Consider the following 115,343-nt stretch of genomic DNA (forward strand, 5'->3'; position numbering starts at 1 on the left):
AAATAATCACTTAACGAACGATTCCTGAAACTCATGACAAAAACAACTCCAGGGCTTAGCCCCGCACTTATCCTTTTAATGTCCGTGGCAACGGGTCTGGCCGTCGCCAGCAACTATTACGCGCAACCCCTTCTCGACACCATCGCCCGCGCGTTCAACCTTTCTGCCAGTTCCGCTGGCTTCATCGTGACGGCGGCACAGCTCGGCTACGCCGCCGGGTTGCTGTTCCTGGTGCCGCTTGGCGATATGTTTGAACGCCGGATGCTGATTGTTTCGATGACGCTGCTGGCGGCAGGTGGCATGCTGATCACCGCCAGCAGCCAGTCGCTGACGATGATGATCGTCGGTACCGCGCTGACCGGGCTGTTCTCCGTCGTCGCGCAAATCCTGGTACCCCTCGCCGCGACGCTGGCCTCACCGGACAAACGTGGCAAGGTAGTGGGTACCATCATGAGCGGCCTGCTGCTGGGGATTTTGCTGGCGCGTACCGTGGCAGGACTACTGGCAAGCCTTGGCGGCTGGCGCACCGTTTACTGGGTGGCGAGCGTGTTAATGGTGGTGATGGCGCTGGCGCTGTGGCGCGGCCTGCCGAAGGTGAAGCAAGAGAACCATCTTAACTATCCGCAGCTTCTGGCCTCCGTGTTCAGCCTGTTCACTCAGGATAAACTCCTGCGCACCCGCGCCCTGCTGGGATGTTTGACCTTCGCCAACTTCAGTATTCTCTGGACCTCAATGGCGTTTCTGCTCGCGGCACCGCCGTTTAACTATTCTGAAGGCGTCATTGGTCTGTTCGGCCTGGCCGGTGCTGCGGGCGCGCTGGGCGCGCGTCCGGCGGGTGGGCTGGCCGACAAAGGCAAATCACATTTGACCACCACCGCCGGGCTGGTTTTGCTCCTGCTCTCCTGGGCGGCGATCTGGTATGGACACGTCTCGGTGCTGGCGCTGATCGTCGGTATTCTGGTACTCGACCTCACCGTACAGGGTGTCCACATTACTAATCAGACCGTGATTTATCGCGTGAAACCCGAAGCGCGTAATCGCCTCACCGCCGGATACATGACCAGCTACTTCATTGGTGGTGCTGCCGGTTCATTAATTTCAGCGTCGGCGTGGCAGCATGCCGGCTGGTCGGGCGTGTGTGGGATTGGGGCCATCGTTGCCGCGCTCAACCTTCTTGTATGGTGGCGCGGCTACCATCGCCAGGAGGCGATTCACTAAGTTTTACATTGCTTTGGGCCTCTTAGGGTATAAAGGGGCCCTGCAGTCTGTTAATGTAAACGTAATCATTTATCCCAGAAATTTTAATGTGGGTGACATATCTACAATTGGCATGAATAGTTCAGACCCCCGTCCTCACATCCTCTCTTCTACGGGTTCACACCCTACTCTTTCTGTGCTCACCGGGTCACGGACTTACCCGGCGCTTTCTGACGGTGACATTCATTTGGCGGATATAACCGCACAAATAATTCATTTACATTATTTGTCACTGTCGTTACTATATCGGCTGTAATTAATGAGGTTATGCCCAAATGGATAGTTCGTTTACGCCCATTGAACAAATGCTTAAATTCCGCGCCAGTCGCCATGAGGACTTCCCGTATCAGGAAATCCTGCTGACTCGCCTGTGCATGCACATGCAGGGTAAGCTTCTGGAAAACCGTAATAAGATGCTGAAAGCTCAAGGGATTAACGAGACGTTGTTTATGGCGTTGATTACGCTGGAGTCTCAGGAAAACCACAGTATTCAGCCTTCTGAGCTGAGCTGCGCGCTGGGCTCTTCCCGTACCAACGCAACCCGTATTGCCGATGAGCTGGAAAAGCGCGGCTGGATTGAACGCCGTGAAAGCGACAACGATCGTCGTTGCCTGCATCTGCAACTGACCGACAAAGGTCACGAATTCCTGCGTGAGGTACTGCCACCTCAGCACAATTGCCTGCACAAACTCTGGTCTGCCCTCAGCACCGCCGAGCGCGACCAGCTTGAGCACATCACGCGCAAGCTGCTCACCCGTCTGGATCAGATGGATGAAGATGGCGCCATTCTTGAGGCGCTGCGCTAACGCGACGACACGCTCAACAATCCAGATTCATAAGAAAACCGACAGGCCAGCACGTCACACTGCTGGCCTTTCTGACAACAGGTCGGCTCAGCCGATGTGAAAATAAGAAGATCGTGGAGAACAACAATGAGCGCAAATGCGGAGAGCACTAACCCGCAGCAACCGGCCAACAAGAAAGGCAAACGTAAAAGTGCCCTTCTTCTGTTGACCTTGCTCTTTATTATTATTGCCGTGGCATATGGGATCTATTGGTTTTTAGTATTGCGTCATGCTGAAGAGACAGACGACGCCTACGTGGCAGGGAACCAGGTACAGATTATGGCGCAGGTGTCGGGCAGCGTGACGAAAGTCTGGGCTGACAATACCGACTTTGTGCAAAAAGGCGATGTGTTGGTCACCCTCGATCCGACTGACGCGCAGCAGGCATTTGAGAAAGCCCAGACCGCGCTGGCCTCCAGCGTTCGTCAGACCCGCCAGCTGATGATCAACAGCAAACAGCTGCAGGCCAATATCGACGTGCAGAAAACGGCACTCGCACAGGCGCAGAGCGACCTCAACCGCCGCGTACCGCTCGGCACCGCCAACCTGATTGGCCGTGAAGAGCTGCAACACGCCCGCGATGCCGTTGCCAGCGCTCAGGCCCAGCTGGATGTGGCGATTCAACAGTACAATGCCAACCAGGCAATGGTGCTGGGCACCAGCCTTGAAAACCAGCCCGCCGTGCAGCAGGCGGCGACTGAAGTGCGTAACGCATGGCTAGCCCTGCAGCGTACCAAAATCGTCAGCCCGATGACCGGCTATGTCTCCCGCCGTTCCGTCCAGCCTGGGGCGCAGATCAGCCCGACCACGCCGCTGATGGCGGTCGTTCCGGCAGACAATCTGTGGGTAGACGCTAACTTTAAAGAGACGCAACTTGCCCATATGCGTATCGGCCAGACCGCGACGGTTGTCAGCGACATCTACGGCGATGACGTGAAGTACACCGGGAAAGTGGTTGGCCTGGACATGGGTACCGGCAGCGCCTTCTCCCTGCTGCCTGCGCAGAACGCCACCGGTAACTGGATCAAAGTGGTTCAGCGTCTGCCTGTGCGTATTGAACTGGATGCAAAACAGCTGGCGGATCACCCGCTGCGTATCGGCCTCTCAACGCTTGTGACGGTTGACACCGCGAACCGCGACGGTCAGATCCTGGCAAGCCAGGTGCGTAGCAGCCCGGCTTATGAAAGTAACGCCCGTGAAATTAGCCTCGATCCGGTCAACAAGCTGATCGATGACATCGTGAAGGCAAACGCCGGTTAATCCGAAGGTGAGCGTTATGCAACAGCAAAAGCCGCAAAAACCGCTGGAAGGCGCGCAGCTGGTCATTATGACCATCGCGCTGTCGCTGGCGACATTCATGCAGGTGCTGGACTCCACCATCGCAAACGTGGCGATCCCGACCATCGCCGGTAACCTTGGCTCGTCGCTGAGCCAGGGGACCTGGGTCATTACCTCATTCGGGGTGGCAAACGCCATCTCCATTCCGATCACCGGCTGGCTGGCAAAGCGCGTCGGTGAGGTGAAGCTGTTCCTGTGGTCTACGGTGGCGTTTGTGCTGGCCTCCTGGGCATGCGGCATGTCAAACAGCCTGACGATGTTGATTTTCTTCCGCGTCATTCAGGGGATTGTCGCCGGGCCGCTGATCCCGCTTTCCCAGAGTTTGCTGCTGAGCAACTATCCCCCTGCGAAACGCTCCGTCGCGCTGGCGCTCTGGTCAATGACCGTGATCGTCGCGCCTATCTGCGGACCCATTCTCGGCGGATACATCAGCGATAACTATCACTGGGGCTGGATCTTCTTCATCAACGTACCGATTGGCGCCGTCGTGGTATTAATGACGCTGCAATCGCTGCGGGGACGAGAGACGCGCACCGAACAGCGGCGTATCGACAGCATCGGGCTGGCGCTGCTGATCCTGGGTATCGGTAGCCTGCAGATCATGCTCGACCGGGGTAAAGAGCTCGACTGGTTCAACTCGCAGGAGATCGTCATCCTGACCATTGTCGCGGTGGTGTCGCTCAGCTTCCTGATTGTCTGGGAGCTGACGGACGACAACCCGATAGTCGATCTCTCGCTGTTTAAGTCGCGAAACTTCACCATCGGCTGTCTGTGTATCAGCCTCGCCTATATGCTCTACTTCGGCGCGATTGTTCTGCTGCCACAGCTGTTGCAGGAGGTGTATGGCTATACCGCAACCTGGGCGGGGCTGGCGTCTGCACCTGTTGGAGTGATCCCGGTTCTGCTGTCGCCGATCATTGGCCGCTTCGCCCATAAGCTCGACATGCGTCGTCTGGTGACGTTCAGCTTCATCATGTACGCGGTGTGCTTCTACTGGCGTGCGTATACCTTCGAGCCAGGAATGGACTTTGGCGCCTCGGCGTGGCCGCAGTTTATTCAGGGCTTCGCGGTCGCGTGCTTCTTTATGCCGCTAACCACCATCACGCTCTCCGGCTTACCCCCTGAGCGTCTGGCGGCGGCGTCGAGCCTGTCGAACTTCACCCGAACGCTGGCGGGCTCCATCGGGACGTCGATCACCACCACCCTGTGGACGAACCGTGAATCGATGCACCATGCCCAGCTGACCGAAGCGGTGAATCCGTACAACCCGAATGCCCAGCAGATGTACAGCCAGCTGCAGGGCATGGGGATGACGGAGCAGCAGGCATCCGGCTGGATTGCCCAGCAGATCACCAGCCAGGGACTGATTATCTCGGCTAACGAGATTTTCTGGATTTCGGCAGGGATCTTCATCGTACTGCTGGGGCTGGTGTGGTTTGCCAGACCACCGTTTGGTGCCGGTGGCGGGGGCGGTGGCGCGCACTAGTCCTCTGCGGCGGTTGCCGGGTGGCGGCTACGCCTTACCCGGCCTACGATAACCGGGCCGCCATCCGTAGGCCCGGTTGTCCAAAACGCGATAGCAATTGTCATTTCCGATAAAGCAGCGCGCCTGAAATCTCGTCACGATAGTGAAAAGACAACAGGAGCGCACCATGCTGAACACACCCGCAGACAAATACACGCCTTACCCTACTCTCTCTCTGCCCGATCGCCGCTGGCCGGAGCAGCGCATCACCCGCGCGCCGCGCTGGCTCTCAACCGACTTACGCGACGGCAACCAGGCGCTGGCCGAGCCGATGGACAGCGCCCGCAAACTCCAGTTTTGGGGACTTCTGCTGAGCTGCGGCTTTAAGGAGATTGAGGTCGCCTTTCCTTCCGCCTCACAGACGGACTTCAACTTTGTTCGCCAGCTGATTGAAGAGAACCGCATCCCGGATGACGTCACCATTCAGGTGCTCACGCAGGCGCGGGAAGATCTGATCGTCCGCACCTTTGAGTCCTTGCGCGGCGCAAAGCAGGCCACGGTACATCTTTATAACGCCACCGCCCCGCTGTTCCGTCGTCTGGTGTTTGGCATGGAGAAGGCGCAAATCGTCGAGCTGGCTACGCGCTCCACCCGCCTTATTCGTCAGCTGTGTGAAGAGAACCCGGATACCCACTGGCAGTATGAATATTCACCGGAAACCTTCTGCTTTACCGAGCCGGAGTTTGCGCTGGAAATTTGTGAGGCCGTGGCAGAGATCTGGCAGCCGTGCGATGCGCGTCCGATGATCATCAACTTACCGGCCACCGTTGAAGTCAGTACGCCAAACGTCTATGCCGATCAGATTGAATATTTCTGCCGTCACTTCAGCCGCCGCGCCGACGTCTGCATCAGCGTGCATCCGCATAACGACCGCGGCACCGGCGTCGCCAGCGCGGAGCTGGCCGTCATGGCCGGGGCTGACCGCGTCGAGGGCTGTCTGTTTGGTAACGGCGAGCGGACGGGCAACGTCTGCCTGGTGACGCTGGCGATGAACCTCTACAGCCAGGGCGTTAGCCCCGGCCTGGACTTTAGCGATATGAACCGGGTGGTGGAAGTGGTGGAAACCTGCAACCAGCTGCCGGTACACCCGCGCCATCCGTGGGCAGGACGGCTGGCCTACACCGCCTTCTCCGGTTCGCACCAGGACGCGATCAAAAAAGGCTTTGATGCCCGCAAGCCTGGCGAGCGCTGGGAGATGCCCTACCTGCCTGTTGACCCTCAGGATATCGGCTGCACCTATGAAGCGGTGATCCGCGTGAACAGCCAGTCAGGGAAAAGCGGTAGCGCGTGGCTTATCGAGCAAAATCATGGGCTGAAACTGCCCCGCGCCCTGCAGCAGGATTTCAGCCAGCACGTGCAGCAGGAAACCGACCGCCACGGAAAAGAGATGACGCAAAATGCACTGTGGCAGCTGTTCCGCACCCGCTACGGTCTGGTGGAAACACCGCAGTTTGCGCTGCAATCGTACCGCAGCGACAGTCAGCAGGATGGCCAGTTGCGTTTAACGGCAAGCGTCGCAACGCAGGGGGGGACGCGTCAGCTTGAGGGACACGGGAATGGCTTGCTGTCCGCTGCCGCTCATGGCCTGAGCCGCTGGATCAACGCGCCGTTTGTAATTAAGGATTATCACGAACACACGCTGGGTGAAAGCAGCGACAGCCGCTCGGTGGCATACATTCGCTGTCTGTTCCAGGACGGTACCAGCCGCTGGGGCGTAGGCATTGATAGCGACGTTGCACGCGCATCGCTTCAGGCGCTCTTTAATGCGGTCAGTCGTTCTTAAAATAATCGCTGGGTGAGATACCCATCACCCGGCGGAACATGGCCGTAAAGGCGCTGTGGCTGCCGTAACCCAGATCCAGCGCCACACCTAATACCGGCTGGCCCTGCGCCAGCCGCACTAAGGCTTCCAGCAGCCGCGCCCTTCTCACCCACTCGCTGTAGCGTAATCCCGTCTGCTGCTGAAAATGACGATTCAGCGTGCGCTCGCTCATGCCAAGCGCGCTCGCGCTCTGTTGACTGTTCCAGCTCTCTCCTGGCGACTGACGGATCTGTCGGCACAGCTGTCGTAACGGTTCACTTTCCGGCTCCGGCAGATGAAACGGCAGCACCGGCATGATGCGAAGTTCATCCAGAATGAGTTCATACACGCGCTCGTCACGGCTTCCCGGTGAGTACGATTCAGGCAGTGAGAGGGCGGAGAGGATCAGCTCGCGCAACAGCGGCGAGATCTGCACGATCTGGCACGTGGCCGGGAGATCGGCTCGCGCCAGTGGATCAATAAACAGCGTTCGCGCCGCTACGCTACCGGTGATGCGCAGGGCGTGTTGTGTCCCCGCAGGAAGCCAGACGCCGCGACCGGGGGGCACCACCCAACAGCCAGATGCCGTTTCGACCCGCACGACGCCCGTCAGGCTGTGCAGCAGCTGCGCGCAATCGTGCTGGTGCCATGGCTCACTGTCGCCATGAACGTAATCATGGGCAAACGGAACAAGGGGACGATGGGTAAAGGAGAACGTTGAGGTTGTGGTCATGGGCTAAACAACCCTCACCCTACCCTCTCCCGGTGGGAGAGGGAAAAGGTGCACTAGATGTGCAGTTCCTGCAGTTTTTCTTTCGGCAGGGCCAGCTCTTCGTTGCTGTTCACGCGAACATCACGCTCGATGATGTGACGAGCGATGTCCTGCGCTTCTTCCAGAGAGTGCATCTGGTAAGTCCCGCACTGGTAAACGTTCAGCTCTGGGATCTGGTTCTGCTCTTTCACCTTCAGCACGTCTTCCATGGCTGCTTTCCACGCGTCTGCAACGCGTTTCTCTTCCGGCTGACCGATCAGGCTCATGTAGAAACCGGTACGGCAGCCCATCGGAGAGATATCGATAATCTCAACGCCGTTACCGTTCAGGTGGTCGCGCATAAATCCGGCGAACAGGTGCTCCAGCGTGTGAATGCCTTTCTCTGGCATCACTTCTTTGTTCGGCACGCAGAAGCGCAGATCGAAGACGGTGATCGTGTCGCCGTGCGGGGTGTGCATGGTCTTTGCCACGCGGACTGCAGGTGCTTCCATACGGGTATGGTCGACAGTAAAGCTATCTAATAACGGCATACGTCACCTCCGATAGTGATTTTTTTTAAAATAAACTGAACTCTTCTACACAATGCGCGTCTGAGTATATGAAAGACGCGCATTTGTTATCATCATCCCTGAATTCAGAGATGTATATTTTGGCCACAGCGATGTGGCCTTTTTCTTTTGGTTCAAGCCTGTTTCGCCAGAAACGCTTCAAACGACTCCGTATCCGCCGCTTCAACTTCTTTCTGACGCACCACGGACGCATCGCGTTCTGCTTCAAAATCCGCTTCGCGCAGGATCTCTAATGGCTCCTGCATCAGCATCTCACGGTACTCCGCGGAGAGTGCACGCCCGGTACCACCAATGCCCTGATCAATCATAGAACGCAGAATGCGTGCTGAGAATGTCAGTTCCGGGTTATCGAAGCACTCTACCAACTGGTCGCAGATCTGTTGGTAGGCGTCGCCGCCGTCAATGCTGTCCAGAGTCCGGGCAACACGCTTCAGGTCACGGAACAGATCTTTACCCACTTTGGTCAGCGGGAACTGTGCCGTTTCGCAGCCAATACCCAGCGTCAGACCCGGCTTACGCCCTTCCAGAATCACGCGATTCCAGTTTGTACGGGTGCAAAGCAGTTCGTCTGCACTCATTTCCGGCGCATCCGCCAGCGCACACCAGACCATAAACAGATCCAGGAAGCGAACCTGCTGCTCATCAACGCCAATCGGTGAGAACGGGTTGATATCCAGCGAACGTACTTCAATGTATTCAATGCCGCCGCGCTGTAGCGCATCCGACGGGGTTTCACCGCTGCGCGTCACGCGCTTAGGACGAATCGGCGCATACAGTTCGTTTTCAATCTGCAACACGTTGCTGTTGATTTGCAGGCGTTTGCCGTCTTTTTCGAGGCCGATTTTCGCGTACTCTTCCGACGGGGTTTTGATCGCCCGCTTCAATCCTGCCACATATTCGTGCAATTCGTTAAACGTAATACCGAGATTGCTTTGCGATTTATTGGTATAGCCCAAATCGCTCATGCGCAGAGACGTCGCGTACGGGAGATAGTACATGCCGCACTCGGTCTTTTCGAACGGCAGCGTGGTGGGTTTCCCCTGCAGGAACGAAGAGCAAATGGCAGGTGACGCGCCAAAGAGATACGGGATCACCCAGCCGAAACGGTAATAGTTGCGAATCAGACGGAAATACCCGGCTGAGATCGCTTCTTTGTCCGTTTCTCCCCCTTTCGCCTGCCAGAACGCCATCGGCAGCGAGAAATTGTAGTGCACGCCAGAGATGGTCTGCATCAATGCGCCGTAGCGATTTTTCAGACCTTCGCGATAGAGCGTTTTCAGCCGACCGATATTTGACGTGCCGTACTGCGCCAGCTCAATCTCCTGGCCCTGTTCGATATAGCACGGCATGCTGAGCGGCCACATACGCTCGTCATCAAGATTGCGCGCCGTATAGCGATGAATATCGCGCAGGATTGTCAGCATGTGATCAATATCGCCGTCCACCGGCGTGATGAACTCCAGCAGCGCTTCAGCGAAATCGGTTGTGATCCATTTATGTGTCAGCGCCGAGCCTAACGCCTTCGGGTGACCCGTCGTCGCTAAGCTACCGTCCGCGTTAACGCGCAGCGTTTCACGCTCAAGACCACGCTGAATACCCTTCAGAGCCTGAGGGTGGTTTTCCAGCCAGGCCAGCGCCTGAGATACGTCCGGGATCAAATTGACCTCCCGCCTGTCAAAGTAATGTTACTCAGCATAATTGTAATGGTTGACGATTGAAGGTCGCGTATTCATTCCACCAATTAGTGCCACCACGTCATACCCTGTAGTGTTGCCCACGCCACGAGAACATAGCGCAACGCCTTGCCAAGGCACAAAAAAAAGAGCACCGGTCCCCAGGAGATGCGCATCCATCCCGCCAGCAGACACAGTAAATCGCCTATTACAGGCATCCAGCTTAATAACAGCGTGGCAGCGCCATAGCGTTTTAGCCAGCCAACTGCCTTTTCCTGCCAGCGCGACGTTTTGCGCAGCGGAAAGAAACGCCCAAGAATAACGTTAGTCAGCCCTCCAAGGCTATTACCCATTGTTGCTATTAATACAAGTAGCCAGGGCTGACTGACGCCGGACAACAACATCGCCACCAGCACCACTTCCGAATTTCCCGGTAACAGCGTGGCGCTTAAAAAACTGCTGGCGAATAATGAGGCAAGTGACAATGCGTCACTCACAGTAAGCGCACATCCACCGCATCCATTCCGGCATCACGTGCGGCCTGGATACCAAAATCGGCATCCTCAAACACGACGCATTTTGCCGCCGGTACGCCCATTAATTCTGCGCAGAGCAGGAAGGTGTCCGGTGCTGGCTTGTGACGCTTAACATGATCGGCAGCGACGACAGCTGAAAAATAGTGGCGCAGGCAAAGATGGTTGAGCAAGGCTTCTGCAATCGCGCTCTCGCTGCCCGTGCCGACAGACATAGGGCGACGTCCGTGCCACGCTTTAACCACGTCGATAAGGGGTAAAGGTTGTACGGTGTCTAACAGTATGGCTTTAACCGCATCGGTTTTTTCGCGCGCGAGCAGGTAGGGGTCGAGATCGGCCTGATTCAGTTCAATCACGGCCTGCGCAATACGCCAGGTTGGGGATCCGTTGAGGGCTATCATCGCTTGCAGGTCGAAACGCATACCGTAGCGGCCCAGGACCTCGGTCCAGGCTTGACGATGCGTGGGTTCGGTATCCAGCAGGGTGCCATCCATATCGAAGATCAAACCGTCATACTGTGCGTACATCGTGCTCTCGCTAAACGATTAACAAAGCATTACTTTATCGTAAATGGTGGTTTTTGTCGCTGATTGCGAAGTGATAACAATGAGAGTGATTAAGAACTAAACATCGAAGGAGACGATAAGAAGAGATGGTGCATCCGGGAGGATTACTCGGCTACGCCTCGCCCTACGGGCCGTTGCTGAAGCAACGTTATCCTCCCTGGTGCTTGCGTTTAACTCGCAGACCTTGAAACAACAGTATGGCTGTTATCTCGGAGAATATGGTGCATCCGGGAGGATTCGAACCTCCGACCGCTCGGTTCGTAGCCGAGTACTCTATCCAGCTGAGCTACGGATGCATCAGGGAAATGCTTTAAGAAACAGTAAATGGTGCATCCGGGAGGATTCGAACCTCCGACCGCTCGGTTCGTAGCCGAGTACTCTATCCAGCTGAGCTACGGATGCATCAGGGAACTGCTTTCAGAAATAGTAAATGGTGCATCCGGGAGGATTCGAACCTCCGACCGCTCGGTTCGTAGCCGAGTACTCTATCCAGCTGAGCTACGGATGCATCGGGATTTACTACTGTACTGCTCGATATTCATATCACTTCGAAAGCAATATGAAGTAATAGATGGTGCATCCGGGAGGATTCGAACCTCCGACCGCTCGGTTCGTAGCCGAGTACTCTATCCAGCTGAGCTACGGATGCAAAATGGCGGTGAGGCGGGGATTCGAACCCCGGATGCAGCTTTTGACCGCATACTCCCTTAGCAGGGGAGCGCCTTCAGCCTCTCGGCCACCTCACCACACAACGCCTCTTTCGAGTGCTTCGAGTAACTCGTTAAGAGCTTCTCGTCGCTGCGTGGCGCATATATTACTTTCTGGGACTTATAAGTCAAACAATTTTCCAAAAGCTTTTATCGTTTGCACAAATCACACGCAATTCGCATGTAAAACCCGCAAAGAGGGTGTTTTATAAGCGGATTTTGCATCGAACTTCTCAAAAAACGTTTGTAGAAAGGCTGGGGTTGGGGCGCGTTAAGAATAGTAGAGTGGTTAAAAAGAGAGCGGTTGAAATGAAACGGTAACGTTGAGCAGGAAAAATGACAGGAGGGTTGCGTCTCGCCCGACAGCGAGACGCGACAATATCAGTAACTGGACTGCTGGGATTTTTCAGCCTGGATACGCTGGTAGATCTCTTCACGGTGGACAGATACTTCTTTAGGAGCGTTAACACCAATACGTACCTGGTTACCCTTTACCCCTAAAACTGTCACGGTGACCTCATCCCCAATCATGAGGGTCTCACCAACTCGACGAGTCAGAATCAGCATTCTTTGCTCCTTGAAAGATTAAAAGAGTCGGGTCTCTTGTATCCCGGCATTATCCATCATATAACGCCAAAAAGTAAGCGATGACAAACACGTAAAGTGTAAGCAGTCACGGCATCACATTCTGTTAAACGTAAGTTTAGCCGATATACACAAACTCAACCTGACTTTATCGTTATCGATAGCACAGTGAACAAGACGCCATAACGTTGCCGCTATGGCGTCTGATTGTGCTTTGTAGTTATTACAGTTTCGCGCTCACCCAGCTTTCTACGCTGGCCAAAGCTTGCGGAAGTGCCGCCGCATCCGTACCACCGGCTTGCGCCATGTCCGGACGACCGCCTCCCTTGCCACCCACCTGCTGGGCGACCATACCAATCAGTTCCCCTGCTTTTACGCGGTCGGTCACATCCTTAGAGACGCCCGCAATCAGAGAAACCTTACCTTCTGCCACTGTCGCCAGCACGATAACGGTAGAACCAAGCTGGTTCTTGAGATCGTCGACCATAGTACGCAGCATCTTAGGCTCAACGCCCGCCAGATCGCTGACCAGCAGTTTGACGCCCTTAATGTCTACCGCTTTGCTGGAGAGGTTTGCACTCTCCTGCGCCGCAGCCTGTTCTTTCAGCTGCTGGAGCTCTTTTTCCAGCTGACGGGTTCGCTCCAGCGCAACACGCACTTTCTCGCCCAGATTCTGGCTATCGCCTTTCAGCAGCTGCGCGATGTCGTGCAGCTGATCGCTCTGCGCATGCAGGCTGGCAATTGCGCCTTCACCGGTTACCGCTTCAATACGACGCACGCCAGCCGCCGTACCCGACTCGGAAACGATGCGGAACAGGCCGATGTCACCGGTGCGCGATGCGTGAGTACCACCGCACAGTTCGGTCGAGAAGTCGCCCATGCTCAGTACGCGGACACGTTCGTCATATTTCTCACCAAACAGCGCCATCGCACCTTTTTTCTTCGCGTCCTCGAGGTCCATGATATGGGTCTCGATCGGCAGGTTACGACGGATCTGAGCGTTCACCAGATCCTCCACCGCACGGATTTCCGACGGTTTCATCGCTTCAAAGTGCGAGAAGTCGAAACGCAGCACTTTGTCATTAACCAGAGAACCTTTCTGTGCAACATGGGTGCCCAGCACGTCGCGCAGGGCAGCGTGCATCAGGTGGGTTGCAGAGTGGTTCAGACGAATACGCGCACGGCGTGCTTCATCAACATTCGCCTGCACGCCCTCGCCCACTTTCAGCGAACCGGAAACCAGTTTGCCCTGGTGACCAATCGCCTGACCGAATTTCTGGGTGTCGCTTACGCTGAAGCTGAAACCATTGCCTTTCAGTTCGCCCTTATCGCCAACCTGGCCGCCGGACTCAGCGTAGAACGGCGTTTTGTCCAGAATGACAACCGCATCCTGACCTGCACTGATGCTGTCTACGGCTTTACCGTCAACAAACAGGGCGGTCACTTTACCGGTCAGTTCCAGTGCGTCGTAGCCTTTGAATTCAGACGCGCTATCAACGCGGATCATCGCGTTGTAGTCTGCGCCGAAACCGCTGGATTCACGCGCACGACGACGCTGTTCTTCCATCGCGGCTTCGAAGCCCACTTCGTCAACTTTGATGTTACGCTCACGGCAAACGTCCGCCGTCAGGTCAACCGGGAAGCCGTAGGTGTCGTACAGGCGGAAAGCGGTTTCGCCATCCAGCGTGTCGCCCTTCAGTTTTGCCAGTTCTTCATCCAGCAGCGCCAGACCGCGCTCCAGCGTACGGGCAAACTGCTCTTCTTCGGTTTTCAGAACCTGCTCGACCTGCGCCTGCTGGCGTTTCAGCTCGTCACCGGCTGCACCCATCACGCCAATCAGTGGCCCAACGAGTTTGTAGAAGAAGGTGTCCTTCGCGCCCAGCATGTTGCCATGACGGATCGCACGACGAATGATACGACGCAGCACGTAGCCACGATTTTCATTCGACGGGATTACGCCGTCGGCAATCAGGAACGCACAGGAACGAATGTGGTCTGCAATCACGCGCAGCGATTTGTTGTTCAGATCGGTCGCACCGGTCACTTCCGCAACGGCTTTGATCAGGGTGCTGAACAGGTCAATTTCGTAGTTGGAGTTAACGTGTTGCAGAACGGCGGCAATACGCTCCAGGCCCATACCGGTATCAACGGACGGTTTCGGCAGCGGCTCCATGGTACCGTCTGCCTGACGGTTGAACTGCATGAAGACGATGTTCCAGATCTCAATATAGCGATCGCCGTCTTCTTCCGGGCTGCCAGGAGGTCCACCCCAGATGTGGTCGCCGTGATCGTAGAAGATCTCGGTGCACGGACCGCAAGGACCGGTATCACCCATCTGCCAGAAGTTGTCAGACGCGTATGGCGCGCCTTTGTTATCACCGATGCGAATAATGCGCTCGCGCGGGATACCGACCTCTTTTTCCCAGATTTCGTAGGCTTCGTCATCGGTTTCATAGACGGTAACCCACAGACGCTCTTTCGGCAGGTTGAACCAGTTTTCACCGGTCAGCAGTTCCCACGCATATTGAATGGCATCGTGTTTGAAATAGTCGCCGAAGCTGAAGTTACCCAGCATTTCGAAGAACGTGTGGTGACGCGCGGTGTAACCGACGTTTTCCAGGTCGTTGTGTTTACCGCCCGCACGCACGCAACGCTGTGAGGTTGTGGCGCGGGAATAATTACGCTTGTCGAGACCAAGGAACACATCCTTGAACTGGTTCATCCCGGCGTTGGTAAACAGTAAAGTCGGGTCGTTGTTCGGTACCAGGGAGCTGCTGGCAACAACCTGGTGTCCCTTACTATGGAAAAAATCGAGAAACGCCTGACGGATCTCAGCGGTGCTCTTGCTCATAATTATCCTGAAATCAAGCTAACGAAATGTCGCAGCCAGCCTGTATCGATAAACCGTTGGACAGACCAGCTACTGGAAAAAGTGGGAATAAGATAAGTTTTCTTTGGTGGGAAGTAAAATCCCGCATGCGTTCAATCCACAAAATTGCGCCAGATATCCTGAATATCTTCCATCAGAAAGCCGCGGTAGAGCAAAAAGCGCTGGATTTTGACTTTATCTGAAAAATCACGCGGCAGCGGTTCGCCGTACTTTCGAATCGCCTGCTCTTTCGCCAGTTCACACCAGTCTGTGTCGCATTCACGCATCGCTTTTTCAATCGATTCCCGGGCTACCCCTTTCTGATTCAGTTCCTGGCGGATGCGTGCAGGACCGTAGCCTTTACGTCCGCGGCTGGCGAGAAAGCGGGCGGCAAAGCGTTCGTCATCGAGGTAATGATGTTCATAGCACCAGGCAACCACGCGGTCATAATCTTCGGCAGTGGCATCAATCTCTTCCGGCCCGTTTTTGCTCATGACAGGCGCTGACAGTTTTCGTCTTAGCTCCTGTTCGCTGTGGTCACGCACGGCAAGAATACGTACGGCACGGTCCAGCAAGCGCGAGTAGGCGGGTCGGCGTGTGGTCGGTTCACTCATATAAAACCTGCAGATTCAGAAATGCAAAAAGGGCCGCATCAGCAGCCCTTCATCTTTACACGAGAGACTTAAAAGTCTTCGTTGGTTTCTTCAGCATCCGCAGCATCCACCACGAAATCAGGTTTAGAGTCCTGGTTGCTCAGCAGAAGCTCACGCACCTTCTTCTCAATCTCTTTCGCCGCAGCCGGGTTCTCTTTCAGCCAGGAAATCGCATTCGCTTTACCCTGACCAATTTTGTCACCGTTATAGCTATACCAGGCGCCCGCTTTTTCAATCAGCTTCTCTTTCACGCCCAGGTCAACCAGCTCACCGAAGAAGTTAATCCCTTCGCCGTAGAGGATCTGGAATTCAGCCTGCTTGAACGGTGCGGCGATTTTGTTCTTCACAACCTTCACGCGCGTTTCGCTACCAACGACGTTTTCACCCTCTTTCACCGCGCCGATACGGCGGATATCCAGACGGACAGAGGCGTAGAATTTCAGTGCGTTACCACCGGTTGTGGTTTCCGGGTTACCGAACATCACACCAATTTTCATACGGATCTGGTTAATGAAGATCAGCAGCGTGTTGGACTGCTTCAGGTTACCTGCCAGCTTACGCATCGCCTGGCTCATCATACGTGCCGCGAGGCCCATGTGAGAGTCGCCGATTTCACCTTCGATTTCCGCTTTTGGCGTCAGTGCAGCAACGGAGTCGACCACGATAACGTCAACAGCACCAGAGCGCGCCAGCGCGTCACAAATTTCCAGCGCCTGCTCACCGGTGTCCGGCTGAGAACACAGCAGGTTGTCGATGTCCACGCCCAGTTTACGCGCATAAACAGGATCCAGCGCGTGCTCGGCATCGATAAACGCACAGGTTTTACCTTCGCGCTGTGCCGCAGCAATCACCTGCAGCGTCAGGGTGGTTTTACCGGAGGACTCTGGCCCGTAGATCTCTACGATACGGCCCATTGGCAGACCGCCCGCGCCCAGCGCGATGTCCAGAGAAAGCGAACCGGTGGAGATCGTTTCAACATCCATGGTACGGTCTTCACCCAGGCGCATGATGGAGCCTTTACCGAATTGCTTTTCGATCTGGCCCAGTGCTGCCGCCAACGCTTTCTGTTTGTTTTCGTCGATAGCCATTATTACTCCTGTCATGCCGGGAGAAGCGACTGTGCTTCACCGTGGATTTCTGTTCTGTTGGTGCAATTATACTGTATAGTCATACAGTATCAAGTGTTTTGTAGAAATTGTTGCCAGAGCGTTTTTAACGCATATTCCGTTGCCTGACGACGCACGGTTTCACGGTCGCCGCTAAAGCACTCCCGGCGAGTGATCCCTTCACCTTTTGAGGTCGCAAAACCAAACCAGACGGTGCCTACGGGCTTCACGTCACTGCCGCCGTCCGGGCCCGCGATGCCGCTGATTGAAATCGCGTAATCTGCCCGCGCCTCTTTTAGCGCGCCAATGGCCATCTCGATCACCACCGGCTCGCTGACCGCGCCGTGCTGTTCCAGCGTGGATTCGCGCACGCCAATCATCTGTGCTTTAGCTTCGTTACTGTAGGTCACAAAGCCGCGTTCAAACCAGGCGGAACTGCCGGCAATATCGGTAATCGCTTTCGCCACCCAGCCGCCGGTGCAGGATTCCGCGGTGGTAAGGGTCGCCCCGCGTTGCTTAAGCGCCAGTCCGACTATCTCGCTAAGCTGCATCAATTCATGGTCAGTCATTCTCGCTCCAGGCTTCAGAAAAACGTGCAGCACAAGATAGCACTTTCTCGTCAAATATGGGGATGCGCTTCGGGTTTTACGAGGGGGCTTCAGAAAAAAGCCGATGCGGGCGCACCGGCTATGGGGAGGTTATTTCATACTGTCAGCGAGGGTGTTCACGTTGTGGCGAAATGCCTTAACGTAGGTATCAGCAACCCCACCTTTTGCCGACAGGGCTTCCGGGTAAAGTTCGCCTCCCGGCTGCGCGCCTGTCGCCGTCGCAATTTGCTTCACCAGACGCGGATCGAGCTGGTTTTCCATAAACCAGGTTTTCACGCCATCGGCTTTGATCTGATTGATAATCTCAGCGACCTGCGCTGCGCTGGCCTCGCTCTCTGAAGAGAGCCCTTGCGGTGCCATGAAGGTGACGCCATACGCGCGGCTAAAATAGCCGAATGCGTCATGGCTGGTCAGCACGTTACGTTTTTCCTGTGGGATCTGGCTAAAGCGGGTTTTGGCCCAGCCGTCCAGTTGCGTCAGTTGCGCGATATACGGCTGGCCTGAAGCCTCCAGTGCCGCTTTATCCTCTGGATCTGCTTTCACCAGCCCGTTCAGAATATTTTGTGCATACAGCGCACCGTTCGCCGCGCTATTCCAGGCATGCGGGTCGGTCACGGTCTTTCCATCTTCCTCGAGCGTGTGCGTTTTTACCCCGGTTGAGGCCACAACCAACTGCCCTTTGAAACCGGAGGCTTTCACAAGACGGTCGAGCCCCCCTTCCAGCCCCAGGCCGTTGACCACCACCACGTCAGCCTTGCTCAGCGCCGCGCTGTCTTTAGGTGACGGTTCGAAGGTATGCGGATCGCCGTCCGGCCCGACCAGCGTCGTCACGTTCACATGGTCGCCGCCCACTTCCTGCGTAATATCTCCCAGTATCGAAAAGCTGGTCACCACATTCAGCGTTTTCGCCATCACGCCGTTCGACAGCATACCCAGCGCAAGCGCCATCACTAATCCTGTAAGTTTCATCGTTTCCCCTTGCCTTAAAAAAGCGCGCGCAGACTGCCAGCCAGCCTGCTTCGCGTGCCAAATAAAACAGAAATAAAGAACAACGCGCTGGCGGTCAGCACAATGGACGGTCCGGCGGGCAGACTGATTGCCCAGGACAAACTTAAGCCCAGCCACGCGCAGAAAATTCCGCTGATGCCGGCCATCAAAAGCAAACCTGGCAATGTGCGCACCCAGCAGCGTGCCGCCACCGCCGGGAGCATCATCAGCCCGACGGCCATCAGCGTGCCGAGCACCTGAAAACCGGCCACCAGGTTAAGCACCAGCAGCGCCAGAAACAGTCCGTGGAGCAGGCCGGGCAACCCGCGGGCATTGACCTGCAACCAGGCGGTATCAAAGGCTTCGGTCACCAGCCCACGATAGAAAATCGCCAGCGTTATCAGGGTGAACATGCAAACGCCCGTGACAAACAGCGCCGCATCGTTGTCCACCGCAAGAATGGAACCAAACAGCAGATGCAGCAGATCGACATTCGACCCGCGCAGCGACACCAGCGTGACGCCCAGTGCCAGTGAGCCAAGGTAAAATCCGGCAAAGCTGGCATCCTCTTTAAGCGGCGTGCGTCGGCTGACCAGGCCGGCCACCAGCGCCACGGTAATACCGGCAATAAAACCACCGATACTCATCGCCAGCAGCGACATGCCGCTGAGCAAATACCCTACGGCGACACCGGGTAAAATGGCGTGAGAAAGGGCATCACCCATCAGGCTCATCCGGCGCAGCTGGAGGAATACGCCGAGTGCGGTGGTACTGACAGAAAGGGCCAGGCAGACCACCAGCGCACGACGCATAAAGCCGTACTCAATAAACGGCAGGAAAAAGAGATGCCAAATCATGCCACCCTCACCCGCTCGGTTTTCCAGTGAGGAATGTCAGCATCCAGCATTAATGTCTGCGGGAAGTGGCGTGCCACACGCTCGCTGTCATGCAATACCGCAAGCAGAGTCTGGCCCTGCATATACATCTCCAGCATCAGATCCATCAGCACGTTGCAGGTCGCTTCGTCGACGCCGGTGAAAGGCTCATCGAGCATCACAAGCGGTGCCTGCTGCACTAAAACGCGGGCAAATAACATGCGCTGAAACTGGCCACCGGAGAGTTCATCAATGGTGGAAAGCGCCATCGACGCCAGCCCTACCCGCTCCAGCGCGCTGGCAATGCGTAACCGCGTTTCCCGACGAAACCCGGATAAGAGCGATATGCCCGGCCAGCAGCCCATACTCACCACGTCCTGAACGGTGAGCGGAAATTGCGCCTCGAGTGCGTGGCGCTGTGCCAGCCAGCCAATCACCGGGCGCTTACCCTGCCAGCGAAAGCTGCCGCCCACGGGAGGAATAAACCCGGCGAGCGTCTTCAGCAGCGTGGATTTTCCGCAGCCATTGGCGCCGACGATAGCCGTCATACTGCCGCGCTCAATCGTGCCTGAGAGGGGCCGCGTTACAGGCTGGCGGTCATAGCCCGCGACCAGTTCGTTCATCAGGATCATGGCAGTGCCACCGCCCAGCGCACGGCCAGCCCGATAAGAACAATAAGCACCAGCGCCAGTAAAAGCCGAACCGGAGCAGACAGAGAGAAAAGGGACGTTGACATCTCGACACCATGTTAAATGTTATAACATAACAATAATGAAAGGTGATTGAGATGTAAATGGCGGGTTTGAAAAGGGAGTGTGGCGAAATGTTTCTGTAAAACGTCCCTCTCCCGTGGGAGAGGGTCAGGGTGAGGGCATCAGGCCTACCCGTCAGAGCGACTTACTGACTAAACGGTGACGCCGCCGGCACGCGGGCCTGCGAGACCGCCAGCCCCAGCTGCCACACGGCCATGGCATAATGAGTGCTGTGGTTATAGCGGGTGATGGTGTAGAAGTTTGGCATGCCGTACCAGTACTGATAACCGGTTCCCACGTCCAGACGCAGCAGGCTTACCTGGTCAACATTGCCCAGCGGCTGCGTTGGCGTTAAGCCTGCCGCCGTCAGCTGCGCGACGCTGTATTTGGTTTTAAAGCCGTTTTCCAGACCAAATGCCTCGCCGTTCGCCTGCACGGCTACCTGTCCACCTGGCGTCCAGCCGTGCGCTTTGAAGTAGTTTGCCACGCTGCCGATGGCATCCACCGGATCCCACAGGTTGATATGACCATCGCCATTGAAGTCGACGGCATATTGTTTATAGGAGGATGGCATAAACTGGCCGTAGCCCATCGCACCGGCAAACGAACCTTTCAGATCGAGCGGGTCGTCCTGCTCGTTGCGCGCCATCAGCAGGAAGGTTTCCAGCTCGGAAGAGAAATACTCCGCGCGGCGCGGGTAGTTAAAGGAGAGCGTCGCCAGCGCATCGAGGATGCGGGTTTTGCCCATTACGCGACCCCAGCGGGTTTCCACGCCGATAATCCCGACGATGATCTCCGGCGGCACGCCGTATACCTGCCACGCACGATTAAGGGCATCTTCATACTGATTCCAGAACACCACGCCGTTTTGCACGTTGTCCGGGGTAATAAACTGTTTGCGATAGCGCAACCATGCGCCGTTTGGCCCGGTAGGGACCTGTGCCGTCGGTGCCTGTCTGTCCATCAGGCGCAGCACGTAGTCCAGACGCTTTGCCTGGGACAAAATTTCGTGCAGCTGCTGGCGGTCAAAGCCGTGTTTGCTCACCATTTTATCAATGAACTGCTCGGCCGCCGGGTTATTCGCGAAGTCGCCACCCATCTGCATCATATTGTGCTGCGGCTCCAGCAGGAACCCTCCGGAAGGGGCGCCAGCCGTTTGCTGAACAGCTTCGGTCTTAGGTTTGCTACTGCAGGCAGACAGCAGAATAAGCGCTGGCAACAGCGCTGCATAACGACGCTTGAACATGAGACATCCATTTAACGGGTTCGATAAGAACCCAGTATGGTAAAGCATCCGTAACACCTCAAGGAAGCGGTACGCACCTCCCCAACGCAAATCCGTGCTTTTTTCCACCGGAAATCATTCATCACATCAATTAACTTTCAAAATAATCCATTTTTCTTTCATTGTGAGATCTAACTAACACTTTAAAACCTTTCAAAGTGATTATTATTAGCCCCAGTAATACAAAACAAAAAAGCCCCACAGGAGAGAAGAATGATAGAAACCATCACCCACGGCGCCGAGTGGTTCATCGGGCTGTTTCAGAAAGGCGGAGAAGTGTTCACCGGCATGGTGACCGGGATCCTGCCCCTGCTGATCAGCCTGCTGGTGATCATGAACGCGCTGATTAACTTTATCGGCCAGCATCGCATTGAACGCTTCGCTCAGCGCTGCGCCGGGAACCCGCTGTCCCGCTACCTGATTTTGCCGTTCATCGGCACCTTCGTGTTCTGCAACCCGATGACCTTAAGCCTCGGCCGCTTTATGCCAGAAAAGTACAAGCCGAGTTATTACGCCGCCGCCTCCTACAGCTGCCATTCGATGAACGGCCTGTTCCCGCACATCAACCCCGGAGAGCTGTTTGTTTACCTCGGTATCGCCAGCGGCCTTACCACCCTTGGTCTGCCGCTCGGCCCGCTGGCGGTCAGTTACCTGCTGGTTGGCCTGGTGACCAACTTCTTCCGCGGCTGGGTCACAGATCTCACCACCGCCATTTTCGAGAAAAAAATGGGTATCCAGCTTGAACAAAAAGTCCATCTTTCAGGAGCCACAGCATGAACCGGATCCGCATTGAGAAAGGCACGGGTGGCTGGGGCGGCCCGCTGGAGTTCGACGCCAACGAAGGCAAAAAGATCGTTTACATCACCGCAGGCACGCGCCCGGCGATCGTCGATAAGCTGCGTGAGCTGACCGGCTGGGAAGCCGTCGATGGCTTTAAAGAGGGTGAGCCGCCGGAAGCGGAAATCGGCGTGGCGGTGATCGACTGCGGCGGCACGCTGCGCTGCGGCATCTATCCGAAGCGGCGTATTCCGACGGTGAATATCCACTCCACCGGCAAATCCGGCCCGCTGGCACAGTACATCCTTGAAGACATCTATGTGTCGGGCGTGAAGGAGGACAACATCACTCTGGTGAATGGCAGTCCCGCGCCGCAAAAAGTGGCCCCGCGAGATTACGACACCAGCAAGAAAATCACCGAGCAGAGCGACGGCCTGCTGGCGAAGGTCGGGATGGGGATGGGCTCCGCCGTGGCGGTGCTGTTCCAGTCCGGGCGCGACACCATCGACACGGTACTGAAAACCATTCTGCCGTTTATGGCGTTCGTCTCGGCGCTGATCGGCATCATCATGGCGTCCGGCCTGGGCGACTGGATTGCCCACGGCCTCGCCCCGCTCGCCAGCCACCCGCTCGGGCTGGTGACGCTGGCCCTGATCTGCTCCTTCCCGCTGCTGTCGCCGTTCCTCGGCCCGGGCGCGGTGATCGCTCAGGTCATCGGCGTACTGATTGGCGTACAGATTGGCCTCGGCAATATTCCGCCACACCTCGCCCTGCCCGCCCTGTTTGCCATTAACGCCCAGGCCGCGTGCGACTTCATCCCCGTCGGACTGTCACTGGCCGAAGCGCGCCAGGACACCGTGCGCGTAGGCGTGCCGTCCGTACTGGTCAGCCGCTTCCTGACGGGCGCGCCGACGGTGCTGATTGCCTGGTTTGTCTCCGGCTTTATCTATCAATAAGAGGTTCCTGCGATGACCGTGATTTATCAGACCACCATTACCCGCATCGGCCAGAGCGCAGCGGATGCGCTCAGCGACCAGATGCTGATTACTTTCCGCGAAGGTGCCCCGGCGGATATCGAAGAGTTTTGCTTTATTCACTGCCACGGCGAGCTTAACGGCGAGCTGAAAGCAGGAAGCCAGCTGGAGCTGGGCGAGACGCGCTATGCGGTAACCGCCGTCGGCGATGTCGCCGAGCAAAACCTGCGCGAACTGGGCCATATCACCCTGCGTTTTGACGGACAGCCGCAGGCGGAGTATCCCGGTACGGTTCACGTAGCGGGCCCGGTTCCGCAGGCTGTCACCCCAGGCTGCACGTTAAAATTTGTTGCGTAATTAAGGAGAAACACATGAGTCAGGTTGCCGTTGTCATTGGTGGAGGACAAACCTTAGGTGAGTTCCTTTGCCGTGGGCTTGCCGCAGAAGGCTACCGCGTGGCGGTCGTGGATATTCAGAGTGAAAAAGCCGCCCGCGTGGCGGACACCATCAACACCGAATTTGGTGAAGGGATGGCGTACGGGTTTGGTGCCGACGCCACCAGCGAGCAAAGCGTAATGGCGCTCGCCCGCGGCGTGGACGAGATTTTTGGACGTACCGACCTGCTGGTCTACAGCGCGGGAATTGCGAAAGCGGCGTTTATCAGCGATTTCGAACTGGGGGATTTTGACCGCTCGCTGCAGGTCAATCTGGTGGGTTATTTCCTCTGCGCCCGCGAGTTTTCCCGCCTGATGATCCGCGACGGTATTCAGGGGCGCATTATTCAGATCAACTCGAAATCCGGGAAAGTGGGCAGCAAGCACAACTCCGGCTACAGCGCGGCCAAGTTTGGCGGAGTGGGGCTGACGCAGTCTCTGGCGCTGGATCTGGCCGAATACGGCATTACCGTTCACTCGCTGATGCTGGGCAACCTGCTGAAATCGCCAATGTTCCAGTCCCTGCTGCCGCAGTACGCCACCAAGCTCGGCATCAAAGCTGAAGAAGTGGAGCAGTACTACATCGATAAAGTGCCGCTGAAGCGCGGGTGCGATTATCAGGACGTGCTGAACATGCTGCTGTTTTACGCCAGCCCGAAAGCGTCGTACTGCACCGGGCAGTCGATTAACGTCACCGGCGGGCAGGTGATGTTCTGATCGAGCGGTTTTGCCCGGTGGCGCTAACGCTTACCGGGCCTACAAAAACCTTCAAACCGTAGGCCGGGTAAGGCGCAGCCGCCACCCGGCAATTAAAGGAGTCAATATGGTCACCGCACTCATCACCGTCGCCGCCCTCGCCTGGATCTGCCAGATGGCGTTTGGCGGCTGGCAGATCCATCAGTTCAACCGCGCGTTTGATGCCCTGTGTCAGAAAGGTCGCGTGGGCGTCGGACGTTCCGGCGGACGCTTTAAACCGCGCGTGGTGGTCGCCGTTGCGTTGGATGAACACGATTGCGTATGCGATTCCCTGATCATGCGTGGCATGACGGTGTTTGCTCGTCCGACTAAAATCCAGGCAATCAACGGCATTTCACTGCAGGAATTACGGCCTGATGTGATCTTTCCCCATGATTCAGGCTGTCAGAATGCACTATCATTAGCGCTTAATCTGAAACATGGATAATTTCGTTGTGAAAGCTATAGACTTGCGAAATTATCATTTCGCAACCTAAGGAACGAAGCGCCTATGAAACCACGTCAGCGGCAGGCGGCCATTCTCGAGTATCTGCAAAAGCAGGGGAAATGCTCGGTGGAGGATCTGGCCCACTACTTTGACACCACCGGCACGACAATACGCAAGGACCTGGTATTGCTCGAAAACTCTGGCGCCGTCATCCGAACTTACGGCGGGGTGATGCTGAATAAGGACGAAGCTGACCCGCCTATCGATCACAAAACGCTGATCAATACCCACCAGAAAGCGCTTATTGCCGAGGCTGCCGTTAAATTTATTCACGATGGTGATTCCATCATCCTCGACGCAGGCAGCACCGTCCTGCAAATGATCCCCCTGCTCAGCCGCTTTAACAACATCACGGTGATGACCAACAGCCTGCATATCGTCAACGCCCTGTCGGAATTTGACAGCGAGCAGACTATCCTGATGCCCGGCGGCACCTTTCGCAAAAAATCGGCGTCGTTTCACGGTCAGCTGGCCGAGAACGCTTTCGACCACTTCAGCTTCGATAAGCTGTTTATGGGCACCGACGGCATCGATCTGAACGCAGGCGTCACGACCTTCAATGAGGTATTCAGCGTCAGTAAAGCGATGTGCAACGCCGCACGGGAAGTGATTTTGATGGCAGACTCGTCGAAGTTTGGCCGCAAAAGCCCCAACATTGTCTGTAGCCTTGAAAGCGTTGATAAGCTGATTACCGACGCGGGGATTGATCCGGCGTTCAAAAAGGCGCTGGAAGAGAAAGGTATCGACGTGATCGTAACCGGAGAGAGAGATGAGTGATTTTCTGTTAGAAACGGGTCGCCAGACGCTGATGCTGGAGCTGCAGGAAGCCAGCCGCCTGCCAGAACGTCTGGGCGAGGATTTTGTCCGCGCCGCCAACACGATTATCCACTGCGAAGGCAAAGTGATCGTGGCGGGCATCGGTAAATCCGGCCATATCGGCAAAAAAATTGCCGCGACGCTGGCGAGCACCGGCACCCCGGCCTTCTTCGTGCATCCCGCCGAGGCGCTGCATGGCGATCTGGGGATGATTGAAAGCCGCGATGTGATGCTGTTTATCTCCTACTCCGGTTCGGCCAAAGAGCTGGATCTTATTATTCCGCGCCTGCAGGAGAAATCGGTCGCTCTGCTGGCGATGACCGGCAAATCCCGCTCGCCGCTGGCGCTGGCCGCTAAAGCGACGCTGGATATTTCCGTTGAGCGTGAAGCCTGCCCGATGCACCTTGCCCCGACCTCCAGCACCGTCAACACCCTCATGATGGGTGACGCGCTGGCGATGGCGGTGATGCAGGCGCGCGGATTTAACGAAGAAGATTTTGCCCGTTCGCATCCGGCGGGCGCGCTCGGCGCGCGGCTGCTCAATAAGGTTCATCATCTGATGCGCACTGACGATGCCATTCCCCAGGTCAAGCTCGATACCAGCGTGATGGACGCGATGCTGGAACTGAGCCGCACCGGGCTGGGGCTGGTCGCGGTGTGTGACGACAACGGTAGCGTCCAGGGCGTATTCACTGACGGCGACCTGCGGCGCTGGCTGGTGGGGGGTGGCAAACTGGAAACGAAAGTGTCTGACGCGATGACCAAAGGCGGGCTGACGCTGAATGCCGACAGCCGCGCCATTGAGGCCAAAGAGGTGCTGATGAAGCGCAAAATCACCGCCGCACCGGTGGTGGATGACGCCGGCAAGCTCTGCGGTGCCATCAACCTGCAGGATTTCTACCAGGCGGGGATTATTTAACCCTTCAGCCCAAGACGCTTCGCCAGCCGGTGCAGGTTGGCGACGTCCATCTCCAGCGCCCGCGCGCACGCCGCCCAGCTGCGGTTGTTCTGCTCCAGCGCGCGGGTAATCATCTGACGCTGGAACGCTTGCGTCGCCTCGCGCAGGTTTTCATTTGCATTCTCCGGCACACGCTGAGCCACCGCCTGCACGGCGTCATCGTGCAACGCAAAATGACGCGCGTGGATCACAACCTCATCACCCGCACGCGTCGCACGCGCCAGCACCACCGCACGGTGAATCGCATGCTCGAGCTCCCGCACGTTGCCCGGCCAGCCGTAGCTCAACAGATGCGCCCTTGCCCCCGGGCTGAGTACCACGCGGGAAAGCCCCATTCTGAGACGGCATTGCTCGCAGAAATAGCCCGCCAGCAGAACCACATCTTCTCCGCGCTCGCGCAGCGGCGGCACGGTAAGCGGGAACACGCTCAGACGGTGGAAAAGATCCGCGCGGAAATGCCCGGCCAGCACCGCTTCTCGCAGGTCGCGGTTGGTCGCCGCCAGCACGCGCACGTCCACCCGTAAGCTGCGGTCATCCCCCACGCGCTGGATGTCACCGTACTGCAATACGCGCAGCAGTTTGGCCTGGAGCGAAAGCGAAAGCTCTCCAATCTCATCGAGAAACAGCGTCCCGTTATCGGCCATCTCAAACTTACCGCTGCGGTTACTGATGGCCCCGGTAAATGCCCCTTTGACGTGACCAAACAGCTCGCTTTCCGCCACGCTCTCCGGCAATGCGGCACAGTTAAGGTATACGAGCGGGTTGGCCGCGCGTGGTGAGGCTTCATGAATTGACTTCGCCACCAGCTCTTTACCGGTGCCGGTTTCACCGAAGATCAGCACGTTCAGGTCGGACGCGGCGACAATCTCAATCTCTTTTTTAAGCTGCGCTATGCCCGGCGACAGGCCGATCATCTCCGTGTGCGCCACCGGCTCAAACGCCGACGGGCTGCCGGGAAGAATATTCTGGCTTTCCAGCTGTTCTATCAGCAACGCGTTATTGAGCGCCCCGGAGGCCAGCGCGGCAATCAGCCTTAACTCTTCATCACTGAAGGTGTCGAACTGGTCCGGCGACATACCGTCGAGGGTTAATGCGCCAATCAGGTGTTGTCCGGCAAACAGCGGCAGACCGATACAGGCGTGCACCTTCAGGCTCTCCTGCCCCGGGATCAGACCGTCGTAGGGATCCGGCAAGTCGCTGTCCGCCGGGAAACGTACCACGTCACCCGCACGGGCAATGGTTTCCAGCCGCGGATGCCCTTCAAGAGTAAACCGCCGCCCGAGAACATCTTTCGCGAGCCCGTCGATAGCCAGCGGAATAAATTGTCTCCCCTCGTAGCGCAACAGCGCCGAGGCATCGCACGCCAGCACGTGACGCAGCGTGGAGATAAGCCGCTGAAAACGGTCCTGATGACCGATACCGGTTTGCAGTTCAATGGCGATCTTCGCCAGCACATCTACGGAAAAACTCATGGCTGCCTCGCTGTCATTTTGACAATAAATAGTGTCATATTGACCGTCATCAGGATAGTCATAATGACTACTCATCACGAGGTATATAAATAATAATCCATTAAAATCAATAAAATAAAAGTTGGCACGCAATGTGATATAGGCAAATCATCTTATTCAAAAACGCTGTATTACGTTGAGGTTGCTATGTCTATTCTGGTTAAAAATAACATTCATTGGGTGGGTCAACGTGACTGGGAGGTGCGTGATTTCCACGGGACGGAATACAAAACGCTGCGCGGCAGCAGCTACAACAGCTATCTTATCCGTGAAGGCAAAAACGTACTGATCGATACCGTCGATCATAAATTCAGCCGCGAGTTCGTGCAGAACCTGCGCAGCGAAATCGATCTCGACGCAATCGACTACATCATCATCAACCACGCTGAAGAGGATCACGCCGGTGCGTTGACCGAGCTGATGTCGTACATTCCGAATACACCGATCTACTGCACCACCAACGCCATCGACTCGATCAACGGTCATCACCATCATCCGGAATGGAATTTCCACACCGTGAAAACCGGCGACTCGCTGGATATCGGCAACGGCAAACAGCTGATCTTCGTTGAAACCCCGATGCTGCACTGGCCGGACAGCATGATGACCTACATGACCGGCGACGCGGTATTGTTCAGCAACGACGCCTTTGGCCAGCACTACTGTGACGAACGCCTGTTCAATGATGAAGTGGATCAGACCGAACTGTTTGAGCAGTGCCAGCGCTACTACGCCAACATTCTGACCCCGTTCAGCCGTCTGGTGACGCCAAAAATCACCGAGATCCTCGGCTTTAACCTGCCGGTGGACATGATTGCCACCTCCCACGGCGTGGTGTGGCGTGAAAACCCCACCCAGATCGTTGAGCTGTACCTGAAATGGGCGGCGGATTATCAGGAAGACCGCATCACGATTTTCTACGACACCATGTCCAATAACACCCGCATGATGGCGGACGCCATAGCCCAGGGCATCAACGAAGTGGATCCGAACGTGGCGGTGAAAATCTTCAACGTGGCGCGCAGCGATAAAAACGAGATCCTCACCAATGTCTTCCGCTCAAAAGGCGTGCTGGTGGGCACCTCCACGATGAACAACGTGATGATGCCGAAAATTGCTGGCCTGGTGGAAGAGATGACCGGCCTGCGTTTTCGCAACAAACGCGCCAGCGCGTTTGGCTCTCACGGCTGGAGCGGCGGCGCGGTAGATCGCCTCTCTACCCGTCTGCAGGATGCAGGTTTTGAGATGTCCCTGAGTCTGAAAGCGAAATGGCGCCCGGATATCGACGCGCTGGAAATTTGCCGTCAGCATGGCCGCGACATTGCCCGTCAGTGGGCGCTCGCACCGCTTCCTGAGGCGTCTGCAAAACCTACCGAACAGCAGGAAGCCTGTGCCTGTGCAGCTGCCGCTGCTGCACACCTCGGCCCACGCATGCAGTGCAGCGTTTGCCAGTGGATATATGACCCGGAACGGGGCGACCCCCTTCAGGACGTTGCCCCGGGCACACCGTGGTGCGACGTGCCGGATACCTTCCTCTGCCCGGAATGTTCCCTCGGTAAAGACGTCTTTGACGAACTGGGTACGGAGGCAAAATGAATCACGGAATCGTCATCATCGGTTCGGGCTTCGCCGCCCGCCAGCTGGTGAAAAATATCCGCAAACAGGACGCTAACGTGCCGGTGACGGTGATCGCCGCCGACAGCATGGATGAGTACAACAAGCCTGATTTAAGCCATGTCATCAGCCAGAATCAGCGCGCCGAAGACCTCACCCGCCAGACGGCGGGGGAGTTCGCGGAACAGTTTAACCTGCGCCTGTTTCCCTACACCTGGGTTACCGATATCGACGCCGCCGCGCACGTCGTGAAGGCGAAAGACAAAATCTGGCAGTACGACAAGCTGGTGCTGGCCACGGGGGCCTCTGCCTTTGTGCCACCCGTTGAAGGGCGAGAGCTGATGATCACCCTAAACAGCCAGCAGGAGTATCAGGCAAGCGAAACGGGGCTTCGCGATGCGCAACGCGTGATGATCGTCGGCGGTGGGCTGATTGGTACCGAGCTGGCGATGGATTTCTGCCGCGCGGGAAAAACCGTTACCCTGGTTGACCACGCGGCGAGCATTCTGTCGGTGCTGATGCCCGCAGAAGTAAGCAGCCGCTTACAGCATCGACTGACCGACATGGGCGTCCATCTGCTGCTCAAATCGCAGTTACAGAGTCTGAGCAAAACCGCAGGCGGCATTCGTGGGGCGCTCGACCGCAACCGCAGCGTTGAGGTGGATGCGGTGGTTGCCGCGACGGGTCTGCGCCCGGAAACCGCGCTGGCACATCGCGCTTGCGCCGAAACAGACCGCGGCGTAAAGGTCGACAGCTACCTGCAAACCTCACAGCCGGACATTTATGCCTTGGGCGACTGCGCGGAAATTAACGGCCGGGTGCTGCCGTTCCTGCAACCGATCCAGTTGAGCGCCATGATCCTGGCGAAAAACCTGATCGGCGTCAGCGCGCCGCTAAAGCTTCCGCCGATGCTGGTGAAGGTGAAAACGCCGGACCTGCCGCTGCACCTTGCGGGAGAAACGCAGCGACAGGATCTGAGCTGGCAAATCGCCATTGAATCACAGGGGATGGTGGCGCGCGGCATCGACGCAGATGACCAACTGCGCGCCTTTGTGGTGAGCGAAGAGAGAATGAAGGAGGCGTTCGCGCTGCTGAAATCGCTACCTGCTTAACCGTCGTATTGCCGGGTGGCGCTGCGCTTACCCGGCCTACAAAACAACAAAAAGAGAGTTGAGGCAAAAATTCAGGAGCGCACCACCAGCGCATCGTAGCCGCGCCAGCGGTAGTTGGCCATGGAGATCAGCCAGCAGGCGACAAACAGCCCGACCACCACAAACCCGGCGTTGCCGAGGTTATCGTTCACCGCGCCCACCGCATCCCAGATGCCGCCGCTAAGGGCAAATTTATCCATCAGCAGACCCAGCGCTTCCAGCCCACCAATGAACAGCGCCACCACCACGGAGGTACCGGTAATGGTCATGTTGTAGTAGAGCTTGCGCTGCGGTTTGTTAAACGCCCAGCCGTAGGCACCGACCATCAGCAAATTGTCGAGGGTATCCACCAGCGCCATACCGCTGGCGAAGAGCGCCGGGAAGATCATGATTGACCACACCGACATCCCGCTGGAGGCGCTGGCGGCAGAAATCCCCAGCACGCCAATTTCAGTGGCGGTATCAAACCCGAGACCAAACAGGAAGCCCACCAGGTACATCTGCCAGCTTTTATTGACGAGGCGGAAGGTTTTGCCAAACAGCCAGCTCATCACCCCACCCTGGGCGGGAAGCTCCACGTCGCTGCGGGCCGCATGCCCCTTTTTCAGCGCCTGGAAACTGCACCATACGCCGCGCAAAATCACCATATTCACCAGCGCCATCGCCAGCAGGAAGGTGGCGGAAACGGCGGTGCCAATCAGGCTCCCGGTCTCGTGGAACCATGCCATATTTTTCTGAAACGCCGTGGCGGTGGCGGCGATAGCGATGGAAGCCAGCACCACGATAGTGGAGTGCCCCAGCGAGAACCACGCCCCCACGCCGGACGGGCGTTTGCCCTGCTGCATCATCTTACGCGTCACGGTATCAATGGCAGCAATGTGGTCGGCATCCACCGCATGACGCAGCCCGTAACACCAGGCCAGCAGGCTTGCCGCCATCAGCGCCGTACTGCCGCTGAAGGTGTGCCATGCCCAGCCCCAGGCCAGCAGGTTTGCCATTACCAGTGCCAGCAGCAGAAGCGCGGCGCGAGGTTCATTGCGTAACAGTCGTAACATTTTAAATCCTTTGTGAACATGACCGGGCAGCGGCGACCACCGCCTGCCCGAAGGAGATCGCTCCGTCACCTGCAGGCAGGCGCGAAGGAAAAAGAAGCGTAAAGTCAGAAAGATAATGCCGCAGGCGCGCGCGCAGCAGGCGGTTATGTAACACACCGCCACTGAGGCAGATTGTTGAAAGCGATAAGCGTCGGGCATGGGATGCGGCATGCTCCGACAGCCCTCTGGCCAGCGCATCGTGAAACGCCCACGCGCGCTCGCAGGGCTCCGCCTGCCAGGCAAGCCACTGTTGCCAGAAAAGTGCAAGGTCGTCCACCGACAGCGTAACCGGGTGTTTCACACCGTTGCACCGTGCCGCCAGCGCCTCCAGCCTGCAGGCCGCTTCGCCTTCGTAGCGCTGCGTATCGATGCCCAGCGCACAGGCAACCGCATCAAACAGGCGTCCACAGGACGAGGCCCGCGGCGCGTTGATGCCACGCTGGATCGCCGTCGCCAGTAGCGGCCAGTTCTGGCCCTGCACTGCCCGCGTTTCCGGGAACTGCTGCCAGTCAGGCACAAAGGCCAGGCAGTGGGCGAGCAAATTGCGCCACGGCTGTTTCGCTGCCAGATCGCCCCCCGGCAGCGCAACGGCAGGCAGGCCACCCAAATGTTCGCAGTCGACATAGTTCACCCGCAGGCACTCTCCGCCCCACAGCGCGCCGTTCTCGCCCATGCCGATCCCGTCCAGCGTCAGGGCGATAACGTCCCCACCGCCGAGCGGCCAGCCATTTTCAGCCAGACACGCCGCCGCATGGGCATGATGATGCAGCACGGTTTCAACGGGCAGCGCCTGCTCCAGCGCCCACTGACGGGCGTGATACGCCGGATGGGCATCGCACACGACACGCGCGGGCTTAAAGGCATAAACCTGTTGCATCATTGCCAGCGCCGAACGCCACTGTGCGTCGACCCCCTCGTCACTGAGATCACCAAAATGCGGGCTCAACACAGCCTGATTTCCGCGCACCAGGCAGAAGGTATTTTTCATCTCTGCCCCGGTTGACAATATGGCAGGGATATCGTCAAACCCGGCGGGTAACGTGATGGCATCCGGCACAAAACCGCGCGCGCGACGCAGCATCGCGCCATCCCGATCCACCACCGAATCATCCATCCGTTGCAGAATATCGCGGTTGTGCAGCAGGAAGCCGTCAGCCATGTCGCGGAGCGCATCCAGCGCTTCCTGATTCGTCATCGCAGGCGGGTGGCCGCTGAGGTTACCGGAGGTCATCACCAGCGGACGCTGGCAGTCCATCATCAGTAAATGCTGAATCGGATTCGCAGGCAGCATCACGCCGACACAATCTAGCCCCGGCGCAATGGCCTCAGGCAGCGCGGGAAGCGAGGCTTTGGGCGTCAACACAATGGGCGCAGCAGGAGAGCGTAGCAGGGTCTGCATCGCCTCCGGCAGGTCATCCGCATCGGGGATCATCACCGCCAGCGGCTTCGTCGGGCGCTGTTTGCGTGCCCGTAGCGTCGCCACCGCCTGCGGGTTAAGCGCGTCGCAGGCAAGGTGAAAGCCTCCCAGCCCCTTGATGGCGACAATACCGCCGCTTTTTAGCTTCTCCACTGCGGCGCGTAATGCCGGTTCGCGCGTGGCGACGCTGTCCCCGGCTCGCCACATCAGCGCTGGACCGCAGTCCGGGCAGGCCACCGGCTGAGCGTGGAAACGCCGATCGGCCGGGTTGCGATACTCGGTTTCACACGGTGCGCACAGCGGGAAGTCGGCCATTGACGTGGCCGGGCGATCGTAGGGCATGGCGCGGATGATGGTGAAGCGCGGGCCGCAATGGGTACAGTTGATAAACGGGTAACGATAACGGCGCTCGCGGGGATCGCGCATCTCCGCCAGGCACGCCGGACAGGTGGCGGCATCCGGCACGATTTGCGTGTCCATCGCCCCGCTCTCGCTCTGGCGGATGGTAAAATCCGTCGGCAGAGCGGACCAGCTAAAGGGCTGCGTGTCTACGTCGTCAATCCGCGCCAGCGGTGGGCAGTCCTGGCGCAGCCTCGCGGTAAAGTCCCCCCCATTACCCGCGAGACGCACCAGGACACCCTCTCCGTCGTTACAGACGTCGCCCGTCAGCATCATCTGGTGTGCCAGCTGCCAGACAAAGGGACGAAACCCTACGCCCTGCACTTTGCCACGCACCCGAAGCTGTACGCCGTTAACGCGCATTGCGACTTAAAACAGCAGCGATGACGAGGTGTCAAACGCTGCGCGACGGCGTTTTTCTGCGCTCATCTGCTCGAGCTTGTCGCGATCCACGCAGACCAGCGCGTGGGTCGGGCAGGCTTCCATACAGGCCGGGCCAGCTTCGCGGTGGTAGCAAAGGTCGCATTTGTTGGCCTCGGCTTTCTCCGCCCGCACGCTCAGGCCCATACCGCTATTGCGTACTACCGGACGGACAACCACTTCCATCGCGCCATACGGGCAGGCGACCACGCAGGTTTTACAGCCAATGCAGCGCTCCTGCATCACATGCACAAAGCCCTTCTCGCGTTTAATCGCCCCGTTCGGGCAGACGTTCGCGCACGGTGCGTCTTCGCACTGGCGACAAATAGCGGCGGTGGAAATATTCACGCCTTTAATGACGTGGATGCGTGGCAAAAACGTGTCGGGGGTAAGTGATGCGCAATCCTGCTCCGCCTGATGGGAAACCACGCACGCCACTTCACAGGTACGGCAACCAATGCACTTACTGGCATCGGCCATAATAAAACGGTTCATCTGCTTCTCCAGCATTACAGTTATGCGCGGAGCTATTCATAAACCGTGCCAATTATTAACAAATTGATTTTAAACGACTTTAAAAATCACAGTCGCGCTGTCATCGTCACTTATGACGATGACAGCTGTCGACATCAGCAGTGGGGGCCGTCAGTCACGGAGTCGCGCAGGATAAGCTCGCCGGAGAACGTTTGCTGATATTTGAATTCACCGCCGTCGAGCATGAAAATCAGACGACTGATGGTTTCCTGGATCATCTCCGTGACCGGAATACGCACGCTGGAGAGCGAAGGCACAATGTACGGCGCTATCGCCACGTCGTCGAAGCCGATGACTGACACCGCGTCCGGCGTGGCAACGCCGCTCTCGTGCAGCTGTTTAATGGCGCCAATCGCCATGTCGTCATTGCTCGCCACCAGCGCCGTAAAGCGTTCGCCGCGTGCGAGCAGTTCGGATACCGCCGCCGCGCCGCTGGCCGGGTTCCACTTCCCTTCGGCGATAAGCTCGTCGCGCAAGGCAATACCGTGCTGCGTCAGCGCATCTTTGTAACCGGACAGTCGCTCAACGCCGGTCGGGGAATCCAGCGAACCGGTGATAAACGCAATCTCCCGGTGCCCTTTTGCAATCAGCTGCGACACCGCGTCCTGACAGGAAGCTTTATGATCGGACCAGACGCTGTGGCTGCTGTTTTTCCGCAGGCGGCGGTTGAGCACCATAATCGGCTGCTCACACTTCTCAACGATCGCATCCAGTTCATCCACGTTCAAAAAGCGCGGGTAGATGATCACCGCGTCGCAGCGCATATCGAGCAGATACTGGATCGCCTCGCGCTCTTCATCCGCGCTGTGCTTGCCGTCCGCGAGGATCAACTGCCGCCCTTTCTCTTCCGTCATTCGTGCGGCATGAAACAGCAGTTCGCTAAAGTAGACGCCGTGATAAAGGGTGTTCGTCACCACCAGCCCCAGGGTCTGGGTACGTTTGGTCGCCAGGTTTCGCGCCAGTAAATTCGGGCGATAACCGCTCTCTTCAATGGCCTGAAAAACCCGGTCTTTGGTCTCCTGGCTGACATAGCCATTTCCCGACAGCACGCGGGATACCGTCGCTTTCGAAACGCCTGCCCGCTTCGCCACTTCAAGCATCGTGGTCATGTTGTTATTCCATCTGAATCTGATGAAGCGCAGTGTACTGCACTGCAGAAAAATTGTCGCAGCGGCGAAATCACGCTTTCGCTAACGACCAGTGATCATCATCACGAATTGAAAAAATGACCAAAAAGCGATCTTGTTTCACTCAAAGAAACTCATGATGATTATGTGGAACCGGTTTCCTACATTTCACACAACGATAACAGGATCACATCCGATGGCCAAAAATTACGCTGCGCTGGCGAACGACGTTATCAGCGCGCTGGGCGGCAAAGAGAACATCGTCGCCGTCACCCACTGCATGACGCGACTGCGTTTCGTTCTGAAAGACGAAACCCTCACCGACGCCGCGCGCCTGAAAAGCATCAGCGGCGTGCTTGGCGTAGTGCGTAACGACAACCAGTGCCAGGTGATCATTGGCAACACGGTTTCTCAGGCCTACCGCGAAGTGGTAAGCCTGCTGCCCGTTGACCTGCAGCCCGCGGTGCCGGAAGGCCCGCAGAAGCTGACGTTACGCCGCATTGGCGCCGGGATCCTCGACGCGCTGATCGGCACCATGTCGCCGCTGATCCCCGCGATCATCGGCGGTTCGATGGTCAAGCTGCTGGCGATGATCCTTGAGATGACCGGCGTGCTGCCAAAGGGTGCGCCAACGCTTACCATTCTGACGGTGATTGGCGACGGGGCATTCTTCTTCCTGCCGCTGATGGTGGCCGCCTCGGCGGCAGTGAAATTCAAAACCAATATGTCGCTGGCGATCGCCATTGCGGGCGTGCTGGTGCACCCGAGCTTTATCGAGCTGATGGCGAAAGCCGCGCAGGGCGAGCATGTTGAGTTCGCCTTTATCCCGGTGACGGCGGTGAAATACACCTACACCGTTATCCCCGCGCTGGTGATGACCTGGTGCCTGTCTTACATCGAACGCTGGGTCGATCGCATTACCCCGGCGGTGACGAAAAACTTCCTCAAGCCGATGCTGATCGTCCTGATTGCCGCCCCGCTCGCCATCGTGCTGATTGGGCCGCTCGGGATCTGGATCGGGAGCGCTATCTCCGCACTGGTTTACACCATTCACGGCTATCTGGGCTGGCTCTCCGTCGCCATCATGGGCGCACTCTGGCCGCTGCTGGTCATGACGGGGATGCACCGCGTCTTTACGCCAACCATCATTCAGACCATTGCCGAAACGGGTAAAGAAGGGATGGTCATGCCGTCAGAAATCGGCGCCAACCTGTCGCTCGGCGGTTCGTCTTTAGCGGTGGCATGGAAAACCAAAAACCCGGAACTGCGCCAGACGGCGCTGGCTGCAGCGGCTTCTGCCATCATGGCGGGGATCTCTGAACCGGCACTGTACGGTGTGGCGGTACGTCTCAAGCGTCCGCTGATTGCAAGCCTGATCAGCGGCTTTATCTGCGGCGCGGTGGCTGGCATCGCGGGTCTTGCCAGCCACTCCATGGCGGCGCCGGGGCTGTTTACCAGCGTGCAATTCTTCGACCCGGCCAACCCGATGACCATCGTCTGGGTATTCGGCGTGATGGCGCTGGCAGTTGTGCTGTCGTTTGTTCTGACCCTGCTGTTAGGGTTTGAGGATATCCCGGTCGAAGACGAGGCCGAAAAAGCGCGCGCTCTGCAGACCGCGCCGGTACAGAATAACGCAGCAAAAGCATAAATTGAAAGCGAGGTAAGAATGTCTGTTTTTCCACAAGGATTTTTATGGGGCGGCGCGCTTGCCGCTAACCAGAGTGAAGGTGCTTACCGTGAAGGCGGCAAAGGACTGACGACGGTCGATATGATCCCCCACGGTGCCAATCGTCTGGCGGTGAAGCTCGGTAAGGAAAAGCGTTTTTCGCTGCGTGACGACGAGTTTTACCCGAGCCACGAGGCGATTGATTTTTACCATCGCTATAAAGAAGACATCGCCCTGATGGCGGAGATGGGCTTTACGGTATTCCGCACCTCGATTGCCTGGAGCCGCCTCTACCCGAACGGTGACGAACCGCTGCCGAACAAAGAGGGCATAGCCTTTTACCGCGCGGTATTTGAGGAGTGCAAAAAGTACAACATCGAGCCGCTGGTCACGCTCTGCCACTTCGACGTGCCGATGCACCTTGTGACGGAATACGGCTCCTGGCGCAACCGCAAGATGGTCGACTTCTTCGCCCGCTACGCCCGCACCTGCTTTGAGGCGTTTGACGGGCTGGTAAAATACTGGCTGACTTTCAACGAAATCAACATCATGCTGCACAGCCCGTTCTCCGGTGCCGGGCTGGTGTTTGAGGAAGGTGAAAACGAAGATCAGGTAAAATATCAGGCCGCGCACCACGAGCTGGTGGCGAGCGCGCTGGCAACCAAAATCGCTCACGAGGTGAACCCGGAAAATCAGGTGGGCTGCATGCTGGCGGGCGGTAACTTCTATCCGTACTCCTGCAAACCGGAAGACGTGTGGATGGCGCTGGAGAAAGACCGCGAGAACCTGTTCTTTATCGACGTGCAGGCACGCGGCCGCTATCCGGCCTACTCGGATCGCGTGTTCCGTGAGAAAGGCGTGGTCATTGTCAAAGACACCGGCGATGACGAGCTGCTGAAAAACACCGTCGATTTTGTCTCGTTCAGCTATTACGCCTCGCGCTGCGCGTCGGCGGATATGAACGCGGGCAACACCAGCGCGGCAAACATCGTGAAGTCCCTGCGTAACCCGCACATTCAGGTGAGCGAATGGGGCTGGGGCATTGACCCGCTTGGCCTGCGCATCACCATGAACATGATGTACGACCGCTACCAAAAGCCGCTGTTCCTGGTGGAAAACGGCCTGGGTGCGAAAGATGTCATTGATGAAAACGGCGAGATTAACGACGACTACCGCATCAGCTATCTGCGCGAGCATATCCGCGCGATGGGTGATGCGATTGAGGACGGCGTGCCGCTGATGGGCTACACCACCTGGGGCTGTATCGACCTGGTTTCAGCGTCTACCGGCGAAATGAGCAAACGCTACGGGTTCGTGTACGTTGACCGCGACGATGCGGGGAACGGCACGCTGGACCGGAAGCGCAAGAAATCGTTCTGGTGGTATAAGAAGGTGATTGCGAGTAACGGGGGCGATCTCGAGTAGCCTGTTGCCCTCACCCCGGCTCTCTCCCACAGGGAGAGGGAACGGGTTTGGTAGGCCGGGTAAGGCGAAGCCGCCACCCGGCACTGCTCAGAGCGGAGAAAACCCCCCGTCCCCAACCCACCCTTCAAGCCGTGAATAAACCACTTCCACCGCCTCTTTTACCGGCGGCGTCATCGGGTAATAAAACCCAACAATGTCCGGCTGAATCCCCAGGAAAAGCACCTCGCCCACGTCGTCCTTGATCTGATCCACGAGGTAATTCAGCGGCATATTGTGGGTCGTCATCATAAACATCCCGGCAATGTCGTCCGGGTCAATGAGTCGGATCTCTCCGGGGTTGAGCCCCATATCGGTAGCATCGACAATCAGCAGCCTCTCCGGGCGCAGCTCGCGGATGGCGACCACGTCATTTTCTGGCGCGCTACCGCCGTCAATCACCACCCAGTTGCCCTGAGGGTTCGCGGCGCACATCTCTGCCAGCAGCGGGCCCGCGCCGTCGTCGCCCATCATGCTGTTGCCGACACACAGTAAAACGTCAGTCACGTAATCTCCTCACCATCAGGTAGATGGCACTCTCCTGATGAATATCATGCAGCATGCTGAGCAACGTTTTGCTCCACGCCTGCTGTTCGGCGGATTGCCTGCTCAGCGCCGCATCAAAGGCGTTGGCGAGCATCGCAATGTGGTTGGCATCGATGACGATCTCACCGTACTTTGGCACGCCTTCCATTTTACGCCGCGCCGTGCTGCCCTCCTCCAGCGTGGCGATCCACGCCAGGTACTCAGGCCAGGGGCAGCTCAGCGCGGCCTCCAGACAGTCAATCACCCCGAGGTGATGCCCAATCGCCAGGCTGTAATAGACCACCTGCTGCGCCGCATCCGGCGTGGCATCGTTCTCATCAATAAACTTACGGCTCAGTTGACTGAACACCACCGTTTCACTCATCGGATACGCGCCTCGTCCACAATGCTGTTCAGGTTCGCCACAATCTCATTCAGACGCGGATCGTTTTCCGCCTCCAGCCAGCGGGCTACCTGCTGCTCGCCCTGACTCAGCAAACGCAGATAATCGTCGGCAATCTGACGACCATAACGGTAGCCCGCCAGCCTGCGCGCCGTGCGGTCGACCTTCACCCGCAGCGGCTGCACCATATCCGGATGGAGGAGCATCGCGGGCTGGTTGTCGCGCTCGCCCGGTTCACGGGCGTGGATTTTCTGCTCCAGCAGGCCAAGCGCCATCGCAAAGCCGTACAGCGTGGCGGCAGGCGTCGGCGGGCAGCCCGGAATGTAAACATCCACCGGTACGATTTTGTCGGTGCCGCCCCAGACGCAGTAGAGATCGTGGAAGATGCCGCCGCTGTTGCCGCAGGCACCGTAGGAGATGCAGATTTTCGGGTCTGGCGCAGACTGCCAGGCACGCAGCGCGGGCGAGCGCATGGCACGGGTGACCGCCCCGGTAAACAGCAGAATATCCGCATGGCGCGGAGACGGCACCACTTTGATACCGAAGCGTTCAGCGTCAAACAGCGGCGACAGCGTAGCGAAGATCTCGATCTCGCAGCCGTTACAGCCGCCGCAGTCCACGCGGTAGACGTAGGCCGAACGTTTGATTTTTTTCAGCAGCGACGCCTTCATGCTGGCAATGGATTCCTCCACCGTCATTGGCACCGGCATGCCATTGTCGTCGCGCGGGCCGAGTAAGTGTTCCATCAGCTGGCCTCTCTCATATGGCGGGTGATATCAATCCGGTCGGACGGCAGCAGGCATTTCTGACGCTTGCACTCCGGGCAGGTTTCAAAACTTTCACGGTGATGTTCCGCCCGGACGTCACCGTTGTGCTGCAGCAGCGCGATGGCGTAGTCGATCTCTTTTTGCACGGCGAACGGACGCTTGCAGACGCGGCAGTGACACAGCGCGAAACGCGACTGCTGGAGGAAATCGGCTTTCTTCCACACTGCCAGCTCGTACTCCTGCGACAGGCGAATGGCGACCGTCGGGCAAACTTCCTCGCAGCGGCCGCAGAAAATGCAGCGTCCGAGGTTAAACTGCCAGGCCAGTTCGCCGGTTTTGAGATCCGTTTCCACCGTCAGGGCATTCGACGGGCAGGCATTGACGCAGGCCGCGCAGCCTATGCACTGCTGCGGGTTGTGCTCCGGCTTGCCGCGAAAGTTTTTATCGACCGGCATCGGCTCCAGCGGATAACGGCTGGTCTGCGTGCCGGTTTTGATCACTTTTTTGATAAAGGTAAACATGACGAGTCCTTATTTCAGCGGCGAGTTCTTACGCTCGATGCTGTAGCGCTCAAGCTCTTTGTACGGCACCACCTGACTTTTCTTCTTGCGCACGTCCACCACGGTCATGCGGTCGGTGCAGGAGTAACACGGGTCGAGACTACCGATGATCAGCGGCGCATCGGAGACCGTATTGCCGCGCAGCATGTAGCGCAGCGTTGGCCAGTTGGCGTAGGTCGCCGCACGGCAGCGCCAGCGGTAGAGCTTCTGGTTGTCGCCAGTCATGCTCCAGTGGATATCGTCCCCGCGCGGCGCTTCTGCAAAGCCGAGCGCGAAGCGGTTCGGGATGTAGGTGAAGCCCTCCACCATCAGCGGACCGCCCGGCAGGTTATCGAGGCCGAAGTCGATCATGTTCAGGGCAGTGAACACCTCGTTAATGCGGACTTTCAGACGTGAGATGACGTCGCAGCCCTGCTCGCTGTGCACGGTCATGGGCAGCAGGCCGTAGCCGACGAACGGGTGATCGGCGCGGGTGTCGCGGGCGTGGCCGCTGGCGCGCACCATCGGGCCGACGTTGCTGAAGTCGCGGGCAATTTCCGGATCAAGACGGCCAATCCCTACGGTGCGCTGCTCGATGTTTGGCGTGCTGAGCAGCATATCCACCAGCTCCTGCACGTCCCGGCGCATCTGCTGCGCCAGCTGACGGGTCTGGATCATGTCATCTTTCAGCAGGTCGCGGCGGATCCCGCCGATCAGGTTCAGCCCGTAGGTTTTACGCGCCCCGGTGAGGATCTCCGCCATCTTCATCGACGCCTCACGCACGCGGAAGAACTGCATAAACCCGGAGTCAAAACCGACGAAGTGGCAGGCCAGGCCGAGGTTTAGCAGGTGCGAGTGCAGACGTTCCACCTCCAGCAGAATGGCGCGGATCATCTGCACACGTTCCGGCACCACGATCCCCATGCCGTTCTCTACCGACGTGGTGTAAGCGGTGCTGTGGGCAAAGCCGCAGATGCCGCACACGCGGTCAGAAAGGAACGTCACTTCGTTGTAGCCCATGCGGGTTTCCGCCAGCTTTTCCATGCCGCGATGGACGTAGAAGAGGCGGTAATCGGCGTCGATAATGTTTTCGCCGTCGACGAACAGGCGAAAGTGGCCCGGTTCGTCGGAGGTGACGTGCAGCGGGCCAATCGGCACCACGTTGTTCTTTTTACTGCCCAGCTCGTTAATGAACTCGTAGGTTTCGCTGTCGGTGGTCGGCGCCGGGCGCTGACGGTAGTCCATGCTGTCTTTACGCAGCGGATAGAGTTCATCCGGCCAGTCGTCCGGCAGCACCAGACGGCGCTCGTCCGGCAGGCCGACCGGCACCAGGCCGTACATGTCGCGCACTTCGCGTTCGCCCCAGACGGCAGCAGGCACCCGCGGCGTAACGGACGGATATTCCGGCTTATTCGGATCGACTTCGACGCGCACGGTCAGCCAGCACTTCTCGCCCTGCTCCATCGACATCACGTAGTACACGGCGTAATTGCCGCACAGCTGGCGCTCGTCGTTACCGAACAGCACCGACAGCCAGCCGCCCTGCTGGTAGTAAAGAAACTCCACCACCTCCGGCAGGTAGTTCACTTTTATGGTGACGGTGATCTGGTCTTTGGTTTGCCAGGACTCTTCCAGCACCACGCCGGGGAAAGCCTGGTGCAACGCGGCGAGATACTGCTGACCTTTCTTTTCTTCAGACATAAACACTCTCTTTAATCACGCCACCAGCAAGGAGACGAACGCTAAAAATGCAAAACCAAAACCGGCCCAGGTGATGCGCGAGGTCGCCACAAAACGCAGACGCGCCATGCTGTTCTCGAACAGCGCAATCACCAGCACGCCGATAAGCAGCTTGATCGCAGCAACCACGACGGTCAGCACCAGGCCGCCCGCGGAAAAGTGCGTCATCTGCCCCCACGGGAAGAAGACGCCGACAAACATCTGCAACACCACCAGCTGCTTGAGGCTGATCCCCCACTTCAGTACCGCAAAGCCGTAGCCGCTGTATTCGGTGAGTGGCCCCTCCTGTAATTCCTGCTCGGCTTCCGCGAGATCGAACGGCAGTTTGCCCATCTCAATAAACGTGGCGAACGCGCAGGCGCAGAGTGCCAGCACCAGCGGAATGGAGCGGCTTATCGGCCAGTGATAAACGGTATGGGTGATAAAGCTGATATGGGTGGAGCCTGCGACCTGCGCGGCGACCCACAGCCCCAGCAGCAGGATCGGCTCAACCAGCACACCCAGCATCGCCTCGCGGCTGGCACCGAGGCCGGTAAACGGACTCCCGGTGTCCAGACCCGCAATCGCAAAGAAGAAACGGGCGATGGCGAAGAGGTAGATAAGCGTGATCAGATCGCCGAGCGCAGGCAGCGGTGAGCCCACCGTGACGACGGGCAGCGCGGTGGCGATGGTGAGCATCACGCCAACCATCACAAACGGCGTCAGGCGAAAGACCCAGCCTGCGGCATCGGGCGCCACGCTCTGGCGAGAGAGCAGCTTGAAGAGATCGCGGTACTCCTGGAGCACGCCAGGCCCGCGACGGTTGTGCATCCGGGCGCGCGCCACGCGCGTGATGCCCGAGAGCAGCGGCGCAACGGCAAACAGCACCAGCGCCTGAAGAATTGCCAGTAACAGACTCATGTCAGGCTCCTCGTGAAATCACAATGACCACCAGCACCGACAGCTCAATCAGCGCCAGACGGCGGAACAGTGCGGGCGCGGCAGCACTCTGCCAGCCCGGAACCCAACCCTGCGGGTTGAGCCAGTGGCGCAGCTTCAGCACGGCGGCGAAGTTCTCTTTTACCGGCATGGCGAAACCGTGGGCGGTGATGACCATTGACTGCTCGTGTTTGTAGCCGCAGGCCCAGGCTGCGCCGCGCGCACGGGAGGCGAGTCGATCGCGTTTAAAGAACAGCATTAGCACGAACGGCAGCAGCGGAGAGGCAATCAGCAGCAGGGCTATCATCGGTTGGGAAACGGTGGTTTGTGCCGTCTCAAGCGGCAACGGAATAGCGTTTCCGAGCAGCGGCAGCAGCCACGGCGCGGCAACCCCACCCGCGATGCAGCACAGCGCCAGCGCAACCACGCTGGTGGCCATCAATACCGGTGCACAGCAGGCATTTTCAGCCTCACGCGTGCGCGGTGCGCCAAGGAAGGTAACGCCGTAGACTTTCGCCATACACATCACCGCCAGCGCCCCGGTAATCGCCAGGCCGACCGCCAACATAGGGCCCAGCAAACGGCCGATAAACGCATCGCTCTGACCAAGCGCGAAGAAAGACTGGTAGATCACCCACTCGCCGGCAAAACCGTTCAGTGGCGGCAGCGCGGCCATCGCCATCAGCCCCACCAGCATCGCCAGGGAAATCACCGGCATCTTTTTGCCAATGCCGCCGAGCTTTTCGATATCCCGATGACCGGTGCGGAACCAGACGCTGCCCGCGCCGAGGAACAGGGTGCTTTTAAACAGGCTGTGGTTGACGAGGTGATACAGACCACCGATAAATCCGGCGGCAATCAACGCGGGCTGATTCAGCGCCAGACCGGTGACGCCCGCGCCAAGACCGAGCAGGATAATGCCGATATTTTCGAGCGTGTGGTACGCCAGCAAACGCTGGATGTTGTGCTCCATCAGCGCGTACAGGCCACCCACGAACGCGGAGATCATCCCGGCCAGCAGCAGCACGACACCCCACCACAGCGGCGGTTGCCCGCTGGTCAGCGTGAGTACCAAAATCCCGAACAAACCCACTTTCATCACCACCACAGAGAACAGCGCGGCGGCGGGCGCGGAGGCATTGGCATGCGCCTGCGGCACCCAGCCGTGCAGCGGGATGATCCCGGCGAGGAGGCCAAAGCCCACAACGCCCAGCAGCCAGACGTCATTCCCCAGCGGATGGCCGTTGAGCGCAGAGAAATCCAGCGTGCCAAAGCGTTGCCACACCAGCCAGCTGGCCAGCGCCAGCAGCAGCGTGCCGAGGCGACCGAGGGCAAACCACAGCTTGCCGGAGGCGCTACAGCCCGTCAGGAACACGCCGCACAGGGCCATAATTTCGGCCATCACCACCAGCGCGCCAAGATTGCTGGCGATAACGGTGCAGACCGCCGTCGCCATGAGCAGGTTTACCAGCAGACCATTAGCTCTGGTGTGCTGGTGGCGGTGCCAGTCGATATTGAACAGGCTGACAAACAGCCCGCACAGACCGAACGTCACCAGCCAGATGGCATTCAGCGGCGTAATCTCAACGCTGTGACGAATCAGCGGCATCACGGCCTCTGTGGATTGCCCCCCCAGCAAAACGACACCGCCTGCCGCGAGCGTCATCAGGCTGCCGAGCGCCCCGCCGATACCGGCTATCCAGCCGCTCAGGATTTTATGGAAAGAGAAGAGCAGCGCCAGCACGGCGGCGGCCGCAAAGTACGCTACGGCGCTGTTAATCATGTCTATCGCGTTCATTTCGCCCCCTCGTTAAGCGCCTGCAGAAGTGAAAGATCGCCGATGTCAGTATTAATGGTCAGCTCGCGCTTGCGTTTGCTGGTACGGGCGATATCGCGGATGTTAACCAGAATGAGCGCCTTGGTCGGACAGGTCCGCACGCAGGCCGGTCCCTGTTCATCAAAGCTGCACAGGTCACACTTCACCGCCACGGCGCGGATGCCGGGAACCCAGTCCAGTAGCGTACTTACGCGTGCCGGAGCCGGTGGCGCGGGCGGCGCTTTCGGGGAGTTGGCATTGGCCGGAATGTGCAGCGGACGGCTGCCGGAAAATTCAATGGCGCCGAACGGGCAGGCAATGCCGCACAGCTTGCAGCTGACGCACAGGCTTTCGTTCAGCTGGACCGCGCCATCAACGCGGGTGATGGCATTCACCGGACAAACACCCGCGCAGGGGGCATCTTCACAGTGGTGGCAGAGCTGCGGAGCAGACTCTTTTTCATTACGCATGACGCGAAGGCGCGGCATGGACTGCAGCCCGTGCAGGCGGTGGGTTTCCGAACACGCCGCCTCACAGGTTCGACAGCCAATACAGACCGTCGAGTCAGCAATTACAAAACGGTTCACCGGGCAATCCTCAGGTGATGGTCATTTTTGACGACGAAAAGCTGTCTTCTCGACACTTTTCGACACTCGGTTCTCAGGCAACGTTTGCGGAAGGGTTTCCGGCGATCAGCTGTTTCAGGTCGACCGGTAAGTCGTGTTCAACCGCGTGATAAAGCCCGTTGTAAACCGGCGCGATTTTTTCCAGATAGTGTTCAAGCACCTGCTGGCGATCGCGGTTGCTGACGTAGCCATCGACCATGCCGTCAGCCATCAGTTGCGCTTGCGCAATACACTGTTTTTCACCCTCTTTGTTCTCGACGTAGTACTCAATGGTGTGGCTGTTAAAGCTGTCTGCCAGGGTGACAAAGACCGTGAAGTGGCCGAAGAGGACAAAGCGCATATCGCCTTGCGCCGCACAACTCATCGCATGATGCAGACGCGCTTTTGACAGGGTGATCCCCTGAACCAGAGAGTTGCAGTAGAGGTGCCACTGCTCCTGTAGCTGCTGGTGGCGCTGCGCGATGTAATCCGCTTTTTCGCTGATTTCCCAAATAGTCATAAAAGGTATCCGGTTAATGGAGATAGCGGCTATTAAGCAGATTCCGTGCCAGTTTTTAATTTACTGATTTTATTTGGTTTTTGTTTCAAAGCTGCTGTCAACGCGGCGGTGTCGACGTGTCATTTCGACAGCATTGACATCGTCACGCCCTGACAAAATCCAGGCTGGCACTGTTATTGCATTACCGGGGCAATTCATTGAGGAGGCGTCATGCACGAAATCACCCTCTGCCAGCGAGCGCTTGAACTTATCGAACAGCAGGCAGTGCAAAACCACGCGAAACGCGTCACCGGCGTCTGGCTGAAGATCGGGGCATTTTCCTGCGTCGAGACCAGCGCCCTGACCTTCTGTTTTGAGCTGGTATGCCGCGGCACGCTGGCGGAAGGCTGCGGGCTGCATATCGACGAGCAGCAGGCGGAGTGCTGGTGCGAGCACTGTCAGCAGTACGTCACGCTGCTCTCCTCAAAGGTTCAGCGCTGTCCGCAGTGCCAGCGTACCGGGCTGCGGATCGTGGCGGATGACGGTATGCAGATCCAACGCCTCGAAATCGAGAAGGAGTAATGTATGTGTAGTACCTGCGGTTGCGCCGAAGGCAACCTGTATATAGAAGGGGACGAACACCGCCCCCACTCCGCGTTTCGCTCCGCGCCCTTTTCCCCTGCCCCGCGTCCTGCGGCAGTTCTGACCGGCATTACCTTTGCGCCGCAACGCTCTGACGCGGGCGACCTGCACTACGGCCAGGGCGAAGCGGGCACTCATGCGCCGGGCATGAGCCAGCGGCAGATGCTGGACGTCGAGATCAACGTGCTCGACAAAAATAACCAGCTCGCGGCCCGCAATCGCGCGCGCTTTGCCGCCCGCAAACAGCTGGTGCTGAACCTGGTCTCCAGCCCGGGTTCAGGCAAAACCACGCTGTTAACAGAAACACTCAAGCGCCTGAACAAACGCGTCTCTTGCGCGGTGATCGAGGGCGATCAGCAGACGGTAAACGATGCCGCGCGCATTCGTGAAACCGGCACCCCGGCGATTCAGGTCAACACGGGCAAAGGCTGCCATCTGGATGCGCAGATGATTGCCGATGCCGCACCGCGTTTGCCGCTTGAAGAGAGCGGCATCCTGTTTATTGAAAACGTCGGTAACCTCGTGTGCCCGGCGAGCTTTGACCTCGGCGAGCGCCACAAAGTCGCGGTGCTCTCCGTCACCGAAGGGGAAGACAAGCCGCTGAAGTACCCGCATATGTTTGCCGCCGCCTCCCTGATGTTGCTGAACAAAGTCGACCTGCTGCCGTACCTGAATTTCGACGTGGAGAAATGCCTGGCGTATGCCCGCGAAGTGAATCCGGAGATTGCGATCGTGCTGGTCTCCGCCACGCGCGGCGACGGCATGGACGCATGGCTAAACTGGCTGGAGAGCGAACGATGTGCATAGGCGTACCCGGACAAATTCAGGCAATCGACGGTAACCAGGCCAGGGTGGAGGTCTGCGGTATATTGCGCGATGTGGATCTGACGCTGGTGGGCAGTACCGATGAAACCGGCGCGTCACGTCTCGGCCAGTGGGTGCTGGTCCATGTTGGCTTTGCAATGAGCGTGATCAACGAAGCGGAAGCCCGCGACACGCTGGATGCGCTGCAAAACATGTTTGACGTGGAGCCTGACGTGGGCGCCCTGCTGTACGGCGAGGAGCGGTAGCACATGCGTTACGTTGATGAATACCGCGCGCCAGAACAGGTACTGCAGCTTATCGGGCACCTGAAAACACGGGCGGCTCTGCTGAACAACACGAAAGAAAGGCCGCTGCGGATCATGGAGGTATGCGGCGGACACACGCACGCCATCTTCAAATTTGGCCTCGACCAGCTACTGCCAGATAACATCGAGTTTATCCACGGCCCCGGCTGCCCGGTCTGCGTTTTGCCAATGGGCCGCATCGACAGCTGTATTGAAATTGCCAGCCAGCCTGACGTCATTTTCTGTACCTTTGGCGATGCGATGCGCGTGCCGGGGAAAAATGGCTCGCTGCTGCAGGCGAAAGCGCGCGGCGCGGACGTGCGGATCGTCTACTCGCCAATGGATGCCCTGACGCTGGCGAGGGATAACCCTGAGCGCAACGTCGTCTTTTTTGGGCTGGGTTTTGAAACCACTATGCCCGCGACGGCCATTACGCTGCAGCAGGCCAAAGCCCGCAACGTCACTAATTTTTTCTTTTTCTGTCAGCACATCACGCTCATTCCCACGCTGCGCAGCCTGCTGGAGGAGCCGGATAACGGTATCGACGCCTTTCTGGCGCCGGGACACGTCAGCATGGTGATTGGCACAGACGCCTACGGTTTCATCTCTGAACAGTACAATCGTCCGTTAGTGGTCGCTGGTTTCGAGCCACTTGATCTACTGCAAGGTGTGACCATGCTGGTTGAGCAGAAAATAGCGGCCCTGAGTGCGGTCGAAAACCAGTACCGCCGCGTGGTGCCCGATGCGGGGAATGAACGGGCCCAGCAGGCCATTGCCGACGTGTTTAGCGTTGAAGGAGACAGCGAGTGGCGCGGTCTGGGGCTGATTGCCGAATCCGGCGTGCGCCTCACGCCAGCCTATCGCGCGTTTGATGCAGAAACACATTTCCGCCCGCAGCCGCAGCAGGTGTGCGACGATCCCCGTTCTCGCTGTGGCGACGTGCTCACCGGTAAGTGTAAACCTCATCAATGCCCGTTATTTGGCAACACCTGTAACCCGCAAACCGCGTTTGGCGCGCTGATGGTCTCCTCCGAAGGGGCATGCGCCGCGTGGTATCAATATCGCAACCAGGAGTGTGAAGCATGAACACGGTGGAAATGGCGCACGGAAGCGGTGGGCAGGCGATGCAGCAGTTGATTAACCGGCTGTTTATGGAGGCTTTTAACAACCCCTGGCTCGCCGAGCAGGAAGACCAGGCGCGCATCGCGCTCTCGACACTCACTGCCCAGGGCGACAGGCTGGCGTTCTCCACCGACAGCTACGTCATTGACCCGCTGTTTTTCCCGGGCGGTGATATCGGCAAGCTCGCCATCTGCGGCACGGCCAACGACGTTGCCGTCAGCGGCGCCATTCCACGCTACCTCTCCTGCGGGTTTATCCTTGAAGAGGGGCTGCCGATGGAGACGCTCACGGCGGTGGTCAACAGCATGGCACAGACGGCGCGCGAGGCGGGGATCGCTGTCGTCACCGGCGATACCAAAGTGGTTCAGCGCGGCGCCGCCGACAAACTGTTTATTAACACCGCCGGGATGGGCGCGATCCCCGCCGACATCCACTGGGGCGCACAGCAACTTAGCGTGGGCGACGTTCTGCTGGTGAGCGGCACGCTGGGATGCCATGGCGCGACGATTCTTAATCTGCGCGAAGGGTTAGGGCTGGACGGCGAACTGCGTAGCGACTGTGCGGTGCTTACCCCGCTTATTCAGACGCTGCGCGCCATTCCTGGTGTGAAAGCCCTGCGCGACGCCACCCGTGGCGGCGTGAATGCCGTCGTCCACGAGTTCGCCGTAAGCTGCGGGTGCGGGATTGAACTGACCGAGCGTGGTCTGCCTGTCAAACCCGCCGTACGCGGGCTGTGCGAGCTGCTAGGGCTTGATCCCCTCAACTTTGCGAACGAAGGCAAGCTGGTGATCGGCGTTGAACGCGCAGCGGCGGAATCTGTCCTGGCCGGGCTGCGGTCGCATCCATTAGGGAAAGATGCCGCCATCATTGGGGAAGTGGTTGAGCGCAAAGGGGTGCGCCTGACCGGGCTTTACGGCGTGAAGCGCACACTGGATCTGCCGCACGCTGAACCGTTACCCCGAATTTGCTAGAACCGCGCCATAAGCGGTCAGCACTGAATGTCTCTTTTCTGCCAGTTTCAATTGGAAAGCAATAATGCCGTATACACCGATGAGCGATCTTGGACAGCAGGGCCTGTTTGATATCACGCGCACACTTTTACAGCAGCCCGATCTCAGCGCGCTAAGCGATGCTTTGACGCGACTGGTCAGGCAATCAGCCCTGGCAGACAGCGCCGCAATTGTGCTATGGCATAGCGGAACGCAACGCGCAAGCTACTACTCAACGCGTGATAATGGCAAAACGTTTGAATACGAAGATGAAACGTATCTGGCGCATGGTCCGGTGCGCCGCATTCTCTCCCGTCCGGAAGCCCTGCACTGCAATTTTGAGGAGTTCAGGATGGCGTGGCCGCGGCTTGCCGGGAGCAACCTCTATCAGCCTTTTGGCCACTACAGCATGCTGCCGCTGGCGGCGGAGGGCCATATCTTTGGCGGCTGCGAGTTCATCCGCACGACCGACCGGCCCTGGAGCGAAGCGGAGTACGAGCGTCTGCACACCTTTACCCAGATTGTGGCCGTGGTGGCAGAGCAGATCCAAAGTCGCGTCACCAATAACGTGGATTACGACCTGCTGAGCCGCGAGCGCGATAACTTCCGCATCCTGGTGGCAATCACTAACGCCGTGCTGTCACGTCTCGATATGGATGAGCTGGTCAGCGAAGTCTCAAAAGAGATCCACCACTATTTCAAAATCGACGCTATCAGTATTGCGCTGCGGGGGCATCGTAAGGGCAAGCTTAATATCTATTCCACGCACTATCTCGATGAAGCCAACCCGGCGCATGAGCAAAGTGAAGTGGATGAAGCGGGCACCCTTTCTGAACGGGTATTCAAAAGCAAAGAGATCCTCCTGCTTAACCTGAGCGAACAGGATCCGGTGGCGCCGTATGAGCGAATGCTGTTTAACACCTGGGGCAATAAGATCCAGACCCTGTGCCTGCTACCGCTGTTGTCCGGCAACACCATGCTTGGCGTGCTGAAACTGGCGCAGTGTGATGAAGCCGTGTTTACCACCGCCAACCTGAAGCTGCTGCGTCAGATTGCCGAGCGTATCTCCATCGCGCTGGATAACGCCCTCGCCTATCAGGAGATCCATCGCCTGAAAGAGCGGCTGGTGGACGAGAACCTGGCCCTGACCGAGCAGCTTAATAATGTGGACAGCGAGTTTGGCGAAATCATCGGGCGCAGCGATGCGATGTACAGCGTCCTCAAGCAGGTGGAAATGGTGGCGCAGAGCGACAGCACGGTGCTGATTTTGGGTGAAACCGGCACGGGTAAAGAGCTGATTGCCAGAGCCATCCACAACCTGAGCAATCGCAACAGCCGCCGGATGGTGAAGATGAACTGCGCGGCGATGCCTGCGGGCCTGCTGGAAAGTGACCTCTTCGGCCACGAGCGCGGCGCATTTACCGGGGCCAGCAGCCAGCGCCTGGGGCGTTTTGAAATGGCCGATAAAAGCTCGCTGTTCCTCGACGAAGTGGGCGATATGCCGCTGGAGTTGCAGCCTAAACTGCTGCGCGTCTTGCAGGAGCAGGAGTTTGAGCGCCTTGGCAGCAACAAGCTTATCCAGACTGACGTGCGGCTGATTGCCGCCACCAACCGCGACCTGAAAAAAATGGTCGCCGACCGCGAATTCAGAAGCGATCTCTACTATCGCCTGAACGTCTTCCCGATCTGCCTGCCCCCGCTGCGCGAACGTCCGGAAGATATCCCCCTGCTGGTAAAAGCCTTTACCGCGAAGATCGCCCGCCGAATGGGGCGAAATATTGACAGTATTCCTGCCGAAACGCTACGCACCCTCTCGTCGATGGAGTGGCCGGGTAACGTCCGCGAACTGGAAAACGTCATTGAGCGTGCGGTGCTGCTCACGCGTGGCAATGTGCTGCAACTCTCCCTGCGGGAGGTTTCTCTGCCTGAAACGACCGTGACCGCAGCCGAGATCGCAAAAGAGGGAGAAGATGAATATCAGCTCATTATGCGCGTGCTGAAAGAGACGAACGGCGTGGTTGCCGGCCCGAAAGGGGCTGCCCAGCGTTTAGGCTTAAAACGCACGACCCTGCTGTCGCGCATGAAGCGCCTCGGGATTGATAAAGAGAACCTGCTGTAAGTCCGCAATCTGGCGGTGTTATTCTGGCACCGCCTTTTGTCACCCTGCGCAATTGTCCCTCATTGACACAAAATCGTTTCCTCTGTATAAAATTCCGCCTTAATAATGAGTTTCATTTGCATCAAAAAATAATTTTAATGAAGGGTAGCGTTTAATGAAAAAGGTCATCTGCGCGTTGGGCCTGGCGATTGCGTCGGTCAGTTCTGCTCTGGCAACCACATATCCTCTGACCATTGAAAACTGTGGTTATAAAGAGACCTTCACCAAAGCGCCGGAACGCGTCGTGGCCCTGGGTCAGAATACCGTCGAAATTTTGCTCCTGCTCGGCCTGCAGGATAAGGTGAAGGCCAGCGCCTTCTGGCCGACCAAAGTGCTGCCGCAGCTGGCTGAACAGAACGCAAAAATCAAAACCCTGACGGTAGAAATCCCTACGCTTGAATCTATCCTTGCGCAAAATCCTGATTTTGTACCTGCCCAGCTTCCTCTGTTACTTGGGCCTGAGAGTAAGGTCGCAAAACGTGAAGATTTGGCGACCGTCGGTGTGAATAGCTACGTCTCACCGGGCATGTGCGCGACCAAAAAAGCCACAGGAGATATGTACGGCAGCCGCCAGAAGCTGTGGGACATGACCTATCTCTATAAGGAGATTGAGGATTTTGCCAAAATCTTTAACGTGGAAGATCGCGGCCAGGCCGTCATTGCCGATTTCAAAAAACGTGAGGCTGACCTGCGCCAGGAGTTTGGTAAAAACAAAAAGGACCTCTCCTTTGTTTTCTGGTTCTCAAGCTCCTCTCCTTCGGCTGATGCTTACGTCGGCGGTAAAAACAGCGCCTCCGGATTTATTGCCAACGTGCTGGGCGGGCACAACGCCATTACATCTGAAACCGAATGGCCAACCGTGGGCTGGGAAAGCATTATTGCCGCTAATCCGGATGTGATTGTGGTCTCCAGTCTGGACCGTAACCGCTGGGCGCTGGATAACGCGGAAGAAAAAATCAAATTCCTGAAAAACGATCCTGCCGTCAGCCAGCTTGATGCCGTCAAAAAAGGCCATATCGTGGTGATGGACGGCCAGGCGATGAACCCAACGATTCGTACAATTTACGGTGCTGAACAGGTGGGTGAACAGCTCAGAAAACTGGGGCTGAACTGATGACAGCCGCTGTACTTCAGGCCCGCCAGGGCCTGTTCCTGACCACGTCTGCTCTGCTTGCCATTGTACTGTTGTTTCTGGTCATCGCCCTTGGCGTCAGCGTCGGTGAACTGTCCATCCCGCTGGATAACGTGTTTTATGCTATCAGCAATAAAATGGGGCTCACCGAGGTTCCGCTCAACCGCATCTATGAGAGCGTTATCTGGGACTTTCGCCTGAGCCGTGCGCTGGTTGCTGCCTGCTGTGGCGCCGGGCTAGCCATCTGCGGTGCCGTCCTGCAAAGTCTGTTGAAGAACGCGCTGGCGGAACCCTATGTTCTCGGCGTGTCTGCGGGGGCCTCAACCGGAGCGGTTTCCGTCGTGGTGCTGGGTGTGGGAACGGGAGCCGTTTCGCTCTCAGCTGGGGCCTTCGCGGGTGCCTTCGCCGCCTTTGCATTTGTCGCTTTTCTGACAAACGGCGCACGCGGCGGCAATGAACGCACTATTCTGGCAGGCGTTGCGGCTTCGCAGTTGTTCAATGCCATTACCGCCTACACTATCAGCACGTCAGCCAGCGCACAGCAGGCGCGAGATGTCATGTTCTGGCTGCTGGGCAGCTTCAGCGGCGTACGCTGGCCGGAATTCCAGCTGGTACTGGTGGTGCTCCTGCTGGGGTTAGCCGTTTGCCTCTACTATTCCCGGGCGCTGGATGCCTTTACGTTCGGTGACGACGCTGCCGCATCGCTGGGGATTGCCGTTCCCTGGGTACGCCTGGCGTTATTTATCACGACCGCACTGATTACCGCGACCATCGTCAGTATGGCAGGCTCCATCGGCTTTGTGGGGCTGGTGGTTCCGCACGTCATGCGTTTCCTGTTCGGACCTTTGCATCGCACGCTGCTCATTGCCAGCGCGCTGGCCGGGGCGATCCTGATGGTGCTGGCAGACATTGCCTCACGCATGCTGATTGCGCCGCAAAGCCTGCCCGTCGGCGTAGTGACCGCACTGGTGGGCGTTCCCTTCTTTGCCGTGATTATTTACCGTTCAAGGAATAAGTGATGAGTATCTGCGCTGAAAATATTACCTGGAAGGTCGGCAAAAAGGCGATCGTCAATGACGTCTCGCTGAAGGTCTCCCGGGGGGAAACCGTCGGCCTGCTGGGCCCAAACGGCTGCGGAAAATCGTCTCTTTTGCGTATCCTCGCGGGACTGCGTCGCCCGGATGCGGGCCGCGTGACGCTGGACGGGCAGGGCATCTCCCGCATCGCCAAAAAGCAGCTTGCCCGCCGGGTAGCGTTCGTTGAGCAGCACGGGATGACCGACGCCAACATGCGCGTGCGCGACGTGGTGAAACTTGGACGAATTCCGCACCACTCCGCTTTTTCCAACTGGAGCACGCACGATGACGAGACCGTCACGGCGGCATTGCAACGCGTGGATATGCTGGATAAAAGCGACCAGGGCTGGCTGAGCCTCTCCGGCGGAGAGCGCCAGCGGGTGCACATTGCCCGCGCGCTGGCCCAGACCCCAACGGAAATCCTGCTGGACGAACCGACCAACCACCTGGACATTCATCATCAGATGCAGCTGATGCAGTTGATCAGCGAATTACCGGTCACCAGCATTGTCGCTATCCACGATCTCAACCACGCCTCGATGTTCTGCGACTCGCTGATTGTGATGCAGAAGGGGCAAATTGTGGCGACGGGGACACCTCAGGACATCTTATCCGAGTCGTTGCTGTGGGATGTTTTCCGGGTCAAAACCAAAATTGAGATCTCGCCGTTCCATGGCAAAAAGCACATCCACTTTATCGTTTAGGGGCGCGTAAATCACAATGCTCCTTCGCCCAGCCGCCACGCTCTGGCCGCCCGTCTTACTGGGTAGTCAGTTTGTTTTCAACATTGGCTTTTACGCCGTCGTTCCTTTCCTGGCGATATTCCTGCGCGACGACATGCTGCTCTCCGGCGGACTGATCGGGCTGATTCTGGGCCTGCGCACCTTCTCCCAGCAGGGGATGTTTATCGTTGGCGGTGCCCTCTCGGACCGGTTTGGCGCGAAAGTGGTTATCCTCAGCGGCTGTATTGTTCGTGTTTCAGGTTATATGCTGCTGGCCTTCGGGGAATCGCTCTCGCCGATTATTGTGGGCGCATGTCTGACGGGCATCGGCGGCGCATTATTTTCCCCTTCGATTGAGGCATTGCTGGCCAAAGCGGGCACGCACAGTGAGGCGAAAGGGACACGAAGCCGGGCGGAGTGGTTTGCACTGTTTGCAGTCTGCGGGGAACTCGGCGCGGTACTGGGCCCGGTTGCTGGCGCCCTGTTAACGGGACTTGGCTTCCGCCAGGTGGCGCTGGCGGGTGCAGGGGTCTTTATTATTGCGTTAGTGGTGCTCTACTTCTGCCTTCCTGCTTCTGGCCGCCGTTCGCAAACGCTGAAAATACAGCCCTGGTGGACAACCTTCCGCCAGCCTCGCTTCGTCGCCTTCATCATTGCCTATAGCTCATGGCTGTTAAGCTACAACCAGCTTTATCTGGCGCTGCCGGTGGAGATCCAGCGATCTGGTGGTAACGAGAAAGATCTCGGTCCGCTTTTTATGCTCGCCTCCGTGCTGATCATTACCTTACAGCTGCCGCTGGCACGCTTTGCCCGCCGCGTGGGCGCGGTGAGGATCCTGCCGGTGGGCTTTTTGCTGCTTTCTACGGCCTTTGCGAGCGTAGCGATGTTTGCAGCGACTGAACCGCCGGAGGGCTGGTTGCGGTTGCTGCCGTCGGTCTTATTTGTCACGTTACTGACGCTGGGACAAATGCTGCTGGTCCCCTCGGCAAAAGATCTCATTCCGCGGTTCGCCGAGGAATCAACGTTGGGGGCGCATTATGGTGCTCTCGCCACCGCCGGAGGGATGGCGGTACTGGCGGGAAATTTGTTGTTTGGCAGTCTGCTGGATCGCGCGCTGGTGCCTTCGGCTCAGGCAATATACCCCTGGCTGCTGCTGGCCCTCTTCCCGTTGTGCAGCGCCATGGCCCTGCAGGTAATTTGCCGACCACTGCGAAGCTGAACGGCTCACTTTTTCGGGCGATACTTTTCCGGTAATTCCGGCACCGGACGACGATCGTCAATCAGATGACGAACGGTCAGGACAGGATGACGCCATAACATGCGTGGCCCCGCCCAGCGCATAATCTGCTTCATCTCTTCCCGCTTTGCGGGCTGGTAGCAGTGTACCGGACACTGTTTACAGGCAGGCTTTTCTTCACCAAAAACACACTTATCCAGGCGCTTATCGGCATACGCGTTCAGCGCCTGATAATGCCCCTCTTCCCGAGACGCCTGCGGGCACTGCTTTTCAAACAACGCGATCATTTTCGCGATAGTCTCTTTTTCTCGTGATATGCGTTTACCGGACATAGCGACTTACCGATTAATAAGATGCATCAATACTACTCTTTTAAACCCTGAATTTCAGTTGTTGCATTCCGTTTTCTGAAGCCTGATTCCAGCATTAATGCTACACCTCCTGAAAATCACGGGTATTTTATACAGGCATCAGGAGTGACCGTTGTCCGTATTGTCTGGAGGTTCTATGCAAGAGATCGCGACTGGCAAACCCTACCGCCATTTAAAAGTGGGATATTTCAGAAAACGTCACGAGGATCGAAAAACTAAGATACCTAAGCGTTACAGCGTACATGCGGCGTTGAGCTTAAAAGGGGACTGGCTTGAAAAGGCGGGCTTTACTACCAACGCCCAGGTCAGGGTGGGCGTGGAACATGGCAAAATTGTCATCGAGTTGATGCCGGAAGGCACGTCGTAAAGCCGCGACATTTTTCTGCGACATCGCTTTTTTTCATGCGACAATAGCAGGAACTAACGGCCACTGAGCCGCTCAAAACGGTTTCTTTTCAAAGAAATGGATATCATAACTCCATGAGCACAATCGACAATTTCGACGCACATACGCCGATGATGCAGCAGTATCTGAAGCTGAAAGCACAGCATCCGGAAATCCTGCTGTTTTACCGTATGGGCGATTTTTACGAGCTGTTTTATGACGATGCCAAACGTGCATCGCAGTTGCTCGACATTTCGCTGACCAAACGTGGCGCATCGGCAGGTGAGCCCATTCCGATGGCAGGCATCCCGCACCATGCGGTAGAGAACTACCTGGCCAAACTGGTCAATCAGGGAGAATCCGTCGCCATTTGCGAACAGATTGGCGATCCGGCGACGTCGAAGGGGCCGGTTGAACGCAAAGTCGTGCGCATCGTCACGCCAGGTACCATCAGTGATGAAGCCCTGCTTCAGGAGCGCCAGGATAACCTGCTGGCGGCGCTGTGGCAGGACGGCAAAGGGTTTGGTTATGCCACACTGGACATCAGCTCCGGGCGTTTTCGTCTGAGTGAACCCGCTGACCGTGAAACGATGGCTGCCGAATTGCAGCGCACCAACCCGGCCGAGCTGCTCTATGCCGAAGATTTCGCCGAGATGGCGCTGATTGAAGGTCGCCGAGGTTTACGCCGTCGCCCGCTGTGGGAATTCGAAATAGATACCGCGCGCCAGCAGCTGAATCTGCAGTTTGGCACCCGCGACTTGATCGGTTTTGGCGTTGAAAATGCGCCGCGTGGGCTGTGTGCAGCAGGTTGCCTGCTGCAATACGTGAAAGACACCCAACGCACCGCCCTGCCGCATATCCGTTCTATCACCATGGAGCGCCAGCAGGACAGCATCATCATGGATGCCGCCACGCGCCGCAACCTGGAGATCACGCAGAACCTGGCGGGTGGCATAGAAAATACCCTCGCGTCGGTCCTCGACAGCACGGTGACGCCGATGGGGAGCCGTATGCTGAAACGCTGGCTGCATATGCCCATTCGCGATACGAATACGCTTGTCTGCCGTCAACAGACGATTGCCGCATTGCAGGATCGTTACACCGAGCTGCAGCCCGTTCTGCGCCAGGTGGGCGATCTCGAGCGTATCCTTGCCCGTCTGGCATTGCGCACCGCGCGCCCACGCGATCTCGCACGTATGCGTCATGCTTTCCAGCAGTTACCGGAACTGCGTGCTCAGTTGAGCGACGTTGACAGCGCTCCGGTTCAGAAACTCCGTGAAACGATGGGCGAGTTTACCGAGCTTCGCGAACTGCTGGAACGCGCCATTATCGATGCGCCTCCGGTTCTGGTGCGTGACGGCGGCGTCATTGCCCCTGGCTACAACGAGGAGCTGGACGAATGGCGTGCGCTGGCCGACGGTGCAACGGATTATCTTGATAAACTGGAAATCCGCGAGCGCGAGCGTCTTGGGCTCGACACCCTGAAAGTGGGGTATAACGCGGTACACGGTTACTATATTCAGATCAGCCGCGGGCAGAGCCATCTGGCACCAATTCACTACGTCCGTCGTCAGACGTTGAAAAACGCCGAGCGCTACATTATTCCCGAGCTGAAAGAGTACGAAGACAAAGTGCTCACCTCGAAAGGTAAAGCACTGGCGCTGGAAAAACAGCTGTATGAAGAGCTGTTTGACATGCTGATGCCACACCTGGCCGATCTGCAGCTTAGCGCCAGCGCGCTGGCGGAACTGGATGTGCTGGTGAACCTGGCTGAACGCGCGGAAACGCTGAACTATACCTGTCCGACCTTTACCGACAAGCCCGGTATCCGCATCACTGAAGGCCGTCACCCGGTGGTCGAGCAGGTACTGAATGAGCCGTTCATCGCCAACCCGCTGAACCTCTCGCCGCAGCGAAGAATGCTGATCATTACCGGGCCAAACATGGGCGGTAAAAGTACCTATATGCGCCAGACCGCTTTGATTGCGCTGCTCGCCTATATCGGCAGCTACGTCCCGGCGCAACACGTTGAGATTGGCCCTATCGACCGTATCTTTACCCGCGTCGGGGCGGCAGACGATCTGGCGAGCGGTCGCTCAACCTTTATGGTGGAGATGACCGAAACGGCTAACATTCTGCACAACGCGACGGAACACAGTCTGGTGCTGATGGACGAAGTCGGACGCGGAACATCAACCTACGATGGCCTGTCGCTGGCATGGGCCTGCGCTGAAAGCCTCGCGAACAAAATCAAAGCCATGACGCTGTTCGCCACCCATTACTTCGAGCTGACGCAGCTACCGGAGAAGATGGAAGGGGTGGCTAACGTCCACCTTGATGCGCTGGAACACGGCGATACCATCGCCTTCATGCACACGGTGCAGGACGGTGCGGCGAGCAAGAGCTATGGCCTGGCCGTCGCGGCGCTGGCTGGCGTACCGAAAGAGGTAATTAAGCGCGCGCGTCAGAAACTGCGTGAGCTGGAAAGCCTGTCACCGAATGCGGCGGCGACACAGATTGATGGCACGCAGATGTCGCTGCTGGTGCCTGCGGAAGAGACGTCGCCTGCGGTGGAAGCACTTGAGAATCTCGACCCGGATTCACTGACGCCGCGTCAGGCGCTGGAGTGGATTTATCGGTTGAAGAGTCTGGTTTAGTTCTCTGCGATCTTTATTGCCCGGTGGCGCTGCGCTTACCGGGCCTACGGGTTTTGTAGGCCGGGTAAGGCGAAGCCGCCACCCGGCTTTTTTTACAGCAGCGGTGGGATCGTCGGCACCTGCAGTGCCTCGTCAATATCCTTCTGCGTCATACGAAACGCTTCCGGATAATGTTCACGGCTGGTGCGGCGCAGCGGCTCGGTATCGCGCCAGGTATAGAGACAATGCTGGCACTGATAAACCGTCCAGACCCCCTTCACGGGTGATGTCGCCATCACTTCAATATGTTCATCGGCACAACGTGGACAAATCACCTTTTCCTCCTTATTGACGTGCTGCCAGCATCGCGGTCAGTTTTTCAGCCCAGGCTTTGGTCTCAGGCAGATCCTGTACCGGCTGGCTATAGTGGCCTCGGGTATCCGGGGCTACAGGCGTCGTCGCATCAATAATCAGTTTGTCGGTAATGCCCGCCGGGCTGGAGCCTGGGTCGAGTTCAAGCACCGACATGTTCGGCAGTTGCACCAGATCGCCTGCCGGGTTGACCTTCGATGACAGCGCCCACATCACCTGCGGGAGGTTGAACGGGTCAACATCTTCATCCACCATAATCACCATCTTCACGTAGCCCAGGCCATGCGGCGTAGTCATGGCACGCAAACCGACCGCGCGGGCAAAACCGCCATAACGCTTTTTGGTGGAGATAATCGCCAGCAAACCGTGGGTGTACATCGCGTTCACCGCCTGCACTTCCGGGAATTCGGCTTTCAGCTGCTGGTATAACGGCACGCAGGTGGCTGGGCCCATCAGATAGTCAATTTCGGTCCACGGCATACCGAGGTACAGGGATTCGAAAATCGGTTTCGTGCGATAAGAAACTTTATCAATACGTACCACCGTCATATTACGGCCACCGGAATAATGCCCGGTAAACTCTCCAAACGGCCCTTCGATTTCACGTTTACGACCTTCAATCACCCCTTCCAGGATCACTTCAGAGCCCCACGGTACATCGAAGCCGGTCAACGGTGCGGTGGCAATCGGGTATGGGCTTTCGCGCAGAGCACCCGCCATCTCATATTCTGACTGATCGTATTTCAGCGGCGTCGCGCCCATCAGGGTGATGATCGGATCGTTGCCGAGAGTAATTGCAATCGGCAGATCTTCCCCACGCTCTTCCGCTTTATGCAGATGCAAGGCGATATCGTGCATCGGCACCGGCTGCAGGCCGAGCTTGCGCTTACCTTTCACCTCCATGCGATAAACGCCGACGTTCTGCTTGCCGAAGTTATCCGGGTCAAGCGGATCGCGCGAAACAACGCACGCTTTGTCGAGATAAAAACCACCGTCTCCGTCATTCAGGCGAAACAGCGGCAGGATGTCGAACAGGTTGATGTCTTCACCGTCCACCGTATTCTCAGCCCAGGCCGGGTTGGCGCGGCGCTCCGGTGCGATGGGGAATTTATCCCAGCGGCGGATAAACTCGTCGATCTGTTTTTTCACCGGGGTATTCGCAGGCAGCCCCATCGAAATGGCGTGGTTCTGCCAGGAGCCGATGGTGTTCATCACCACGCGGGCATCGGTAAACCCGCGAATATTGTCAAACCACAGCGCGGGCGCACCGTCGCCAATGCGACCGGTGGCGTTGGCTGCCGCCGCCAGATCCGGCTCCGCATTCACCTCTTCCTCAATTTTCAGCAGTTGCCCTTGCTCATCGAGTGCCTGCAGAAAGCTTCTCAAATCATCAAATGCCATTTTTATTCTCCTGTGAAAAATCTTTCGCCTCCCGCAGCCCATTCCAGCGGCGTGCCTTTTTATGCTCCAGACCAAACTGGTCGAGCACGCGGGTCACGATATGCTGGGTGATGTCATCGGCGGTCTGCGGATGGTTGTAATACGCAGGCATGGGCGGCACCATCGCCACGCCCATTCGGGAAAGCGCCAGCATGTTCTCCAGATGGATGGTGCTGAGCGGCGTTTCGCGGGGAACCAGCACCAGCTTGCGCCCCTCTTTCAACACCACATCCGCCGCACGGCCCACCAGCCCTTCGGCGTAGCCTGCGCGGATCCCCGCCAGCGTTTTCATGCTGCAGGGAATAACGATCATGCCGTCGGTACGAAACGACCCGGAGGAGATAGTGGCGGCCTGGTCAGCCGGGCTGTGGACAACGTCAGCCAGCGCAGCAACGTCCTGCGCGGTGTAAGGCGTTTCCAGCTCGATGGTGGTTTTAGCCCACTTCGACATCACCAGATGCGTTTCCACCTCAGGCATCTCCCGCAGCGCCTGCAGCAGCGCCACGCCCAGCGGAGCCCCCGTCGCCCCCGTCATTCCCACGATCAATCTCATTCATCACCTCAATTAATTTGTTCGTGTACGAACATTATAAGTAAACTACTCCCGGATCGTTTTTCTGACAAGATCGTTCGCATACGATCACACTAATTGCTAAAAAATGCCGCATTATCATCCCGGGCTTTAGCGGCTATCATAGGGGGAGATTTTTTCCGTCGGAGTGTTCATGGAACTAAGACAAGAGGCGTTCCACCTGTTACGTCAGCTTTTTCAACAGCATACCGCGCAGTGGCAACATGCCTTACCGGAGCTGACCAAGCCGCAGTATGCGGTTATGCGTTCTGTTGCCGAGCATCCGGGCATTGAACAGGTGGCATTGACCGAAGTGGCTGTCAGCACGAAAGCGACCCTGGCGGAAATGCTGAGCCGCATGGAGGCGCGCGGGCTGGTCAAACGCGAGCATGACCCCGCCGATAAGCGCCGCCGGTTTGTCTTCCTGACACCAGAAGGCGAAGCCCTGCTTGAAGGCTGCAAGCCGGTAAGCAATGAAGTAGATGAGGCATTTTTAGGGCGCCTGAGTCAGGCCGAGCGGGAGCAGTTCTCCGCGCTTATCAAGAAAATGATGCACGATTAATTCACGCTGGCGCGCATAAAATCAATAAAGGTGCGTACTTTCGCCGGCACGTGCCGGGCATCCGGATAAACCGCGTAAATGCCCTGCCGCGCGAAGGTATATTCCGGTAAAACCGGCACCAGTTTTCCCGTATCCAGCGCATCGCGCACCAGCCATTCCGGCAGTAATGCCACTCCACCTCCGGCGAGTGCAAAGGCCATAAGAGCCTGCGCACTGTCGGCAAACAGGCGCGGCGCTTTTTTTATCTCCAGCGTGTCGGGCAAACCACCGGCATTTTTCACCTGCCAGCGCAGCGGCGAGGTTAAGCGCTCGTGGATAATCCAGTCCGCATGGGCAAGCTGCGCCAGCGATGCGATCGGATGAGTACCGAGCCACTCGGGTGTCGCAACGGGCAGGATCGAAAAGTGCGCGATCAATGCAGCGTGATAGCGTGAATCGGTAAGCGTTCCCAATCGGATAGCCACATCAAAGCGCTCTGAGATAAGGTCGGCATGAAGTGACGACGAAACATGACGCACGCGAAGATCCGGGTGCTGCTGGCTGAACCTTGCCAGCATCGGCACCACGACCTGTGAGCCATACTCAGGCGTGGACGTGATCCGCAACTCCCCGGTGAGCCCGGCATGATTCGCGCGGACATCATCCTGCAACTGTTCTGCATCCTTCAGAAGCGCGACGCTGCGTTGATGAAAAAGGGTACCCGCGTCGGTTAACGTCAGGCGGCGGGTGGATCGCAGCAACAGGGTAACGCCCAGTTCGGCTTCGAGCTGACGAATATTGAAGCTGACCACGGCTTTTGTCAGCCCCATCGCCTCAGCTGCCGCAGTGAAACTGCCGGTGTCTGCCACCGCAACAAACATCTGCGTCCGCTGTAAGTTAATCATCATTACGCCTTTTACCGTCAAAATATTTTTGACAGTATATCGCGCTTTGTCTGGTTTATCCGTGCCTGGCGCGTCGATACGATACGCCTCCTCACGGGAGGAACCACCATGACCTATCGCAGCAAAGTCGCCGTTGTCTATCTGCTGGGCTTTTTTCTTGATTTGATTAACATGTTTATTGCCAGCGTTGCTTTTCCGGCAATGGCTCACGCCTTTCACGCCACGCCTTCAGCACTTGCCTGGGTCAGTAACGGGTACATTGCTGGTCTGACGCTGGTGATCCCGTTTAGCAGCGTGCTCACGCGCCGAATCGGACCGAAGCGCGTCATCCTGCTCTCGCTTTTTCTGTTCAGCGCTGCCTCTGCTGCGGCAGGCTTGTCTGCCACGCTGGAAAGCCTGATTGCCTGGCGAGTGTTACAGGGGGTGGGAGGAGGCTTATTGATTCCCGTTGGACAGGCGTTGACCTGGCAACAGTTTAAGCCTCACGAGCGAGCCAGACTCTCCTCAGCGGTTATGCTGGTCGCACTGCTTGCCCCCGCCTGCTCCCCTGCTATGGGAGGCGTGCTGGTGCAAACGCTAAGCTGGCGATGGATATTTTTCGCCACGCTCCCGGTTGCCATCGTGACCTTTGTTCTGGGCTGTTTGTGGCTTAAACACGAACAGCCCGCGATGAAAGCAAGCCGGCTGCTAAACCTGCCTTTACTTGCGGACCCGCTTTTGCGTTTTTCCATGCTGGTCTATGTCTGTGTACCAGGCATATTTATTGGTGTGAACGTCACGGGTATGTATTACCTTCAGAGCGAGGCCAATATGACACCCGGCGCAACGGGAATGCTGATGCTGCCGTGGTCTGTGGCATCGTTTGTCGCTATCACGGCAACAGGACGCTATTTTAACCGTATTGGTCCTCGTCCCCTTGTCGTCACAGGCTGTCTGCTCCAGGCGCTGGGCGTTATGCTTTTACTGAGCGTCAGTCCGGCCAGCACAGCGCTGTTACCCACCCTTGCGTTTGTGTTGATGGGTGCAGGGGGAAGTCTTTGCAGCAGCACGGCTCAGAGCAGCGCTTTTCTGACAACGCGCCGGGAAGATATGCCGGATGCCAGTGCGCTGTGGAATCTTAATCGTCAGTTGAGCTTTTTTGTGGGTACCCTGCTGCTGGCGCAGGTCCTGAACCTTGCGCAGGCCTGGCTACCCCCGCTCGCCGCGTGGCACGGGATGTTTATTTTTGCCGCAGGCATGACCTTACTGCCTGTACTGTACGTTTTTCGTCTTAACAATACGCAGGTGCTCACCCAGCTGCGACAGGAGAATTCATGACACCTTTCGAACACGAGATTATCGAGCTCCACATTGCACTTGAAAACTGGCTAGGCAAAGGCGAAGGCAATTCCGACGCCCTGCTCGCCCGTTTTCGGTCTGATTTTCTGATGATCCCACCCGGTGGGGTCCATATAGACTACAACGGGCTTGTTCGTTTTCTGGATAACCAGCGCGGAAGTCGTCCTGGGCTTAAGATCGTCATTGACGAATTATCGACGCGACAGAGCTGGGATGATGGCGCGGTGCTTCACTATCGGGAGACGCAAACCCGCCCGGATCACTCTATCAACGTGCGCTGGTCAACCGCAGTGCTGAATCAGGAAGATGGCAGGATCACATGGCGTCTGCTGCACGAAACGGCGCAGCCATAGCACAAAAGAAAAAGGCCCGTCTCACGACGGGCCTTTTTTGACGAAAGGTTGCTTATTCGCGGAACAGCGCTTCGATATTCAGACCTTGCCCCTGCAGGATTTCACGCAGGCGGCGCAGACCTTCAACCTGAATCTGACGAACACGTTCACGAGTCAGACCAATTTCGCGGCCAACATCTTCCAGTGTCGCAGCTTCATACCCCAGTAAACCGAAACGACGTGCCAGCACTTCACGCTGTTTGGCGTTCAGTTCGAACAGCCATTTGACGATGCTCTGTTTCATGTCATCGTCCTGCGTGGTGTCTTCCGGACCGTTGTCTTTTTCATCGGCCAGGATGTCCAGCAGCGCTTTTTCGGAGTCGCCACCCAACGGGGTGTCAACGGAGGTAATGCGCTCGTTGAGACGCAGCATACGGCTTACGTCATCAACCGGTTTATCGAGTTGTTCGGCAATTTCTTCTGCGCTTGGCTCGTGGTCCAGTTTATGGGACAACTCGCGCGCGGTACGCAGATACACGTTCAACTCTTTGACGATGTGGATCGGCAGGCGGATCGTACGGGTCTGGTTCATAATAGCCCGTTCGATGGTCTGACGAATCCACCAGGTCGCGTAGGTTGAGAAACGGAACCCGCGTTCAGGGTCAAACTTCTCAACTGCGCGGATGAGACCTAAGTTGCCCTCTTCAATCAGATCCAGCAGAGCCAGACCACGATTGCCGTAACGGCGGGCAATTTTCACGACCAGTCGCAGGTTACTTTCGATCATGCGACGACGCGAGGCAACATCACCACGCAAAGCACGACGTGCGAAATAGACTTCTTCTTCGGCCGTTAGCAGTGGGGAGTAACCAATCTCCCCAAGGTAAAGCTGAGTCGCGTCCAGTACACGCTGTGTGGCGCCCTGCGATAACAGCTCTTCTTCAGCCAAATCGTTATCACTGGGTTCCTCTTCTACTAAGGCTTTTTCGTCAAAAGCCTCTACTCCGTTCTCATCAAATTCCGCATCTTCATTTAAATCATGAACTTTCAGCGTATTCTGACTCATAAGGTGGCTCCTACCCGTGATCCCTGAACGAGACACCCTGGCTGGCATGCCCCGTCAAATTATCGCTGCGGCAAATACTGCAGCGGGTTTACGGATTTCCCCTTGTAACGAATTTCAAAATGCAAGCGTGTAGAACTGGTTCCGGTGCTACCCATGGTAGCGATTTTTTGCCCCGCCTTAACTTCTTGTTGTTCCCGGACCAGCATTGTGTCGTTATGGGCGTAGGCACTCAGGTAATCATCATTGTGTTTGATGATGATAAGATTACCGTAACCGCGCAGAGCATTACCGGCATACACAACGCGTCCGTCTGCGGTCGCGATGATAGCCTGTCCTTTACTGCCTGCGATATCGATCCCTTTGTTCCCACCCTCAGAAGTGGCGAAGTTTTCGATAATCTTGCCGTCAGTTGGCCAGCGCCAGGTAGTGATTGACGAACTGGCATTCTGACTGCTTGCAGTCGGTTCAGTAGAGCTAACCACAGGTGCCGTAACCGGTGCTGTGACAGTAGTCGCAGTCCCTTTATTATTCGGCAACATTTTGTTAGCAGTCTGATCACCTGAATCCTCAGAATACGTAATTACAGGTTGTGAAGCAACCACCGTGGTGGATTTTTGTGCAGGCTTAACGCTGTTATTTTGTGCGGTCACATCGGCCGCTGAAACCGTGTTGCCAGGCGTCAGTGGCGTACCCGTTGCGTTGCCCACCTGGAGCGTTTGCCCAACCTCCAGACCATACGGGGCCTGGACGTTGTTACGCTGTGCGAGGTCACGGAAATCGTTCCCGGTGATCCAGGCAATATAGAACAGCGTATCGCCGCGTTTCACGGTATAGGTGCTGCCGCCGGTATAGCTGCCTTTCGGAATGTTCCCATACTGACGGTTATACACGATGCGGCCATTTTGGGTCTGAACAGGCTGTTCAACTGGCTGAACCTGCATTGGCTGTGTAACAGGATGTTGCACAGGCTGAATTTGTGGTGTTTGCTGCTGCGCAGCCGTCCCCATTTTAGGTGGCGGCGTGATCAACATTCCGCTGGACGTGTTACCGGAACCGCTGTTTCCGCCGACGGAACTGACGGGCGCAGGCGCATTGTTAGAACTTGTACAGCCAGCCAGCCAGAGCGAAACCAGTGATAATGCCGCAACACGGCTGATGGTGAATTTAGGGCTTCCCGCGCTCATTTATCCCCCAGGAATGTGTTAACTACCAGTGACTTAAAATTTACCGTGATGGCACGAATCTTTCGCGCCACACCATACGCTGAATTTGCCTTAATAACCCTGGATAAATCCGAGTCTCAGGCCAACTCCCCCTTTACCAGAGGCACAAAGCGCACGGCTTCCACGGTGTCGATAATAAACTCGCCGCCACGTCGACGAACGCGCTTCAGGAGCTGCTGCTCATCGCCGACGGGCAGAACAAGAATGCCCCCCTCATCCAGCTGCGACAACAGGGCTGCAGGAATTTCAGGCGGGGCTGCCGTCACGATGATGGCGTCGAACGGGGCGCGAGCCTGCCAACCCTGCCATCCATCACCGTGTCGTGTCGAAACATTATGTAAATCAAGTTGTTTCAGGCGACGACGCGCCTGCCACTGTAAACCTTTAATCCGCTCAACGGAGCAGACATGGTGCACCAGATGCGCCAGGATCGCGGTCTGATAACCCGAGCCGGTGCCAATCTCCAGCACGCGCGAATTGGGCGTGAGCTCAAGCAGCTCCGTCATGCGCGCCACCATGTAAGGCTGCGAAATCGTCTGGCCTTGCCCAATAGGCAGCGCCACGTTTTCCCACGCTTTGTGTTCAAACGCCTCGTCTACAAATTTCTCACGCGGAACCTGGGCAAGCGCTTCAAGCACATGCTCGTCGCGGATCCCCTGTGCGCGAAGTTGTTCCAGAAGAGTTTGTACACGTTTGCTTACCATTGCGCGTTCACTCCTGCGCGATCCAGCCAGCCCGACACCACATCTTGCGCACTATACGCCGTTAAATCTACGTGCAGTGGCGTAACGGAAACATAGCCTTCATCCACGGCGGCAAAGTCGGTATCCGGACCCGCATCGCACTTATCGCCAGGAGGGCCGATCCAGTAAAGCGTGTTGCCGCGAGGATCCTGCTGCGGGATCACCTGATCGGCCGGATGACGGCTGCCGCACCGTGTGACGCGAATGCCTTTAATTTCATCCAGCGGGAGATCCGGCACGTTGATGTTCAGAATACGCCCGGTACGCAGCGGCTCGCGGCCGAGCGCCCGCAGGATCGAGCAGGTCACCGCGGCGGCGGTGTCGTAGTGCGTGTGACCGTTTAACGAAACCGCCAGCGCCGGGAACCCCAGATGACGACCTTCCATTGCGGCCGCCACGGTACCGGAGTAAATCACGTCGTCGCCGAGGTTCGGCCCGGCATTAATACCGGAGACAACAATATCCGGACGCGGTCGCATCAGGGCATTCACGCCCAGAAAGACGCAGTCGGTCGGTGTGCCCATCTGTACGGCAATATCGCCATTTTCAAAGGTAAAGGTGCGAAGCGACGACTCCAGGGTCAGTGAGTTAGACGCTCCACTGCGGTTACGATCGGGCGCCACAACCTGCACATCCGCAAATTCACGGAGGTGCTTCGCCAGGGTCTGAATGCCTGGCGCGTGGATCCCGTCATCGTTACTCAGCAATATTCGCATAATCACCCGAGGTGTTGATAAGTTCCCTGACAACGCTGGTGGCAAAGCTACCGGCCGGCAGCCAGAAGCGTAACTCGACGGTGACGTCATCCCACCAGTTCCAGCTTAGCTGCTGCGGGTAGAGCAGCATCGCGCGGCGTGCTGCTTCGACTTTTTCCCGCACCAGCAAAGATTGTAATGCCTGCGCATCGGCGACAGCCGTCTGCTCAGCGCTCAGCGCGTCGCCTTGCGTCCCCCACTCACCGGAGCCGGGTAACGCGGCGGTAATCATCAGCGATTTCGCGTCCACGCGCGACTGCACATCGGCCATTTCGTCGGCCGTTGCCACAAACCAGCTTCCGCGTCCCGCTAATTGTAGCGCATCGCCAACAACAACTTGATTCGCGTCCGGTTTTTTCAGCCTTTCGCTCACAATCTGATTAAACAACGCACTGCGGGCCGCCGACAACCAAAAACTGCGCTTATTCCTGTCGCGCACCGGCGCATCGCTTTGTGCCCAGCGCAGCGCGCCCTGCAGGTTACTGCCGCCAATGCCAAAGCGCTGGGCGCCAAAGTAGTTCGGTACGCCGCGTTCATTGATGGCGTTGAGGCGTTTTTCAACGTCTGAACGGTCAGACACTTCACGCAATACCAGCGTAAACGCATTGCCTTTCAACGCCCCCAGGCGCAGTTTGCGCTTGTGACGGGCGTATTCCAGCACTTTACAGCCTTCCAGCTCAAACTGGCTTAAATCAGGCATCGTATTGCCGGGAACGCGCGCACACAGCCACTGTTCGGTGACGGCGTGTTTATCTTTCTGTCCGGCGAAGCTCACCTCGCGGGCATGAATTTTGAGGAATTTTGCCAGCGCATCGGCCACAAACCGGGTATTGCAGCCGTTTTTAAGAATTCGTACCAGGATATGTTCGCCTTCACCGTCCGGCTCAAACCCCAAATCCTCAACCACCACGAAATCTTCAGGGCTGGCCTTCAGCATGCCAGAACCCAGCGGTTTACCGTGCAGATAAGTCAGGTTATCGAAGTCCGTCATTTGGCGGCCTTCACCAGCAGCGCCACCGCTTCACAGGCAATGCCCTCGCCGCGGCCGGTAAAGCCCAGCTTCTCGGTGGTGGTGGCTTTGACGTTCACGTCGTCCATGTGACAGCCCAGATCCTCAGCAATAAACACGCGCATCTGCGGTATATGCGGCAGCATTTTCGGCGCCTGAGCGATGATCGTCACGTCGACGTTGCCCAGCGTATAGCCTTTGGCCTGAATGCGGCGCCAGGCTTCGCGCAGCAGTTCGCGGCTGTCTGCCCCCTTAAACGCCGGATCGGTGTCCGGGAACAGCTTGCCGATATCCCCCAGCGCAGCAGCGCCCAGCAGGGCGTCGGTCAGCGCATGCAACGCCACGTCGCCATCAGAATGCGCCAGTAGACCTTTTTCGTAAGGAATACGTACGCCGCCAATGATAATTGGGCCTTCTCCGCCAAAGGCGTGTACATCAAAACCGTGTCCAATTCGCATTATGCCTTCTCCTGATGGGTCGAACGGGTAAGATAAAATTCCGCGAGCTGTAAATCTTCCGGGCGCGTCACTTTTATATTATCAGCGCGTCCTTCAACCAGTTCGGGGTGAAAACCGCAATACTCCAGCGCGGAGGCTTCATCCGTGATGGTCGCCCCTTCTTTAAGCGCACGCGTTAAGCAGTCGTGGAGTAATTCGCGGGGGAAAAATTGTGGCGTCAGCGCGTGCCAGAGATCGACGCGCTCAACGGTGTGGGCGATAGCCTGCTTGCCTGGCTCGGCGCGCTTCATGGTGTCACGCACCGGAGCGGCCAGGATGCCCCCCACTTTACTGGTTTCACTCAGCGCCAGCAGGCGCGCCAGATCGTCCTGATGCAGACACGGACGTGCGGCGTCGTGCACCAGCACCCACGGCGCGTCTCCGGCAGCCTGAATGCCCGCCAGCACGGAATCGGCGCGCTCGGCGCCGCCGTCAACAACGGTAATCTGTGGATGGTTTGCCAGCGGTAGCTGCGCAAAACGCGCATCGCCGGGGCTGATGACAATTATCGCTCGCGTCACCCGAGGGTGCGCCAGCAGCGCCGCCACGGCATGTTCGAGGATCGTTTTATCACCAATTGAAAGGTACTGCTTGGGACACTCTGTTTGCATGCGCCGGCCAAAACCTGCGGCCGGCACCACGGCACAGACGTCCGAAAAAGTTGCTGCCATGTCGTAATCCTGGGCCTGATTATCGATTATTTTGTGCTGAGCCCTGATTGCGTTTAGACGCATCCGGAACCAGACGATAAAAGGTTTCGCCCGGCTTAGTCATACTGAGTTCATTGCGTGCGCGTTCCTCAATCGCCTCCTGCCCGCCATTGAGGTCATCAATTTCAGCAAAGAGTTGATCGTTACGCGCCTTAAGTTTGGCGTTTGTTGCCTGCTGAGCCGCGACGTCATCGCTCACCCGGCTGTAGTCGTGCAGTCCGTTCTTACCGAACCACAACGAGTATTGCAGCCAAATCAGCAAAGCCAGCAACAGCAGCGTTAGTTTACCCATCCTGCCCCCTGAAAAAACGGCTTCATCATCCCATAACTTTCCGCTGGACTCTACTCTGGGGTTTTAATTATGCCGCAAGTTAACCCATCAGCCATAAAAATAGCAGCCCAAATATGATGACTACGGCGGCGATAGTGAACACGGCACTATACAGGAGTCTGCCATTGAACAGGGAGTGCAAAGCAATGCCGACGACAACCGCGACGGGCATCAGCGCCAGGAAGAAAGGCCAGGTGTAGAGGAAGAAGAACAGCGTATTGCCGCCATACATAAGAAACGGGATGCCAAGCGCCAGCAACCAGGAGACGAAGCCAATAATGGCCCCGGGAAATGACCAGGTCGTTTCGTCGTCGGTCGCGAGCGGCTCCGACCCGGTGGTGATAATGTAGTTTTCACTGTTGCGCATAGCTAATCCTGTGACCGTGACTCATCGTTCGGAAAGACAGCTCCCGAACGATACCGCCTCAGGATCTGATAATATCGTCCCGTCTGAGCAGGTCTAATAATTGGCTTACTAAATTTGTTACCAATTGTTGACCTTCCAGGTGAATCTCAGGCGATTCAGGCGCTTCGTAAACCGCGTCAATTCCTGTGAAGTTGCGCAGTTCGCCGGCACGCGCTTTTTTGTACAGCCCTTTCGGGTCGCGAGCTTCGCAGACCGCCAGCGGCGTATCGACAAACACTTCGATAAAGCGATCCTGCCCCACGCGCTCACGCACCATCTGGCGCTCAGCACGATGCGGCGAGATAAACGCCGTTAACACCACCAGCCCGGCATCCGCCATCAGGCTGGCGACTTCTCCCACCCGGCGAATATTCTCTTTGCGGTCGTCGTCGCTGAAGCCTAAATCGCTGCACAGACCATGACGGACATTATCCCCGTCCAGCAGGTAGGTGCTCACGCCCCTCTGATGCAGCGCCTCTTCCAGCGCGCCCGCTACCGTGGATTTACCGGAGCCAGACAGCCCGGTAAACCACAGCACAACCCCACGATGTCCGTGGAGTTGCTCACGCTGCGCGACGGTGACCGGATGAGGATGCCAGACGACGTTCTCATCATGTGCGGCCATTATTTGCCTCCCAGCAGATCGCGGGCGCCCCAGTGCGGGAAGTGCTTACGCACCAGCGCGTTCAGCTCCAGTTCGAAGGCGCTGAATTCAGAGGCGACGGTCGCCTGCTCGTTTGGCTCACGAACCATCCCCGCACCGACGGTGACGTTAGTCAGACGGTCGATAAAGATCAGGCCGCCCGTTACCGGGTTCTGCTGATACGGATCCAGCACCAGCGGCTCATCGAAAGTCAGATCCACCAGGCCAATACCGTTCAGCGGCAGCTCGCTCACGTCACGCTGGGTGAGATTGTTGATGTCCACCTGGAACTGAATGCCGTCCACGCGGGCGCGAGTTTTCTTGCCCGCTATTTTGATGTCGTAGCTCTGGCCTGCCGTCAGCGGCTGTTCCGCCATCCAGACCACATCCACAGACGCGCCCTGCACGGCTGCCAGCGTTTCCTGCGCGTCGACCAGCAGGTCGCCCCGGCTGATATCAATCTCGTCTTTCAGCACCAGGGTGACTGCCTCCCCTGCCCCGGCTTCCTGCAGGTCGCCGTCGAACGTCACGATGCGCGCGATTGCCGATTCTACGCCGGAGGGCAGCACTTTGACACGCTGTCCCACCTTCACGGAGCCGGAGGCAATCGTGCCGGAGAAGCCGCGGAAATCGAGATTTGGACGGTTAACGTACTGCACCGGGAAGCGCATCGGCTGGGTATCAACCACGCGCTGAATTTCAACGGTCTCCAGCACTTCCAGCAGCGTCGGGCCGCTGTACCACGGCATATTCGCACTCTGGGAGGCGACGTTATCGCCTTCCAGCGCGGAAAGCGGCACGAAGCGGATATCCAGATTACCCGGCAGCTGTTCGGCAAAGGTCAGGTAACTCTGGCGGATCTCCTCAAATTTCTCTTCGCTGAAGTTCACCAGATCCATCTTGTTGACCGCCACGACCAGGTGTTTGATCCCCAACAGCGTGGAGATAAAGCTGTGACGACGGGTTTGATCCAGCACGCCTTTACGGGCGTCGATCAGCAGGATCGCCAGGTCGCAGGTCGACGCGCCTGTCGCCATATTACGGGTATACTGCTCGTGCCCCGGGGTGTCGGCGATAATAAATTTGCGCTTCTCCGTTGAGAAATAGCGATAGGCCACGTCGATGGTGATGCCCTGCTCGCGCTCCGCCTGCAAACCATCCACCAGCAGCGCCAGGTCGAGTTTTTCACCCTGGGTACCATGACGTTTGCTGTCCTTGTGCAGAGAAGAGAGCTGATCTTCGTAAATCTGGCGTGTATCGTGCAACAGGCGACCAATCAGGGTACTTTTCCCGTCATCCACGCTGCCGCAGGTCAGAAAACGCAGCAGACTTTTGTGTTGTTGCGCGTGCAGATACGCTTCCACGCCGCCTTCGTTGGCAATTTGTTGAGCAATAGTGGTGTTCATGGCGGCTCCTTAGAAATAACCCTGACGTTTCTTCAGCTCCATGGAGCCTGCCTGGTCGCGGTCAATCACGCGCCCCTGTCGCTCACTGGTGGTCGACACCAGCATCTCTTCAATGATCTCCGGCAGCGTCTGCGCGTTGGATTCCACCGCGCCGGTCAGCGGCCAGCAGCCGAGGGTACGGAAACGCACCATCTGTTTTTTGATGACTTCGCCCGGCTGCAGGTCGATGCGATCGTCGTCGATCATCATCAGCATGCCGTCGCGCTCGAGCACCGGACGCTCAGCCGCCAGATACAGCGGAACGATCTCGATATTTTCCAGATAGATGTACTGCCAGATATCCAGCTCGGTCCAGTTGGAGAGCGGGAAAACGCGGATGCTTTCGCCTTTGTTGATCTGGCCGTTGTAGTTGTGCCACAGCTCCGGGCGCTGGTTTTTCGGATCCCAGCGGTGGAAACGGTCGCGGAAAGAGTAGATACGCTCTTTAGCACGAGACTTCTCTTCGTCACGGCGCGCGCCGCCGAAGGCGGCATCAAAGCCGTATTTGTTCAGCGCCTGCTTCAGCCCTTCGGTTTTCATGATATCCGTGTGTTTGGCGCTGCCGTGCACGAAGGGGTTAATGCCCATCGCCACCCCTTCCGGGTTTTTATGCACCAGCAGCTCGCAGCCGTAAGCTTTTGCGGTACGGTCGCGGAATTCGTACATTTCGCGGAATTTCCAGCCGGTATCGACGTGCAGCAGCGGGAACGGCAGCGTACCCGGATAAAACGCTTTACGCGCCAGATGCAGCATGACGCTGGAATCTTTACCGATGGAATACATCATCACCGGGTTAGAAAATTCGGCTGCCACTTCGCGGATAATATGGATACTTTCCGCTTCGAGCTGCCGCAGGTGAGTAAGTCGTTTTTGGTCCATAACCGTTCCTTAAGCCAGATTCACCACAGAGGAACCAAACCCCTCTGAGTCTGTAGTATGTTGAAACCAGGCGAGCGTACTGTGCAGCTGTACCACTTCCCCCACCACGATCAGGGCGGGCATCGGGGCATCTTTCGCCAGGTCTGCAAGTTCGAGTAATGTGCCGATAGCAACATGCTGATCGACGCGGGTGCCGCGAGAAATCACGGCAACGGGCGTCGCTGCCTCGCGACCGTGCTGAATCAGCTGTTCGCTGATGTCTGCGGCTTTCATCGTGCCCATGTATATCGCCAGCGTTTGCCGGCTCTGGGCGAGATGCGACCAGTCAAACGGCGTGCTGTCGGCCTTGTAGTGCCCGGTCACAAAAGTGACGCTCTGCGCATAATCGCGATGGGTCAGCGGAATACCGGCATAGGCCGTTACTGCTGATGCCGCCGTAATGCCAGGCACCACCTGGAACGGCACGCCCGCTTCGGCTGCCGCCTGCAACTCTTCTCCGCCGCGTCCGAAGATAAACGGATCGCCCCCTTTCAGACGCACCACGGTTTTGCCCGCTTTGGCGGCAGCAATCAGCATCTGATTGGTGTCGTGCTGCGGCACAGAGTGCTCGCCTGCCCGTTTGCCGACGCAGATCTGCTCCGCGTCGCGACGGATCAGCTCGCGCACGCCGTCGGTGACCAGATGGTCGTAGAACACCACGTCCGCGTCCTGCAGCACCTGAAGGCCACGCAGCGTCAGAAGCCCGGCATCGCCCGGCCCCGCGCCCACCAGAATGATCTCCCCGTTCGTACTGCCAGGGTTGTCCAGTTCGTCTTCGAGAATTTTCTGCGCCGCCGTCTCATCGCCGGCCTGCATCAGGCTGGCAAAGCGGCCGCGAAACACCCGCTCCCAGAAGCGACGACGTTCCGCCACGCTGGTCAGCCGGGTCTTCAGATGGTTACGCCAGTAGCTGGCTGTCTCCGCCATGCGCCCGAGGCTTGTCGGCAGCAGTGCTTCGATTTTTTCCCGCAGCACGCGCGCCAGCACCGGAGCAGTACCGCCGGAGGAGATCGCCACCAGAAGCGGCGAACGGTCAACGATCGACGGGAAGATAAACGAGCATAACGGCTGGTCGTCCACCACGTTCACCAGGCGGTAACGGGCCTGAGCGGCGTCGGAAACACGACGGTTCAGGTCGCGATCTTCGGTCGCCGCTATTACCAGCACTACGCTGTCGATTTGTGATTCGTCAAAATCCGCTTCTGCCACTACCCGCACCTGCGCCCCCGCACGTTGCAAAAACGCGATTTTGCGATCGGCAATTTCACCCGTGCCAACAACCAGCACCGGTTTCTCTTTAATCGCGGCAAATAAGGGCAGATAGTCCACAGGCAACAACTCACTAACAACGAGGAATAGAGGGACTATAGGGGGCGGCTTAGACCGAATGAAATTACGAATTGGAATGAGTAGTTACTCAATGGAATAACGATGTGAAAAAGTTAATATCAAAAAGTGCTTAACACCCGAATTTTCGGGCATTTAAGAGCAATTCAAATTGTGTATGGGCGATCACAGTTTCATACTAGGCCAGTTAAAATTTTGCTCTGTTTTTAAGGACTCACTATGTTTTCCGCAACGCGCCACTGTGTTGCTGCCCTGGCGCTAGGCGTTTGCTTTATTCTTCCGGCTCAGGCAAGAAATCAACCCTATGGTGAAATCGCCACTCAGCAGGCGCGGCATATTGCCACCGTTTTCCCTGGCCGGATGACCGGCTCACCTGCGGAAATGCTCTCCGCTGACTATATTCGCCAGCAATTTGCTGATATGGGTTACCAGAGCGATATCCGGTCGTTTCACAGCCGCTATATCTATACCTCGCGCAATAAAACACAAAACTGGCACAACGTGACCGGCAGTACGGTTATTGCAGCTCACGAAGGTCGCGCGGCGGAACAGATTATTATCATGGCGCATCTCGATACTTACGCACCGCTCAGCGATGCCGACACCGATAACAACCTCGGCGGGCTGACGCTGCAGGGCATTGACGATAACGCAGCGGGTCTTGGCGTGATGCTCGAACTGGCCGAGCGAATGAAGAACATTCCGACGCAATATGGCATTCGTTTCGTTGCCACCAGCGGTGAAGAGGAGGGTAAGCTCGGCGCTGAGAATCTCCTTAAACGCATGAGCGCTGAAGAGAAGAAAAATACGCTGCTGGTAATTAACCTCGATAACCTGATTGTCGGCGATAAACTGTATTTCAACAGCGGGCAGAGTACGCCGGGAAGCGTGCGTAAACTGACGCGTGACCGGGCGCTCGCCATTGCCCGCAGCCACGGGGTGTATGCCGCCAGCAACCCGGGCGGCAATCCAAATTATCCGCGAGGAACGGGCTGCTGCAACGACGGCGAAGTGTTCGATAAAGCGGGCATTCCGGTCCTGTACGTGGAAGCAACCAACTGGGCGCTGGGGAAAAAAGATGGCTACCAGCAACGGGGAAAATCGAAAGCCTTCCCGGACGGGACAAGCTGGCATAACGTGATGCTGGATAATCAGCAGCATATTGATAGCGCCCTGCCGCAGCGCATTGAACACCGCAGCCGGGACGTGGTGAAAGTGATGCTGCCGCTGGTGAAGGAGCTGGCGAAGGCGGGGAAAGGCTGAGGTTTTTAAGTATAGCGCGGCCTGATGCCCTCACCCCAACCCTCTCCCACAGGGAGAGGGCGGTTAAGGAATTACCCTTCGTGCAACCCGCACTCGCGCTTCAGCCCAAAGAATCGCGTCTCTTCTTCCGCCATTCCCGGTTCCCATTTGCGCGTGGTGTGGGTGTCTCCAACTGACAGGTAGCCCTGGTCCCACAGCGGATGGTACTTCAGCCCGTGTTTTTGCAGGTACTGGTACACCGTCCGGTTATCCCAGTCGATAATCGGCAGCACCTTAAAGACTCCGCGCTGGACCGCCAGCACCGGCAGCGTGGCACGACTGCCGGATTGCTCACGGCGCAACCCTGCAAACCACGTCTGCGCGTTAAGCTCTTTCAGCGCCCGGTTCATCGGCTCGACTTTGTTGATCTCATTGTATTTCTCAATGCCCTCAACGCCCTGCTCCCACAGCTTGCCGTAGCGTGCCTCCTGCCAGGCCGCGCTTTCCGTCGCGCGGTAGACTTTCAGGTTCAGCCTGAGCTTGTCCGTCAGCTCGTCAATAAACTGGTAGGTTTCCGGGAACAGGTAGCCGGTGTCGGTGAGGATCACCGGAATGTCCGGACGGATCTGATTCACCAGATGCAAACTCACGGCCGCCTGAATACCAAAACTCGACGAAAGTACATAGTCTCCCGGCAGGTTTTCCAGCGCCCAGGCCACGCGCCCTTCGGCATCGAGCTTTTCCAGTTGGGCGTTGGTTTCTGCCAGTGCCAGAATGCGTTCGACTTTTGGCAGTTCGTTAAGGGCGTTTAGATCGAGTACGGACATAATTACCTCTCGTGGTTACTCCCAGAAATCCCTTGCGGGATCGAGCACCGGGCGAATGATGCCCGCACGCACCGTAAAGTCGCCGAAGCCTTCACCCGCTTCGCGCTCTTTCGCCCAGCGCCCGACAAGCTCGTCGATGGAATCAAGGATTTCCGGCTCGGTGATGTTCTCGCGGAACATACGTGGAATACGTGTGCCGATACGGTTACCGCCCAGATGCAGGTTATAGCGACCCGGCGCTTTCCCCACCAGCCCCAGCTCGGCCAGCATCGCGCGACCGCAGCCGTTCGGGCAGCCGGTCACTCGCATAACAATATGCTCGTCCGGAATGCCGTGTTTTTCCAGAATCGCTTCCACTTTGTCAGTAAATGACGGCAGGAAACGTTCCGCTTCGGCCATCGCCAGCGGACAGGTCGGGAACGACACGCAGGCCATGGAGTTTTCACGCTGCGGTTTGACCGCATCCATCAACCCATGATCGCGCGCCAGCGTCTCGATCTTCGCCTTCTGGCTCTCCGGCACGCCGGCAATGATCAGGTTCTGGTTAGCGGTAATGCGGAACTCGCCTTTGTGGATCTTCGCAATCTCCAGCAGACCGGTTTTCAGCGGACGGCCCGGATAATCCAGAATTCGACCATTTTCGATAAACAGCGTCAGATGCCATTTATTGTCGATACCTTTCACCCAGCCAATACGATCGCCGCGACCGGTGAATTCGTAAGGACGGACTGGCTCAAATTTGATCCCCGCGCGACGCTCCACTTCCGCTTTGAACGTCTCCACTCCCACGCGCTCGAGGGTATATTTGGTTTTCGCGTTTTTACGGTCGGTACGGTTACCCCAGTCGCGCTGGGTCGTGACCACGGCTTCCGCCACCGCCAGCGTGTGCTCCAGCGGCAGGAAGCCAAACTCGCTCGCGGTGCGGGCGTAGGTTTTCTTGTTACCGTGCTCAATGGACAGGCCCCCGCCCACCAGCAGGTTAAAGCCGACCAGCTTGCCGTTTTCGGCAATCGCCACAAAGTTCATGTCGTTGGCGTGCAGGTCAATATCGTTCTGCGGCGGGATCACGACCGTGGTTTTGAACTTACGCGGCAGATAGGTCTGGCCGAGAATCGGTTCTTCATCGGTGGTCGCGACTTTCTCCTGATCGAGCCAAATCTCTGCATAGGCGCGGGTGCGCGGCAGCAGATGCTCAGAGATCTTCTTCGCCCACTCATACGCTTCGGCATGCAGCTCAGACTCGTACGGGTTCGACGTGCAAAGCACGTTACGGTTCATGTCGTTGGCGGTGGCCAGTGCGTCCAGCCCAACGGAGTGGAGCATCTGGTGCACCGGCTTCACGTTCTTCTTCAGAATACCGTGGAACTGGAAGGTCTGACGGTTGGTCAGGCGGATGCTGCCGTAGATCGTGTTTTCGCCAGCGAATTTATCAATCGCCTGCCACTGTTTGGTGGTGATGACCCCACCCGGCAGACGGCAGCGCAGCAGCATCGCATGACGCGGCTCCAGCTTCTGTTCGGCACGCTCAGCGCGAATATCGCGGTCGTCCTGCTGGTACATACCGTGGAAACGGATCAGCAGGAAGTTGTCACCTTTAAAACCGCCGGTGAGACCGTCATTCAAATCTTCAGCAATGGTGCCGCGCAGGTAGTTGCTTTCCAGCTTCATGCGCTCGGCGTCTGTCAGTTTACCTTCGACCACCAGTGGCCCTGGATGTTTTTCGCTCATTAGTAGACATCTCGCTGATAACGGCGCTCAACGCGCAGCTCACTTAAAAATTCATCCGCCGTTTCGGCATCCATACCGCCGAATTCGGCAATCACTTCCAGCAGTGCCTGCTCAACGTCTTTCGCCATGCGATTGGCGTCGCCGCAGACATAAATGTGGGCACCGTCATTGATCCAGCGCCACAGCTCTGCGCCCTGTTCGCGCAGTTTGTCTTGTACGTAGACTTTTTCTTTCTGGTCGCGGGACCAGGCCAGATCGATGCGGGTCAGCACGCCCTCTTTGACGTAACGCTGCCACTCAACCTGGTAGAGGAAATCTTCGGTAAAGTGCGGGTTGCCGAAGAACAGCCAGTTTTTGCCTGGCGCGTCGTCCGCCGCACGTTGTTGCATAAAGGCGCGAAACGGCGCAATACCGGTGCCTGGACCAATCATGATCACCGGGGTTTCCGGGTTTGCCGGCAGACGGAAGTTGTCGTTGTGCTCGATAAAGACGCGCACTTCGCCCTCTTCTTCCACGCGGTCCGCCAGGAAACTTGATGCCCCACCCGCACGGGCGCGGCCTTCGATGTCATAACGCACCACGCCCACGGTGATATGCACTTCGCTCTCCACCTCTGCCTGAGAAGAGGCGATGGAGTAGAGGCGCGGGGTCAATGGACGCAGCAGCCCGACCACTGCATCGGCATCCAGCTGCGCCGGAGAGAAACGCACCATATCGACAATCGGGGTCGTCGCGGCGTAATGCTGCAGTTTCGCTTTGTCGCCCACCAGCGGCAGCAGCGATTCACTGCGCGTTAAGGTGGCGTAATTTTCGACGATGTTCGGAGTGTTGACCGTCAGTTCGAAATGCCACTGCAGCGCATCAGAAAGCGACTGGGTTTTGCCGTCAACGGTGACAGGCTCATCACCTTTCAGCCACAGCAGCTCAACCAGCTCTTTCACCAGCGCCGGATCGTTCTGATACCAGACGCCCAGCGCATCGCCAGGCTGATAACGCAGGCCAGAGTCACCGAGATCGATTTCGATATGACGCACGTCTTTTTCCGAGTCGCGGCCAGTGATTTTCTGGTTCACCGACAGGCTTGCCGCCAGCGGTGCTTCTTTCGTGTAAGGGCTGGTATGGATATCGTTGACGACGCCCGCGGCGGTCAATGCGGCCTGCGCCGGCGTCTCTTTCGGCACGCGCGCTTTCAGCACCTCAACGATGCGCGCACGCCATTCGGCGGCGGCAGTCTGGTATTCCACATCCGCGTCGACGCGGTCCAGCAGGCGCTCTGCGCCGAGCTCCGCCAGCTTACTGTCGAAGTCTTTACCGGACTGACAGAAGAATTCATAGGAGGTATCGCCCAGACCAAACACGGCAAACGCCGTGCCATCCAGTTTTGGGGCTTTTTTCGAGAACAGAAACTTATGCAGCGCTACCGCTTCTTCAGCGGGTTCACCTTCGCCCTGGGTAGAGGCGACCACCACCAGCAGCTTTTCTGACGCGATTTGCTTAAATTTATAATCGCCGGCGTTGACCAGGTTCACGTTCAGTTTGGCGGCCAGCAGGTCGTCACGCAACGCTTCGGCCACGCGGCGGGCGTTGCCCGTCTGCGAGGCGGAAATCAGCGTAATAGCGGGAATTTCCACAGCCGTTGCCGGTGCGCCCGCGACAGCGCTAGGCTGCTGATTGAGCATTCCCCAGAAATAACCGGAGACCCAGGCAAGCTGAGTGGGAGAAAAATCAGAGGTGGCAGCCTGAAGGCGCGCCAGTTGCTCCGGGTTCAGGGGAAGCAAATTTGATGGTGGGGCCTGTGTTGTCATGCGTCGTTATGTTCCAGTAGCCAAGCGGACTTTAAGCGAATAAATCCAAACTGAAGATAAGGTTAACGGCGAGGATAATAACAATTAAAGAAGGGATGGAAATAATAAATAACCAAATGGACTAACCTGTTTTAGCTATCGTTCTTAGCGATAAAACAGGTTAACTAACTCATTGAAAATAAATAGTTAAAAACCAAAAAAACACCTTACCACCATGGCTGCGCCTTCAGAGCCGTTTTAGTTAATGCTAAAAATTGTGCTTTCCGGTACTATGCGGCGGTTTTTTCCGCATTACTGAGAGCGATCATGTCCACCACACTGTTTAAAGATTTCACCTTCGAAGCCGCCCACCACCTTCCGCATGTTCCTGAAGGGCATAAATGTGGCCGTCTGCACGGGCATTCGTTTATGGTGCGTCTTGAGATCACCGGTGAAGTTGATCCGCATACCGGTTGGATCATGGATTTTGCCGAACTGAAGGCCGCGTTTAAACCGACCTACGACCGTCTGGATCACTACTATCTGAATGAGATCCCGGGCCTTGAAAACCCGACCAGCGAAGTGCTGGCAAAATGGATTTGGGATCAGATGAAGCCGCTGGTACCACTGCTGAGCGCGGTGATGATCAAAGAGACCTGCACGGCAGGCTGCGTGTATCGCGGAGAGTAAAAAAATAGCCCGGCAAAACCGGGCTTTTTTTTAGGCTATATTCAGGTACTTGTGCGTCTGCATCGACAGGCGCCAGTTACGCGCGATGCAGGTTTCAATACACAGACGCGTCGCATCTTCTTTCTGGCTGATAGGCTGCAGGGCAATCACCCGCTGCTTTTCATCCGTCAGCGTCGCCAGCAGTTCGTCCAGCGCTTCGATATCGCGCACGCGCCCTACCGGGTGCTTAATCTCATCCGCGCGTTCCAGCGCCTGAGAGAGCACGTCATATCCGCCGCGCATATTCACTTTTGGCGAAACCGTCACCCAGGTAGAGTGAGAGCAGCGCACTTCGTGGGTGCCACTGGTTTCAATCTGGCAGCTGTAGCCGTTCTTTTCGAGCAGCTCGGTCAGCGGGGTCAGATCGTGGATACAGGGTTCACCGCCGGTGATCACCACATGGCGCGCCGTCCAGCCCTGACGACCAATAATCGCCAGCAGATCTTCTGAACTGCCCGCGCCCCACTTATCGCTCTCTTTGGTTTTCGCCAGAATGCTAAACAGCGACACTTCCCGATCTGCGAGCTTATCCCACGTATGTTTGGTATCACACCAGGCACAGCCAACCGGGCATCCCTGTAAACGAATAAAGATAGCGGGAACACCGGTAAAGTAACCCTCGCCTTGCAGGGTCTGGAACATCTCGTTAATCGGGTACTGCATAGTCATCTCAGTTAAGGGGATAAACGATAAGTATCGCAGATCCCCGCCGGATGGTCATGCTCCATCGGTGCTTTGCGCGCTAATCGCCGCCATAAACCGTTCGGTAATTTGCTGTGGACGGGTGATCGCGCCGCCGACGACGACCGTGTGCGCACCCAGCGCCAGGCACCGGGCCGCGCGTTCAGGCGTATCCACGTTCCCTTCGGCAACCACGGGAACCGTCACGGCAGCCAGCACGGCCTTCAGGAACGCGCAGTCGTTCTCCGGAAGCGAATGGCCTGCCGTTTCCGCCGTATAGCCGTAAAGCGTCGTGCCGACGCAGTCAAAGCCCAGCGCCTGCGCCGTCACGGCTTCGTCCACGGTGGAAATATCCGCCATCAGCAGTACCGAGGGGTAGCGCGAGCGGATGCGCATGACCAGCGTTTCCAGGGATTCCCCACCGGGACGCTCCCTGGCCGTGGCATCAAGGGCTATGATTTCCGGAGCGACGGCCATGAGCTCATCCACCTCTTTCATCGTGGCGGTGATAAACACTTCGCTTTCCGGGTAATCCCGTTTGATGATGCCGATGACAGGCAAAGAGACCTGCTGCTTAATGGCCTCGATATCCACCACGCTGTTGGCACGAATGGCAGCGGCCCCGCCCTGCGCCGCCGCCAGCGCCATCCGCGACATAATAAACGGGCTATGCAGCGGTTCATTCTCCAGCGCCTGACAGGAGACGACCAGTTTTCCCTTCAGGTTATCCAGTACAGTTTTCATTACGATAAAATCTCTTCCACTTCGTTTTTGATAATGGTGACGTGCGGGCCATAAATGACCTGAACCCCGTTACCGCGCACGATAACGCCGCGCGCGCCGGTCGCTTTCAGCGCCGCGTCATCCACCTTGCTGCCGTCTTTGACCGTGACGCGAAGGCGCGTGGCGCAGCAGTCCACCTCGTCCAGATTGTCTTTTCCACCTAATCCGGCGATCACCGCCGCAGCACGCTCGCTTTGCGGCAGACTCACTTCATCAACCATCGCCGTCTTTTCACGGCCCGGCGTGGCGAAATCAAAACGGTTAATCAGGTAGCGGAAGGTGAAGTAGTAAAGGAAGAACCACGGCACGCCGACCAGCGGAACGAACATCCAGTTGGTTTTGGCCTCCCCCTGCAAAATACCGAACAGGACGAAGTCGATAAAACCGCCGGAGAAGGTTTGCCCGATGGTGATATGCAGCATGTGTGCAAGCATGAACGCCAGCCCGTCAAACAGCGCATGGATGACGTAAAGCACCGGCGCAATAAACAGGAAGGAGAACTCGATGGGCTCGGTAATGCCCGTCAGGAAAGAGGTTAACGTCGCAGAGAGCAGCAGCCCGGCAACGCGCTTTTTGTTCTCGGGTTTTGCCGTGTGGTACATCGCCAGACACGCGCCGAGCAGGCCAAACATCATCGTAATAAAGCGCCCGGACATGAAGCGCGACGTGCCTTCATAAAACTGACGCGTCGTCGGGTCAGCCAGCTGGGCAAAGAAGATACGCTGCGTACCCTCCACCAGATGACCATTGACGATCTCGCTGCCGCCAAGGGCCGTGGTCCAGAACGGAAGATAGAAGATGTGGTGCAACCCGAACGGGCCCAGCATGCGTAAAATGAAGCCGTACAGCAGGGTGCCCAGATAACCAGTGGCGTCTACCAGCCCGCCCAGACCAAAGATCAGTTTCTGGAAATGCGGCCAGACCACGGTCATCAGCGCGCCGACGAGTATCGCCGCCAGCGAGCTGATAATCGGGACAAAGCGCGAGCCGCCAAAGAAGCCCAGGAACTGCGGAAGGGCAATTTTATTAAACCGGTGATGCAACGCGCAGGTCACGAGACCAATCACTACGCCGCCAAATACACCCGTTTCCAGCGTCTGAATCCCCAGCGTCATCCCCTGCCCCACGGCCCCCGGGTTTTCCTGCGCCAGTTTGCCGGTGAGGATCAGCAGCGCGTTGATGGTGGCGTTCATCACCAGAAACGCCAGTAACGCCGCCAGCCCTGCCGTGCCTTTATCACTTTTTGCCAGCCCAACGGCCACCCCAACCGCAAACAGCACCGAGAGGTTCGCAAATACGATGGAACCTGCACTGCTCATGATGGTGAAAACCGCCTGCAGCCAGCCCACATCTAAAAACGGATAGGCCGTTAGCGTATTGGGATTCGACAACGCGCCGCCTATCCCAAGCAGCAGACCCGCCGCAGGCAACACGGCGATGGGCAACATAAACGATTTGCCGAAGCGCTGCGCTTTTTCAAACCATCCCCCCGAAGAGGCTCCACTGAACATTTGCATCATTTTTTCATCCCCTCATTTATTGATGAAAATTTTTACCATATAAATATTTAATAGTGAAAATTATCATCAAAAACCAGGAGACCGATCATACTTTTTCAAAATGACTGGCATCTTTCCCCTGCTTTCCGTCACACTAGTCACAGAGAAACGCATTAAGGACCTGGCATGTCGGACCATGAAAATCTGCTGCTGAAGCTCCGCCAGGAGGCTTCCGGGTACAGCCCAACACAACAAAAACTCGGCGAGTTTGTCCTCAGCGATCCCGCCCGAGTGCTCTACCTGACGATCACGGAACTGGCGCGCGAGAGTCACACCAGCGAGGCCAGCGTGACGCGTCTTTGCCGGACGCTGGGCTGCAAGGGCTATAACGAATTCAAAATGGCGCTGGCGCTGGATATTCAGCAGGGCCAGCCCGCGCGAGAGGCCGGGGATGAAATTGATAACGTGGTGGATGAGTCAATCCTGGCTCTGCAGGATACCGCCAGGCTCCTGGACCGGGCGCTGCTTGAAAAAGCCGCACTGGCACTGCATCAGGCGCAATCCGTGCAGATCTATGGCGTCGCGGCCAGCGCAATCCTCGGTGAGTATCTGCATTACAAGTTATTAAGGCTGGGTAAACCCGCACAGTTATTTAGCGACATGCACCGCGCAGCCATGAATGCGGCAACGCTCTCGGCTGAAACGCTGGTCGTGGCTATCTCCAGTTCCGGTTCTACGCGGGATTTACTTCATGTGGTGAAACTGGCCCGCAAGCGCGGCGTAAAGGTTCTGGCGCTCAGCAACACGCCACGTAGCCCGCTGGCTTCCCTGAGTGATATGCAACTGGTAGCCGCCAAGCCAGAAGGCCCGCTTAGCGCTGGCGCGCTCAATGCAAAGGTGGGTGTCATGCTGCTGGTCGAATTGCTGACCACCTCTCTTATTGCGCTGGACAACCATTACGCGGATGTTAGCCAGCAAACAGCCAGCGCTACGCTTCCTTTGCTGCTCTGAAAATATTACGCAGGCTACATAAACTAGCCTGCTTTTTACGTTACTCAATTTCCCTTAAGCAAAATTTAATTTATTTTCCAGATAAATGTTTGGTGTAACAAAATATTTTATTTATTACATTTTCAATGCTGTAACCACCCTAACCCTGAATCATAAAAATACATACAAATCATAAAGTTGAAATATAATTATTTATAAATTGAATTTTTCACCTTTCCGCAATGTCCAATATCTCCACCTGATTTCCTTTCCTTAAAATAAGCTTAAGACGCAGCCTGTTTCGGCGATTTATTATTTAAATGCCGTTTACTTTTGCGCGCCTACAATCCGCCTCATCAATCATAATGAGACGGTATTAATGAAGATGTTATTGATTACAGGCGTGACCGGTTTCCTGGGCGGTGCAGTACTTGAAAAAATCCTGACGAGCGATCAATCCGTGAAACTCCTTTTGCTTGCCCGCGCCGGCGATCCGCAAAGCGGGCTGGAGCGCGTGCAGGAGAACATGCGTAAGTTCAACGTTTCTGAGGAGAAACTGGCTTCCCTGAGCGTGGAGAATATTCTCATTGGCGACCTCAGCCAGCCGGAGGCCTTTCTGAACGATCCGCGACTGAACCAGGTCACGCATGTGGTTAACTGCGCAGCTGTCGCCTCATTTGGAAACAACCCGCTTATCTGGAAGGTAAACGTCGACGGTACCCTTGCGCTGGCACGCCGCATGGAACAGGTCACTGGACTGCAGCGTTTTCTGCACGTAGGCACCGCAATGTCATGCACCCCGGAGCAGGATTCACTGGTCGCGGAAAGTGCTGAATTTAGAGAAAATGCTGAACATCTGGTGGAATACACTTATTCGAAGTCAACCATTGAAAAGCTGATGCGTCAGGAGTGCCCGGACCTGCCGCTGCTTATCGCCCGCCCCTCCATCGTCGTCGGCCATACCCGTCACGGCTGCACGCCGTCGAGCAGCATCTTCTGGGTCTTCAGTATGGGCCTGATGCTGCAAAAGTTTATGTGTTCAATGGAAGACCGGATCGACGTAGTGCCGGTGGATTATTGCGCCGACGCGCTGTTAATGCTGCTCGGCAGCAACGCTCGTCCGGGTGAGGTGGTGCATATTTCTGCCGGGGAAGAAAACAGCGTTCGCTTTGCAGACATCGATCAGGCGATGGCGCAGGCGCTGGAGAAAGCGCCCGTCGGTGATAAATATGCGCAGGTCAGCTACGAAACGCTGGTCAGAATGCGCCGCGAGCTGAAAACGATTTTTGGTCCATGCAACGAACGCCTGATGCTGAGAGCGATGCGCTTATACGGCGCCTTTGCCACGCTGAACGTGCGCTTCAGCAACGATAAGCTGCTCAGCATGGGAATGCCGAAACCCCCGCGTTTTACGGATTATATCGCCCGCTGCGTCCAGACCACCCGGGGATTGACCATCCCGGAGCAAATGGCGGTCGATTTTAAATAGCCAAAAAAAATGCCAGTCTTTCGACTGGCATTTTCATTTAAGGCTTAAGCAATTATGCCTGGCCTTTGATCTCTTTACGACCGTTGTATGGTGCTTTTTCACCCAGCGCTTCTTCGATACGAATCAGCTGGTTGTATTTAGCAACACGGTCAGAACGGCTCATAGAACCGGTTTTGATCTGGCCTGCAGCGGTACCCACTGCCAGGTCAGCAATGGTTGCATCTTCAGTTTCACCAGAACGGTGAGAGATGACAGCGGTGTAGCCAGCGTCTTTCGCCATTTTGATCGCGGCCAGGGTTTCGGTCAGAGAACCGATCTGGTTGAATTTGATCAGGATGGAGTTAACGATGCCTTTCTCGATGCCTTCTTTCAGGATCTTGGTGTTGGTTACGAACAGATCGTCACCAACCAGCTGGATTTTGTCGCCCAGTACTTTGGTCTGGTATGCGAAACCATCCCAGTCAGACTCGTCCAGACCGTCTTCGATAGAGACGATTGGGTACTGTTTGGTCAGGTCTTCCAGGAAGTGAGTGAACTCTTCGGAGGTGAACGCTTTGTTGCCTTCGCCAGCCAGAACGTATTTACCGTCTTTGTAGAATTCAGATGCTGCACAGTCCATCGCCAGGGTGATGTCTTTGCCCAGCTCGTAGCCAGCAGCTTTTACTGCTTCTGCGATAACAGCCAGAGCTTCTGCGTTAGAACCCAGGTTTGGCGCATAGCCACCTTCGTCACCTACAGCCGTGTTCATACCTTTAGCTTTCAGAACTTTAGCCAGGTTGTGGAACACTTCAGAACCCATACGTACCGCTTCTTTCAGGGATTTCGCGCCAACTGGCTGAATCATGAATTCCTGAATATCAACGTTGTTGTCTGCGTGCTCACCACCGTTGATGATGTTCATCATTGGTACAGGCATGGAGTATTTGCCTGGGGTGCCGTTCAGTTCAGCGATGTGCTCGAACAGTGGCATACCTTTAGCAGCCGCTGCTGCTTTGGCGTTCGCCAGGGAAACCGCCAGGATTGCGTTCGCACCGAAGTTAGATTTGTTTTCAGTACCGTCCAGATCGATCATGATCTTGTCGATGCCAGCCTGGTCTTTAGCGTCTTTGCCAATGATGGCCTGAGCAATAGGACCGTTTACAGCGCCAACCGCTTTCAGTACGCCTTTGCCCATGAAACGGGATTTGTCGCCATCGCGCAGTTCCAGCGCTTCGCGGGAACCCGTAGAAGCACCTGATGGAGCAGCTGCCATACCGACGAAACCACCTTCCAGATGAACTTCAGCTTCAACGGTCGGGTTACCACGGGAGTCGATGATTTCACGACCGATGACTTTAACGATTTTGGACATTAGATTTTCCTCAGTACAAGTTAAACTAAAACTCCAGACAAACAACGCGTACCAAAGGTACGCGTTGCCGTTCTAACTTTTTTTACTTCGCCTGACGCTTCTGGTACTCGCTGGCGGCTTTCACGAAGCCTGCAAACAGCGGATGCCCGTCACGCGGCGTTGAAGTAAATTCCGGGTGGAACTGGCAGGCAACAAACCATGGATGGTTTGGCACTTCAATGATCTCGACTAACTGATCATCCCCGGAGCGGCCCGCAACACGCAGGCCCGCAGCTTCAATTTGTTTCAACAGCATGTTGTTGACTTCATAGCGGTGACGATGGCGCTCGGTGATGACCGATTCGCCATACAGCTTGCGAACCACGCTATCGTCGGACAGCTGGCAGGCCTGTGCGCCAAGACGCATTGTGCCACCCAGATCGCTCTTCTCGGTACGGACTTCGACGTTACCGTCTTCGTCGCGCCATTCCGTAATCAGCGCCACTACAGGGTACTTACAGTCTGGCACAAATTCCGTAGAGTTCGCGTTTTCCATTCCCGCTACGTTGCGCGCAAATTCGATCAGCGCAACCTGCATACCCAGGCAGATGCCGAGGTAAGGAATATTGTTTTCACGCGCATAGCGTGCAGTGGCGATCTTGCCTTCAACACCGCGGTAGCCAAAGCCGCCAGGGATGAGAATCGCATCCAGATCTTTCAGAATTTCCACGCCACGCGTTTCAACATCCTGCGAATCAATCAGCTTGATGTTCACGGAGACGCGGTTCTTCAGACCACCGTGTTTCAGCGCTTCGATAACTGACTTATAGGCATCCGGCAGTTCAATGTACTTGCCGACCATACCGATAGTCACTTCGCCCGCCGGATTGGCTTCTTCATAGATAACCTGTTCCCATTCAGACAGGTTAGCTTCCGGACAGTTCAAGCTGAATCGTTTACAAATATAATCGTCCAGGCCCTGCGATTTCAACAGGCCCGGGATTTTATAAATGGAATCGACATCTTTCATTGAAATAACGGCTTTTTCAGGCACGTTACAGAACAATGCAATTTTCGCACGTTCGTTCGCCGGGATAGCGCGATCGGAACGGCAAACCAGGATGTCAGGCTGAATACCGATGGAGAGCAGCTCTTTAACAGAGTGCTGAGTCGGTTTGGTTTTCACTTCACCTGCAGCCGCCATGTAAGGCACCAGCGTCAGGTGCATGAACAGCGCATGCTCACGACCAATATCTACCGCCAGCTGACGAATCGCTTCGAGGAACGGCAGGGATTCGATATCCCCTACGGTACCGCCGATTTCAACCAGCACAACGTCATGCCCTTCGCCACCGGCAAGGACACGCTCTTTGATGGCGTTAGTGATGTGTGGGATAACCTGAACGGTCGCGCCCAGGTAGTCACCGCGGCGCTCTTTACGCAGAACGTCGGAGTAGATGCGGCCAGTCGTAAAGTTGTTACGACGGGTCATTTTGGTACGAATGAAACGCTCGTAGTGGCCAAGATCCAGATCGGTTTCAGCGCCGTCTTCAGTAACGAACACTTCCCCGTGTTGGGTTGGGCTCATGGTGCCAGGATCGACGTTGATGTACGGATCCAGTTTCATCATGGTCACATTGAGGCCACGGGCTTCAAGAATGGCTGCGAGGGAGGCTGCGGCAATGCCTTTACCCAGAGAGGATACGACCCCGCCGGTCACAAAAATATAGTTCGTTGTCATGCTGAACCTGAGAAGTTAGGGTGAAACGATGGAATAACCAGGACGGGAAAGTAGTATACCCGAACACGGCGAGCGCCACAAACTTTCATTCTCCGTCTCCATTCCAGGCCATGACAAACATAAGGAGTGAGAAAATAGCCCCTTTTGGGTAAATGTTTTTGACGCAAATCAAGCGCTTGTCATTTAAAAAATCACACAAATTGCGCTTGATCGCAAAATTCCGTTAGAGATCAGATTCCTGGCGTTTTACTTCCTGCCAGACTTCTTCCATCGCCTGGAGGTCAATTCCGGTCATTTCCAGGCCGCGCGAGGCGACAATCCGCTCCACTTCACGAAAACGACGTTCGAATTTCAGATTGGCTTTTTGCAATGCGGTTTCCGCTTTTACACCTAAATGGCGCGAAAGGTTGACGGTCGCAAACAACAGATCGCCCATCTCTTCCTCAAGCTTTGCTTCATCCACCACCGCCTGCTGTGCTTCGTGCATAACCTCGTCGATCTCTTCATGCACTTTATCCAGCACCGGCCCCAGAGAGTCCCAGTCAAAACCGACGGCGGAACAACGCTTTTGAATTTTATGCGCGCGCATCAGCGCAGGCAGACTCAGAGGAATATCGTCCAGCGCCGAATGCTGGGATTTTTCAGCACGCTCGGCGCTTTTTATCTGCTCCCAGCGGGCCAGTACTTCCGCGCTGTTGCCTGCGGTGGCATCGCCAAAGATATGCGGGTGACGGCGCTCAAGCTTGTCGCTGATAGCGGCGCAGATATCATCAAAGTTAAAGCGCCCTTCTTCCTGCGCCATCTGGGCGTAGAACACCACCTGGAACAGCAGGTCGCCGAGTTCACCACGCAGGTCGTCAAAATCCTCGCGAGAAATGGCGTCCAGCACCTCGTAGGTCTCTTCAAGCGTGTACGGGGCGATGGTGGAGAAAGTCTGCTCTTTGTCCCACGGGCAGCCGTTTTCCGGATCGCGCAGGCGTTTCATGATGCCGAGCAGGCGGTCGATTTGAGTCATAGTGTTTTCCATTAAAAAACAAGCCGGGTGGCGGCAAAGCCTTACCCGGCCTACAGAAGAGTGTATTTACCCGCCGTGCAGACGACGCGCGTCAATCACATCCGGCACCTGGTTCAGTTTGCCGAGCACGCGACCCAGCACCTGCAGGTTGTAGATTTCGATGGTCATGTCGATGGTGGCAAGCTGCTCGCGGGTATCGCTGCGGCTGGCAACACCCAGCACGTTGACCTTCTCGTTGGCGAGAATGGTGGTGATATCGCGCAGCAGGCCGCTGCGGTCATTGGCGGTAACACGCACCACCAGCGAGTACCCGGCGGAGTAGCTCTCCCCCCAGACCGCTTCCACGATGCGCTCCGGCGCATGGGACTGCAGCTCGGCAAGCTGGTCACAGTCGGAACGGTGGATCGAGATCCCGCGCCCCTGGGTGATAAAGCCGACGATGTCGTCGCCCGGAATTGGCTGACAGCAGCGGGCAATGTGGTGCATCAGATTGCCCACTCCCTCGACCACTACGCGGCCATTATCTTTACTGCGCTGCTGCGGGGCGTAGGTTTTCTGCTGCAGCTGCTTCAGCGCCGCCGCGTCCTGCTCTTCCGCGCTTGGCTTATTGAACTGCGCCTGCAGGAAGTTAACCATCTGATTGAGACGAATATCGCCGCCGCCAATTGCCGCTAACAGTTCGTCAAGCTCGTTGAAGTTGTAGCGCGGCAGCAGGAATTTCTCGGCCTCTTTCAGGCTGATCCCGATATGTTCCAGTTCGTCGTCAAGGATCTGACGACCGGCAAGGATATTTTTGTCTCGATCCTGCTTGCGGAACCAGGCGTGAATTTTTGAGCGTCCGCGGCTGGTGGTGACGTACCCCAGGTTCGGATTAAGCCAGTCCCGGCTCGGGTTAGGCTGCTTCTGGGTGATGATTTCAATCTGATCGCCCATCTGCAACTGGTAAGTGAACGGGACGATGCGCCCGCCGATTTTCGCCCCGATACAGCGGTGCCCCACGTCACTGTGGATGTGGTAGGCAAAATCAAGCGGCGTTGAACCGGCTGGCAGGTCGACCACATCCCCTTTCGGGGTAAAGACGTAGACCCGGTCATCAAAGACCTGGCTGCGGACTTCGTCGAGCATTTCGCCCGAGTCGGCCATCTCTTCCTGCCACGCAATCAGCTTGCGCAGCCAGGCGATGCGATCCTCGTGACCAGAACGCGCCCCGCCCGACGTTCCCTCTTTGTATTTCCAGTGCGCGGCAACGCCCAGCTCGGCATCTTCGTGCATCTGTTTGGTGCGGATCTGAATTTCGACCGTTTTGCCGCCAGGGCCAAGCACCACGGTGTGAATGGACTGATAACCGTTAGGTTTAGGGTTAGCCACATAGTCATCAAACTCATCCGGCAGATGGCGGAAGTGAGTGTGGACGATCCCCAGCGCGGCGTAGCAGTCCTGCAGACGTTCCGCCACGATACGCACGGCACGCACGTCAAACAGCTCGTCAAAGGCGAGGTGTTTCTTCTGCATTTTGCGCCAGATGCTGTAGATGTGCTTAGGTCGCCCGTAGACTTCGGCGCGCACGTTCTCTTCTTTCATCGCCTGGCGCAAGCCGCCGACGAACTCCTCGATATAGTGCTCGCGGTCGATGCGGCGTTCATGCAGAAGTTTGGCAATGCGCTTATATTCCGCCGGGTGCAGATAACGGAAGCAGTAATCTTCCAGCTCCCATTTGAGCTGACCGATACCTAGCCGGTTCGCCAGCGGCGCATAGATGTTTGTACACTCTTTGGCGGCCAGCACGCGCTCGTCTTCCGGCGCATCCTTCACCTCACGCAGGTGGGCAATACGCTCGGCCAGTTTGATGACCACACAGCGGAAATCATCCACCATGGCCAGCAGCATCCGGCGGACGTTATCGACCTGCTCAGAGGAGACGGAATCGGTGTGCGCGGCTTTAAGCTGGCGGATAGCCGCCATATCGCGCACGCCGTGGATCAGCGCGACGACGGATTTTCCGACGCTCTCACGCAGCACGTCTTCCGTCACGACGTTCGCATCGGCGAGAGGAAACAGCAGCGCGGCCTGCAGCGTTTCAATATCCATGTTCAGCATGGATAAGATTTCAACCATCTCCACGCCGCGCCACAAGAGGAGATCGGCATCCGGATGACCCTGTGTGGTGCGAAGACAGTAGGCCCAGGTTTCGGTTAAGCGTTCACACGACTGCTGGCTGGAAATTCCCAGACTTGCGATCCATTTTTGTGGGTCAAACTCCCCAGCTTTATTGAGATGTGCACTTCTTACCGCAACCATTGTCCTCTCCTTTAGGGACCAGGGCCTGTCGAAGTCGACAAGCCAAACAAATTAGATGTGCTCGAACAACACCATCGATTCCAGATGCCCAGTGTGCGGGAACATGTCCAGCATTGCCAGACGCTGAATTTGGTAACCCGCGCTGATTAATGCCTCACTGTCACGGGCAAGCGTTGCCGGGTTACAGGAAACATAGACCACACGCTTCGGGGCAAGTTTAATCACATGCGCCATGACGCCCGGGGCACCGGCGCGCGCCGGGTCGAGCAGGATTTTGTCAAATCCCTGCTGTGCCCACGGCTGTTGCGTCACATCTTCCTCAAGATTTTGATGAAAGAATGTCACATTTTGCAAGCCGTTCTGTTGTGCGTTCTCCTGCCCTTTAGCCACCAGCGCTTCAACGCCTTCCACGCCAACGACGCTTGCTGCTTTTCGCGCCAGCGGCAGCGTGAAGTTGCCCATGCCGCAGAACAGATCGAGCACCCGATCGGTGGGCTGTATATCAAGCCACGCCAGCGCTTTCTCAACCATCTGCTGGTTTACGCCATCATTTACCTGAATGAAATCCCGCGGGCTAAACGTTAAGCGTAGCCCGTTTGACGCATACCAGGGCGCATCACCGGTAACCTGTTCAAGTATCTCGCTTTGTGGAGCAAGGAAAAGCGCCAGGTCGTGGGAATGCGAAAAGCGTTCCAGTTTTTCGCGATCTTTTTTCGATAATGGCGCGGTGTGGCGCAACACCATCAGCGGGCCATTATTGGCCATGACCAGTTCGACATGCCCAAGATGGCGAACGCCGTCCAGTCCTGAGAGGCAAGTGCGCACGTGCGGAAGCAATGCCTCAAGATGGGGCACCAAAACAGGGCACTGCTTCACATCAACAATATCGCTGGAGGCCGCTTTGCGAAAACCCATCTCCAGCCGCGCCGTTTTGGGCTGATAGCTCAGACTCAGACGCGCGCGGCGACGGTAGCCCCAGGGCTCATCGGCAATAACTTCGTTCACGTCGTGCTTCAGCAGACGCGCCAGGGCGCGGCTTTTGCTTTTTTGCTGTAATTCTGTGCTCGCATGCTGTTGCTGGCAGCCTCCGCAAACGCCAAAATGCGGACAGCGTGGCGCAACGCGCGCCGGGCTATCGTTGAGGCGACGCTTCACCTGTCCGCGCGCGTACTGGCGTTTGTCCTCCGTCAGCGTAATTTCTGCTCGTTCTGTTGGCAGCAAACCTGTTATAAACAGAGTCTTACCATTGTGATGAGCCACTCCCTGACCAAACGGGTCAAGGTCTGTGGCTTCAACAGTAATGATTTGACGCGTCGTCACGCGTCGTTTTGCAGAGTAGAATTGCGCCATCGCCGAGATTTTTCTCACATAAACATAATTATCTTAATTGTCCCATAACGGAACGCCATGACCAACTACAGCCTGCGCGCGCGCATGATGATTTTGATCCTCGCCCCCACCGTTCTCATCGGTTTGCTGCTGAGTATCTTCTTTGTGGTGCACCGCTATAACGATTTGCAGCGACAGCTGGAGGATGCAGGCGCCAGCATCATCGAACCGCTCGCCGTCTCAAGCGAGTACGGGATGAACCTGCAAAACCGCGAATCCATTGGGCAGTTAATCAGCGTGCTTCACCGACGCCACTCGGACATCGTACGCGCCATTTCCGTTTACGACGAACATAACCGCCTGTTTGTCACCTCGAATTTTCATCTCGATCCGGCGGCCCTGAAAATCCCGGACGGTACACCTTTCCCGCGCCATCTCACCGTACTGCGGCGCGGCGATATCATGATCCTGCGCACGCCGATCGTGTCGGAAAGTTATTCCCCCGACGAGTCTGCGCAATCTGACGCCAAATCCAGCAATAACATGCTGGGATACGTGGCGCTGGAGCTGGATCTCAAATCAGTCCGGCTACAGCAGTACAAAGAGATTTTTATCTCTGGCGTGATGATGCTGTTCTGTATTGGTATTGCACTGATCTTCGGCTGGCGCCTGATGCGCGACGTAACGGGCCCCATCCGCAATATGGTCAATACTGTTGACCGCATCCGCCGGGGACAGCTCGACAGCCGCGTAGAAGGTTTTATGCTGGGCGAGCTGGATATGCTGAAAAACGGCATCAACTCGATGGCCATGTCGCTGGCGGCCTATCACGAAGAGATGCAACATAACGTTGACCAGGCGACGTCTGACCTGCGCGAAACGCTGGAGCAGATGGAGATCCAGAACGTTGAGCTGGATCTGGCGAAAAAGCGCGCCCAGGAAGCGGCGCGGATTAAATCTGAATTCCTTGCCAATATGTCGCACGAGCTGCGTACACCGCTCAATGGGGTGATCGGCTTTACCCGCCTGACGCTGAAAAGCGAGCTTAACCCGACGCAGCGCGATCATCTGCACACCATTGAACGTTCGGCCAACAACCTGCTGGCGATCATTAACGACGTGCTGGACTTCTCCAAGCTGGAGGCGGGCAAGCTTATTCTGGAGAGCATACCGTTCCCGCTGCGCGGTACGCTCGATGAAGTGGTCACGCTGCTCGCCCACTCGTCACACGACAAAGGCCTTGAACTGACGCTTAACATCAAAAACGACGTGCCGGATAACGTCATCGGCGATCCTCTGCGCCTTCAGCAGGTCATTACCAATCTTGTTGGCAACGCCATTAAATTCACCGAAAGCGGCAACATCGACATTCTGGTAGAAAAACGCGCGCTCAGTAACAACAAGGTACAGATTGAGGTTCAGATCCGCGATACCGGGATTGGTATTCCCGAGCGCGATCAGTCGCGTCTGTTCCAGGCGTTCCGCCAGGCGGATGCCAGTATCTCCCGTCGTCATGGCGGTACCGGTCTGGGGCTGGTGATTACGCAGAGGCTGGTAAACGAGATGGGCGGCGATATCTCTTTCCACAGCCAGCCAAACCGCGGTTCAACCTTCTGGTTCCACATTAACCTGGATCTCAACCCGAACGCGTTGACCGACGGTCCGGTGACAAGCTGCCTGAACGGTAAGCGTCTGGCCTACGTCGAGCCTAACGCGGCGGCCGCGCAGTGCACGCTGGATATTTTAAGCACCACACCTCTGGAGGTAGTCTACAGCCCTACCTTTTCGGCGCTTGCCGTTGAGCACTACGACATTCTGCTGATGGGTATTCCGGTGACGTTCACCGGCGAACTGACCATGCAGCAGGAGCGGCTGGCGAAAGCCGCGTCGATGACCGACTATCTGCTGCTGGCGCTGCCCTGTCACGCTCAGATAAACGCGGAGGAGTTGAAAAACGACGGGGCAGCTGCGTGTCTGCTTAAACCCCTCACCGCCACCCGCCTGCTGCCCGCCCTCACGGAGTATTGCCGTCTTAGCCAGCATGCCCTTCCGCTGATTAACGATGAGCAAAAACTGCCGATGAGCGTGATGGCAGTTGATGACAACCCGGCAAACCTGAAGCTCATTGGCGTGTTGCTGGAAGATCAGGTTCAGCATGTGGAGCTGTGCACCAGCGGTACGCAGGCCGTTGAACAAGCCAAACAGATGCAGTTCGATTTAATTCTGATGGATATTCAGATGCCGGGCATGGATGGCATTCGGGCCTGTGAGTTGATCCACCAGCTGCCACATCAGCAGCAAACGCCGGTGATTGCGGTCACCGCGCATGCGATGGCCGGTCAGAAAGAGAAGTTACTGAGCGCCGGGATGAATGATTATCTGGCGAAACCTATCGACGAAGAGAAGCTTCATAACCTGCTGTTACGCTATAAGCCGGGACATATTGGCGGAAGCTACACGGTTTCCAGCGAGCCGGTTGAGGTCACCGTCAATCAAAACGCAACCTTTGACTGGCAGCTTGCGCTGCGTCAGGCGGCAGGTAAACCCGATTTAGCCCGCGAGATGCTGCAAATGCTGGTCGCGTTTCTGCCGGAGATTCGTAATAAGGTTGAAGAACAGCTTGTGGGGGAACACCCGGATGAACTGCTGGAAGCCATCCACAAGCTTCACGGCAGCTGCGGCTATAGCGGCGTACCGCGGCTTAAAAATCTCTGCCAGCTGCTGGAGCAGCAACTGCGCGCAGGTACGCCAGAATCGGAGCTGGAACCCGAGTTTCTGGAGCTGCTGGATGAAATGGATAACGTGACGCGTGAAGCGATGAAGGTATTGGGGAGCTGAGATAAAAGCCCGGTGGCGGCTTCGCCTTACCGGGCCTACGATTGCGGGTGCGGCCTGATGCCCTCTCCCACGGGGAGAGGGAGAACTACATTCCCTGCCCCACTTTCAGCACCGCCGCGATATTTCTGGCGGTCATCTGTACATTCGCGCTGGCATTTTCCAGCGCATCTTCCAGCGAGCAGATGGTGTAAATCACGCTAAACACCGCATCAATGCCGTGATCGTGAACCACGCCAACATCCGCCGTCAGACTGCCCGCAATCCCGATAACGGGTTTGTTAAAGCGTTTCGCGACCTTCGCTACCCCCACCGGGACTTTGCCGTGGATCGTCTGGCTGTCGATGCGGCCTTCGCCGGTGATAACCAAATCTGCATCGGCCACCTGGTCGGCCAGGTGCAGCGCATCGGTTACAATCTCAATGCCCTGGCGCAACTGTGCGCCGCAAAAAGCGTACAGCGCCGCGCCCATGCCCCCCGCCGCACCACCGCCAGCAAGGTTTAGCACATCCATATCCAGATCCCGGGCAATAATCCGCGCATAATGAGCAAGCGCATTGTCCAGGGTGATGATCATCTCAGGCGTGGCCCCCTTTTGCGGGCCAAATACGGCTGACGCGCCATCCTTTCCAACCAGAGGATTGGTCACGTCGCAGGCGACCTCAATCCGGCACTCGGCCAGACGAGTGTCCAGGCCGCTCAGGTCGATACGCGCGAGTTTTCCCAGCTCGCCTCCGCCCTGCCCCAGCGGCTGTTCACTGGCGTCGAGCAGCTTCGCCCCCAGCGCCTGCATCATCCCGGCCCCGCCGTCATTGGTGGCGCTGCCGCCGATACCGATGATGATATGCTTAACGCCCGCATCCAGCGCGTGACGGATAAGTTCACCTGTGCCCCAGGAGGTCGTTTTCAGGGGATCGCGCTGCGAAGGCGCAACCAGTTCCAGACCGCTTGCCGCCGCCATTTCAATAAAGGCGCTCTGTTCGTCACCCGAAATCCCGTAAAATCCTTCCACCCGCTCGCCGAGGGGACCGGTCACCGGGACATGTACCCTTCGCCCCTGCGTTGCCGCGATCATCGCCTCAACGGTGCCTTCTCCTCCATCCGCGACCGGCAGTTTGACGTAAACCGCCTCGGGAAAGATCTCGCGAAAACCGCGCTCTATCGCTGTCGCAACCTCAAGCGCACTCAAACTTTCCTTATACGAGTCCGGTGCGATAACAATTTTCATAAGCCATCCTTACGCATAGTCGTTACGTTAAGCATACACCACGTAAAGAACCGCTCATGGGAGCGGTCCCAATGCGTTTATCGTACCATGCACGGACGTTTATTGTCGAATGTCCAGTCGGGGATCAGATACTGCATCGCCATCGCGTCGTCCCGCGCGCCCAGACCGTGTTTCTGATAAAGCTCGTGCGCTTTCATCACCTGGTCCATATCGAGCTCAATGCCCAATCCCGGCGTTGAAGGCACCTGCACCATGCCACCTTTTATCTCAAACGGCGCTTTGGTCAGACGCTGATTCCCCTCCTGCCAGATCCAGTGGGTGTCGATAGCGGTAATGGTGCCCGGTGCGGCGGCGGCAACGTGGGTGAACATTGCCAGCGACACGTCGAAGTGGTTATTAGAATGCGATCCCCAGGTCAGGCCAAACTCATGGCACATCTGCGCCACGCGGACCGAGCCCTGCATCGTCCAGAAGTGCGGGTCAGCCAGCGGAATATCGACGGATTGTAATGACAGGGTATGCCCCATCTGACGCCAGTCGGTGGCAATCATATTGGTCGCGGTCGGCAGCCCCGTGGCGCGACGGAATTCCGCCATCACTTCGCGGCCCGAGAAACCTTGCTCGGCCCCGCAGGGATCCTCGGCATACGCCAGCACACCTTTGAGCTGTTTACCTATTTTGATCGCTTCATCAAGCGACCATGCACCGTTTGGATCAAGCGTCACGCGCGCCTGTGGGAAGCGTTTTGCCAGCGCGGAAATGGCCTCTGCCTCTTCTTCACCCGCCAGCACGCCGCCTTTCAGTTTGAAATCATTGAAGCCATATTTTTCGTATGCCGCTTCCGCCAGCCTCACCACCGCATCCGGGGTCATCGCCTCTTCATGGCGCAGCCGGTACCAGTCGCATGCTTCCTTCGTCTGGCTTTGGTACGGCAGCGGCGTCAGTGTGCGATTGCCGACAAAGAACAGATAGCCAAGCATTTCTACTTCTGAACGCTGCTGCCCCTCACCCAGCAGCGAGGCAACGTTAACGCCCAGGTGCTGGCCCAGCAAATCCAGCATTGCGGCTTCAATCCCGGTCACCACGTGGATGGTGGTTCGCAGATCGAAGGTTTGCAGCCCCCTGCCACCCGCATCGCGGTCGGCAAAGGTGTTGCGCACGGTGTTGAGGACATTTTTGTACTCACCCAGCGTTTTGCCCACCACCAGCGGAATGGCATCCTCCAGCGTTTTACGGATCTTCTCCCCGCCCGGAATTTCACCCACACCGGTATGGCCGGCATTGTCTTTGATAATGACAATATTGCGGGTAAAGAACGGTGCATGTGCCCCGCTCAGGTTCATCAGCATGCTGTCATGACCCGCGACCGGAATGATTTGCATGGAAGTGACGACAGGGGTCGTAAAAGTACTCATCGTGTAATCCTTTTATCAGTGACGTCCAAAAACAGGGCGCTTACGGTCAAATGTCCAGCCGGGAATAAGGTATTGCATCGGGCCTGCGTCATTACGCGCACCGCCCGGTAGCTTTTTATACGCCTCGTGGGCTTTATGAAGCTGATCCCAGTCAAGCTCCACGCCCAGGCCCGGCGCATCGGGTACAGCAATCTTGCCATTTTTGATTTCCAGCGGATTTTTCGTCAGGCGGGCTTCGCCTTCCTGCCAAATCCAGTGGGTGTCGATAGCGGTCGGATTTCCAGGTGCCGCGGCACCAACGTGGGTGAACATCGCCAGCGAAATGTCGAAGTGATTGTTGGAGTGGCAGCCCCAGGTCAGTCCCCAGTCATCGCACAGCTGCGCCACACGCACTGCGCCGGAGAGCGTCCAGAAGTGCGGGTCCGCCAGCGGAATATCGACGGCGTTCAGCATCACCGCATGACCCATTTCGCGCCAGTTAGTGGCAATCATATTGGTGGCGACCGGTAAGCCAGTGGCACGGCGGAATTCGGCCATGACTTCACGGCCAGAGAAGCCCTGCTCCGCGCCACACGGGTCTTCTGCGTAGGTCAGCACGTCTCCCAGACCTTTGCACAGGCTGATGGCTTCCTCCAGCAGCCAGGCGCCGTTAGGGTCAACGGTGATACGCGCCTCCGGGAAACGTTTTTTCAACGCCCGGGCGGTTTCAATCTCCTGCTCACCGGGCAGCACGCCACCCTTGAGCTTGAAATCTTTGAAGCCGTAGCGATCCTGAGCCGCCTCGGCCAGGCGGACCACCGCGTCGCGGGTAAGGGCTTTCTGGTGGCGCAACTGATACCAGTCGTGGTTACCCGGTGATTGCGCCAGATAGGGGAGATCGGTTTTCGTGCGATCGCCCACGTAGAATAGATAGCCAAGCACGGTGACGGCATCACGCTGTTTGCCCGGCCCCAGCAGCTCGCAGACCGGCACATTCAGCGCCTTACCCAGTAAATCAAGCAGGGCGGCCTCCAGCGCGGCTACCGCGTTGACGCGCAGCTCAAACGTCCAGGCTCCTTTACCGAAGGTATCAAAATCTGCCGACTGGTTGCCCTTATGCACCCGTTGAACCACCTTGTTCAGGCGGGCAACCTCCTGGCCCACCACCTGCGGAATGGCATCGACCAGGGTCTGGTAGATCACCTCCCCACCAGGTGCCTCACCCACGCCAGTATTTCCTGCGCTATCAGTCAACACCACGATATTGCGGGTAAACCACGCATTGTGCGCGCCGCCAATATTGAGCAGCATGCTGTCCTGCCCGGCCACGGGAATAACGTTCATTTCAGTCACGATGGGGCTTGATTGCGTTGTCATCAGCCACGCTCCACTACGGGTTTGAGTTCAATACGTTTGATATCCCCCACCAGCACCAGGTAACTCAGGACTGCCACCAGCGCATGCACGCCGACGTAGATCAGTGCACCGTTGAATGACCCCGTCGTACCAACGATGTAGCCAATCGCGATTGGCGTAACAATCCCGGAAATGTTGCCGAACATGTTGAAAAGACCGCCGCTCAGGCCGCTGATCTCTTTTGGTGCGGTATCCGCCATCACCGCCCAGCCCAGCGCGCCAATGCCTTTGCCGAAGAAGGCCATCGCCATAAAGCCGATAACCATCCACTCGGCGCTGACGTAGTTGCAGAACACCATGGTCATGGAGAGCAGCATGCCGAGCACAATCGGCGTTTTACGCGCGATGTTCAGCGATCCGGTGCGTCGCATCAGCCAGTCGGATATCACCCCGCCGAGCACGCCACCGATAAAGCCGCAGATCGCCGGGACCGAAGCCACAAACCCCGCTTTCAGGATCGACATACCCCGCGCCTGCACCAGGTACACCGGGAACCAGGTGATGAAGAAGTAAGTTAGCGCGTTGATACAGTACTGGCCCAGATAGATGCCGATCATCATCCGCGTACCGACAAGCTGTTTGATCTGCGCCCATTTCTGGCTGAACGGGACTTTTGCTTTCCCGGACTTCTGATCCATGTTGATCAGCGCACCACCTTCCGCAATGTACTCCAGCTCTTTCTTGTTTACGCCAGGATGCTGATTCGGTTCGTGGATCACTTTCAGCCAGACGAAGCTAATGATGATCCCTAGCCCGCCCATAAAGAAGAAGACGTGCGACCAGCCCACTTCGTGCGTCAGCCAGCCCATAATGGGTGCGAAGATCACCGTGGCGAAATATTGGGCAGAGTTAAAAATCGCCACCGCCGTTCCCCTCTCCTGCGCCGGGAACCAGGCCGCGACAATACGGCTGTTCCCCGGGAAGGAAGGCGCTTCTGCCAGACCTACCAGAAAGCGCAGCGTAAAGAGCGCGACGATAATGCCAAAACCGTTGAAAACATCGACGAAGCCCTGCAAAAGGGTAAATGCAGACCAGATAAAGATGGACCAGAAATAGACACGTTTAGAGCCAAAACGGTCCAGAAGCCAGCCGCCTGGAATTTGCCCGATGACGTAGGCCCATGAGAATGCGGAGAAAACGTAACCCATGCCCACCGGATCAAGGCCGATATCTTTTGCCATTTCAGAGCCGGCAATCGACAGCGTGGCGCGGTCACCATAGTTAAAGGATGTGACGATAAACAGCATCACCACTATCCAGTAGCGGGCATTCGTGCGCTTCTCAGCGCTGCTCGCTGCGTGGCTTAATGTACTCATTGTTGCACTCCTGAAACATAGCTTTCGCCTGGTTCATTCTGTACAGCACCGGTAGGGTAATCAGAATGAGATGTGTTTTGTCGTTTTGGTACGGCCTGAAGCCGTTTTATAAGTGACCGGAAAAGTATATGAAGGAGTGACACGTTCTCTCACCGTGCAAAAACACAGTATTAAAGGGTGTGCGAGCGGTTGTTTATGGCATAAGCCCAGGCAAGTGGAAGGTGGTTCACGGAATTGAGGTTTGGTGCGGAGTGTATTGCCGGGTGGCGGCTTCGCCTGACCCGGCCTGGAAAACTATTTCAGGAGCGTAGCCCACTGCTCGACCCACGGGTTCGATTCGCTTTCCGGTTCAGGATGCTCACCGGCATCAATCAGGAGCATCTCGCCGACGCGCTGGGCGCTCTGTTCCTGCAGGAGTGCATCAAACTGCTTACCGCCGCCGCAGAAGTTTGCGTAAGAGCTATCGCCCAGGGCAATGATGCCGTAGTGAACGTCCGGCTGATAGCCAAGCTGGTCTTTAATGCCCTGGAAAAGTGGCACGATGCTGTCCGGCAGATCGCCCTGCCCGGTAGTGGACGTCACCACCAGAATGTATTTATCTTTGTACTTTTCCCAGTCTGCCAGTTCCGGGTCTTCATAGACCGTGGCTTTATGGCCCTGGCTTGCCAGAATAGCCTCAGCCTCTTCCGCTACCAGCAGTGAGTTGCCGTACATAGTGCCGACAAAAATGCCTACTTCAGCCATGATATTTTTCCCTATGAATGCGTTTACTGTTCATCCTGAACGTTGCCAGATACAAACTCAACCCTTTCATTTTCGGGGAGTTGCCCCAGCCAGCCAAACTGTGACAGCGCCTGCATCCAGACATCGTCCAGCCCTGCACGGATATTCAGCGGTTCGCCGGTAAACGGGTGGGTCAGGCTAAGCTCGCTGGCGTGTAACATCAGTCGGTTACAGCCAAAATGCTCGGCCGCGCTGCGATTCTGGCGCAGATCGCCGTGCTTGCTGTCGCCAATAATCGGGTGGCGCAGGTGCGCAAGATGGCGTCGCAGCTGGTGTTTACGCCCGGTTTTGGGCAAAAGCTCAACCAGGCTGTAGCGCGTAGTGGGGAATTTGCTGGTTGCCACCGGCATTTCCGTGGTCGCCATGCCGCGATAATCCGTCACGGCAGGCTGCGGGCCTTTGTCATCGCGGGCAAATTTATCGGCGATTTTATCCAGCTCCTCTACCAGCGGATAGTCGAGCGTGGCGGCGTCCGTCAGCCAGCCGCGCACGATCGCGTGGTAGCGTTTCTGGATCTGGTGCTGTTCGAACTGCTGAGACAGCAGACGTCCCGCCTCGCTGGAAAGCCCCATCAGCAGCACGCCGGAGGTCGGTCTGTCGAGACGATGGGCGGTAAAAACATGCTGACCAATCTGGTCGCGTACGGTCTGCATCACGACCACTTTCTCGTCGCGATCCAGCCAGCTGCGGTGCACCAGCCAGCCAGACGGTTTATTCACCGCCACCAGCCACTCGTCCTGATAGAGGATCTCAAGCTTCATGCATCTTCACCGGCAAACAGGGCATCCAGTTTTTCCAGCTCAACCAGCATGACCGCGCGCGCAGGGTGCGTCGCCTCAAGGGCCATTTCATAATAGGGAGACACCGCAAACGCCTGCGGCAGCGGATGACCGCCTTCCAGCAGCGCGTGCATGCGCGGAATTAACACCCACTGGAGCCACTCGAACGGGGCCAGGGTATCCAGACAAAATGGCTGGGTGCTGGCGAACGCTTCCGGCTGCGGCGCGGTCTCTTGCCACAGCTGATGTTGGCGCAAAAGGGCTTCGATGGCGTGCAACTGAGCACGAATGCTATCGTGTTGCGTCATGGTAACCTCAACTGAAAAAGTGAACGGCGCGCAGCATAGCATTGCGGGAGGCAGAAATAAAAAAAGGGAGCACTGTAAAAACAGTGCTCCCGGTTCGTTCCGCAGCATTCCAGCTACAATTCGTGCTCCCTGCTCATCCGTGACAACTTTTCCTGATGCCCGAAGGGCTGGTCATCCGTCTACCTTTCGCATCCTGCACACATCTTCCTGACGTGCTTGTTTCATCCTGAAACGTCCTGGCCTTCCTGACCCACCGACCGTCCTGTTCGGCTCTCGTTCTCCTTCCTGGAGGTGTCCCTTACGCGTCCTGCGTTATCCCTTTGCTTCATCCTGAAGCCTTCCTGCAGCGTCATCCTGACGTGTCCTGAGTAAGAAACGCCATCATCCTGATGTTCGTTTCTCGTGTCGGCGTCCTGTCGACAAAGATAGAATCCGCTATTCCGCTTCGTCTTACAACCCACCAGGGGAGCGTTGTAAGACGTAAGAAAGCCCTATAAAAGCTGCGATAAACAGCTAATCCATTGAAAAACAGCGTGATATTAATCTTAATTAAATGAGGTAATACTGAATGTTCCAGCGATCTCTCACAAACCTTGTAAGAGATCTCTCACACGCGCTGTAGCATTATGGATTACAGAAGAGGCTCAAGTCGGGTAAGGAAATCCGCAAGTGAAGGGGCGAGGGTCTCGCGATTGCGGGTGCCGATGGTCTCTTTAATCACTTCGCCAGACAGGTTACAGACGGAAATCACATCCAGGTCACTGTCGAGCGTAGCAATAAAGAGCGTCGGAGAAAGCTTAAGGCGTTTTTGCGTGACCAGATGACCAATCAGGTTTTCCTGAACACGCTGCAGATCGTCTTCGCTCCAGGTCTGCAACAGCGTCAGCGTCAAATCACCCAAGCGAGCGGGCATATCCCCTGCAAATTGCGTGACATAAAACGCGTGAACCGCTGGTTGTACCACAATCTCCATAGCCCGTTCAACCGCATTTACATTTTGCCCGGCGTTACTCGGCTTCGGCTGCCAGATAACATAATCATCCTGAGAAGAGATAATGCACGGTGACGGTACGCCATATAATTCAGCACTTTGCGGCCACGTTCCATGCTTTTCATGCCACGCATCGCAATAGCGGGTCGTGAAGGTAGTAAGGGCATTTGCAGTTTCGATGTCCACCGATTTCTCTCTTCTTGTAAGACAGGATAAACTCAGCCCATAAGTGTACCTGTAAAGTGGCTATGAAACATGTCTTACGAAAATCATCAGGCGTTAACCGGCTTAACGCTGGGTAAATCGACCGATTACCGCGATACCTACGATGCAAGCCTGCTGCAGGGTGTGCCGCGCAGCCTGAACCGCGATCCTCTGGGATTGCACGCGGACGCGCTGCCGTTCGTGGGCGGCGATATCTGGACGCTGTATGAAATCTCCTGGCTCAACGCGCGCGGCCTGCCGCAGGTGGCGGTCGGACACGTTGAGCTGGATTACGCCAGCCAGAATCTGGTGGAATCCAAGAGCTTTAAGCTCTATCTCAACAGTTTCAACCAGACCAAATTTAATCACTGGGATGAGGTTCAGCAGACGCTGGAACGCGATTTAACCGCCTGTGCTCAGGGTCATGTCAGCGTTTCGCTGTACCGCCTGCACGAACTGGAAGGGCAGCCGATCGCCCACTTCAACGGAACCTGCATTGACGATCAGGATATCGAGGTGGAGAATTATGAATTCAGCGCCGATTACCTCGAAAACGCGGCGAGCGGCAAGGTGGTTGAAGAGACGCTGGTCAGCCATCTGCTGAAATCCAACTGTCTGATTACCCACCAGCCGGACTGGGGTTCGGTGCAGATCCAGTATCGCGGCCCGAAAATCGATCGCGAAAAGCTGCTGCGCTATCTGGTGTCGTTCCGCCATCACAACGAATTCCACGAGCAGTGCGTGGAGCGTATTTTTAGTGATATACAGCGTTTCTGCCAGCCAGAGAAGTTGAGCGTTTACGCGCGCTATACCCGACGTGGTGGGCTGGACATTAACCCGTGGCGCACCAACACGGATTTTGTGCCAGCGACGGGTCGCCTGGTACGTCAATAATATAAATTTTTTCACAATATGCGGGCGGTATTCCGCCCGAAGTGTTGTGAAACCTCACACGCCAGGGCTATTGTAATCAAAGGGAATGACGATAATCGTCCCATAAGGAGCTCACTTGATTACACATATTAGCCCGCTTGGCTCAATGGATATGTTGTCGCAGCTGGAAGTGGACATGCTTAAACGCACGGCCAGCAGCGATTTGTATCAATTGTTTCGTAACTGTTCACTTGCCGTACTGAACTCCGGAAGCCTGACAGATAACAGTAAAGAACTGCTGTCCCGCTTCGAAAGCTTTGATATCAACGTGCTGCGCCGCGAGCGCGGCGTGAAACTGGAAGTGATCAACCCGCCAGAAGAGGCCTTTGTTGACGGGCGTATCATTCGTTCCCTTCAGGCCAACCTGTTTGCCGTACTGCGTGACATCCTGTTTGTTAACGGGCAGATCCACAACGCAGGCCGTTTCCAGCATCTCGATCTGGAAAGCTCGGTCCATATTACCAACCTGGTATTCTCTATTCTGCGCAACGCACGTGCCCTGCACGTTGGCGAAGCCCCGAACATGGTGGTCTGCTGGGGCGGTCACTCGATTAACGAAACCGAATATCTCTATGCCCGCCGGGTAGGAACGCAGCTTGGCCTGCGTGAGCTGAATATCTGTACCGGCTGTGGTCCTGGGGCAATGGAAGCGCCAATGAAAGGTGCCGCGGTGGGTCATGCGCAGCAGCGTTACAAAGAGGGTCGGTTTATCGGCATGACCGAGCCGTCAATCATTGCCGCTGAGCCGCCTAACCCACTGGTGAACGAGCTGATTATCATGCCGGATATCGAGAAACGCCTGGAGGCGTTTGTCCGTATCGCGCACGGTATTATCATCTTCCCGGGCGGCGTGGGCACGGCGGAAGAGCTGCTCTATCTGCTGGGTATTCTGATGAACCCGGCCAACAAAGATCAGGTTCTGCCGCTGATCCTGACCGGGCCAAAAGAGAGCGCAGACTACTTCCGCGTGCTGGACGAGTTTATCGTGCATACGCTGGGAGAAACCGCGCGTCGTCACTACCGCATCATCATCGATGACGCGGCGGAAGTGGCGCGTCAGATGAAAAAAGCGATGCCGCTGGTGAAAGAGAATCGTCGTGATACCGGCGATGCTTACAGCTTCAACTGGTCAATTCGTATTGCGCCCGATCTACAGATCCCGTTTGAGCCTACCCATGAAAATATGGCGAACCTCAAACTCTACCCGGACCAGCCGGTGGAAGTGCTGGCTGCCGATCTGCGTCGCGCCTTCTCCGGGATTGTCGCGGGGAACGTGAAAGAGATGGGCATTCGCGCGATTGAGCAGTATGGTCCGTACAAGATCCACGGTGACCGGGAGATGATGCGTCGCATGGATGACATGCTTCAGGGCTTTGTGGCCCAACACCGTATGAAGTTGCCGGGATCAGCCTATATTCCGTGCTACGAAATCTGCACGTAACGGTTGGTCTGTTGTCGTTAAAGCCGGGACGCCCTGTTGTGCGTCCCGGCTTTTTTATTACCGAATCAATTCATAGATATCACTTATGTCTTAAACAAACTCGCCGCAAACGCAAACGATTACCTCGCATTAGCAACCGCAAATTATCAGCCTTAATCTAAATTACCCGTCAGAAAATCCTAAAAAGCCATTTCTTTACAGCAAAAGACACCTATCTCGCGGGCCGCCCTTTTAGCTTACATGTCGTTGGTGATAGCCTGCGCGCGCGTAAATTCTCTTTGATGTTTTTTTAACAGATAAATGGTCTAAAGATGCCCACTTCATAAGTGGATTATTGCATTTGGGATCAGGATCACTGATAGATTCATAACGAGAATGTATCTTTCCGCCCGCCAATAGTTACGGGCGAAAATTATTAAAAAACCGTCACTGAACGAATTTCATATTACCGTCAGGCACTTTTTCATCGGATTTGACTAGAAACCTGACAATTTGCTTCCTCCAGGAGATATAGATGGAAACCACTCAAACCAGCACCGTTGCTTCGATTGAATCCCGAAGTGGTTGGCGCAAAACGGATACCATGTGGATGCTTGGCCTTTACGGCACAGCAATCGGCGCTGGTGTACTGTTTCTTCCTATCAACGCAGGCGTCGGCGGTCTGATTCCGCTGATCATCATGGCCATCATCGCCTTCCCGATGACCTACTTCGCACACCGCGGTCTGACTCGCTTCGTGCTGTCCGGTAAAAACCCGGGCGAAGACATCACCGAAGTTGTTGAAGAACACTTCGGCGTGGGTGCAGGTAAACTGATTACCCTGCTCTACTTCTTCGCGATTTATCCCATCCTGCTGGTTTACAGCGTGGCCATCACCAACACCGTTGAAAGCTTCATGTTGCACCAGCTGCACATGACGCCACCACCGCGTGCCATCCTGTCTCTGATCCTGATTGTCGGCATGATGACCATCGTGCGCTTCGGTGAGCAGATGATTGTGAAAGCCATGAGCGTGCTGGTATTCCCGTTTGTCGCTGCACTGATGCTGCTGGCCTGCTACCTGATCCCACAGTGGAACGGTGCCGCACTGGAAACGCTGTCCCTGAGCAGCGCGTCTGCAACCGGTAACGGCCTGCTGATGACCCTGTGGCTGGCAATCCCGGTCATGGTCTTCTCCTTCAACCACTCCCCGATCATCTCCTCTTTCGCGGTGGCGAAACGTGAAGAGTACGGTAATGGCGCTGAGAAGAAGTGCTCCAGCATCCTGGCTCGCGCTCACATCATGATGGTGCTGACCGTGATGTTCTTCGTCTTCAGCTGCGTACTGAGCCTCTCCCCGGCAGACCTGGCGGCAGCGAAAGATCAGAACATCTCTATTCTGTCTTACCTGGCGAACCACTTTAACGCACCGCTGATTGCGTGGATGGCACCGATCATCGCGATGATCGCCATCACCAAATCCTTCCTGGGCCACTACCTGGGCGCACGCGAAGGCTTCAACGGTATGGTGATTAAATCTCTGCGCGGTAAAGGCAAAAGCATTGAAATCAGCAAGCTGAATAAAATCACTGCGCTGTTCATGCTGCTCACCACCTGGGCGGTAGCGACCCTGAACCCAAGCATCCTGGGTATGATTGAAACGCTGGGTGGCCCGGTCATCGCGATGATTCTGTTCCTGATGCCGATGTATGCGATTCAGAAAGTGCCAGCCATGCGTAAGTACAGCGGCCATGTGAGTAATGTCTTCGTGGTTATCATGGGTCTTATCGCTATCTCTGCGATCTTCTACTCCCTGTACACCATGTTCTGATTGTCACCCGCGCCGTCTTCGGACGGCGCACTCCTCCCTCTCTGACTGAAAGCAATGGACGCATCATGATTAGCGTATTCGATATCTTCAAAATCGGTATTGGTCCTTCCAGCTCTCACACCGTCGGACCAATGAAAGCCGGTAAGCAGTTCACGGACGACTTGATTGCACGCGGCATCTTGCATGACGTTACCCGCGTGGTTGTCGATGTTTACGGTTCCCTTTCTCTGACCGGGAAAGGCCACCATACCGATATCGCCATTATCATGGGCCTGGCGGGGAACCTGCCGGATACCGTTGATATTGATGCGATCCCTGGCTTCATCCAGGATGTGAACACCCACGGTCGTTTGCTGCTGGCGAACGGTGAGCATGAGGTTGAATTCCCGGTTGACCATTGCATGAATTTCCATGCGGACAACCTGTCGCTGCACGAAAACGGCATGCGCATTACCGCGCTGGCCGGCGACAAAGCGGTTTACAGCCAGACGTATTACTCTATCGGCGGCGGTTTTATCGTCGACGAAGACCACTTTGGTCAAACCAGTACCTCTTCTGTTGAAGTGCCGTATCCGTACAAAACGGCGGCGGATCTTCAGCGTCATTGCCAGGAGACGGGGCTTTCCCTCTCTGGTCTGATGATGAAAAACGAGCTGGCCCTTCACAGCAAAGAGGAACTTGAACAGCACTTCACCAACGTCTGGGAAGTGATGCGCGGCGGTATTGAGCGCGGGATCACTACCGAAGGCGTTCTGCCTGGCAAGCTTCGCGTACCGCGTCGTGCGGCGGCGCTGCGCCGTATGCTGGTGAGCACCGACAAAACGACTACCGACCCCATGGCCGTCGTGGACTGGATTAACATGTTTGCCCTGGCGGTGAATGAAGAGAACGCCGCAGGGGGCCGCGTGGTCACCGCGCCGACCAACGGCGCATGCGGTATCGTTCCGGCCGTGCTGGCGTACTACGACAAGTTTATCCGTGAGGTCAACGCCAACTCTCTGGCGCGCTACCTGCTGGTCGCCAGCGCGATTGGTTCTCTGTATAAGATGAACGCGTCGATTTCCGGTGCGGAAGTGGGCTGCCAGGGTGAAGTCGGCGTGGCCTGCTCCATGGCGGCGGCGGGTCTGGCTGAACTGCTGGGCGCGAGCCCGGCTCAGGTGTGCATTGCGGCGGAAATCGGCATGGAGCATAACCTGGGTCTGACCTGTGACCCGGTTGCCGGGCAGGTACAGGTACCGTGCATCGAGCGTAACGCGATCGCCTCCGTGAAGGCGGTGAACGCGGCACGTATGGCCCTGCGCCGCACCAGCGAACCGCGCGTCTGTCTCGATAAAGTTATCGAAACCATGTACGAAACCGGCAAAGATATGAACGCCAAATACCGCGAAACCTCTCGCGGCGGCCTGGCGATGAAGATCGTGACCTGCGATTAAGCCTCTCAGGAAGCCTCGTTTTGCGAGGCTTCTTCCTGTTTTCCCTCACGCTATTCGTTTCAACCCGCTGACAGTGATACCCTTTACCCATTAGCTTTAAGGGAGATTATCTGTGGCTGTTCATTTACTTATCGTCGACGCGCTCAACCTGATTCGCCGTATCCATGCGGTACAGGGCACGCCCTGTAAGGACACTTGCCTGCACGCGCTGGAGCAGCTTATTCGCCATAGCGAACCTACCCATGCAGTAGCGGTGTTTGATGACGAAGCGCGGAACAGCGGCTGGCGACACCAGCGTCTCCCTGACTACAAGGCCGGACGCGCGCCGATGCCGGACGACCTGCATGCCGAAATGCCCGTTATTCGCGCGGCCTTTGAACAACGCGGCGTTCCCTGCTGGGGCGCACACGGCAACGAAGCTGACGATCTGGCCGCGACGCTTGCGGTCAAGGTAGCGAGTGCCGGACATCAGGCCACTATCGTTTCAACGGATAAAGGCTACTGCCAGCTTCTCTCTCCCACCATCCGCATCCGCGATTACTTCCAGAAACGCTGGCTGGACGCGCCATTTATTGCCAGCGAGTTTGGCGTCTCACCAGATCAACTGCCTGACTACTGGGGACTGGCGGGGATTAGCAGCTCGAAGGTACCGGGGGTCGCGGGTATCGGGCCGAAGAGCGCCGCCCAGCTGCTGACAGATTTTCAGAGTCTGGAGGGGATATACGCCAGGCTGGATGACGTGCCGGAAAAATGGCGCAAAAAGCTGGAGGCGCACAAAGAGATGGCGTTTATATGTCGGGATGTGGCGACGTTACAGACGGATTTACAGCTGGACGGGAACTTGCAGCAGTTGCGGTTAGAGCGTTAAACGGTTCACGGTTTTGTTGGCCCGGCAAGCACAGCGCCACCGGGCAAAACAAAGCGCGCGCTATCGCTCGTCGCGACGCCCGCCTACGGCCGCCCACCAGCGACGAATATGTACCGTCACCTCTTCGCGATCGTGATACAGCTGACGCGCCTGGATCTCCACGTTAATACCGTGCTCATCCAGTTGCGCCTGGATGTAGGCCAGGTTCTGAGAGACCTCCTCGTAGCGCTTTTTCATCGGCAGCTTGAGGTTGAAAATGGTCTCGCGGCACCAGCCGTTCACCAGCCAGGAGGCCATCAGCGCGGCCACTTTTGCTGGCTTCTCAACCATGTCGCACACCATCCAGGAGATGTTGTTACGGGTCGGACGATAGCGGAAACCGTCTTCACGCAGCCAGGTTACCTGCCCGGTGTCCATCAGGCTTTGCGCCATTGGGCCGTTATCGACAGACGATACCCACATATTGCGTTTCACCAGCTGATAGGTCCAGCCGCCCGGGCACGCGCCAAGATCGACGGCATACATACCGTTAGCCAGACGCTCGTCCCACTCATCGGCCGGGATAAAGACGTGGAAGGCCTCTTCCAGCTTCAGGGTTGAGCGGCTCGGTGCATCCGACGGGAACTTCAGACGCGGGATCCCCATATAGAATGGCGAATTATTGTTGGTATACGAATAGCCGGCATAACAGCAGCCCGGAGCGATAAAGAAGATGTGTACTACCGGACGCTTCGGCGTTTCGTAGTTCGTCAGCACGCCCGCATCACGCAGCGCCGCGCGCAGCGGCACGGTAAATTTGCGGCAGAACTTCATCAGCTCTTTACTTTCGTTAGTATCCGCCACTTCCACGCGCAGATCGCCGCCCTTCTCCACTACGCCCTGCAGCATGCCGACAATTGGCGTGATGCGGTCTTCCGGGGGAAGGTCTTTCAACAGCTCACCCGCCACAAACATCTGACGAGCGAAGATCAACGAGCTAAACGGCAGTTCGCGCGCCAGCTTATCCGCATCTTCGGGCTGATAGCATTCAAAGACCACATAGCCCGCATTCTCTTTCACGCGGGCAAAGCCGAAGACGTCGCGCTTCGCCGCTTTATCGGTAATTTCCGCGGCGCACTCTTTCTCAAACCCCGGGCGACAATATAAAACAACTTTATTCATGAACAACGCCCTTGCGTTTCAGACGGATAGCTCCGATAAACATTAATACCCACCCCACCAGGAAGCTGACGCCGCCGACGGGTGTAACAAACG

108 protein-coding genes and 5 tRNA genes (1 of these 113 only partly in view) are annotated in these 115,343 nt (G+C 56.9%); 41 read left to right on the forward strand and 72 right to left on the reverse strand.

What is annotated here, in order from left to right; translation table 11 throughout:
- Positions 1-33 precede the first annotated feature (33 nt).
- From ACOTY9_RS11675 to leuA, 5 genes are all read left to right on the forward strand, one after another.
- Positions 34-1,218, forward strand: coding sequence for an MFS transporter (locus ACOTY9_RS11675; RefSeq protein ID WP_014884966.1), 1,185 nt, complete (start codon positions 34-36; stop codon positions 1,216-1,218).
- A gap of 314 nt (positions 1,219-1,532) precedes the next feature.
- Positions 1,533-2,063: a transcriptional repressor MprA gene (gene mprA, locus ACOTY9_RS11680; RefSeq protein WP_014884967.1), complete on the forward strand. Its 531-nt coding sequence runs from the start codon at positions 1,533-1,535 to the stop codon at positions 2,061-2,063.
- Between the two features lie 126 nt (positions 2,064-2,189).
- Positions 2,190-3,362 (forward strand): multidrug efflux MFS transporter periplasmic adaptor subunit EmrA, encoded by a 1,173-nt coding sequence (emrA, locus tag ACOTY9_RS11685; RefSeq protein ID WP_014884968.1) that lies wholly within the window; start codon positions 2,190-2,192, stop codon positions 3,360-3,362.
- 16 nt (positions 3,363-3,378) lie between these two features.
- A complete protein-coding gene (gene emrB, locus ACOTY9_RS11690; protein ID WP_014884969.1) occupies positions 3,379-4,926 on the forward strand; it encodes a multidrug efflux MFS transporter permease subunit EmrB in 1,548 nt (515 codons plus the stop codon).
- 166 nt (positions 4,927-5,092) lie between these two features.
- A complete protein-coding gene (gene leuA / locus ACOTY9_RS11695; RefSeq protein ID WP_348565866.1) occupies positions 5,093-6,748 on the forward strand; it encodes a 2-isopropylmalate synthase in 1,656 nt (551 codons plus the stop codon).
- Here the strand turns inward: leuA and ACOTY9_RS11700 are convergent.
- The 19 genes from ACOTY9_RS11700 to mltB form a co-directional block, all read right to left on the reverse strand.
- Positions 6,735-7,499 carry an AraC family transcriptional regulator gene (locus tag ACOTY9_RS11700; protein ID WP_014884971.1) on the reverse strand — a complete coding sequence of 255 codons (765 nt, stop codon included), beginning with the start codon at positions 7,497-7,499 and terminating at the stop codon, positions 6,735-6,737. The two genes, leuA and ACOTY9_RS11700, sit on opposite strands and share 14 nt — an antisense overlap.
- A gap of 53 nt (positions 7,500-7,552) precedes the next feature.
- Positions 7,553-8,068, reverse strand: a complete 516-nt coding sequence (gene luxS, locus ACOTY9_RS11705) for an S-ribosylhomocysteine lyase (RefSeq protein WP_014884972.1) — start codon at positions 8,066-8,068, stop codon at positions 7,553-7,555.
- A gap of 152 nt (positions 8,069-8,220) precedes the next feature.
- Entirely contained in the window at positions 8,221-9,765 is a 1,545-nt protein-coding gene (gene gshA, locus ACOTY9_RS11710; protein WP_063862305.1) for a glutamate--cysteine ligase, read from the reverse strand.
- A gap of 83 nt (positions 9,766-9,848) precedes the next feature.
- Positions 9,849-10,277, reverse strand: coding sequence for a YqaA family protein (locus ACOTY9_RS11715; RefSeq protein ID WP_014884974.1), 429 nt, complete (start codon positions 10,275-10,277; stop codon positions 9,849-9,851).
- Positions 10,274-10,840, reverse strand: coding sequence for a fructose-1-phosphate/6-phosphogluconate phosphatase (yqaB, locus tag ACOTY9_RS11720; RefSeq protein WP_348565867.1), 567 nt, complete (start codon positions 10,838-10,840; stop codon positions 10,274-10,276). The genes ACOTY9_RS11715 and yqaB overlap by 4 nt, the downstream gene beginning before the upstream one ends.
- Before the next feature lie 258 nt (positions 10,841-11,098).
- Positions 11,099-11,175 (reverse strand) — tRNA-Arg (locus tag ACOTY9_RS11725).
- Between the two features lie 29 nt (positions 11,176-11,204).
- A tRNA-Arg gene (locus ACOTY9_RS11730) sits at positions 11,205-11,281 on the reverse strand.
- A 29-nt stretch (positions 11,282-11,310) separates the two neighbouring features.
- Positions 11,311-11,387 (reverse strand) — tRNA-Arg (locus ACOTY9_RS11735).
- A gap of 64 nt (positions 11,388-11,451) precedes the next feature.
- Positions 11,452-11,528: transfer RNA gene (locus ACOTY9_RS11740), tRNA-Arg, on the reverse strand.
- A gap of 4 nt (positions 11,529-11,532) precedes the next feature.
- Positions 11,533-11,625, reverse strand: a tRNA-Ser gene (locus ACOTY9_RS11745).
- Positions 11,626-11,967: 342 nt separating this feature from the next.
- Positions 11,968-12,153 (reverse strand): carbon storage regulator CsrA, encoded by a 186-nt coding sequence (csrA, locus tag ACOTY9_RS11750; RefSeq protein WP_000906486.1) that lies wholly within the window; start codon positions 12,151-12,153, stop codon positions 11,968-11,970.
- 241 nt (positions 12,154-12,394) lie between these two features.
- The gene (gene alaS, locus ACOTY9_RS11755) at positions 12,395-15,022 is read right to left on the reverse strand and encodes an alanine--tRNA ligase (RefSeq protein WP_014884976.1); all 2,628 of its coding nucleotides are present in this window, start codon (positions 15,020-15,022) and stop codon (positions 12,395-12,397) included.
- A 131-nt stretch (positions 15,023-15,153) separates the two neighbouring features.
- Complete coding sequence (gene recX / locus ACOTY9_RS11760) at positions 15,154-15,654, reverse strand: recombination regulator RecX (protein ID WP_014884977.1); 501 nt, start codon at positions 15,652-15,654, stop codon at positions 15,154-15,156.
- A gap of 68 nt (positions 15,655-15,722) precedes the next feature.
- Positions 15,723-16,781 (reverse strand): recombinase RecA, encoded by a 1,059-nt coding sequence (gene recA, locus ACOTY9_RS11765; RefSeq protein ID WP_014884978.1) that lies wholly within the window; start codon positions 16,779-16,781, stop codon positions 15,723-15,725.
- Positions 16,782-16,870: 89 nt separating this feature from the next.
- A complete protein-coding gene (gene pncC, locus ACOTY9_RS11770) occupies positions 16,871-17,368 on the reverse strand; it encodes a nicotinamide-nucleotide amidase (RefSeq protein WP_248197247.1) in 498 nt (165 codons plus the stop codon).
- A gap of 129 nt (positions 17,369-17,497) precedes the next feature.
- A complete protein-coding gene (locus tag ACOTY9_RS11775; RefSeq protein ID WP_348565868.1) occupies positions 17,498-18,376 on the reverse strand; it encodes a metal ABC transporter substrate-binding protein in 879 nt (292 codons plus the stop codon).
- Positions 18,377-18,390: 14 nt separating this feature from the next.
- Positions 18,391-19,251 (reverse strand): metal ABC transporter permease, encoded by an 861-nt coding sequence (locus tag ACOTY9_RS11780; RefSeq protein WP_032635719.1) that lies wholly within the window; start codon positions 19,249-19,251, stop codon positions 18,391-18,393.
- On the reverse strand, positions 19,248-19,901 hold the full coding sequence (locus tag ACOTY9_RS11785; RefSeq protein ID WP_023331152.1) for a metal ABC transporter ATP-binding protein: 654 nt from the start codon (positions 19,899-19,901) through the stop codon (positions 19,248-19,250). The genes ACOTY9_RS11780 and ACOTY9_RS11785 overlap by 4 nt, the downstream gene beginning before the upstream one ends.
- A 265-nt stretch (positions 19,902-20,166) precedes the next feature.
- Complete coding sequence (mltB, locus tag ACOTY9_RS11790; protein ID WP_023331153.1) at positions 20,167-21,267, reverse strand: lytic murein transglycosylase B; 1,101 nt, start codon at positions 21,265-21,267, stop codon at positions 20,167-20,169.
- A 252-nt stretch (positions 21,268-21,519) separates the two neighbouring features.
- Here mltB and srlA point away from each other — a divergent pair, with 252 nt between their 5' ends.
- The 7 genes from srlA (at position 21,520) to gutQ (ending at position 26,469) form a co-directional block, all read left to right on the forward strand.
- Positions 21,520-22,083: a PTS glucitol/sorbitol transporter subunit IIC gene (gene srlA / locus ACOTY9_RS11795; RefSeq protein WP_023331154.1), complete on the forward strand. Its 564-nt coding sequence runs from the start codon at positions 21,520-21,522 to the stop codon at positions 22,081-22,083.
- Complete coding sequence (gene srlE / locus ACOTY9_RS11800) at positions 22,080-23,039, forward strand: PTS glucitol/sorbitol transporter subunit IIB (RefSeq protein ID WP_032635718.1); 960 nt, start codon at positions 22,080-22,082, stop codon at positions 23,037-23,039. The genes srlA and srlE overlap by 4 nt, the downstream gene beginning before the upstream one ends.
- Positions 23,040-23,051: 12 nt before the next feature.
- The gene (gene srlB, locus ACOTY9_RS11805; protein ID WP_014884987.1) at positions 23,052-23,414 is read left to right on the forward strand and encodes a PTS glucitol/sorbitol transporter subunit IIA; all 363 of its coding nucleotides are present in this window, start codon (positions 23,052-23,054) and stop codon (positions 23,412-23,414) included.
- Between the two features lie 14 nt (positions 23,415-23,428).
- Complete coding sequence (srlD, locus tag ACOTY9_RS11810; RefSeq protein WP_023294411.1) at positions 23,429-24,208, forward strand: sorbitol-6-phosphate dehydrogenase; 780 nt, start codon at positions 23,429-23,431, stop codon at positions 24,206-24,208.
- 106 nt (positions 24,209-24,314) lie between these two features.
- Positions 24,315-24,674 (forward strand): transcriptional regulator GutM, encoded by a 360-nt coding sequence (gene gutM / locus ACOTY9_RS11815; protein ID WP_023331155.1) that lies wholly within the window; start codon positions 24,315-24,317, stop codon positions 24,672-24,674.
- 63 nt (positions 24,675-24,737) lie between these two features.
- The gene (gene srlR, locus ACOTY9_RS11820) at positions 24,738-25,511 is read left to right on the forward strand and encodes a glucitol operon DNA-binding transcriptional repressor SrlR (protein ID WP_014884990.1); all 774 of its coding nucleotides are present in this window, start codon (positions 24,738-24,740) and stop codon (positions 25,509-25,511) included.
- Positions 25,504-26,469, forward strand: a complete 966-nt coding sequence (gene gutQ, locus ACOTY9_RS11825) for an arabinose-5-phosphate isomerase GutQ (RefSeq protein WP_014884991.1) — start codon at positions 25,504-25,506, stop codon at positions 26,467-26,469. The genes srlR and gutQ overlap by 8 nt, the downstream gene beginning before the upstream one ends.
- Here gutQ and norR read toward each other — a convergent pair.
- On the reverse strand, positions 26,466-27,980 hold the full coding sequence (norR, locus tag ACOTY9_RS11830) for a nitric oxide reductase transcriptional regulator NorR (RefSeq protein WP_023338744.1): 1,515 nt from the start codon (positions 27,978-27,980) through the stop codon (positions 26,466-26,468). The two genes, gutQ and norR, sit on opposite strands and share 4 nt — an antisense overlap.
- 186 nt (positions 27,981-28,166) lie before the next feature.
- Between norR and norV the strand changes: the two genes are divergently transcribed.
- Positions 28,167-29,615, forward strand: a complete 1,449-nt coding sequence (gene norV, locus ACOTY9_RS11835) for an anaerobic nitric oxide reductase flavorubredoxin (protein WP_248197245.1) — start codon at positions 28,167-28,169, stop codon at positions 29,613-29,615.
- Positions 29,612-30,745, forward strand: coding sequence for an NADH:flavorubredoxin reductase NorW (norW, locus tag ACOTY9_RS11840; protein ID WP_421637364.1), 1,134 nt, complete (start codon positions 29,612-29,614; stop codon positions 30,743-30,745). Before norV ends, norW begins: the two co-directional genes overlap by 4 nt.
- Before the next feature lie 71 nt (positions 30,746-30,816).
- Here norW and ACOTY9_RS11845 read toward each other — a convergent pair whose 3' ends face one another.
- From ACOTY9_RS11845 to ACOTY9_RS11860, 4 genes are all read right to left on the reverse strand, one after another.
- Entirely contained in the window at positions 30,817-31,839 is a 1,023-nt protein-coding gene (locus tag ACOTY9_RS11845) for a HoxN/HupN/NixA family nickel/cobalt transporter (protein WP_023337689.1), read from the reverse strand.
- 1 nt (position 31,840) lies between these two features.
- Positions 31,841-34,057 carry a carbamoyltransferase HypF gene (hypF, locus tag ACOTY9_RS11850; protein WP_179121156.1) on the reverse strand — a complete coding sequence of 739 codons (2,217 nt, stop codon included), beginning with the start codon at positions 34,055-34,057 and terminating at the stop codon, positions 31,841-31,843.
- A gap of 6 nt (positions 34,058-34,063) precedes the next feature.
- A complete protein-coding gene (gene hydN / locus ACOTY9_RS11855) occupies positions 34,064-34,609 on the reverse strand; it encodes an electron transport protein HydN (RefSeq protein ID WP_008499565.1) in 546 nt (181 codons plus the stop codon).
- 134 nt (positions 34,610-34,743) lie between these two features.
- Positions 34,744-35,757, reverse strand: a complete 1,014-nt coding sequence (locus tag ACOTY9_RS11860) for a LacI family DNA-binding transcriptional regulator (protein WP_023337691.1) — start codon at positions 35,755-35,757, stop codon at positions 34,744-34,746.
- Positions 35,758-35,971: 214 nt separating this feature from the next.
- Here ACOTY9_RS11860 and ascF point away from each other — a divergent pair, with 214 nt between their 5' ends.
- Together ascF and ACOTY9_RS11870 are read left to right on the forward strand one after the other, a co-directional pair.
- The gene (gene ascF, locus ACOTY9_RS11865; protein WP_014884997.1) at positions 35,972-37,423 is read left to right on the forward strand and encodes a PTS cellobiose/arbutin/salicin transporter subunit IIBC; all 1,452 of its coding nucleotides are present in this window, start codon (positions 35,972-35,974) and stop codon (positions 37,421-37,423) included.
- Positions 37,424-37,441: 18 nt separating this feature from the next.
- The gene (locus tag ACOTY9_RS11870) at positions 37,442-38,866 is read left to right on the forward strand and encodes a 6-phospho-beta-glucosidase (RefSeq protein WP_014884998.1); all 1,425 of its coding nucleotides are present in this window, start codon (positions 37,442-37,444) and stop codon (positions 38,864-38,866) included.
- 87 nt (positions 38,867-38,953) lie between these two features.
- Here ACOTY9_RS11870 and hycI read toward each other — a convergent pair whose 3' ends face one another.
- From hycI to hycA, 9 genes are all read right to left on the reverse strand, one after another.
- A complete protein-coding gene (gene hycI / locus ACOTY9_RS11875) occupies positions 38,954-39,409 on the reverse strand; it encodes a hydrogenase maturation peptidase HycI (protein WP_014884999.1) in 456 nt (151 codons plus the stop codon).
- Entirely contained in the window at positions 39,402-39,812 is a 411-nt protein-coding gene (locus ACOTY9_RS11880; RefSeq protein ID WP_032635702.1) for a formate hydrogenlyase maturation HycH family protein, read from the reverse strand. Before ACOTY9_RS11880 ends, hycI begins: the two co-directional genes overlap by 8 nt.
- Positions 39,809-40,576, reverse strand: coding sequence for an NADH-quinone oxidoreductase subunit B family protein (locus tag ACOTY9_RS11885; protein WP_193970328.1), 768 nt, complete (start codon positions 40,574-40,576; stop codon positions 39,809-39,811). The genes ACOTY9_RS11880 and ACOTY9_RS11885 overlap by 4 nt, the downstream gene beginning before the upstream one ends.
- Positions 40,576-41,118 carry a formate hydrogenlyase complex iron-sulfur subunit gene (locus tag ACOTY9_RS11890; RefSeq protein WP_014885002.1) on the reverse strand — a complete coding sequence of 181 codons (543 nt, stop codon included), beginning with the start codon at positions 41,116-41,118 and terminating at the stop codon, positions 40,576-40,578. The genes ACOTY9_RS11885 and ACOTY9_RS11890 overlap by 1 nt, the downstream gene beginning before the upstream one ends.
- A 9-nt stretch (positions 41,119-41,127) precedes the next feature.
- Positions 41,128-42,837 carry a formate hydrogenlyase subunit HycE gene (gene hycE, locus ACOTY9_RS11895; protein WP_421637365.1) on the reverse strand — a complete coding sequence of 570 codons (1,710 nt, stop codon included), beginning with the start codon at positions 42,835-42,837 and terminating at the stop codon, positions 41,128-41,130.
- 15 nt (positions 42,838-42,852) lie between these two features.
- Complete coding sequence (locus ACOTY9_RS11900) at positions 42,853-43,776, reverse strand: respiratory chain complex I subunit 1 family protein (RefSeq protein WP_348565869.1); 924 nt, start codon at positions 43,774-43,776, stop codon at positions 42,853-42,855.
- 1 nt (position 43,777) lies between these two features.
- On the reverse strand, positions 43,778-45,592 hold the full coding sequence (gene hycC, locus ACOTY9_RS11905) for a formate hydrogenlyase subunit 3 (RefSeq protein WP_348565870.1): 1,815 nt from the start codon (positions 45,590-45,592) through the stop codon (positions 43,778-43,780).
- On the reverse strand, positions 45,589-46,197 hold the full coding sequence (locus ACOTY9_RS11910) for a 4Fe-4S dicluster domain-containing protein (RefSeq protein ID WP_047027321.1): 609 nt from the start codon (positions 46,195-46,197) through the stop codon (positions 45,589-45,591). Before ACOTY9_RS11910 ends, hycC begins: the two co-directional genes overlap by 4 nt.
- Before the next feature lie 73 nt (positions 46,198-46,270).
- Positions 46,271-46,735, reverse strand: coding sequence for a formate hydrogenlyase regulator HycA (gene hycA, locus ACOTY9_RS11915; protein ID WP_014885007.1), 465 nt, complete (start codon positions 46,733-46,735; stop codon positions 46,271-46,273).
- Between the two features lie 210 nt (positions 46,736-46,945).
- On the opposite strand from hycA, the gene hypA reads away from it, so the two are divergent.
- The 10 genes from hypA (at position 46,946) to ACOTY9_RS11965 (ending at position 56,883) form a co-directional block, all read left to right on the forward strand.
- Entirely contained in the window at positions 46,946-47,296 is a 351-nt protein-coding gene (gene hypA / locus ACOTY9_RS11920) for a hydrogenase maturation nickel metallochaperone HypA (protein WP_348565871.1), read from the forward strand.
- Between the two features lie 3 nt (positions 47,297-47,299).
- Positions 47,300-48,163, forward strand: coding sequence for a hydrogenase nickel incorporation protein HypB (gene hypB / locus ACOTY9_RS11925; protein ID WP_088127233.1), 864 nt, complete (start codon positions 47,300-47,302; stop codon positions 48,161-48,163).
- Positions 48,154-48,426, forward strand: coding sequence for a HypC/HybG/HupF family hydrogenase formation chaperone (locus ACOTY9_RS11930; RefSeq protein WP_014885010.1), 273 nt, complete (start codon positions 48,154-48,156; stop codon positions 48,424-48,426). The genes hypB and ACOTY9_RS11930 overlap by 10 nt, the downstream gene beginning before the upstream one ends.
- A 3-nt stretch (positions 48,427-48,429) precedes the next feature.
- Entirely contained in the window at positions 48,430-49,551 is a 1,122-nt protein-coding gene (gene hypD / locus ACOTY9_RS11935; protein WP_023331172.1) for a hydrogenase formation protein HypD, read from the forward strand.
- Entirely contained in the window at positions 49,548-50,558 is a 1,011-nt protein-coding gene (gene hypE, locus ACOTY9_RS11940; RefSeq protein ID WP_014885011.1) for a hydrogenase expression/formation protein HypE, read from the forward strand. The genes hypD and hypE overlap by 4 nt, the downstream gene beginning before the upstream one ends.
- Before the next feature lie 64 nt (positions 50,559-50,622).
- On the forward strand, positions 50,623-52,695 hold the full coding sequence (flhA, locus tag ACOTY9_RS11945) for a formate hydrogenlyase transcriptional activator FlhA (protein WP_421637366.1): 2,073 nt from the start codon (positions 50,623-50,625) through the stop codon (positions 52,693-52,695).
- Between the two features lie 154 nt (positions 52,696-52,849).
- Positions 52,850-53,848, forward strand: a complete 999-nt coding sequence (locus tag ACOTY9_RS11950) for an ABC transporter substrate-binding protein (RefSeq protein WP_023331175.1) — start codon at positions 52,850-52,852, stop codon at positions 53,846-53,848.
- Positions 53,848-54,885: a FecCD family ABC transporter permease gene (locus tag ACOTY9_RS11955; protein WP_348565873.1), complete on the forward strand. Its 1,038-nt coding sequence runs from the start codon at positions 53,848-53,850 to the stop codon at positions 54,883-54,885. The genes ACOTY9_RS11950 and ACOTY9_RS11955 overlap by 1 nt, the downstream gene beginning before the upstream one ends.
- Positions 54,885-55,646, forward strand: a complete 762-nt coding sequence (locus ACOTY9_RS11960) for an ABC transporter ATP-binding protein (RefSeq protein WP_348565874.1) — start codon at positions 54,885-54,887, stop codon at positions 55,644-55,646. Before ACOTY9_RS11955 ends, ACOTY9_RS11960 begins: the two co-directional genes overlap by 1 nt.
- Positions 55,647-55,662: 16 nt before the next feature.
- Positions 55,663-56,883, forward strand: coding sequence for an MDR family MFS transporter (locus ACOTY9_RS11965; protein ID WP_248217118.1), 1,221 nt, complete (start codon positions 55,663-55,665; stop codon positions 56,881-56,883).
- Positions 56,884-56,888: 5 nt separating this feature from the next.
- Here the strand turns inward: ACOTY9_RS11965 and ACOTY9_RS11970 are convergent, their stop codons facing one another.
- Positions 56,889-57,233, reverse strand: coding sequence for a nitrous oxide-stimulated promoter family protein (locus ACOTY9_RS11970; protein ID WP_014885017.1), 345 nt, complete (start codon positions 57,231-57,233; stop codon positions 56,889-56,891).
- A gap of 175 nt (positions 57,234-57,408) precedes the next feature.
- Here ACOTY9_RS11970 and ACOTY9_RS11975 point away from each other — a divergent pair, with 175 nt between their 5' ends.
- The gene (locus ACOTY9_RS11975; RefSeq protein WP_014885018.1) at positions 57,409-57,639 is read left to right on the forward strand and encodes a SymE family type I addiction module toxin; all 231 of its coding nucleotides are present in this window, start codon (positions 57,409-57,411) and stop codon (positions 57,637-57,639) included.
- A 113-nt stretch (positions 57,640-57,752) separates the two neighbouring features.
- Complete coding sequence (mutS, locus tag ACOTY9_RS11980) at positions 57,753-60,314, forward strand: DNA mismatch repair protein MutS (RefSeq protein WP_023331179.1); 2,562 nt, start codon at positions 57,753-57,755, stop codon at positions 60,312-60,314.
- 92 nt (positions 60,315-60,406) lie between these two features.
- Here the strand turns inward: mutS and ACOTY9_RS11985 are convergent, their stop codons facing one another.
- From ACOTY9_RS11985 to ACOTY9_RS11995, 3 genes are read right to left on the reverse strand one after another with little or no spacing between them, the layout of a single operon-like run.
- A complete protein-coding gene (locus tag ACOTY9_RS11985) occupies positions 60,407-60,628 on the reverse strand; it encodes a non-oxidative hydroxyarylic acid decarboxylases subunit D (protein WP_348565875.1) in 222 nt (73 codons plus the stop codon).
- Between the two features lie 10 nt (positions 60,629-60,638).
- A complete protein-coding gene (locus tag ACOTY9_RS11990; protein ID WP_348565876.1) occupies positions 60,639-62,066 on the reverse strand; it encodes a non-oxidative hydroxyarylic acid decarboxylases subunit C in 1,428 nt (475 codons plus the stop codon).
- Positions 62,056-62,658 (reverse strand): non-oxidative hydroxyarylic acid decarboxylases subunit B, encoded by a 603-nt coding sequence (locus ACOTY9_RS11995; protein ID WP_014885021.1) that lies wholly within the window; start codon positions 62,656-62,658, stop codon positions 62,056-62,058. Before ACOTY9_RS11995 ends, ACOTY9_RS11990 begins: the two co-directional genes overlap by 11 nt.
- A gap of 172 nt (positions 62,659-62,830) precedes the next feature.
- Here ACOTY9_RS11995 and ACOTY9_RS12000 point away from each other — a divergent pair, with 172 nt between their 5' ends.
- Complete coding sequence (locus tag ACOTY9_RS12000; protein ID WP_023331181.1) at positions 62,831-63,238, forward strand: MarR family winged helix-turn-helix transcriptional regulator; 408 nt, start codon at positions 62,831-62,833, stop codon at positions 63,236-63,238.
- Here the strand turns inward: ACOTY9_RS12000 and ACOTY9_RS12005 are convergent.
- Positions 63,235-64,122 carry a LysR family transcriptional regulator gene (locus ACOTY9_RS12005; RefSeq protein WP_096218284.1) on the reverse strand — a complete coding sequence of 296 codons (888 nt, stop codon included), beginning with the start codon at positions 64,120-64,122 and terminating at the stop codon, positions 63,235-63,237. The two genes, ACOTY9_RS12000 and ACOTY9_RS12005, sit on opposite strands and share 4 nt — an antisense overlap.
- A 108-nt stretch (positions 64,123-64,230) precedes the next feature.
- On the opposite strand from ACOTY9_RS12005, the gene ACOTY9_RS12010 reads away from it, so the two are divergent.
- Positions 64,231-65,439, forward strand: coding sequence for an MFS transporter (locus tag ACOTY9_RS12010; protein ID WP_348565877.1), 1,209 nt, complete (start codon positions 64,231-64,233; stop codon positions 65,437-65,439).
- Positions 65,436-65,813 carry a DUF4440 domain-containing protein gene (locus tag ACOTY9_RS12015; protein WP_348565878.1) on the forward strand — a complete coding sequence of 126 codons (378 nt, stop codon included), beginning with the start codon at positions 65,436-65,438 and terminating at the stop codon, positions 65,811-65,813. Before ACOTY9_RS12010 ends, ACOTY9_RS12015 begins: the two co-directional genes overlap by 4 nt.
- A 52-nt stretch (positions 65,814-65,865) precedes the next feature.
- Here ACOTY9_RS12015 and rpoS read toward each other — a convergent pair whose 3' ends face one another.
- The 13 genes from rpoS to cysG form a co-directional block, all read right to left on the reverse strand.
- On the reverse strand, positions 65,866-66,858 hold the full coding sequence (gene rpoS, locus ACOTY9_RS12020; RefSeq protein ID WP_008499600.1) for an RNA polymerase sigma factor RpoS: 993 nt from the start codon (positions 66,856-66,858) through the stop codon (positions 65,866-65,868).
- A gap of 59 nt (positions 66,859-66,917) precedes the next feature.
- A complete protein-coding gene (gene nlpD / locus ACOTY9_RS12025) occupies positions 66,918-68,042 on the reverse strand; it encodes a murein hydrolase activator NlpD (protein WP_014885026.1) in 1,125 nt (374 codons plus the stop codon).
- Positions 68,043-68,158: 116 nt separating this feature from the next.
- Positions 68,159-68,785, reverse strand: a complete 627-nt coding sequence (locus tag ACOTY9_RS12030; protein WP_014885027.1) for a protein-L-isoaspartate(D-aspartate) O-methyltransferase — start codon at positions 68,783-68,785, stop codon at positions 68,159-68,161.
- Positions 68,779-69,540 carry a 5'/3'-nucleotidase SurE gene (surE, locus tag ACOTY9_RS12035; protein WP_014885028.1) on the reverse strand — a complete coding sequence of 254 codons (762 nt, stop codon included), beginning with the start codon at positions 69,538-69,540 and terminating at the stop codon, positions 68,779-68,781. The genes ACOTY9_RS12030 and surE overlap by 7 nt, the downstream gene beginning before the upstream one ends.
- On the reverse strand, positions 69,521-70,570 hold the full coding sequence (gene truD / locus ACOTY9_RS12040) for a tRNA pseudouridine(13) synthase TruD (RefSeq protein ID WP_023338755.1): 1,050 nt from the start codon (positions 70,568-70,570) through the stop codon (positions 69,521-69,523). The genes surE and truD overlap by 20 nt, the downstream gene beginning before the upstream one ends.
- Positions 70,567-71,046, reverse strand: a complete 480-nt coding sequence (gene ispF, locus ACOTY9_RS12045) for a 2-C-methyl-D-erythritol 2,4-cyclodiphosphate synthase (protein WP_006811766.1) — start codon at positions 71,044-71,046, stop codon at positions 70,567-70,569. The genes truD and ispF overlap by 4 nt, the downstream gene beginning before the upstream one ends.
- Complete coding sequence (gene ispD / locus ACOTY9_RS12050; protein WP_023338756.1) at positions 71,046-71,756, reverse strand: 2-C-methyl-D-erythritol 4-phosphate cytidylyltransferase; 711 nt, start codon at positions 71,754-71,756, stop codon at positions 71,046-71,048. The genes ispF and ispD overlap by 1 nt, the downstream gene beginning before the upstream one ends.
- A 19-nt stretch (positions 71,757-71,775) precedes the next feature.
- Positions 71,776-72,087 (reverse strand): cell division protein FtsB, encoded by a 312-nt coding sequence (ftsB, locus tag ACOTY9_RS12055; protein ID WP_008499609.1) that lies wholly within the window; start codon positions 72,085-72,087, stop codon positions 71,776-71,778.
- Between the two features lie 79 nt (positions 72,088-72,166).
- Positions 72,167-72,493: a DUF3561 family protein gene (locus ACOTY9_RS12060; RefSeq protein ID WP_014885031.1), complete on the reverse strand. Its 327-nt coding sequence runs from the start codon at positions 72,491-72,493 to the stop codon at positions 72,167-72,169.
- Between the two features lie 58 nt (positions 72,494-72,551).
- Entirely contained in the window at positions 72,552-73,157 is a 606-nt protein-coding gene (gene cysC, locus ACOTY9_RS12065) for an adenylyl-sulfate kinase (RefSeq protein WP_014885032.1), read from the reverse strand.
- A complete protein-coding gene (gene cysN / locus ACOTY9_RS12070; protein WP_348565879.1) occupies positions 73,157-74,581 on the reverse strand; it encodes a sulfate adenylyltransferase subunit CysN in 1,425 nt (474 codons plus the stop codon). The genes cysC and cysN overlap by 1 nt, the downstream gene beginning before the upstream one ends.
- 9 nt (positions 74,582-74,590) lie before the next feature.
- Positions 74,591-75,499, reverse strand: coding sequence for a sulfate adenylyltransferase subunit CysD (cysD, locus tag ACOTY9_RS12075; RefSeq protein WP_008499613.1), 909 nt, complete (start codon positions 75,497-75,499; stop codon positions 74,591-74,593).
- Positions 75,500-75,508: 9 nt separating this feature from the next.
- On the reverse strand, positions 75,509-76,867 hold the full coding sequence (cysG, locus tag ACOTY9_RS12080) for a siroheme synthase CysG (protein ID WP_421637367.1): 1,359 nt from the start codon (positions 76,865-76,867) through the stop codon (positions 75,509-75,511).
- Positions 76,868-77,104: 237 nt separating this feature from the next.
- Here cysG and ACOTY9_RS12085 point away from each other — a divergent pair, with 237 nt between their 5' ends.
- A complete protein-coding gene (locus tag ACOTY9_RS12085; RefSeq protein ID WP_348565880.1) occupies positions 77,105-78,148 on the forward strand; it encodes an aminopeptidase in 1,044 nt (347 codons plus the stop codon).
- A gap of 71 nt (positions 78,149-78,219) precedes the next feature.
- On the opposite strand, the gene cysH is transcribed toward ACOTY9_RS12085, so the two are convergent.
- The 3 genes from cysH to cysJ are packed head-to-tail and all read right to left on the reverse strand — an operon-like array spanning position 78,220 to position 82,487.
- Positions 78,220-78,954, reverse strand: coding sequence for a phosphoadenosine phosphosulfate reductase (gene cysH / locus ACOTY9_RS12090; protein ID WP_014885036.1), 735 nt, complete (start codon positions 78,952-78,954; stop codon positions 78,220-78,222).
- 15 nt (positions 78,955-78,969) lie between these two features.
- A complete protein-coding gene (gene cysI / locus ACOTY9_RS12095) occupies positions 78,970-80,682 on the reverse strand; it encodes an assimilatory sulfite reductase (NADPH) hemoprotein subunit (protein ID WP_014885037.1) in 1,713 nt (570 codons plus the stop codon).
- On the reverse strand, positions 80,682-82,487 hold the full coding sequence (gene cysJ / locus ACOTY9_RS12100) for an NADPH-dependent assimilatory sulfite reductase flavoprotein subunit (RefSeq protein ID WP_348565881.1): 1,806 nt from the start codon (positions 82,485-82,487) through the stop codon (positions 80,682-80,684). Before cysJ ends, cysI begins: the two co-directional genes overlap by 1 nt.
- Positions 82,488-82,793: 306 nt before the next feature.
- Here cysJ and queD point away from each other — a divergent pair, with 306 nt between their 5' ends.
- A complete protein-coding gene (gene queD, locus ACOTY9_RS12105; RefSeq protein ID WP_014885039.1) occupies positions 82,794-83,156 on the forward strand; it encodes a 6-carboxytetrahydropterin synthase QueD in 363 nt (120 codons plus the stop codon).
- A 30-nt stretch (positions 83,157-83,186) separates the two neighbouring features.
- Here queD and queE read toward each other — a convergent pair whose 3' ends face one another.
- From queE to ACOTY9_RS12120, 3 genes are read right to left on the reverse strand one after another with little or no spacing between them, the layout of a single operon-like run.
- Positions 83,187-83,858: a 7-carboxy-7-deazaguanine synthase QueE gene (gene queE / locus ACOTY9_RS12110; RefSeq protein ID WP_014885040.1), complete on the reverse strand. Its 672-nt coding sequence runs from the start codon at positions 83,856-83,858 to the stop codon at positions 83,187-83,189.
- A 54-nt stretch (positions 83,859-83,912) separates the two neighbouring features.
- Entirely contained in the window at positions 83,913-84,620 is a 708-nt protein-coding gene (locus tag ACOTY9_RS12115; protein WP_087530238.1) for an N-acetylmannosamine-6-phosphate 2-epimerase, read from the reverse strand.
- On the reverse strand, positions 84,620-86,179 hold the full coding sequence (locus ACOTY9_RS12120) for a maltose/glucose-specific PTS transporter subunit IIC (protein WP_348565882.1): 1,560 nt from the start codon (positions 86,177-86,179) through the stop codon (positions 84,620-84,622). The genes ACOTY9_RS12115 and ACOTY9_RS12120 overlap by 1 nt, the downstream gene beginning before the upstream one ends.
- Before the next feature lie 165 nt (positions 86,180-86,344).
- Here ACOTY9_RS12120 and ACOTY9_RS12125 point away from each other — a divergent pair, with 165 nt between their 5' ends.
- Together ACOTY9_RS12125 and ACOTY9_RS12130 are read left to right on the forward strand one after the other, a co-directional pair.
- Positions 86,345-87,169 (forward strand): MurR/RpiR family transcriptional regulator, encoded by an 825-nt coding sequence (locus ACOTY9_RS12125; RefSeq protein WP_348565883.1) that lies wholly within the window; start codon positions 86,345-86,347, stop codon positions 87,167-87,169.
- 358 nt (positions 87,170-87,527) lie between these two features.
- Positions 87,528-88,637 (forward strand): SDR family oxidoreductase, encoded by a 1,110-nt coding sequence (locus tag ACOTY9_RS12130; protein ID WP_023331198.1) that lies wholly within the window; start codon positions 87,528-87,530, stop codon positions 88,635-88,637.
- A 52-nt stretch (positions 88,638-88,689) separates the two neighbouring features.
- On the opposite strand, the gene eno is transcribed toward ACOTY9_RS12130, so the two are convergent.
- The 5 genes from eno to rlmD form a co-directional block, all read right to left on the reverse strand.
- On the reverse strand, positions 88,690-89,988 hold the full coding sequence (eno, locus tag ACOTY9_RS12135; RefSeq protein ID WP_014885045.1) for a phosphopyruvate hydratase: 1,299 nt from the start codon (positions 89,986-89,988) through the stop codon (positions 88,690-88,692).
- A gap of 82 nt (positions 89,989-90,070) precedes the next feature.
- Entirely contained in the window at positions 90,071-91,708 is a 1,638-nt protein-coding gene (gene pyrG / locus ACOTY9_RS12140; protein ID WP_014885046.1) for a glutamine hydrolyzing CTP synthase, read from the reverse strand.
- Between the two features lie 223 nt (positions 91,709-91,931).
- Positions 91,932-92,723 (reverse strand): nucleoside triphosphate pyrophosphohydrolase, encoded by a 792-nt coding sequence (gene mazG / locus ACOTY9_RS12145; RefSeq protein ID WP_014885047.1) that lies wholly within the window; start codon positions 92,721-92,723, stop codon positions 91,932-91,934.
- Between the two features lie 66 nt (positions 92,724-92,789).
- Positions 92,790-95,021 (reverse strand): GTP diphosphokinase, encoded by a 2,232-nt coding sequence (gene relA, locus ACOTY9_RS12150; protein ID WP_014885048.1) that lies wholly within the window; start codon positions 95,019-95,021, stop codon positions 92,790-92,792.
- Between the two features lie 51 nt (positions 95,022-95,072).
- On the reverse strand, positions 95,073-96,371 hold the full coding sequence (gene rlmD / locus ACOTY9_RS12155; RefSeq protein ID WP_045269133.1) for a 23S rRNA (uracil(1939)-C(5))-methyltransferase RlmD: 1,299 nt from the start codon (positions 96,369-96,371) through the stop codon (positions 95,073-95,075).
- A 57-nt stretch (positions 96,372-96,428) separates the two neighbouring features.
- Here rlmD and barA point away from each other — a divergent pair, with 57 nt between their 5' ends.
- Positions 96,429-99,188 carry a two-component sensor histidine kinase BarA gene (gene barA / locus ACOTY9_RS12160; RefSeq protein WP_045134132.1) on the forward strand — a complete coding sequence of 920 codons (2,760 nt, stop codon included), beginning with the start codon at positions 96,429-96,431 and terminating at the stop codon, positions 99,186-99,188.
- 85 nt (positions 99,189-99,273) lie between these two features.
- Here the strand turns inward: barA and ACOTY9_RS12165 are convergent, their stop codons facing one another.
- The 8 genes from ACOTY9_RS12165 to syd form a co-directional block, all read right to left on the reverse strand.
- The gene (locus ACOTY9_RS12165) at positions 99,274-100,413 is read right to left on the reverse strand and encodes a glycerate kinase (protein ID WP_014885051.1); all 1,140 of its coding nucleotides are present in this window, start codon (positions 100,411-100,413) and stop codon (positions 99,274-99,276) included.
- A gap of 77 nt (positions 100,414-100,490) precedes the next feature.
- Positions 100,491-101,828, reverse strand: coding sequence for a glucarate dehydratase (gudD, locus tag ACOTY9_RS12170; RefSeq protein ID WP_023331201.1), 1,338 nt, complete (start codon positions 101,826-101,828; stop codon positions 100,491-100,493).
- A 15-nt stretch (positions 101,829-101,843) separates the two neighbouring features.
- Positions 101,844-103,184: an enolase C-terminal domain-like protein gene (locus ACOTY9_RS12175; protein ID WP_348565884.1), complete on the reverse strand. Its 1,341-nt coding sequence runs from the start codon at positions 103,182-103,184 to the stop codon at positions 101,844-101,846.
- Positions 103,184-104,539 (reverse strand): MFS transporter, encoded by a 1,356-nt coding sequence (locus ACOTY9_RS12180; protein ID WP_050862135.1) that lies wholly within the window; start codon positions 104,537-104,539, stop codon positions 103,184-103,186. The genes ACOTY9_RS12175 and ACOTY9_RS12180 overlap by 1 nt, the downstream gene beginning before the upstream one ends.
- A gap of 294 nt (positions 104,540-104,833) precedes the next feature.
- Entirely contained in the window at positions 104,834-105,283 is a 450-nt protein-coding gene (locus ACOTY9_RS12185; protein ID WP_023337703.1) for a flavodoxin, read from the reverse strand.
- A 23-nt stretch (positions 105,284-105,306) separates the two neighbouring features.
- A complete protein-coding gene (gene truC, locus ACOTY9_RS12190; protein WP_048997114.1) occupies positions 105,307-106,083 on the reverse strand; it encodes a tRNA pseudouridine(65) synthase TruC in 777 nt (258 codons plus the stop codon).
- Complete coding sequence (locus tag ACOTY9_RS12195) at positions 106,080-106,409, reverse strand: YqcC family protein (protein ID WP_014885057.1); 330 nt, start codon at positions 106,407-106,409, stop codon at positions 106,080-106,082. Before ACOTY9_RS12195 ends, truC begins: the two co-directional genes overlap by 4 nt.
- Before the next feature lie 631 nt (positions 106,410-107,040).
- On the reverse strand, positions 107,041-107,586 hold the full coding sequence (gene syd, locus ACOTY9_RS12200) for a SecY-interacting protein (RefSeq protein ID WP_014885058.1): 546 nt from the start codon (positions 107,584-107,586) through the stop codon (positions 107,041-107,043).
- A gap of 69 nt (positions 107,587-107,655) precedes the next feature.
- Between syd and queF the strand changes: the two genes are divergently transcribed.
- The 5 genes from queF (at position 107,656) to xni (ending at position 114,089) form a co-directional block, all read left to right on the forward strand.
- Positions 107,656-108,498 carry an NADPH-dependent 7-cyano-7-deazaguanine reductase QueF gene (gene queF, locus ACOTY9_RS12205; protein WP_023331208.1) on the forward strand — a complete coding sequence of 281 codons (843 nt, stop codon included), beginning with the start codon at positions 107,656-107,658 and terminating at the stop codon, positions 108,496-108,498.
- A 115-nt stretch (positions 108,499-108,613) separates the two neighbouring features.
- Complete coding sequence (gene ppnN / locus ACOTY9_RS12210; protein WP_014885060.1) at positions 108,614-109,978, forward strand: nucleotide 5'-monophosphate nucleosidase PpnN; 1,365 nt, start codon at positions 108,614-108,616, stop codon at positions 109,976-109,978.
- Between the two features lie 514 nt (positions 109,979-110,492).
- Positions 110,493-111,788 (forward strand): HAAAP family serine/threonine permease, encoded by a 1,296-nt coding sequence (locus tag ACOTY9_RS12215; RefSeq protein ID WP_014885061.1) that lies wholly within the window; start codon positions 110,493-110,495, stop codon positions 111,786-111,788.
- Between the two features lie 65 nt (positions 111,789-111,853).
- A complete protein-coding gene (sdaB, locus tag ACOTY9_RS12220) occupies positions 111,854-113,221 on the forward strand; it encodes an L-serine ammonia-lyase II (protein WP_045331980.1) in 1,368 nt (455 codons plus the stop codon).
- A 112-nt stretch (positions 113,222-113,333) separates the two neighbouring features.
- Positions 113,334-114,089, forward strand: a complete 756-nt coding sequence (gene xni, locus ACOTY9_RS12225) for a flap endonuclease Xni (protein WP_023337708.1) — start codon at positions 113,334-113,336, stop codon at positions 114,087-114,089.
- 60 nt (positions 114,090-114,149) lie between these two features.
- Here xni and rlmM read toward each other — a convergent pair whose 3' ends face one another.
- Positions 114,150-115,250, reverse strand: coding sequence for a 23S rRNA (cytidine(2498)-2'-O)-methyltransferase RlmM (rlmM, locus tag ACOTY9_RS12230; protein ID WP_014885064.1), 1,101 nt, complete (start codon positions 115,248-115,250; stop codon positions 114,150-114,152).
- Positions 115,243-115,343, reverse strand: the 3' end of a protein-coding gene (locus ACOTY9_RS12235) for a DUF423 domain-containing protein (RefSeq protein WP_014885065.1). It continues 295 nt past the right edge of the window; the window shows 101 of its 396 coding nt (coding positions 296-396); the start codon falls outside the window, past its right edge — the gene reads right to left on this strand; the stop codon is at positions 115,243-115,245. The genes rlmM and ACOTY9_RS12235 overlap by 8 nt, the downstream gene beginning before the upstream one ends.

Source organism: Enterobacter cloacae complex sp. SHL012, assembly GCF_049237505.1.
GTDB lineage: Bacteria > Pseudomonadota > Gammaproteobacteria > Enterobacterales > Enterobacteriaceae > Enterobacter > Enterobacter kobei.

Bases quoted from the DNA above. Each gene is read 5' to 3' on its own strand.
- ACOTY9_RS12195 (WP_014885057.1), bottom strand. From the start codon at position 106,409: ATGACGCAACACGATAGCATTCGTGCTCAGTTGCACGCCATCGAAGCC.
- srlA (WP_023331154.1), top strand. From the start codon at position 21,520: ATGATAGAAACCATCACCCACGGCGCCGAGTGGTTCATCGGGCTGTTT.
- ACOTY9_RS12180 (WP_050862135.1), bottom strand. From the start codon at position 104,539: ATGAGTACATTAAGCCACGCAGCGAGCAGCGCTGAGAAGCGCACGAAT.
- recA (WP_014884978.1), bottom strand. From the start codon at position 16,781: ATGGCTATCGACGAAAACAAACAGAAAGCGTTGGCGGCAGCACTGGGC.
- ACOTY9_RS12125 (WP_348565883.1), top strand. From the start codon at position 86,345: ATGTCGGACCATGAAAATCTGCTGCTGAAGCTCCGCCAGGAGGCTTCC.
- rlmM (WP_014885064.1), bottom strand. From the start codon at position 115,250: ATGAATAAAGTTGTTTTATATTGTCGCCCGGGGTTTGAGAAAGAGTGC.
- pncC (WP_248197247.1), bottom strand. From the start codon at position 17,368: ATGACTGACCATGAATTGATGCAGCTTAGCGAGATAGTCGGACTGGCG.
- norW (WP_421637364.1), top strand. From the start codon at position 29,612: ATGAATCACGGAATCGTCATCATCGGTTCGGGCTTCGCCGCCCGCCAG.
- truD (WP_023338755.1), bottom strand. From the start codon at position 70,570: ATGACGGACTTCGATAACCTGACTTATCTGCACGGTAAACCGCTGGGT.
- ACOTY9_RS12215 (WP_014885061.1), top strand. From the start codon at position 110,493: ATGGAAACCACTCAAACCAGCACCGTTGCTTCGATTGAATCCCGAAGT.
- ACOTY9_RS11965 (WP_248217118.1), top strand. From the start codon at position 55,663: ATGCTCCTTCGCCCAGCCGCCACGCTCTGGCCGCCCGTCTTACTGGGT.
- barA (WP_045134132.1), top strand. From the start codon at position 96,429: ATGACCAACTACAGCCTGCGCGCGCGCATGATGATTTTGATCCTCGCC.
- mprA (WP_014884967.1), top strand. From the start codon at position 1,533: ATGGATAGTTCGTTTACGCCCATTGAACAAATGCTTAAATTCCGCGCC.
- ACOTY9_RS11845 (WP_023337689.1), bottom strand. From the start codon at position 31,839: ATGTTACGACTGTTACGCAATGAACCTCGCGCCGCGCTTCTGCTGCTG.
- ACOTY9_RS12060 (WP_014885031.1), bottom strand. From the start codon at position 72,493: ATGCGCAACAGTGAAAACTACATTATCACCACCGGGTCGGAGCCGCTC.
- cysH (WP_014885036.1), bottom strand. From the start codon at position 78,954: ATGTCCGTACTCGATCTAAACGCCCTTAACGAACTGCCAAAAGTCGAA.
- emrB (WP_014884969.1), top strand. From the start codon at position 3,379: ATGCAACAGCAAAAGCCGCAAAAACCGCTGGAAGGCGCGCAGCTGGTC.
- ACOTY9_RS11930 (WP_014885010.1), top strand. From the start codon at position 48,154: ATGTGCATAGGCGTACCCGGACAAATTCAGGCAATCGACGGTAACCAG.
- eno (WP_014885045.1), bottom strand. From the start codon at position 89,988: ATGTCCAAAATCGTTAAAGTCATCGGTCGTGAAATCATCGACTCCCGT.
- csrA (WP_000906486.1), bottom strand. From the start codon at position 12,153: ATGCTGATTCTGACTCGTCGAGTTGGTGAGACCCTCATGATTGGGGAT.
- cysI (WP_014885037.1), bottom strand. From the start codon at position 80,682: ATGAGCGAAAAACATCCAGGGCCACTGGTGGTCGAAGGTAAACTGACA.
- ACOTY9_RS11900 (WP_348565869.1), bottom strand. From the start codon at position 43,776: ATGAGTCTGTTACTGGCAATTCTTCAGGCGCTGGTGCTGTTTGCCGTT.
- nlpD (WP_014885026.1), bottom strand. From the start codon at position 68,042: ATGAGCGCGGGAAGCCCTAAATTCACCATCAGCCGTGTTGCGGCATTA.
- ACOTY9_RS12000 (WP_023331181.1), top strand. From the start codon at position 62,831: ATGGAACTAAGACAAGAGGCGTTCCACCTGTTACGTCAGCTTTTTCAA.
- relA (WP_014885048.1), bottom strand. From the start codon at position 95,021: ATGGTTGCGGTAAGAAGTGCACATCTCAATAAAGCTGGGGAGTTTGAC.
- hypA (WP_348565871.1), top strand. From the start codon at position 46,946: ATGCACGAAATCACCCTCTGCCAGCGAGCGCTTGAACTTATCGAACAG.
- queE (WP_014885040.1), bottom strand. From the start codon at position 83,858: ATGCAGTACCCGATTAACGAGATGTTCCAGACCCTGCAAGGCGAGGGT.
- ACOTY9_RS12175 (WP_348565884.1), bottom strand. From the start codon at position 103,184: ATGACAACGCAATCAAGCCCCATCGTGACTGAAATGAACGTTATTCCC.
- ACOTY9_RS12165 (WP_014885051.1), bottom strand. From the start codon at position 100,413: ATGAAAATTGTTATCGCACCGGACTCGTATAAGGAAAGTTTGAGTGCG.
- surE (WP_014885028.1), bottom strand. From the start codon at position 69,540: ATGCGAATATTGCTGAGTAACGATGACGGGATCCACGCGCCAGGCATT.
- ascF (WP_014884997.1), top strand. From the start codon at position 35,972: ATGGCCAAAAATTACGCTGCGCTGGCGAACGACGTTATCAGCGCGCTG.
- srlE (WP_032635718.1), top strand. From the start codon at position 22,080: ATGAACCGGATCCGCATTGAGAAAGGCACGGGTGGCTGGGGCGGCCCG.
- hycA (WP_014885007.1), bottom strand. From the start codon at position 46,735: ATGACTATTTGGGAAATCAGCGAAAAAGCGGATTACATCGCGCAGCGC.
- cysJ (WP_348565881.1), bottom strand. From the start codon at position 82,487: ATGACAACACAGGCCCCACCATCAAATTTGCTTCCCCTGAACCCGGAG.
- ACOTY9_RS11955 (WP_348565873.1), top strand. From the start codon at position 53,848: ATGACAGCCGCTGTACTTCAGGCCCGCCAGGGCCTGTTCCTGACCACG.
- ACOTY9_RS12115 (WP_087530238.1), bottom strand. From the start codon at position 84,620: ATGAAAACTGTACTGGATAACCTGAAGGGAAAACTGGTCGTCTCCTGT.
- mltB (WP_023331153.1), bottom strand. From the start codon at position 21,267: ATGTTCAAGCGTCGTTATGCAGCGCTGTTGCCAGCGCTTATTCTGCTG.
- ACOTY9_RS12030 (WP_014885027.1), bottom strand. From the start codon at position 68,785: ATGGTAAGCAAACGTGTACAAACTCTTCTGGAACAACTTCGCGCACAG.
- gudD (WP_023331201.1), bottom strand. From the start codon at position 101,828: ATGAGTACTTTTACGACCCCTGTCGTCACTTCCATGCAAATCATTCCG.
- mutS (WP_023331179.1), top strand. From the start codon at position 57,753: ATGAGCACAATCGACAATTTCGACGCACATACGCCGATGATGCAGCAG.
- ACOTY9_RS11860 (WP_023337691.1), bottom strand. From the start codon at position 35,757: ATGACCACGATGCTTGAAGTGGCGAAGCGGGCAGGCGTTTCGAAAGCG.
- ispF (WP_006811766.1), bottom strand. From the start codon at position 71,046: ATGCGAATTGGACACGGTTTTGATGTACACGCCTTTGGCGGAGAAGGC.
- alaS (WP_014884976.1), bottom strand. From the start codon at position 15,022: ATGAGCAAGAGCACCGCTGAGATCCGTCAGGCGTTTCTCGATTTTTTC.
- ispD (WP_023338756.1), bottom strand. From the start codon at position 71,756: ATGGCAGCAACTTTTTCGGACGTCTGTGCCGTGGTGCCGGCCGCAGGT.
- ACOTY9_RS11975 (WP_014885018.1), top strand. From the start codon at position 57,409: ATGCAAGAGATCGCGACTGGCAAACCCTACCGCCATTTAAAAGTGGGA.
- ACOTY9_RS12005 (WP_096218284.1), bottom strand. From the start codon at position 64,122: ATGATTAACTTACAGCGGACGCAGATGTTTGTTGCGGTGGCAGACACC.
- queF (WP_023331208.1), top strand. From the start codon at position 107,656: ATGTCTTACGAAAATCATCAGGCGTTAACCGGCTTAACGCTGGGTAAA.
- hycE (WP_421637365.1), bottom strand. From the start codon at position 42,837: ATGTCTGAAGAAAAGAAAGGTCAGCAGTATCTCGCCGCGTTGCACCAG.
- sdaB (WP_045331980.1), top strand. From the start codon at position 111,854: ATGATTAGCGTATTCGATATCTTCAAAATCGGTATTGGTCCTTCCAGC.
- ACOTY9_RS11885 (WP_193970328.1), bottom strand. From the start codon at position 40,576: ATGGAACACTTACTCGGCCCGCGCGACGACAATGGCATGCCGGTGCCA.
- recX (WP_014884977.1), bottom strand. From the start codon at position 15,654: ATGAGTGAACCGACCACACGCCGACCCGCCTACTCGCGCTTGCTGGAC.
- yqaB (WP_348565867.1), bottom strand. From the start codon at position 10,840: ATGTACGCACAGTATGACGGTTTGATCTTCGATATGGATGGCACCCTG.
- ACOTY9_RS12120 (WP_348565882.1), bottom strand. From the start codon at position 86,179: ATGATGCAAATGTTCAGTGGAGCCTCTTCGGGGGGATGGTTTGAAAAA.
- ACOTY9_RS12010 (WP_348565877.1), top strand. From the start codon at position 64,231: ATGACCTATCGCAGCAAAGTCGCCGTTGTCTATCTGCTGGGCTTTTTT.
- ACOTY9_RS11870 (WP_014884998.1), top strand. From the start codon at position 37,442: ATGTCTGTTTTTCCACAAGGATTTTTATGGGGCGGCGCGCTTGCCGCT.
- ACOTY9_RS12015 (WP_348565878.1), top strand. From the start codon at position 65,436: ATGACACCTTTCGAACACGAGATTATCGAGCTCCACATTGCACTTGAA.
- rlmD (WP_045269133.1), bottom strand. From the start codon at position 96,371: ATGGCGCAATTCTACTCTGCAAAACGACGCGTGACGACGCGTCAAATC.
- hycC (WP_348565870.1), bottom strand. From the start codon at position 45,592: ATGAACGCGATAGACATGATTAACAGCGCCGTAGCGTACTTTGCGGCC.
- ftsB (WP_008499609.1), bottom strand. From the start codon at position 72,087: ATGGGTAAACTAACGCTGCTGTTGCTGGCTTTGCTGATTTGGCTGCAA.
- cysN (WP_348565879.1), bottom strand. From the start codon at position 74,581: ATGAACACCACTATTGCTCAACAAATTGCCAACGAAGGCGGCGTGGAA.
- ACOTY9_RS11785 (WP_023331152.1), bottom strand. From the start codon at position 19,901: ATGATCCTGATGAACGAACTGGTCGCGGGCTATGACCGCCAGCCTGTA.
- ACOTY9_RS11990 (WP_348565876.1), bottom strand. From the start codon at position 62,066: ATGGCATTTGATGATTTGAGAAGCTTTCTGCAGGCACTCGATGAGCAA.
- srlR (WP_014884990.1), top strand. From the start codon at position 24,738: ATGAAACCACGTCAGCGGCAGGCGGCCATTCTCGAGTATCTGCAAAAG.
- norR (WP_023338744.1), bottom strand. From the start codon at position 27,980: ATGAGTTTTTCCGTAGATGTGCTGGCGAAGATCGCCATTGAACTGCAA.
- hypD (WP_023331172.1), top strand. From the start codon at position 48,430: ATGCGTTACGTTGATGAATACCGCGCGCCAGAACAGGTACTGCAGCTT.
- hypF (WP_179121156.1), bottom strand. From the start codon at position 34,057: ATGCGCGTTAACGGCGTACAGCTTCGGGTGCGTGGCAAAGTGCAGGGC.
- ACOTY9_RS11880 (WP_032635702.1), bottom strand. From the start codon at position 39,812: ATGAGTGAAACGGTGGTGTTCAGTCAACTGAGCCGTAAGTTTATTGAT.
- flhA (WP_421637366.1), top strand. From the start codon at position 50,623: ATGCCGTATACACCGATGAGCGATCTTGGACAGCAGGGCCTGTTTGAT.
- ACOTY9_RS11675 (WP_014884966.1), top strand. From the start codon at position 34: ATGACAAAAACAACTCCAGGGCTTAGCCCCGCACTTATCCTTTTAATG.
- hypB (WP_088127233.1), top strand. From the start codon at position 47,300: ATGTGTAGTACCTGCGGTTGCGCCGAAGGCAACCTGTATATAGAAGGG.
- hydN (WP_008499565.1), bottom strand. From the start codon at position 34,609: ATGAACCGTTTTATTATGGCCGATGCCAGTAAGTGCATTGGTTGCCGT.
- ACOTY9_RS11890 (WP_014885002.1), bottom strand. From the start codon at position 41,118: ATGTTTACCTTTATCAAAAAAGTGATCAAAACCGGCACGCAGACCAGC.
- emrA (WP_014884968.1), top strand. From the start codon at position 2,190: ATGAGCGCAAATGCGGAGAGCACTAACCCGCAGCAACCGGCCAACAAG.
- ACOTY9_RS11775 (WP_348565868.1), bottom strand. From the start codon at position 18,376: ATGAAACTTACAGGATTAGTGATGGCGCTTGCGCTGGGTATGCTGTCG.
- mazG (WP_014885047.1), bottom strand. From the start codon at position 92,723: ATGACTCAAATCGACCGCCTGCTCGGCATCATGAAACGCCTGCGCGAT.
- hypE (WP_014885011.1), top strand. From the start codon at position 49,548: ATGAACACGGTGGAAATGGCGCACGGAAGCGGTGGGCAGGCGATGCAG.
- luxS (WP_014884972.1), bottom strand. From the start codon at position 8,068: ATGCCGTTATTAGATAGCTTTACTGTCGACCATACCCGTATGGAAGCA.
- cysC (WP_014885032.1), bottom strand. From the start codon at position 73,157: ATGGCCGCACATGATGAGAACGTCGTCTGGCATCCTCATCCGGTCACC.
- leuA (WP_348565866.1), top strand. From the start codon at position 5,093: ATGCTGAACACACCCGCAGACAAATACACGCCTTACCCTACTCTCTCT.
- gutQ (WP_014884991.1), top strand. From the start codon at position 25,504: ATGAGTGATTTTCTGTTAGAAACGGGTCGCCAGACGCTGATGCTGGAG.
- srlD (WP_023294411.1), top strand. From the start codon at position 23,429: ATGAGTCAGGTTGCCGTTGTCATTGGTGGAGGACAAACCTTAGGTGAG.
- ACOTY9_RS11995 (WP_014885021.1), bottom strand. From the start codon at position 62,658: ATGAGATTGATCGTGGGAATGACGGGGGCGACGGGGGCTCCGCTGGGC.
- norV (WP_248197245.1), top strand. From the start codon at position 28,167: ATGTCTATTCTGGTTAAAAATAACATTCATTGGGTGGGTCAACGTGAC.
- ACOTY9_RS11780 (WP_032635719.1), bottom strand. From the start codon at position 19,251: ATGATTTGGCATCTCTTTTTCCTGCCGTTTATTGAGTACGGCTTTATG.
- ACOTY9_RS12085 (WP_348565880.1), top strand. From the start codon at position 77,105: ATGTTTTCCGCAACGCGCCACTGTGTTGCTGCCCTGGCGCTAGGCGTT.
- ACOTY9_RS11970 (WP_014885017.1), bottom strand. From the start codon at position 57,233: ATGTCCGGTAAACGCATATCACGAGAAAAAGAGACTATCGCGAAAATG.
- ACOTY9_RS11950 (WP_023331175.1), top strand. From the start codon at position 52,850: ATGAAAAAGGTCATCTGCGCGTTGGGCCTGGCGATTGCGTCGGTCAGT.
- ACOTY9_RS11700 (WP_014884971.1), bottom strand. From the start codon at position 7,499: ATGACCACAACCTCAACGTTCTCCTTTACCCATCGTCCCCTTGTTCCG.
- cysD (WP_008499613.1), bottom strand. From the start codon at position 75,499: ATGGACCAAAAACGACTTACTCACCTGCGGCAGCTCGAAGCGGAAAGT.
- srlB (WP_014884987.1), top strand. From the start codon at position 23,052: ATGACCGTGATTTATCAGACCACCATTACCCGCATCGGCCAGAGCGCA.
- truC (WP_048997114.1), bottom strand. From the start codon at position 106,083: ATGAAGCTTGAGATCCTCTATCAGGACGAGTGGCTGGTGGCGGTGAAT.
- queD (WP_014885039.1), top strand. From the start codon at position 82,794: ATGTCCACCACACTGTTTAAAGATTTCACCTTCGAAGCCGCCCACCAC.
- gutM (WP_023331155.1), top strand. From the start codon at position 24,315: ATGGTCACCGCACTCATCACCGTCGCCGCCCTCGCCTGGATCTGCCAG.
- ACOTY9_RS12185 (WP_023337703.1), bottom strand. From the start codon at position 105,283: ATGGCTGAAGTAGGCATTTTTGTCGGCACTATGTACGGCAACTCACTG.
- ACOTY9_RS12130 (WP_023331198.1), top strand. From the start codon at position 87,528: ATGAAGATGTTATTGATTACAGGCGTGACCGGTTTCCTGGGCGGTGCA.
- ACOTY9_RS11960 (WP_348565874.1), top strand. From the start codon at position 54,885: ATGAGTATCTGCGCTGAAAATATTACCTGGAAGGTCGGCAAAAAGGCG.
- rpoS (WP_008499600.1), bottom strand. From the start codon at position 66,858: ATGAGTCAGAATACGCTGAAAGTTCATGATTTAAATGAAGATGCGGAA.
- pyrG (WP_014885046.1), bottom strand. From the start codon at position 91,708: ATGACAACGAACTATATTTTTGTGACCGGCGGGGTCGTATCCTCTCTG.